This is a genomic window from Lonsdalea quercina subsp. quercina (assembly GCF_000688695.1).
GTDB lineage: Bacteria > Pseudomonadota > Gammaproteobacteria > Enterobacterales > Enterobacteriaceae > Lonsdalea > Lonsdalea quercina_D.
Genome location: NZ_JIBQ01000015.1, coordinates 115343 through 230685, shown reverse-complemented (window position 1 = coordinate 230685; position 115343 = coordinate 115343). Strand labels below are relative to the sequence as shown.

Here is a 115343-nt window from a genome sequence, read left to right as displayed (position 1 = left end):
AACTCCTCCTGCATAGATTCCCAGGTATCGTCATCTATCTTCCGGTCCAGATATTCAAGCGCTTTTTTATTGAGGGGCTTGGATTGGTAAACCAATGAGACGCGGTCAAGCGATTTACCGCAGTTGGAACAGTGACTTTGTTTGTGTTTAAAATCTTTTAAATAACGACTAAGAAGCAGTTTCTTCCTGGCTGACTGAGACATGAATCCATTCCATGACAGTAAAAAGGGATAGCGACTTGCCTACGCTTCCAAATTAACTTTCATTCATTAATTTAACGCGCAGGCGCTTAATCGCTTGGCTATGTAATTGACTCACCCGTGACTCCCCAACCTCCAGAACCGCACCGATCTCTTTTAAATTGAGCTCTTCCTGATAGTAGAGGGTCAAGACGAGTTTTTCGCGTTCTGGAAGGTTATCGATGGCGTCCATCACACGCTGACGGAGGTTGACATCCATAAGTTGTTGCAATGGATTAGCATCTTCGTTGCCTTCCAGCAATGCTTCGGCGCTGTCGCCATGTTCCTCACGCCATTCGTCGTAAGAAAAGAGCTGGCTGTTGTTGGTATCGAGCAGGATCTGACGATAGTCCTCAAGGGAGATATCAAGAATTTGCGCGACTTCTTGTTCCGTAGGCGCTCTTCCCAGCTGTTGCTCGGCCTGTTGCATGGCATGAGCAACTTCCCGGGCGTTACGACGCACGCTGCGAGGAGCCCAGTCGCGGCTTCGTAACTCATCCAGCATCGCGCCTCGTATGCGCTGAACGGCGTATGTGGTGAACGCCGTCCCTTGCAAGGAGTCGTAGCGCTCCACTGCGCTGAGCAGCCCGATGCCGCCGGCCTGAAGAAGGTCGTCAAGTTCCACGCTTGCGGGCAAACGCACCTGCAAACGGAGAGCCTCATGGCGCACTAACGGTATATAGCGCTTCCATAAGGAATTTTTGTCCATGGTTCCTTCAGCGGTATACAGCTCACTCACAGTGACAAACACCTAGATAATAAAGTTATCGGTACTATTATGCGTTCGTATAGTGTAGACAATCGAATGAATAGGCGTGAAAAAAGCATGCTATTTAAGATATACAAGAAAGGTAAGGAAGTTTTGCGCCACAATCTGACTGAGGCCACCTTATTGAAAATAAAAAAGATAAAGAATCATACTCCGCAATGACTGGGACAACATGAATGTCCGAAATCCAGATTTTTGGCGGCGTATTTTAACCTCTGTAATTAAATATGTCTTTACGCTTTTAAAAATGATTTTCTTAATTAAAAATCGTTTACCTCGAAAACCATCACGCCAAAAACCCCTCCCCCATTTTATTCCGAGCGCGGAAACGAATTCGGCTGTTCTCGATAAACTGACGGAGGGATCGGTAACCAGCCACTACCGTCTGGTCTGACGCGTTTTAGTTTGAAACAGCACGGGCTTGGCGTGCCGCCGCTTAATATCTTTCAATATTTTTAACGTTTCCGTTGGACCTAAGTCCGGGACATCCTTCACGCGCACACCATGTTTATCACGAAAATAGTTAAGGGCCGCTTTTTGATTCTTCGTGTAATTTTCCTGAGAGAAAATCGTCGAATGCTCAAAGTCCTTGTGGTCAAAGCCGATAAATTCTTTTGAGTTATCAATGTCAGCGAAATACCAAAATGGTGGATGCATGCCCGCGTTAATTATCGCTAACGTATGATCCACATGCTCCAAGGCGTTGTAATAGGTTTCGTCCATATATCCCACACGGTCAATGCACGCCTTCGAGTAGTAAACGAATGCGCCGTCACACGTCTGGTAAAGCTGGATACGTCCGCCAGCATAATCCGCGTTCATTTTTGGTTTGACGACGTCATCGAGACAGGCGGGTGTCGCCTGACTGAACATGAAATGTTGAATGCCACTGATCTTTGACGCCTGGATATATCGCTCGAATACCGATTTATTTTTGATAAAGACATCATCTTCAATTAAGAAAAAATGGTCGACATTGCGTTCATGTAAATAGCGCAAGGCAATGTTTTTACTTTTCCCTACCCCCAGATTTTCGGGGTTATTGATCAGCGTATGCGTGATCTCATGAAACTCGGAGAAAAGACGACCATCGTTAACAATCACGATTTCATCCAGAATATCCAGAGGCAAGGAACGATAGAGCTTGATTAACTCATCTGGACGATTATGCGTTATTATTCCTACCCCAATTGTTTTTCCGTTAATCATATTTCTCTGCTCAATAAGCCCAAAAGAAACAGCCGGGGTCAGCGACCATCGCCTTCCCCGGAGAATGTCACATCAATCCGGCAACCAGGCCTTCTGCCACAGCAGTAAATTGTCTCCGCTTAACATCCAGTCGCGGTAAACCGCCTCGCGCAATTCGTCGCCCATTCGCGCAGTCGCATCGAGGTCGGCCAGATGCATCCGAATCGCATCCATCCAGTCTTTATAGCGGTTCCGGACGCGCGTGACCGGCAGATCGCACCGATAAGGTTCGATATCCGTACAAATCACCGGATAGCCACAAGCGCCGTATTCCAACAAACGCAAATTACTCTTACAGCGGTTGAAGATATTTTCTTCCAACGGCGCCAGCGCCAAATCCAGGTTCAGAGAGGCCAGTTTTTGCGGGTAAATATCGATATCTACCCCTTTGTGGAATTCATGGATATAAGGGCGCAATTTCTCAGGACACATCCCGAAGAACACCCACTCCACGTCGTCCGCCAAATCTCGCACGATATCGGTAATGAGCTCGAGATCGCCGGTATGGCTGCTACCGCCCCCCCACCCAATGCGGGGTTTCTTACCCTGACGCCGCAGAGCGCTGAGATTAGACCACCATTCCACCGGCAGACGGTTTTCGACCACGTGAATACGGTCATGAAGGCCAGCGAACGCCTCCGCCATCGGCTGCGTCGACACCACAAAGCGATCCATGAATCCCAGGCTCTTACGCATCGCTTTCAGCGCATCTTTGGGGAGACCGGCTCGGTGCACGCTTTTCAGCGGAATATTGGGAAGATAGTCATCCAGCTCATAGACCTTGAAGGTATTGCTAAGCTTGCTGATTCTTTCAATCCAGTCATGAAAATACGCCGACACCTGTTTTTGCAGTACCAGGACCTCGGGTTCATAGCGCGCTAACGTCGGGGTGTTCAGATAGACGTTGGAGAGTTTGCCATCAATCATATTGGCGTCTTTCAGCGCATTAAACGGCTTGATAATACGGTAGTGCCCGCAGCCGGTTTGGTCAGACATATGCGCCATCACCACCGGCAATGGTCGCCAGGTCAACGGGCGCCAAATCAGGCCGGCGTCCGGCTCGACTTCGAACCCGCGACCATTCAAAGACAGATTGATATTGTAGGCGGGGTCGCGGGCGATGACCGGCAACCACTTCTCGTACATGGCCATCTGTTCGCCCTGGAAGCGTTTTCTTTTCGCCTCCTGCGCAGCGGTATCCACCTTTTTCTGACTCACGCTGCCTTCATGCATCACCGTGGCAAATGGCGTCCATACGGTGAGATACCCCGCTTCACGCACTTTCAGGCACAGATCCACATCGTTGTAGGAAACCTTGAAAGCCTCTTCATCCAACCCATTGACCTGCTGGTAGACGGACTTTCTAATCATCAGACAGGCCGCGGTGACGACGCTGTAGTTCTGATCCACTTTCAGGCGCTGCATATAGCCGGGATCGTCCATCGGGTCGCCGTTAAACGGATGTTCCGCCGGTCCGCGTAGTCCAAGAATGACGCCGCCATGCTGAATACGCCCATCCGGATAAACCAGCTTAGCCCCGACGATCCCCACTTCAGGACGCAGCGCGTGGTTTAGCATGTTATCCAGCCAATCCGGCTGCACGACGGCCGTATCGTTGTTGAGCAGCAGCAGATAGTCGCCGCGCGCCTGCTCGGCGGCCATGTTGTTAATCGCCGAGTAGTTAAAGGGATGAGGATAACGAATGACACGGATACGGTTGGGATCGACCTTCGCCACCCCGTCCAGCCAGGCTTTCGCTTCAGGCGTTTCGCTATTGTTATCCACAATCAGCAGTTCATAATTCGGGTAGCGTGTTTTCTCAAGCAGGCTGGTGACGCAGGCCACCAGCACCGGGAGCTGATCTTTGGTCGGGATGATGATCGAAACCAGCGGAGACTCCTGATGACCGTAAATCATCCGGTAGTGTCCCGGCAACGTGGCCACCGCTTTACCGGCATTGTACCCTCGACGCTGAAGATGGCGCTCGAGGACAGCAATTTCCCCCTCATGGGTAGAAATCGACAACTCGTCTGAAATTGTCAGGAATTCCGCCAGATGCCCGATAGAGCCCATCCCCTGCTGTTCAATCAACCGCAGGATGTACTCCAGCTCCATGCAGCTGGCATGCTTGGTATCAAAGCCGCCCAGCGATAAGAACAGCTCGCGGTTGAACAACCAGTGCCGCGTCATGACGGCGGGAAGGCTCAGCAGATAATCAAGGTTGAAATCCGGACGGCAAGAGAGTCCCAGCTGCCCGTCTTTACCGTATAGCAGCTCGTCGCCGTAAATCGCGCTGCAGCCCTGAGCGGTAACCAGCCCTAAACTGGTCATCAGCAGGCCGCCTGCGGTAAAGATCTCACCCGCCTGAACCAACATCAGCCAGTCGAAAGTCTGTTCGCGCACGACGTCATTGATAGTCCTGACGAGAATTTCCTGACGGATTTCCCGCACGGTACAGGTGGGGAAGCGCGCCGCGATTTCCGAGGAAGAAGTCAGGATGATGCGCTTAAGCAGGACGCCGTCCGACTCGATGGTCTCAAGACTCTCGACGGTCGCCTTCAATTTCTCTGCGTCGCCCTCGGTATCCATGATGAGAATGCCGAATTCGCGGCCTTCCAGATGCTGACCGAGATACTCCTTAATCAGCACCGACTCACTGGCCGTCGGATAACGACTGGCGATCCAGTCCGGCGTAGTGTTCTCTTCTGGTTTACCCTCTAAGGCGGCTTTCATACCTTCTTTGAGATCAAAGGGGTAAAAATGCTCTTTTTGATCCAGGTCAGCGACCTCAAGCAGCTCGGGGTTTTTGACGTCCGGCGAGAAAAAAATCGAATTCTGGACCTCACGAAAATACACCGCCTGCTCCTGGAACTCCGGACCGCTGATCGAACCATCCGCCCTTTCCGCGGGAATGCGCCTGTCGGTCAGCGGTTCGGACAGCATAGCGAAGTCGCCGTCACGTAGCAGTGAGAGGTAGAAAGCGAGCGGTGCCGTATAGTTCAGCTTGACGCCGTTGAGGGTAAACATCGTCTTGGGAGACAGCATTTCCTGCCGCAGCAAAACACAGCTCAGTTCACCAATGAAATTGGTCGCATACCGAGTCAGATAATGAATGACACTCTGTCCACGAATCTGCACGTTGCCGGAAAATGGGTATGCAGTTTCAGCAATGTCATTGAGTATCTGCCCCTCTCCATCTATACGTCGACGGCGTGACGAACTGAACACCACGCGATCGTCTTCTTCCAATACCGCGGTCAGTAGTCGGACATGATCTTCCCTCAGTACATCGCTATCACTCAGGAAGTTAATGTATTTTCCTTCCGCGAGTATGAGGCTTTCTGCGCAGAGATCGTATTCAGAGACGTCGACGGACTTGCTACGGAAATAACGAATGGTATGGCGAGACGCATCTATCGCCTTATAGACGGCGCTTTCGATAAGCGTGTCGGCGCTGGCATCGTGCACGATGATTTCTACATTGTCGTAATCTTGAAGGGTCGCACTCAGCAGTGCGAGCTCAAAGTATCGTGGTTCCTTCGCTGGAATAATGATACTGACGAGTGGGGACTTGTTCATGACTAACCCTTATATGCATTCGATGTAACCGGAGCTGACTCTAAATTGGCGCGATGTACCCATGATGGCCGGGACATCCCCAGAGTAATAATACGGCGCTGAATGCCAGCTCAAAGACGTGAATTCATCTTCTTTATACCGGCTAATCCCGGTATTGCTCGCGCCGCAGACGATATCCTCCATAAAAAAAGCCCCGCCAGAGGCGGGGCTTTTTAGACAGAAGAGGAAACAGATTACTGCAGCAGAGACAGAACGGTCTGCGGAACCTGGTTCGCCTGCGCCAATACTGAAGTACCAGCCTGTTGCAGGATCTGAGCCTTGCTCATGTTGGAAACTTCTGTAGCGTAGTCAGCATCCTGGATACGAGACTGTGCTTCGCTCAGGTTGGTAGACGTGCTGGTCAGGTTGTTGATGGTGGAGTCAAAACGGTTCTGAATCGCACCCAGGTTACTACGCATGTCATCTACGGTGGACAGCGCTTTATCCAGCGTGGTCAACGGGTTTTCCGTCGCAACACCAGTCAGGTTGTCGTTAGACGCAGTAACTGTAACGGTCATCGCGCCATCGTCAGTGATGGAGATGTCGTTAGAAGTCAGTTTGTAGTAAGCAGTGTCGCCAGAAGCGCCAACGCCGTCAACGTCAGAAGTCAGAGTACCGCTAACGAAGTAGTTGCCGTTAGAGTCGGAAACCAGACCGGTTGCGTCCAGAGCGGAAGTGCCAGAGAAAGAGACAGAAGCGTCTGCGCTCAGCGTGATGCTGTTGTAAGTAGAACCGCTTGCAACTGCAGTCGTTGCGCTGGAAGCAGGACCGTCAACGTTGAAGCCAGTCAGGTTCAGAGAAGCAGTGTTAACTTTCTGCAGGTTGATGCTGATGGTCTGGCCATCCTGAGAACCAACCTGGATAGAGATGGAAGTTTTGCTACCATCCAGTACTTTAACGCCGTTGAAGTCGGTCTGCTGAGAGATACGGTCAACTTCAGACAGACGCTGAGTGATTTCGTCCTGGATTGACTGCAGGTCGGAAGCAGAGTTAGTACCGTTCTGAGACTGTACGGTCAGAGTACGGATAGCCTGCAAGTTGTCGTTGATTTCGTCCAGTGCGCCTTCAGTCGTCTGCGCCAGGGAGATACCATCGCTTGCGTTGCTGGAAGCCTGGGTCAAACCGTTGATGCTGGAAGTGAAACGGTTGGAGATAGCCTGACCAGCGGCGTTATCTGCAGCGCTGTTGATTTTCAGACCAGAGGACAGACGTTCGATCGCGGTGCTCAGAGAAGACTGAGATTTGTTCAGGTTGTTCTGTGCAACCAGCGAGATGCTGTTGGTGTTAATTACTTGTGCCATAAGAGATTTCCTTTTAGATATCCGTCAGGACTTAAATCGTTAGGGTTCAGGCTTTTCCGCCCACGGCGTCAACCACCGTCTACAGAAATATCGGCGTTGCCCTAATGATCTTTAGTAATTAAACCCAATATTTTTAAAACCTATGCTTTTCAGCAAGTTAAAATAAAAAAAACCAGCAGACAACGTCTATTTTAACAAGCTAAAGCGACTGAATCGCGGTAAGAAGGTTATTTATTACTCAGTATTGCGTAATAAAATCGACAGGTTTTCGTTTGCAAACGGCTAAAAAAACGCATTGGTCTGTCATTAAAGATTAAAGTTTGTCACCAGCGTCGCAATCATATCGAAGAACTCGCCAAATAAATGCTCAGCGAATTGGGGTATCAGCGTCATCAGCGTACCAATGGTCATTATCCCCACCGTCAGCGTAACAGGGAAACCGATGACAAATACGGATAGCTGCGGCGTCATTCGGTTTAACAGACCTAGCGCGAGGTTGAGGACCAGCAACAGCGTCACCAACGGCAGCGCCAGCATCAAACCATTAATAAAGATAAGGCTGCCTGCTCGTGCAATAGAATAGAAGACATTAGTGTCGATAGGTGCTGTATCGATCGGAATAACATGAAAACTATCGGCCAGCATGGAAATCAGCCACAAGTGTCCATCAAACGCCAGAAACAGCAGCATAGCCAGCAGATTGAGAAAGCGCGCCAGCACCGGCATGTTCGGGCCGCCGGACGGGTCGAAGAACGTCGCGAAAGACAGCCCCATCTGTAACCCAATGATTTCCCCAGCCATACGAAAGGTCGCGAATGCCAGCTGCATCGTGAAACCGATGCACGTGCCGATCAATATTTGTTTGACCAACAGCCAAAGCCCTTCGGCAGAAAATATGGGAACCGGTGTAATGGTCAGATGCGGGCCAATCAAGAACGTCGCCAGCAGTCCAAGACCAATTTTGGCCTTGGTGGTGATTTCTTTTTCGTTGAGTACGGGAGCTGTGGAGATCAGCGCCATCAGGCGTATAAAAGGCCAGAAGAACTGATTAAGCCAGTAATAGATATCGGCGCTGGTCAGGTTAATCATGATTAGCCAATCATGTTAGGCAAATTGCTAAACAAGGTACGCATGTAGTCTAGAAACAACCCGAGCATCCAGGGACCGGCGATGATGATAGTCAGGAAAACGGCCAGAATTTTGGGAATAAAAGAGAGCGTCATTTCGTTAATCTGCGTCGCCGCCTGCAAAATGCTCACAATCAACCCGGTAACGAGAGCCGCCAATAAGAGAGGCGCCGCCAAAGCCAGCGCGATCTTCATTGCTTCGTTACCCAACGCCATGACCGACTCAGGAGTCATAAAATATCCTAATGCTGAATGTTAACTGTAAAAACTCTGCACTAATGAGCTTAGCAGCAGCTGCCAGCCATCAACCAGGACAAACAGCATCAGCTTAAACGGAAGAGAAACCGTCGCCGGCGGCACCATCATCATCCCCAACGCCATCAACACACTGGCGACCACCAGGTCAATGATCAGGAAAGGGATAAAGACGGTAAAACCGATTTGAAACGCCGTTTTAAGTTCGCTGGTCACAAACGCAGGAACCAACACCCGCATGGGGATGGCTTCCGGACCTTCCAGCGGGGGAATATCCGCCAGTCGGGTAAATAGCGCCAAATCTGTTTCACGCGTCTGGCGCAGCATAAACTGACGCACCGGCGCAGAACCACGATCGATCGCCACTTCCATGGAGATCTTATCCTGACTGAACGGCAGATACGCGTCCTGATACACCTTGGTGATCACCGGAGACATAATGAAGAAGGTCAAAAACAGGCTCAGTCCAACGATAATCTGGTTGGGCGGCGCCGTGGCGGTCCCCATGGCGTTTCTTAACAAACTCAGCACGATGATGATACGGGTAAAACTGGTCATCATCAGCAATACGGCAGGGATAAACGTCAATGACGTCAGCAGAACCAGCGTCTGCACCGGGAGGGACCAGCTCTGCGCGCCGTTGGCCATCGGCTGACTGATGATGCCCGGCAGTTGCGCCCAGGCGTTCGGCGCGATAAATACAATCACGCCAGCAAAGAAACCGCGCCGCAACAGCTGCGCCCATCGAGATGAAAACCTGTTCATTCTGACTTTTCCGAGCGATTCATGACCTTACTGAGGAGTTTACGAAAGTCGGCAGGATTGGCTTGAGCGGAAGCTTTAGCCTCATCAATCGCTTTTGCTGGCAGGGTATGAAGCGGAGTTACCTGCTGAGCGGTGACGCCAAGAACCAACCAGGTGTCGTCGACTTCAACGATCACCACCTTTTCGCGCTGCCCGACCGGACAACTCGACACGACTTTCATCATCTGATTATTGCGGGCCTGAGGCGTTACGCCGAGTTTTTTGGCGAGCCAGGCTAACAGAAGGATAAACAGGAGAATGCCTCCCAACACAGAGCTAACCTGAGTGAGCGCCGAGCCGGGAGTTTGCGACGGTGCCTGGCTATGCGCCGGCACCGTAACGGATGCGGAGGTCTGCTCCTGAGTTTGCGCCATAGGTTAGCGGCTCAGGCGACGCATACGCTCAGACGGAGTAATGATATCAGTGATACGTACGCCGTATTTATCGGCCACCACCACCACTTCGCCCTGCGCGATCAGATATCCATTGATCAAGATATCCAACGGCTCGCCGGCCAGACCGTCCAGCGCAACCACCGAGCCTTGGGATAGGCGCAATAGTTCTTTGATGGTCATTTTGGTACGACCCAGCTCAACCGTCAGCTTGACCGGAATATCCAAAATCAGATCGATGTCCTGAGACAGTCCAGTCGCTGCATCGGCTTCCAGAGACTTGAATACGCCTTCGCTACCGCTTTCTTCTTTTTCCGCGGCTTGCTGCTCATTAAATGCATCAGCCCACAGATCGTCCACGGATTCTTTTTCTTCGGACGGGTTCTTGGTGTCACTCATGGGGCTGTCCCTCGTTGTTCAGAGAAGTCAAAATTGGATTCACTAACTGTTCGACTCGAAGAGCATATTGTCCTTTGTAGGTACCGTATTGACCGGTCAATACCGGAACACCGTCGACATGGGCAATGATGCTGTCAGGTTTTTCTATAGGCAATACGTCGCCCGGCTGTAGCTTCAGCACTTTGGACAACCGCAGCGACACATCGGTAAAGTTGGCGACCAGTTCCAGCTCGGAATGCTGAACCTGCTTAGCCAAGGTGTCCCTCCAGCTCTGATCTTCCTGTCGGGAATTCTCCATCGGAGGATTCACCAGCAGTTCGCGCAGCGGTTCGATCATGGCAAAAGGAATACAAATATTAAATTCGCCGGTCAGATTGCCGATTTCCACATGGAAAGGCGTGGTGACCACAATATCGTTAGGCGACGTCGTGATGTTGGTAAACTTGACCTGCATCTCGGAGCGTACATATTCCACGTCCAATTTGTAGATCGCGTTCCACGCATCCCCGTAGGCTTCCAACGCCAGGCGCAGCATTCTTTTCACCACGCGCTGTTCGGTATGGGTGAACTCTCGCCCTTCCACCTTGGTAGGAAAACGGCCATCGCCGCCAAACAAGTTGTCTACCGCGATAAAAACCAGGCTCGGAGAAAACACGAACAGCGCGGTGCCGCGCAGCGGCTTCAGATGAACCAGATTGAGGTTGGTCGGCACCGGCAGGTTACGCGCAAAATCATGATACGGCTGAATTTTGATAGGTCCGGCAGTAATATCCGGGCTACGACGCAACAGGTTAAACAGCCCCATGCGGAACTGACGTGCAAAACGCTCATTAATGATTTCTAACGACTGCAGGCGCTCACGAACAACACGACGTTGCGTATTGGGATCATAAGGCCGGATATCGCTCTCGGGGCCAGAAGCCGACTTAGCTTTGCTATCGCCGTCGTCACTGTCACCGTTGAGCAATGCGTCAATTTCTGCCTGGGAAAGAATACTGTCACTCATAATATTTATCGCAGTATGAAAGCGGTGAACAGAACATCCGTGACCACCTGGTTGGGTTGCCCTTGAACCAGCGGCGGGCTAAGAACCTGTTTAATTTCATCAATCAGCTTCTGCTTACCTTGTTCGTTTGCCAACGCGGCCGAATCCTGTCGGGAAAGCAGCAGCAGCAAGCGGCTGCGCNCTTCCGGCAAATAGCGGGTCAAGCGGCTCTTGGTTTCTTCATCTGGCAAACGCAGGGTGAACCCAACGTACAACACACGATCGGGATTGTTATCCGGATTAACCAAGTTAACAGTAAATGTATCCAATGGCATGAATACAGGTTCCGGGGGAGGCACTTCTTTCGCCACCGTTGGCTCAGCGTTTTTATGATAAAAGAACCACCAACCCGTGCCAGCAGCACATGTCGCTACCAATGCGATAACGATCAGCAGTATTAACAAGACAGAACGCTTGCGTCCCGACTGTGATTTTTCTTCAGCCATAGACTAAGATAATTCCTATACTCATTGCCATTGATGCAGCTCTGTGCTGCATATACCCCGTAATTATCCCGTCTATTCCGCCGTTCAATAGGATGAATAGACGAGGAAAATCACACTAGCTTACTGATTTGCCTCACGCAAAGGTATCAACGCCGCTCGAAGAGGACGCGATTCTCTGCAGTGAAGCTGGCACATCCACGATGTCCATGTGGCTGTCCAGGCTGCTCGAATACTGAGACGAAGACGAACCGCCGCCGGCGCTCTGCTGTTGGCCCTGCTGCCATTCGGAGCCCCCGAAGGTCTCGCTGCCCACACTACTCTGGTTTAGCGTAATACCGCTTTCAGACAACGCCGTTCTCAGCTGCGGCATTGCAGCTTCCAACGCAGCTCGAACCTGACCATGCGCGGACGCAAGGTGGATTTGAGCCTGGTTATCATCCATCTTCATGCTGACCTGAATTGCGCCAAGCTCCTGAGGGTGCAGACGCAGCTCAACGTTTTGCTGATTGTTACGTGTAAACATCACAACCTGCTGGCTGAGCGCCTGTTGCCACTCATCGCTGCCCAAACGGGATGTCAGCACCGCAGTTTGTGGCGTCGCGGCGGCGGTGGTGTTGGCCTGAGTGCTGTTCAGCGCGCCCAAGGCACTATTCACCGTCGCGGCGCTAGAATTGCTGTTGTTGGCAGATGACGGCTCTTGGGTCACCTTGAACGCGTTGCTCACGGCAGCCGTGATATCAGAAGACTGCACCTTGTTCGACGTCGCAGTCGTATCTACCACAATATTTTTCAGGTCGGTCGAATCGTCTTTCCCGTTCCCTTTGGACGCCGTTTTACCGGAAGCGCGACCCAGAATATCGGTCAGCGCCGCATCGTCATCCTGCCCTGTCGTCGCATCATCAGCGACGGCATTCAGCATCGAGGTTAAGGACGTGCTCTGCTGATCGTCGGTCAGCGTCTGCAAGGCATTTTGTCCGTCCACACTTAGAGCGGCTACGCCTTCACTCTGGCTGGTTATCGGCTGAGCGGTGACTTTCTGTAACTGCGGAGCCAATCCTGCCCCCAGCATGGCCATAATCGTCGACGAGGCATCCTGATCGGTCGTCACGGCGGAGATGTCAGTATCCGCCGTTACCTGCTCGCCCAGCGTCAACGCTGCGTCATCGCTCGTGTCGGCAGCATCCGTTTTCGCGGTCGTCGAGGCATCCGCGTTCGCTGACGTAGACTTGCCGTGTGTTGCGTGCGATTGCTTCAACAGCGCGCTCAGCGAAGACTGAACGGAGGACTCCGTTGTGGCCAACTCGTCGCCCACTTCCGCTTCCGCCGACTGCGCATCCTCACTTCCATCGGCCTGTTTGGCCGACGTGTTTTCGGTGTTAGACGTCGACTGAGTCGTGGGATGTTTCACCGGCTGCGGCTGTGTTTCATTGTTCTGAGTATTTTGAGAAGCAGCGTTCGACGCGTTCTGCTGTGTCCGATTTTGCTCTTCATTCAGGTGTGACGAAAACAGCGCCGTAAAGCTATTAGCCTGTGACGCATTACTGTCTTGGCTGCTGCTGGACGAGTTCGCATCAGTTCGAGCCGTCTCAGACGCTGAAAGAGCAGTAACAGTAGTTAGATTCATGGATTCAGTTTCCTCAATGACGAGCGCTGTGCAAATTCATCCATCAGTTTCTGGTCTCGACGGTTTTCACGAACCAAAAGTTCCTGAGCCGCCCGTTCTTTTAATGTTTCAAACGCATTCAGCCGTTGGCGCTTGGCCTGCCAGGTTTTCATGGCCTGCTCAAGGCGCTGTGCCCATACGGCCAGCTGTTTGCGATGTTGTTCGATGGCCAACTCAAGAGTTTTGATAAACTGCTGATAGTTGTACCAATTCGCTGCATTGATACCGCTGCCCATACTTTGTTGCAGCTGTACCCGGTAGTCATCTTCATAGCCGAGCAGCATATCTAGCTGCTGCTGTGCCTGTACGTGCGACTGACGGATCTGCCCCAGCAGAGTAGCGGCATCGTCCACTTCCTGCTGAGCCAATTCGCGAAGTTTGTCGAGAGGAGTTTCAGTTTTCATAGTACCTCAATCACGTACAGTTACCGGCGGCCTGCTGGCACTGCCCTGCCGGGCACAGCTCTTCGCCTTGGTAATCGAATACACTACATGACACTACATGACACTACATGCCGAACAGCGCATTCAGTTGCTGCAATGCCTGCTGTTCGTCGCAACGTTCGAACATCCCCTGCTGTAAAAACGCTTCCATCTGCGGATAGATCTGAATGGCCTGATCCAGCAAGGGGTCGGTTCCCGATGCATAGGCACCCACGCTGATCAAATCTTTGTTCCGCTGATAGACGGATAACAACTGCTTAAACTGCCTTACTTTGGCGTAATGTGATTCGTCGATCAAAGCAGTCATCGCACGGCTAATCGACGCTTCGATATCAATTGCCGGGTAATGACCGGATTCAGCGAGCTGTCGGGACAGCACAATATGCCCATCCAGAATGGCCCTGGCGGAGTCGGCGATCGGGTCTTGCTGATCGTCGCCTTCCGTCAATACGGTGTAAAACGCGGTGATAGAACCGCCGCCATGCATTCCGTTACCCGCACGTTCGACCAGCGCAGGCAGTTTGGCGAACACAGAAGGTGGATAGCCCTTGGTCGCCGGTGGTTCGCCGATGGCTAGTGCGATTTCTCGCTGCGCCATCGCATAACGCGTTAAGGAATCCATGATCAGCAGAACATGGTGTCCCTTATCGCGAAAATCTTCCGCGATGCGGGTAGCGTAAGCGGCCCCTTGCATACGCAACAGCGGGGAAACATCAGCCGGTGCGGCAATCACAACCGCTCTGGCACGGCCTTCGGCACCCAGAATATTCTCGATGAAGTCTTTGACCTCACGGCCACGTTCCCCGATCAGTCCCACAACGATGACATCAGCTTCAGTATAGCGGGCCATCATACCCAGCAGCACACTTTTACCCACGCCGGAACCGGCGAACAGGCCCATACGCTGCCCTCGTCCGACGGTCAGCAAGGCGTTGATCGCCCGGACGCCGACGTCAAGCACATGATCGATAGGCGTTCTCTGCAAGGGGTTAACCGGCGGCGTAATCAATGGCGCCTTGAATCCGGTTTCCGGCGGCGGCAGTCCATCCAGCGGTTTACCCGCGCCATCCAGGATCCTGCCGAGCAGTTCGGGGCCCAGCGGAAGCTTTTTGCCTTCGTGCTTTTCTCCGCCGCGAGCATAGACGCGCGCGCCGGGGATGATGCCCTCAACTTCCTCAAGCGGCATCAGAAACAGTCTTTGCCCGTTAAAACCAACGACTTCACTTTCGACTTCTTCGATCTTGTCGCCGTTAACACGTTCTACATAGCAGGTCGCGCCCAGCGGCAAATGCAGACCCGAGGCTTCAAGCACCAGCCCCGTCGCGCGAGTCAAACGCCCGTAGCGACGAACGGTGGGCGTCGTGGCGATCTTCTTCTCGAACGCATCCAGCGTCGTCAGCCAGCGAGAGAGTCGGTTCGTCATCACACCTCTCCCGGCGCAGCCATATGACACAGCTCGTGCCAACGCGTCGCGATGCTGGCATCCAGGTCGCCGTCTTCAGCGCTGACTTTACAACCGCCCGGATGGAGCTGGTTGTCCGCCAGTAGACGCCAGCCGTGCTGCGCCAATGTCGGACCTAACTGTTTCTCTACCCTTTCCATATCGGACGGATGTACGCGTAAATTAGGCTTACCGCTAAATAAAGGTTCTTGCTGAATCATCTGCTGTATCTGATTGAGCAAGGCCGTGCCGTCGCATACCGGCGCCTGACCCAACACCTGCTTCGCTGCGGTCAGCGCCATCTGCATCAGGCGTGCAGTGATCACGCTGTCCAGCGAATCGAGCGTCTGCTGAAATTCGGTCACCATCTGCTGCATCTGCTCAGTCAGCTTTTCTTGCTGCTGTTTCTCTTCCTGCGCGCCCTGCTGACGACCTTCGGCCAAACCGACTTGGTAACCTTCATCGTAGCCTTTCTGCTGACCGTCTCTGTAGCCAGCATCTTTGGCTTTTAGCTGGATCTCTTCGCGCAGCAGTTCCAGTGACTCCAACGCCTCAACGGGAGAAGTGTCTTCTTCCTCCGAACGGGATGGCGTCTCCTCTTCCTGCTGAGCCGACGGCGGTGGTGCCGCCAGATCGGTCAGTGTCCAGGGGCGCCAAGGTAAGTCATTGGTATTAGACATACGCATCCTCGCCGCCACCGATGATCATCTCGCCGCTGTCCGCCAGACGACGAACGATAAGCAGGATGGCTTTCTGCTCGTTTTCGACCTGAGACATACGTACCGGTCCACGCGTCGCCAGGTCGTCGCGCAGGATTTCTGCGGCACGCTGGGACATGTTGCGCAGGAACTTCTCGCGCAGCGGCTCTTCCGCCCCCTTCAGGGCTATCAGCAGGGACTCGGACTCCACTTCCTGCAACAGACGCTGAATACTGCGATCGTCCACTTCGACCAGGTTTTCGAACAGGAACATTTCGTCGATGATTTTCTGCGCCAGCTCGCCGTCGAACTCGCGTACGGCGTCGATAACCGCTTCTTCCTGCTGCGTTTTCATCAAGTTGATAATTTCAGCCGCAGTACGAATACCCCCCATCTTGCTGCGTTTCAGGTTCTGGCCGTCCAACAGACCGTTCAGAACTTCCGTCAACTCAGCCAACGCCGCCGGCTGTACGCCGCCGAAGGTCGCGATACGCAGCATGACGTCATTACGCAGGCGTTCGTCGAACAGCGCCAGGATATCAGCGGACTGCGCGCGTTTAAGATGGATAAGGATGGTCGCGATGATCTGCGGATGCTCATCTTTGATCAGGTCAGCTGCAGTCTGCGGCTCCATGAAGTTGAGCGTTTCCATCCCGGAAGAGGTTTCTTTGCTTTCCAGAATATCTTCCAGCAAGGTCGACGCCCGCTCTTCGCCCAGCGCTTTAACCAGAACGGAACGCAGGTAATCGCCTGCGTTGACGCTCAGCGCCGCGTACTGCTCTGCGGAAACTTCGAATTCTTTCAGCACTTCCATCAGCTGCTGATTGGACACCTGTTTCATGTTCGCCATGGCGGCACTCAGGTGCTGAACTTCACGCGTGGAAAGATGCGTGAAGACTTCAGCAGCGCGGTCTTCGCCGATGGTCATCAGCAAAATAGCGCTCTTTTCAGTTCCAGTCATACTCATAGTTCAGTACTCATCCATTGGCGAATAACCAGAGCGCAGACGCGAGGATCGTTCTCGGCCATATCGCGAATACGCTGGCTTTGCAGCTCGGTATTGACGCGCTGCTGCGATTTACGCTGCAAGTCTTGCTCTTCTTTGCTGAGCTTGACGATAACGTCGTCATCGCCATCCTGACCGCCAGACACACTTTCCGCCATCGCCTGCTGCTCTTTCTTCTTGAGCTGCAACTGCGGACGTACCATTTTGCGCCACAAGATCCAGGCCACAATCAGGACAAGCAGCCATTTGCCTGCGCTTATCAGCAGATCGAAGAAGGCTTGCTTCTGCCAGAAGGGCAATTCGCTCGCAGCATCGTTCGATTCCGTAAACGGCGCGTTAACCACGTTGATGGTATCGCCGCGGTCGGTTGAGAAGCCCATGGCTTCGCGCGTCAGCGACTCAATCTGTTTGATCTGCTCTTCGTTCAACGCAGCAGACTTGCCTTCAGCGTTAGGCGCGTAGTTAACGACGACCGCAACGGAAAGACGCTGTACGGCACCGGCGCTTTGCTTGGTGTGACGAATGGTGCGGTCAACCTCGTAGTTGATCGTCTGGTCGCGGCGGTTGTTGGAAGACTGTATTCCGCCGTTCGCTCCGCCCTGATTCGCCCCGTTCGCGTTGTTAGCACCGTTCGCATTCGCCTGCTGCTGGCCGTTCGCGTTGTTCTGCGCGCCATTAGCATTATTGCCAGCGTTTGGCGCGACAATCGGCGCCGTCGGCGTCGCAGGAGGCTGATTCGATAAAGCGCCAGGCACGCCGCCGACGTTCTTTCCGCCTAACTGTTCGCTCTGGCTAGACTGCTGAGAACGAACCGCGGCCTGATTCGGAGCCTGGTTCGGCTGGTACTGCTCATCGGTCTGCTCACGATTGGAGAAGTCGATCTGGGCTGTGACCTGCGCGTGAACGTTACCGGTGCCGACAATCGGCGCCAGGATAGCTTCGATGCGACGCTGGAAGCGGTTTTCAACTTCGTTGGCATATTTCAGCTGTGCCGCATTCAGGTCACGGCCTGTACCGTCCGTTTGCGTCAGCAGTCGGCCATTCTGGTCGACGACGGTGACATTGTCCGGCGGCAGGCCAGCGACGCTGCTGGACACCATGTAAACAATGGCGTTGATCTGCCCTTCGTCCAGCGCCCTGCCCGGCTGCAAGTTCAACGTCACCGAGGCTGAAGGGGATTTTTGTTCACGCACGAACAAGGAAGGTTTCGGGATCGCCAAATGAACCCGCGCTTTCTGCACAGGGCCAAGCGTCTCCATCGTTCGGGATAGCTCGCCTTCCAGAGCACGCTGATAGTTAACCTGCTCGCTAAACTGACTGATGCCGAACTTCTCTTGATCGAGCAGCTCAAAACCTACAGAGCCGCCCTTGGGCAGCCCTAACTGTGCCAGTCTTAACCGGGTCTCATAAACATTTTCCGCCGGTATCAGCAAAGCCCCACCGTTATCGCTGAATCGATAAGGGATGTTCATCTGCGTTAGCTGGGTGACGATCTCCCCGCCGTCACGATCGTTTAGATTGCTGTAAAGCACTCTATAATCGGGACTTTTTGCCCATAAGACTAACGCTGTAACCACAGCCACAGCAAAGGCTGCGGCGACTAATAAGGGTACTTTCGGATTAGCACGCAGCCGGTTAAGCACAGCAGTAAATCCGTTGATACTCATTGCGGGCGAACTGCTTTTAGCGGAGCTCATGCACTATTCCTGCCAATTAACATTTTGATAGTTATTAATAAAAACAAAATATACTCCCTGAATAAGCAACGGTTGTTCTAAACATCAACACCCGCCTTTGAGATTTGGGCGATATATTATTTATCCCATGAGGCCAATTCTATAGGTGAATTAGCCAAGGTTTTTATGCCTATTTAGAAGCTTAGGGTTGCTGGTATTCTGCTAAAGTTATCGCCTGTAAATAATTGGTCACAGAGAAAACCCGAGGGTTTAAATGTCTATACAGGGAATTGAATCTGTCGTTCAGCAGTTACAAAGCGTAGCACTGCAGTCAACTGGCAGCGCATCTAACGCCATTGCGGAACAGCAAAGCGGCTTTGCGGACGAGATGAAATCCGCGCTGGGAAAAATCAGCGAGCAGCAAACCACAGCACGTGCGCAGGCGCAGAAATTCGAGCTGGGTGAGGAAGGCGTCGCGTTGAATGACGTGATGGTCGACCTGCAAAAAGCATCCATTTCGATGCAAATGGGTATTCAGGTGAGAAATAAACTGGTGTCTGCTTACCAGGAAATCATGAATATGTCGGTATAAGTAAAGACGACTATTTTTATTTACCTCGCCTATTAACCATCGAATTATAAGCCTCCTTCGGGCTATTCGCTTTCGCATAGCCTGGTCCTACCCTTCCCCGAATGGCCTCTCAGCCTTTTTTTATGCCCCCGATTGCTATTGCGCACCCTCGATTTTATTTCCGTTGACTGATCCGCACGCAAAAAACACGCCTAAGATGCGCTTTTAAACTTATCCAATCGTAATTTCCAGGGGAGGCTTGGATGGCGGAAGGCATAAACTCAGGGAGATAATCGGATTTAACATCTGCAGGCAGGAGAGCCAGCGTGTTCGGGGACAAAGTGTCATCGTGAAATTGCTGAGGGAGCCCGTCGGCACGTTGACCGACGAGACGTACAGGAATTGAGCTCGATTGGCTTATTCTTTGCCGCCGCCTGGCAACATCGAATCATGATCGGCGAATTTGTGGTACGCCTCATTCACCGACTGCTGCCTGACGGATTGACCTATAAGCCCCTTCAACTCTTTCATACGCGATTCCAGCAATTGAGTTATCGCGGCTTCGTTGCTCAATATTGTGTCGAGGCAATGCTTTATTTGGCGTTGTTCCGCGTTAGACACTTTATTGTTGTGTTTAATCAGGTCAGGAAGAAGCCCCACCGCTTCAAGATAACGCTGTTCAACTTCGATCAATTCCGCCCATTCTGCTTTTTTTGCAAGTGCCAGCATACGATCGCTTAGTTCAAGGATTTGCTGATAACAGACAAGAACTGATTTGCTGACTTCCATTATGGTTTCCTGACCTACACTGTGAGTTATGTTTAACGCAAAACGGCAAAAAACTGAAACTGTGCCGTACACAAAGCTATTCCGATGATATTTCCGGCACAGACAGAACCAATCACTAATCAATCAGCAGCGTTATTCTTTTCAGGACTTATTTCTTTCCAGGAGTCAGCAATGCCTCGCAAAAGTTCCGTGATATTTTCTAATAGCGCACGATCGTTGTGCAGATTGGCCTGAAGCAACTGTCTAATCATATAGTCATACAGCTGCGCCAGATTCGTGCTGATCTCACCACCTTTCTCCATATCAAGAGAAGCCAGTAATCCACTGTCAATGATTCTGATGGCCTTGGTAATCGCGTTACCCTTTTCCACCGTGTCCCCTTGTTCCATGAAGATATCTGCACGAACAAGGGCACTGATGGCGCCATCAAACAACATGGTGATCAGTTTATGCGGGCTGGCGCTCATCACGCCGCTTTCCAAACCGACCTGCGCATAAGCCTGTGAACCATACATCATGGCCATAAAAAACTTTCCTTACACTACGCGTTAACTGCTGGAGCTGCTGCTAAGCTGTTCGAACGCCGACGTCAGGTAGTCACCTGTGCTGTTCAATTGCTGTACCAATACGTCCAGTTTGGTGAACTGAGTCCTGTAGCGGCTCATGGTGTTTTCAATGCTGCTCTGAACATCAGTATACTGAGACTTAAGCTTGTCGATGATAGACGTAATACCTGACTCAGCGTTATCGATCAAACCTTTACTTTTCGTATAGGTCGATACGGTAGATACCAGCTGCGTTGCAAGCCCCGTCGTTTTACCATCGCCCATGAAAAACTCACCAACTTCAGTACCGTTATCCGTCAGCGCATTGACCAGCGTGGTGTTGTCGACGCTTAACGTTCCTCGCACAACCGTTCCGGTCGTGGAGTCCGTGGTGGTACCCAGCGAGACACCCATCTCAGAAAGCACCTTGAAAGTATCGCTGCTTTGCGCTGAGCTGATAATCGTTTTCAGCTGGTTTTTGATACTGCTAAGCGTAGAGTCCCCAACCAGAGCACCGTTGCTCGTGGACTGAGATTCGCCTGCACTCACGCTGCTGTAGGCGCTCAACGAGGCGAACGAAGTCAACAACGTGTTATAAGCGCTCACCCAATCGGTGATCGCACTGGCAGCATCCGTAACACTCTTGCTAACGACCAGGTTTTCCGACGAGCTGGAAACTGAACTCAACGTCAGCGTCACGCCTTCCGTCGGAACATCGGTCACTGTATTGCTGCTTCGCTCGATGGCGATGCCGTTAACCGTCAGCTCAGCGTTTTGCGCCGCAACCTGCTGGGTCATCCCGTTAGACGACGAAGTGCTGTCATATCCCAGGATACTGTTCAACGTACTATCGTTTGAGCTCACGCTCATCGTCGACGATTCACCGGTAGTATCTGAGGTCAACGTCAGCTGATAGCTGCTATCGCCAGACTGTACGATACTGGCAGTCACTCCTGCTTTCGCAGAGTTGATGGCGCTAGCGATACCTGAAAGCGTAGTTTGATCGTTAGTCAGCGCGATATTGACCGCACTACCGCTACCAACCTGCAGGGTAAGATTACGCGTCGTCAGGCTACTATCGCCCAGCTGTGTGGTTTTACTATCCTGCGCGGCAGTCGCCAACGTCTGAGCCGTTGCCAGCTGTGTGACTTTGACCGCGTACGTTCCCGAGGTTGCGCTGGAAGTGGCCGTACTCGTGAACGCCGTATTCGTCGACGTTTTCTTGGTCGCATAAAGCGAACTGTCGCTCAGCTTCTCCGTCGCGGTAGAGAAGGTTTCCAGCGAGCTTTGCAGCGTTCCATAAGCGGTGAGCTTGGACTCATAGCTGGTTTGTTTAGTGGTGATCGCGGTAAGTTTCTGGTTCTCGACTTCTTCCAAAGAGTCCAAAATGCCAGACAAGTCCAAGCCAGATCCGACGCCCAATGATGTAACCAATCCCGTGCTGGAACTCGTTGTGCTTGATGACGTACTGCTGGTCGTGCTTGATGTCGTAGCCATATCCTCTTACCCCTTAATAAATGTGTTCATCCATCTGCATAGATTATCGGCAGTACTTTTTAAAAGTTTATGCGACTGTCAACATTTAGAAGTTAAAAAGTACAAGGTCGCTGACGCCAGCATGGGTTGGCGGCACACGTTACCCAAGAACGGAATCGGTGCCTACCCTGTCTGACATGATTAGGACCGAACAAAGCCCTAATCGTAAAATAAAAAAACGGCCGTATCGCCTGCTATTAACAGGACGATACCGCCTAAACAAATACGCCCGGTTTAAGCGTATTCCAAAATTCGAAGCTAATTAACTATTCATCTCAAACAGCGACATGCCTTTCATGGAAGAGAATGTGCTCTGCGCTGCCTGCAGCGCCACCTGTTGCATGGTGACGTTAGAAATCATTTCATACATATCGTCGACGTCAGACCCTTGCAAACTGGTCATCCGGTCTGAATAAATCAGATCGCGGCTGTCGCCGATACTGTCTAATGTGGTCAATTCATTAAGCTTACTACCCACGGAGGCTTGCACCGTTAACACATTATCCAGCGAGTTAGACATTCCGCGGTTAGCTTTATCGAACATCGCCTGGTAGGACTCGCTGCTCGTAGTGTCGTCACCGGTGTCATCCAGCGGAATATCGAGCGCCGTCAACGCATAGTCGATGCTGTTGAACATGTTAGTTTCACTGGCAGTGCCGTCCGGCTCGGTTTTGTAACCCGCCGCCAGGCTCATAAAGACGGTTGTCCCCGTATCGCCCGTGGTCATGGTTCGGCTGGAGTCCACTTTCTGACTCACGGAGGTATCGCTGCCGACATAGCTAACGTTACCTTCGCTGTCTTCAACAAAAGGGGCGGTATCGGTCTTGTAACCCGCGAAGATGTAATTACCGTTGCTGTCAGTGGTGTTGGCCAGCGTCAGCAACTGATCTTTGTACCCTTGCAGTTCAGTCTTCATCGACTGGCGATCCGAGTCGCTGTAAGTGGTGCTCGCCGCTTTAACCAGCAGGGTCTGGACGTTTTGAATCACGTCAGTGACCTGGTCCAGTACGGTGGTTTCCAAAGACAGGTTGGTGGTCGCCGTGTCACGCGCCGTAGCAAACTGCTCGTTGGTTGACTGTGATTGCGCCAGCACCACGGCTTGTGACGAAGCAATCGGATCGTCCGATGGTTTGTTGACCAGCTTCCCATTAGACAAATCCAACGCCGCGCTCTGATATTTCGAGTAGGCGTTCGTAATGCTCTGCATGTTCTGCTGATAAATCATCGATGAGCTAAGACGCATAACACAGTCCTTAAATTGAATTTATACATTATTTTCAATAAATTAGTGAAGCACTCGTTAGCCTGAAATTGCAGCCAGCAAGGAGTCAAAAATCGATCCGGCGGTCGACAGAATTTTGGCGTTCGCCGTGTAGTATTCCTGATAGCGCTGCAGGTCGACATATTCTTCATCCAGGTTGACCCCGGAGATCGACTGCTGCTTCTCAGTCAACTGATCCACGATGCTGGATTGCGTCGTGGCGGTAGTTTCAGCGCTTTGCGTTTTAACCCCGATTTCGCTGACCAGTGATGCATAGGCTTCGCTAAAAGTGGAATTACCATTGACCTGATTGCTGCTTTGCAACGCCAGCAATGCCGCGGCGTTTCGGTTATCGCTTTCGCCGCTGCTATCGTCATTGAGCGCGGCGGCGATCTTCGCCGTGTCAGTAATCGCCACCGACATATTCGAGATCACTTCGCTAGTGGTGTTCAGCGTAAACTTGTCACCGGAGGTCGCTGTACCGCTGACGGCCACCTGGACGCCATCAAAGCTCAGCGTGGGATTTCCGCTGTCATCCGTACCGCTGGTATAGTCAACACTTGCACCGTCTGAGTTACGCGTAACCGCCCAGGCGCCATTGGTATACTTCAACGTATAATCACTGGCTTTTACTGCTGTCGTATCCGAATAAGTCGCCGTTAAGGCAGCGCTGCCGGTGTTGTTGGTATTGCTGACGACACTGGGCTGCGTAAAGCTGAAAAAGTCCGTTCCAACATCCCCATTCAGGTCAACGCCTTCCTTGTGCTGGGTGTTGAAGCTGTTAGCCAGCGTCAAAGCCATGAGTCCCAGCTGGTTGCGTGCGCTGTCCAGCGTTTCGGTACGGAACGTGAGCAGCCCGCTAACGCTGCCGCTTTCCAGCGAGTCAGCGCTCAGCTGAATCGGGTCGCTAATACCATTGTCATACGCCACCTCAACTCTGGACGGATCGTCAGGAGACGTGACGGTCACCAGGTCGTAAGACTTATCGCCCTGTACCAACGTCATGCCGTTAGACAAGCTGACGCTCACCATGCTGTCCTGCGTTGTCGTCGTGACGCCAACAAACTGGCTCATCTCAGTGATCAACTGGTCACGCTGGTCCAGCAGGGCGTTGGCGGAACTAGAACCGCTGCCGAGCTGAACGATTTTTTCGTTCAGATCCGCGATCTGCTTGGAATAGGTATTGATCTGCGACACGCTGGTTTTCAATTCAGAGTTGATCGACGAATCCATATCTTGCAGATATTTATCCGTGCTCTTGAACTGAGTCACCATGCTTTGCGCGCTACTGATAACCGTCTGACGCGCAGAAGAGTCACTCGCATTGGTACTGAGCGACTGCAATGAAGAGAAGAACGAAGACATCAGCGTAGACAGGCTGTTGTCACTGTCGGACAGCAAGTTGTCAATCTGTGAAACCTGATCAGAGTAAGCAGAGGTGCTAGCGTAGTTGCTGGATGCAGCGCGCAACTGACTAGTGACCAAAGAGTCATAGGCCCGATCGACGGAAACAATACTCACGCCATTGCCGACCGTGCCATAAGGTTTTTGCGTACCGGCGTTCTGAGCCAGGGAAACGCTCTGTTTGCTGTAACCATCAGTGTATACGTTGCTGATGTTATTGGACGAAGTGCTAAGAGCCACATTCGCAGCTTTCAGGCCTGACGACGCAATGTTTATCAATGAACTGGCCATGAAATTTCCTTTATATTACAAATTCTAACCGGCAATGGTGTCTGATAAAGTTATCGGCTGGGGCCACATAAACTTGAGCAAGAAATCAAAAAATAAAAGCGGTTTAAAATAAGTTACTTATATCGTGTGTATACGCCTTCACCGCTTTCTCGGTGGTGTTCTTTATCTGCCCGATAATTTGCACCAGCTTGTCTCCGTAACGCGGATCGGTCGCGTAACCGGCCCTCTGCAGTTCATAGGCCGCCGCTTCTGCGCTATTCGCATTTACGACACCCTTATAACGCGCGTTGTCGGTCAGCAGGGAAATGTAGTCGTTGATCGAATCCAAATAGGTATCGTAGACGCGGAACTTCTCTTTGACCTTGTAAGCCCGACCGTTTTCGAACTCGGTCGTAACGATTTCCGTGACTTTCCCGTCCCAGTTGCTGCCCGCTTTTACGCCGAACAGGTTATGGCTGGGTTTGCCATCGCTGGTTGTGATTTCGCGTTTACCCCAGCCCGACTCCAGCGCAGCCTGCGCCATAATCAGATGATGTGGGATACCGGTTTTCAGACTGGCGATCATGGAAGGCATCGACAGGCGGTTAGTGAAGTCTTCAGACGACGGCGGCAATTCCGGCTGCGACTTCGTTGCGCTCTCACCCTGATGATCTGGATTGTTACGCTTCAAAAACTCGCCCATCAGCGCAGGGGTGAAAGCGGACGACGTTAAAAAGTCGTCCTTGCTGACCGGCATCGGCGTCGTTCCCACCGCGTTGCCAGGCAGTTCATTCACATTGCGGCTAAGCTGCTTCACCATCATGTCGGCCAGCCCCAGACCTTTCGCAGACAGGTCTTGGGCAACCTGCTGGTCATACATGCTGGTATAAAGCCGCGTCTGATCGCTGCTGAGCAAGCCGTCTTTCGGCAGCGCCGAACGCATGCTCTTCAACATCATGTTGACGAACAAACCTTCGACCTGCTTCGCCACTTTTTTCAGCGCTGACGGATCGTTTTTGACCGCATCGTTGCGTAGCTTGTTCAGCGACCTGACGTCATAGGCCGCGGAAGCCTGATCGATCGAACTGGTGTTATCGAGCTTCATCATTAGATGATTTCCACTTCCGCCTTGACGCAGCCCGCGCTGTGCATCGCCTGGATGATGGACATCAGATCCATCGGCGTCGCGCCCAGCGAGTTAAGCGCACGAACCACGCTGTTCAAATTGGTGCCCGCATTGACGCGCTGAAGCGCCCCGCCTTCCTGACGCATATCGATCTGCGTCTGCTGGGTGACGACAGTTTGCCCACCGGCCAACGGCGTGTTCGGCTGATTCACATTCTGCTGATTGTTGACCGTAACGGACAGATTGCCCTGCGCGATGGCGCAAGAGTCCAACGTCACGTTGCGGTTCATCACCACCGAGCCGGTACGAGAATTGATGATGATCTTCGCGTCCATTTCGCCAGTGTTGATATTAATGTCCTGAATCTGGGCCAGAAAACGCACCTGAGACGTGCTGCCGGACGGTAAAGTGACTTCCACGGTACGACCATCAAGCGGTCTGGCGACGCCGGAGCTATTGAACTGATTAATCGAGTCGCTGATGCGCTGCGCCAGGCTGAAGTTTTCCTGCTTCAGCTGCAGCGTAAGATTGTTGGAAGCGCCGAACGTGGTAGGCAGCTCGCGCTCAATGGTCGCGCCGCCGTTGATTCTGCCGCCGGACAGTTGGTTCACCTTAACCTGACTCCCGCCGGAAGAGGCGCCCGCGCCGCCGACCAACATGTTGCCCTGCGCCAGGGCGTAGACCTGATTGTCGACCCCTTTCAACGGCGTCATCAACAGCGTACCGCCGCGGAGGCTTTTCGCTGAACCCAGCGACGACACGACGACGTCAATTTTCTGCCCTGCGCGGGCAAATGCCGGATAGTTCGCGGTCACCATGACCGCTGCCACGTTCTTCAACTGCATGTTGGTGCCGCTAGGCACGGTAATGCCGAGTTGTGACAACATGTTGGTCAAACTCTGCGTCGTAAACGGCGTCTGAGTGGTTTGGTCGCCCGTACCGTCGAGACCGACAACCAGGCCGTATCCAATCAGCGGGTTATCACGTACGCCTTGAATATCAACCAAATCACGTAAACGCTCGGCGTGTGCTGATGACAAGAGCGTCAGTGATAATGTGATAAATGAAAAAATAAGGTGACGAACCCGCATGATTAACCTCTTAAAATGGTGAAACGTTCAGGAAGAAGCGCTGTAGCCACCCCATTTCCTGGGCTTCATTAATATAGCCTTTGCCGACGTACTCAATCCGGGCATCAGCAACCTGTGTGGATACCACGGAGTTGGATCCTGTGATCGTTCTTGGATTCACAATGCCGGAGAAGCGGATATATTCTGCGCCTTGGTTGATGGCGATTTGTTTCTCGCCCACAACCTTCAGGTTGCCGTTACTTAACACGTCTTTCACCGTCACCGTTATCGTACCGGTAAAGGTGTTTTTCGCGGTCGCTCCACCGGAGCCGTCGAAGTCGTTCTTACCTTCTACGTCGAAGTCGGCGCGCTGGTTACCGAACAGGCCTTGCAACAGACGAGGCGCCGTAGTGACACCCAGCGATCCAGAGCCATCACGGGATGAGTTCGCACTCGAACTTTTGCTGGCGCTGACATTTTCCTGCAGGGTAATCGTCAGGATATCGCCGACGTTACGGGGACGACGGTCCTCGAACAAAGGCTGGTAGCCGTAGTTCATCGGCTGAACCATCTGAAAGATCGATCCGTTGGTGGCAACCAGGTTAGGCGGCGCAGGCTGCGCCGTCGTTTCGCCTTCGACCAGCTCTTTGTGCGGGAAATAGGCGCATCCGGCTAATGAAGCGCATACCGACAGCATAAGCGCCGGTGCGACGACATTTTTCCACCCGGCACGGCATAGGCGAACACCGCGCATGCGCGGTGCGTTCACTTCTTTTTTCATTAACACCATAAATGTGCTTTCTTAAATTTGCGTAAGCCGCTGCAGCATGGCATCGGAGGTCGACACCGCCTTACTGTTTATTTCATAGGCACGCTGTACTTGGATCATATCGACCAGCTCTTCCGCCACGTTGACGTTAGAGGTTTCGACATAACCCTGATAAAGCACACCGGCGCCGTTCTGACCCGGAGTCGACTCTGTCGGCGCGCCGGAACTCTGCGTTTCCTGATACAGGTTCTCACCCAGGCTCTGCAAACCGGTCGGGTTGATGAATGTGCTGAGCGTCAGCTGGCCGATCTGCGTGGCAGCCGCCTGACCCTGTTCAGTCACGCTCACCACACCGTCACGTGCTACCGTCATGGATACCGCGGTGTCTGGCACCGTGATCGCCGGCTGAACCTGGTAGCCGCTGGATGTCACCAGCTGACCATTCGCATCCAGCTGGAAAGAGCCATCGCGGGTATACGCGGTGGTGCCGTCCGGCAGCAGTACCTGGAAGAAGCCCTGACCATTGATGGCGATGTCTTTGGTGTTTTCCGTCTGTTCCAGGTTACCCTGGCTGTGCAAACGTTCTGTCGAAACCGGACGAACCCCTGTACCCAGCTGCAAACCAGATGGCAAGTTGGTTTGTTCCGAAGACTGAGCACCCGGCTGACGAACCGTTTGATACAGCAGATCTTCGAAAACCGCGCGCTGACGCTTAAAGCCGTTGGTGCTGACGTTAGCGAGGTTGTTCGAGATGACATCCATGTTGGTTTGCTGAGCATCAAGCCCGGTTTTTGCAATCCACAGTGAACGAATCATAGTGTTACCCTTAAAATTGATTAACTAACAGACAGCAGCTTGTTGGCGCTCTCGGCGTTTTGATCGACGTTTGTGATCACTTTCATCTGCATTTCAAAGCGCCGGGCGCTGTTGATCATGTCAACGAGCGTTTCGGTCGAGTTCACATTGCTGCCTTCCAGGACACCTGGCATCACTTTCACTGTGTCATCCGCCGGCAAGGCATTGCCGACTTGCTGCTGAGCCTGCGGAGAGATGTGAAACAGGCCGTCATCACCACGAACCAACTGGTTCGGTTCTGACTTGACCAATTTCAGCGCGCCCGCCGCACCAACCGTGTTTGGCGCATCACCGTCGCCTAAAGCGGAAATCGTCCCGTCTGCGGCGATGGTGACCGTGGACTGCACCGGCACCGTCAGCGGACCATCGTCGCCGACGACCGGATAGCCCTGAATGGTGAGCTGACCGGTTTCATCAACCTGAATAGCACCGTTGCGGGTGTAGGCTTCTTCGCCGTTAGGCAGCTGTACGGCCAACCAACCGTCGTCCTGCACAGCCACGTCCAGAGGACGAGACGTATAGTTCAGCGGCCCCTGTGACATATCTGCACCCGGAGTCGACGCCACGACCAGCGTACGGGTTGGGAGCGTAGGCCCCTCGACCGGCACCGCGCGCATGGCGTTCAACTGCGCCCGGAAACCGGGCGTGGACACATTGGCCAGGTTGTTGGCGATGACCGACTGCTGTTCCATCGTCTGGCTAGCGGCGCCCATCGCTGTATATATGGCGTGATCCATATCGTTACCTTGTGTGGCTTAATTAACGCAGGTTGACCAGGGTGTTCAGGATGGAATCCTGTGTCTTGATGGTCTGGGCGTTGGACTGATAGTTACGCTGAGCAACGATCATGTTGACCAATTCAGAGCCGACATCGACGTTGGATGATTCAAGCGCGCCGCTGGTCAGAGACCCCAACAGGCCCGTGCCTGCTGTGCCCAAAGAGGCTTCGCCGGAAGAGGACGTTGCGCTCCAGACGTTATCCCCTTCTGATTTCAGGCCCTGGTTGTTAGAGAATGTCGCCAGAACAATCTGTCCCAACAGCTGAGTCTGTCCATTGGAGTAGGTGCCGCTGATGGTGCCGTCATCGTTGATGGCGTATTCGACCAAGTTACCGGTGGTGTAGCCGTTCTGCGTTTTGCTCAGCTCGGAGCTGGACGCGTTCTGCTGCGTTGAGCCGGCAAAGTCGATGGNGAATGTGTTAGCGGCGGAGCCGTTCAGCGAGTTGGTCGTAACGTTGAAGGACGTCGTTCCGGTCAACTGACCGCTGGTGCTGAAGTTCAGCGTTCCCAGATCCTGAGCGGTCGCGGTGCTATCGCTGCTATCCAACGCGTGCACTTCCCAGGTATTGTCAGCCGTTTTAGAGAAGTAGAGGTTCATGACGTGGGTGTTACCCAGGCTGTCATAAGTGGTCATCGACTTGGTCCAGGAGTAAGTGCTGGAATCGGTCGCGTCAAAGGTAGTACCGGCAGCCAACGCATCGGTAGTGGAGTTCAGGTTGGCGACGTAGGTAGAAGTTGACGTTTGCTGAGCGGCGATGGAACCCGCAGAGATATTGATCGTAGTCGGTTCAGCGCCCGCAGCGATGGTCGGCGGCGTACCGGTAGCGGCATAACCCGTCACGTAGTAACCAGTTTTGGTGGTCAGGTTACGATCCGCATCCAGCTGGAATTCGCCGTTACGGGTGTAGTAAACCGAACCCGCGTCATCCGCCACGCGGTAGAAGCCATTACCGGAAATAGCAACGTCGGTGCCGACGTCGGTGTTTTCGATCGTCCCGTCGTTAAAGTTCTGCGTCACCGCGGCGACCTTGACACCCAGACCGACGGCCGAATCGGCGAAGATATCCGCGAAGGAGACCGTTGCGCCTTTAAAGCCTGTCGTTTCCGAGTTGGCGATGTTGTTACCGATGACATCCAGATTGCTGGAAGCTGCGTTTAATCCGCTGACCGCTTGTGAAAAACCCATTTGGTGATGCTCCTAAAAATAGTTGTTTTGCTGTGTGTTGTTTTGGCGGCTGGTCTNCTTGTCTTGTCAGCCGCACGATTCACAATCAAATAATCTGTTTCACGTCGCTGAGCGACGCTGTGCCTGACAGGCCGAGGTTAAGCACGGCTTCAGAAGAGTCCGTGTTAACGCCGTAAACCAACGCATATTTCAGCGGGGTCGCTGTCACGCTGGCGCCGTCGGAGCCTGTCGCACTCACCGTGTAGGTGTAAGTGCCGGCATCGACGGTGCCGCCGCTGTCGTTGGTTCCATCCCAGGTGTAGGTCTGTACGCCAGCACTTTGAGCACCGAGATCTACGGTTTTCACCGTATTACCGCTCGAGTCTTTAATCGTTACATTGACGTCCGTAGCTGCATTGGCCAGTTCGACACCAAATGCAGTGGTCGAGCTGTCAGAGCCGACGACAATGCTGTTGCCCTGGATCAGAACGCCGTTGCCGATCAGAGAACTCGCCTGTAAGGTTTCGGACGTGTCCAACTGGCTAGAAATCGAGCCGAGCGTGGTGTTCATGCTTTCTATGCCGCTCAGCGTACTGATCTGGGCAAGCTGTGTAGTGAGCTGGCTGTTATCCATAGGATTGGTGGGGTCCTGGTTTTGCAACTGCGCAACCAGTAAGGTCATAAATTCGTTCTGCAGGTCGGCACTGCTGCTCGCACTGGACGAACTACTTGTTGTGCTAACGCTACTGCTATCTGTTGATTCTGTAAGTGAAACTGAGACGCTCATGGCTATTCCCCCACGTTATTATTGGCCTATTGTCAGCGTTTTCTGCATCAATGACTTAGCCGTATTAAGCACTTCCACATTTGCCTGATAGCTACGGGATGCAGAGATGGAGTTCACCATTTCAGCAGTGACATCCACATTAGGCATACGTACGTAGCCACGTTCATCAGCCAGGGGGTTACCCGGTTGATAGACCAGTTTATCTGGAGAGGTGTCCTCAACGACGTCGTCCACTTGGACGCCGCCGATGGCCTGTCCATCTGGAGCAGCCACTTTAAAAACGACCTGCTTGGCACGGTATGGCTCGCCATCGGGTCCGGTCACGCTGTCCGCATTCGCCAGGTTACTGGCGCTTACGTTCATGCGCTGGGACTGCGCGGTAAGCGCAGAACCTGAAATTTCGAAGATATTAATTAGCGACATACGCGTTATTTATCCTGTAACACTGACATCATGCTTTTGATTTGGCCGTTTAACAGCGTAAGATCCGTTTGATACCGCAGACTGTTGTCTGCGAAATTTGTCCGTTCTCTGTCCATATCTACGGTGTTCCCGTCCAGGGCCGGCTGATCGGGTACGCGATAGAGCAGATCTAAATCAGGCATTGACGTAGTAGATGCTGGGATATGACGGGTCGACGTGGTGGCCAACGACATCGTTGTGCCGGACGCGCGACCTTGCTTCAGGGCTTTATTCAGCTCGCTGGAAAAGTCTATATCCCGGGCTTGATAACCTGGAGTGTCCGCATTAGCGATATTCGCAGAGAGGATCTCCTGGCGTTGAGCCCGTAAATTCAACGCTTCCTGCTGGAAGCGGAATGAAGCATCTAATTTGTCGAGCATGCTTTCCCTCAGGAAAAGTAATTAAAGAAGAGTGACGATAGACAGGATAAACTTCGCGCGGCAACTTTATCGCCGGAATAGACGGGAAATGAGTGGCTATTTTCTCGTTTGGCACAGACCGCATCTCTGTAAACTGCACAGGCGATGTTGTGTACGTCAGCGGTCGGCTCGACTTCATTTAAGAAAACGGACAGGGGATTTTTTGATGGGATTTTGGCGCAAATTAATCTTATGTAAGATTTTTTTCCTTATCTCACTGACCCCGGCAGTGGCCGCTGACCGCGACCAGGTTACGGCTCAAATTAAGACGTTTATTCAGGGACAGCTCGACGTTCCCTCCGCTGAAGTTAATGTCATCGTTAAAACACCGGTCGAAAGACTTGAATTATGCTCTGAGCCTCAGCTGTCGTTGCCTTCGAGAAAGAAAATATGGGGCACCCTCAGCATTCGAGCCATGTGCGGGACCACTCGCCATTTTCTGCAGGCGAGTGTTCAGGTGACTGCGCCATATCTTGTCGCCACGCGTCCAATTCCGCCCAAACAGAAAATTCAGGCTGAAGACGTCACGCTGCAACGCGGCCGACTTGACGCATTGAGCGTATCGCCGTTGGCGGATTCCACGCTCGCCGTCGGCGCTATCAGCATTCGCATGATTGGCGCCGGACAGCCTATTGCTGCCAGCATGCTGCGAAATCCCTGGGCCATCAAAATGGGCGAAACCGTGAAAGTGACGGTTTCGGGGGACGGATTTAGCATTGTCAGCGAGGGGAAATCCATGGATAACGCCGCGCTCAACGACGCCGTAAGAATTCGCATGGAGTCTGGACAAATAATTACTGGAATAGCGGCTGAAAAAGGGCTGGTAAAAATTGTACAATAAGCGTTAAAGCTTCGGGTGAATCGACCGATATAAGTATTCAGTCACTATACCGATATCATATTTGTAAGTAGGGAGGCCTCATGAGCATTGATAGTACTCGTCCGGTATCTGGAGTAAAATCAATACAAAATACGGAAGCGGATTTACTTCACTCCACAAAAAGTAAATCTACTTCATCCAGCAGTGCAGCGAGCACCACCAGTCAGACGCAGGTCAGCCTGAGCGAGACTCAGTCCACCCTGATGCAGCCGAGCAGCCAGGACATCGATATGGAAAAAGTCGATACCCTCAAGCAGGCCATCAAGGAGGGTAAACTGGAAGTCGACGTGGGTAAAATCGCCGATGCACTGCTGAGCGAAGTACAGACAACATTCTGATTAGATTATTAAAAGGCAACGTTGGCCCATGCAAATGAATGAAGTTTTGGAACAGATGCTGAATAGCCTGGTGTCACTCAAAGAAATCTTGTCTCAAGAGCAGGATGAACTGAGTTCACGCCAGGTCAATCCGTCGTTTTTGCACCGGGTAACTGAGAATAAAAATGAGCAGTTATCTATTCTCAAGCATTTTGATAACCAGCGTTTGGCGCTGGATGAACAGTTGTCGGTTCGCCCTCCCTACCCCGACTCTCCGCAATTAAATGCACAGTGGTCTCGGATACATGAGCTTACCCGCGAGCTGAGTCAGAACAACCACCGCAACGGCCTGTTGCTCAATGCGCAGTTGGAAAATAACCAGCAGTTGCTGGGTTTTCTGGAACAAAAACAGCGTCAGGGAATTTATGGCCCGAACGGGCAGGCCAAGAACACGGGTACACACCTGGGACGCAAGTTCAGCGTCTAAAACACCATCCAAAGCAACGACGTTACTTTTTGGCGTAGTTGACAATCAACTGGTATTTCGTGACTCGCATAGGCTGCCGTAAAGCGCCTTTCCCGGGAACATGGAATACCAGATAGAAAGGCGTCTCCGCCGACAATCCCGCAAACATTTCCGTACTTCCATTCTGCCCATTCAGACGCACACACTGCCCCGGAATACAGAGAGAGGCGTGAAGCCCCGTCGAATTGCGTGACAACAGCTCATAGCGCCAGAGGACCGAGGTCAAAACGGCCCCTTTGGGGAAGGAGCCGTTGGCATGAAGTAAAGCGGAACGTTTAGCGATGCCTTTCTGGCTGATCAGTAAATTAGCGCCTTCCCATACGGGCTGCTTATTGGCGGAAGCCGCATTAGGGAGGCCGGCCGCCAATAACAGCATCAGGGCAAAACGTTTCACTGCCCTGACCCGCCAATGACTGACGTCATGCGAATTTGACGAGTGTCGGTGATTTCCTGATTGGAAAGGACAACCAGCTGCGGCAGGCTGCGGCGCAGGAATCTCGACAGCAGCGGACGAAGCGCGTGCGTGACCAGCAGAACCGGCGGAGCGCCCAGCGCTTCCTGATGTTGTACCGCGTCCTGAGCCTGTGAAAGCAGTCTGTCGGCCAGTCCTGGCTCCAAACCGCCGCCGTTCTGCATCGCCTGAAGCAGTACGCGCTCCAGCGACGACTCCAGACCAATCACCTGGATGTCATCATTACCAGGGAACCATTGCTGGGTAATCGCGCGGCCTAGTGCCACACGAACGACCACGGTAAGTTCGTTCGGGTCTTTCTGGATCGCGGCATGCTCTGACAGCGTTTCCAGAATCGTACACATGTCACGGATGGACACACGTTCGGCCAGCAGATTTTGCAGCACCTTATGCAGCACCGTCAGGGTCACGACATTCGGGATAAAGTCATCGGCCAGCTTCGGCATCTCTTTCGTGACGCGATCCATCAGCTGCTGCGCCTCCTGACGACCAAACAGGTCGCTGGCGTAGACATTGATCAAGTGGTTCAGGTGCGTCGCCACCACGGTACTAGACTCAACCACCGTAAAGCCCTGCGCCTGCGCCTGATCTTTCAGCGCACTCTCAATCCACACGGCAGGCAGACCAAATGCGGGATCTTTGGTAATTTCGCCAGCCAGTTTACCTATGGCGCTGCCGGGGTTAATCGCCATCCAACGACCCGGATGGGCTTCGCCACTGCCGATTTCCACCCCTTTCATCAGGATGCGATAACCTGCGGGCTGCAGTTCGAGGTTGTCTCGAATATGGACAACCGGAGGNAAGAAGCCGATTTCCTGCGCGAATTTTTTACGAATACTTCTGATACGTCCCAACAATTCGCCGTTTTGTTGGAAGTCCACCATCGGGATCAAACGGTAACCCACTTCGAGTCCGAGCTGATCTTCCAACTGTACGTCATCCCAACTCGCTTCAACAATTTGCTGCTGCTGACTTTCCGCCAGAGCAGGTTCTGCCGCCGCTGCCGTCGCTTCTCGTTCGGCTTTTCCACGCGTCCACCAGGCGACGCCCAGCAATATCGCGGTAAACAGCAGGAAGACAAAGTTAGGCATGCCCGGAACCAGGCCGATCAAACCCAGCACGCCGGCGCTTAGCACCATCACCTTCGGATTATTGAACAGCTGGGTGACCATCTGCTCACCGACATCCTGCTCGGTGCTGACGCGGGTTACGATGACACCCGCCGCGGTGGAAATCACCAACGCCGGGATCTGTGCGACCAGACCATCACCGATAGTCAACAGCGTATAGCTCTGAGCCGCGTGCCCCAGATCCATGTTGTGCTGAATAACCCCAACCAACAGACCACCGATAATGTTGATGGCCATGATCATCAGCCCGGCGATCGCGTCGCCACGCACAAACTTACTGGCACCATCCATCGAGCCGTAGAAGTCGGCTTCCTGAGTCACTTCCGAACGACGCTTTTTCGCTTCGGCTTCACCGATGAGGCCGGCATTCAGATCGGCGTCGATCGCCATCTGTTTACCCGGCATCCCGTCCAGCACGAAACGCGCGCCGACTTCGGCGATACGCCCGGCACCTTTGGTGATGACCATGAAGTTGATCAAGACCAGAATGATAAACACCACGATACCGATGGCGAAGTTACCGCCCACCAGGAAGNGGCCGAACGCTTCAACCACCTTCCCTGCAGCACCGGCTCCCGTGTGCCCTTCCATCAGAATGATTCGTGTGGAGGCCACGTTGAGCGACAGTCGCAACAGCGTGGAAAACAGCAGAATCGTCGGGAAGGCGGCAAACTCCAGCGTCCGCTGGGTAAACATGGCGACGAGAAGCACCATGACGGAAAGCGCGATATTGAAGGTGAACAGCAGATCCAGAATAAACGGTGGCAGCGGGAGCACCATCATCGACAGGATCATCAAAATCAAGATCGGTCCTGCCAAGACCTGCCACTGCGTGTCTTTCAAGTTGCCTGGCAAGCGTAGCAATGAAGCCAGATTAGCCATCAGTCGTGTTCTCTTTTGCGAAGTCCAGTGAATCTGGCACAGATAAATGAGTTGGTTTCTGCGGCGTCAGGCCGCCTTCACGTTTCCAACGTTTAATTTGATAAACCCACACCAGCACTTCGGCCACGGCCGCATACAGTGTGGCTGGGATGCTTTTTCCAATGTCAGCGNGCTTATAGAGCGCCCTCGCCAATGGCGGCGCTTCCAGCGTCGGCACGCGATGCTCGGCGCCGATTTCACGAATCTTCAGTGCGATATCTCCGGCGCCTTTTGCCAACACTTTGGGCGCGCTCATCTTTTTGTCGTTGTACTGCAGCGCGACCGCATAATGCGTCGGGTTAGTCACAATCACATCGGCCTTAGGAACATCAGCCATCATGCGTCGCTGAGCGATCGCCCGTTGCATCTGACGAATACGTCCTTTGATATGCGGGTCACCTTCGTTCTGTTTGGACTCGTCCCGAATATCCTGCTTACTCATACGCAGTTTTTTCAAGTGACTCCAGATCTGCCAAAAGACGTCAAAGGCCACCATCGGTATCATGCTGAGCAGTACCAGAAAACCGCAGTAAATCGCCAGTTCCAGCGCGTCGCCAAGCGCCGTGACCAGCGGTTCGGAAATCAAACGCAGAATCTCAGGCCACTTGTGCCAGAGAAACAGCCCCGTCACAAAACCGACGACAACCGCTTTGATGATCGCCTTAAACAACTCGGCCAGCATCTGTGATGAGAACAGTCGTTTAAGCCCCGCAATCGGGTCGAGCTTTTGAAGATTGAACTCGAAGGACTTGGTACTAAACACCAGACCGCCCAGCACAATCGGCGCGCCAATGGCGACAAGAACCATCCCCAGCATGATCGGGACCAGAGCCATCGCGGCCAATTTCAGCAACGCGAAAACATGGCGACCCATCTGCTTGTTGTCATTAATAATGTCGTGATTGAAATACAATCCCTGACTCAGCATCGTGCCAAGTCGCTGGTACATCATTTCACCGGTCATCCACAATATTCCCAGCCCAATAATGAGCATGAGAATAGATGTCAATTCTCGGGATCGAGCAACTTGACCTTCCTCGCGGGCTTTTTCCGTTCGGTGGGCTGTGGGGGCCTCTGTTTTTTCCAGATCGCTATCGTCTGCCACGTTAGCTATTCCTGTTTGTTACTGACCAAAACGAAAAATACACGCGATTAGCATGACAAATAAGAAAAAACTTGATGGGTGGAAAAAAGAAGAAAAGAGGTGGCTATTTGATGCATCAGTCAAAATAGAGGGGATTTACGGTCGGGAGAGNCCCGACCGTAAAAATCCACATACCTTTGCCTGATATTCCCCAATCTACACTCTGTGGGGGATCGGGCGAATCAGAAACCGAGGCTGTCGAGCAAATCGTCGACCTGGTCCTGATTCGAGACAATACCAGCGGCGGTTTTGTCAACTTGAGGACCGTTGAGCAGTCCATCGTCAGCACGCTTCGGTTCGGCCTTTTTCTCTGGCATGTTTTCCAGCAAGACCATCAGCAGCTGTTTCTCAATCTCCTGGACAACATCCATCATACGTTTGATGACCTGCCCCGTCAGATCCTGGAAGTCCTGCGCCATCATGATTTCCAGTAACTGAGCGTTGGTGAAAGAGGTATGTTCGGGAACTTCCTGTAGATAACTGCGGGTATCCGTTACCAGCTCACGTGCATCGGCTAACTCAATCGGGTTTTCAAACCACTCATCCCAGCGCGTGGTCAGGGATTTAGCGTCTTCTTCCAGCTTATTCTGACGCGGCTGAGAAGCCTCAACACAGCTCAGAGCACGCTCTGCCGCCTGTGCGGTCATCTGAACAACATAATCAAGACGATCCCGAGCGTCAGGAATCGCTTCCGCCGCTTCGGCAATAGCATGATCCAAGCCTAGCTCTTTCAGGCTATCACGCAGCATACGAGTCAGCTGACCAATGCGAGAAATAATCTCGGTCGCTGACGCGTTATCGTTAACAGGGGGCACCGGATGTGGATTCATGACATCTCCTTACATACCCAGCTTTTCGAAAATTTTACCCAGCTTTTCTTCAAGCGTAGCCGCAGTAAAGGGTTTAACCACGTAGCCGCTGGCGCCAGCCTGCGCTGCTGCAATGATGTTCTCTTTCTTCGCTTCTGCGGTCACCATCAGTACCGGAAGTTTAGAAAGCGTGCCGTCGGCCCGAATGGTCTGCAACAGTTCCAAACCATCCATATTCGGCATATTCCAGTCGGAAATAACGAAGTCAAAACCACCGGTGCGCAGCTTGTTTAAAGCATCGGCACCATCTTCTGCTTCTTCCACATTGTTAAAGCCCAGCTCTTTTAGCAGATTTCTTACGATGCGACGCATCGTCGAGAAATCATCAACCACTAAAAATCTGAGTTCTTTATCAGCCATACCTACTCCTACAGTTATTATTGCTCACTCGGAGCTGCTATATACGTAATGCCTGTCCGGCAGAAATTTGAGCCAGCATTCGCTGACTTACCTGGTGCAAATCCACCACTTCGTCGACACCACCGAGCGCAATAGCCTCTCGAGGCATACCGAAAACTACACAGCTGGCCTCATTTTGCGCCATCGTGTACGCGCCGGCCTGATGCATCTCCAGCATTCCCATCGCGCCATCATTGCCCATTCCCGTCAGAATGACGCCGACGGCGTTGCGGCCCGCGTATTTCGCCACGGAGCGAAATAACACATCAACGGAAGGACGATGCCGGTTCACCGGTGCCTCGTCATGTAGCTTGACCTGATAGTTTGCTCCACTGCGCGAAAGCTCCATGTGACGAGCCCCCGGCGCAATATAGGCATGCCCCGGCAGAACACGCTCTCCGTCTTCCGCTTCCTTCACCGTAATCTGACAAAGCTTGTTCAGACGTTCGGCAAAAGATTTGGTGAAGCCCGGGGGCATGTGCTGCGTGATGATGACCGCAGGGCAGGTCGGAGGCAGCGGTTGCAGCACATGGCGAATCGCCTCTGTGCCGCCGGTTGACGCGCCAATCGCGATCAGCTTTTCGCTACTCAGCAGCGGAGAGCTGAGCACTTTGACCGGCGCCGCAGCGCTCTGGCTATGCTGGGGAAGACGCGCTTTGGCGGCGGTACGGATTTTGTCCGCAATGAGCTCGCTGTACGACAGCATCCCTTCACGAATCCCCAACTGGGGTTTGGTCACAAAATCAATCGCACCCAGCTCAAGCGCCCGCAGCGTGATTTCCGATCCCTTTCCAGTCAGCGATGACACCATGACGACCGGCATCGGCCTCAGTCGCATCAGCTTCTCAAGAAAATCCAGTCCGTCCATGCGCGGCATTTCAACATCCAACGTCAGAACCTGTGGATTGAATTTTTTGATCAGGTCGCGCGCCACCAACGGATCCGGCGCAGTCGCCACCACTTCCATATCGGGATGGCTGTTGATGATCTCAGTCATGATTTGGCGCATGAGCGCGGAGTCGTCAACGCACAATACTTTTATCTTGCTCATTATCTTTCCTTAGCCAGCCCATAAACAGTCTGCCCGCGCAGATAGAATTCCCGACTGATCTGACTGAAATTCTCTGAATGACCAGCAAATAGTAATCCGCCGGGTTTAAGCAGCGGGACAAAGCGACGCAGGATGCGTTCCTGTGTTTCTTTGTCGAAATAAATCATGATGTTGCGGCAAAAAATGGCATCAAACGGCGCGGGGACAGCCCACTCCGGCGCCAAGAGATTCAACTGCTGGAAATGAACCATTGAAGCCAGCTCAGGGCGCACGCGAACCAAGCCGCTATGCGGGCCGGTGCCGCGTAAGAAGAAACGCTGCATCTGTTGTGGCGAGAGCGAGCGTAATTCGTCCTGCCGATATATGCCGGCAGAGGCCTTTTCCAACACCTGGGTATCGATATCGCTGGCAATCACCTGGCAGTGATTGTGTGATTTTTCACCAAAAACCTCTGCCAGCGTCATTGCTAACGAATAGGGCTCTTCACCCGTAGAAGCGGCGGTGCTCCAGACGGAGTAATTCCCCTGCCGCTTGCGAGCGTGCTCGGCCAAAATCGGAAAATGATGCGCCTCACGGAAAAAAGCCGTCAGGTTGGTGGTCAATGCGTTGGTGAACGCCTGCCATTCAGCACTGTTGGGATCAGACTCCAACAAGGCCAGGTATTGACCGAAATCGTTGATGCCCAGCAACCGCAGACGCCGAACCAAGCGGTTATAAACCATTTCGCGCTTGTGGTCGGCCAGCACGATGCCGGCGCGTTGATAAATAAGCTGGCTGATACGTTTGAAGTGCGTATCAGAGAGCGGTAACCGTTCAACCATCTGCGACAGGATTGACGCAGATCCGGAATGATTTGGCGATGTCGTATTTTTCATTGTCTAACTGCCCGAAAATGGATAGGTTATCTTCTTGTTTTTCAATATGGGCTCATCCCTAACAGCAATTACAGGCATACCATTTATCAGATATCCATCTTCTGCAGATGTATGGCACAGCCACTGCGCCTTACTGGTAAACATTCAACCCTGTGCCTCTCAACCTCAGAGATGCTGCTGATGTTTTTTCTACCAACGCCGAATTAGCTCAGGTGACATGTCCATCTTAGTCACTGCGTTTACCCACTTCGATACCTCTGTACTTGCTGCCAGAGGCTACAGTAGCCATGTCTACATATTGTCAACTACGGCCATCAATCAAAAAATTGCTTTTATAATGCGCTACCGGCTTACCGGCAGCGCTGCCTTTCAGGCTATAAGTTTGCTGTGTGAACTGCGTCTTTGCCCAACTCTCAAAGAGCTGTCAGCCAATGTTCCGGCTCGACAAGTCCCCTACACTAACTCCATCGGCTGATGCCGGCCTTTCTTTAACTCAATCCGCATTTTCAGCGGGTAATAGCCGAAAATATAACCTTTCGACTCGCAAAAACGATTTTGCCGGCCTCAAATGGAGGCCGGACAAACGGTCTTTAGTACAGATTTAAGCGCAGCAGTCGTTCATGGTGAACATCCCGTGACGCGAAGGGAAAGGATTAAAACTTTTCCCAATTATCACTGGAGTTACCTACCGCCCCGGCATTTTTTTTGCCAGAAGATTTTCCCACCGTTGGGCTCAGCAGCGCCGTTTTAGCCGCCGCAGGAGCGATAGCAGGACGGAAGGAACTTCTTTCTTCCGGCAAACGGAACAACGACACCGAATGGTTCAATCCACGAACCTGTTCTTCCAGTGCGACCGCTGCAGAGGCTGATTCTTCCACCAACGCGGCGTTCTGCTGAGTCACCCGATCCATTTCCGTTACCGCCTGACCGACCTGATCGATCCCTTTGCTCTGCTCATCAGATGCGGAGGCGATTTCGCCCATGATATCGGTCACTCGGGTTACCGCGCCGACAATCTCACCCATGGTTTCACCCGCCGTTTCGACCAGTTTTGAACCTTCGTCTACACGTCCGACAGAGTCGTCAATCAGGGTTTTGATCTCTTTTGCCGCTTGGGCGCTGCGCTGCGCCAGGTTACGGACTTCACCGGCTACTACGGCGAAACCACGACCCTGTTCGCCAGCACGCGCCGCTTCAACCGCGGCATTCAGCGCGAGGATGTTGGTCTGGAAAGCGATACCGTCTATCACACTGGTGATGTCAGAAATTTTCTGTGAGCTGCCTGCGATATCGTGCATCGTTTTCACCACGTTATCGACAACCTGACCGCCCTTCTGCGCCGTTTCGGAAGCGCTCAGTGCCAGCTGGCTCGCCTGCCGCGCATTCTCGGCGTTCTGTTTAACCGTTGCAGTCAGCTGTTCCATACTCGCCGCCGTTTCTTCGAGGGAAGCGGCTTGNTGCTCGGTGCGGGAAGACAGATCGTTGTTACCAGCGCTGATTTCCGTTGAGCCGGTGTAAATGGCTTCCGCCCCCTGACGTACGGCACTCACCGTGGTAATGAATTCACTCTGCATATGACGAAGGCTGTCAGCCAGGATGCCCATTTCATTGGTGCCCTGGAACTCCAGACGATGAGTCAGATCGCCTTTCGCCATATAACGGATATTTTCGACAATCTTGTTCAGCGGTTGGATAAGCGCACGGCTAACACCCAGCCAAACTACGCCGGACATCACCAGAACGAAGACCACGATCGATCCGAGAACCCACAGTGCAGACTTATAAGCCGACTCATTCTCTTCTATGGCGTCTTTATAAATGGCGTCATAAGAATCACGGTAAGTCATGTAGGTTTTTTCAAACGTGTTCTGATAACTCTGCGTTGGCTGATCGAGGAACGCCTGCAGCTTGCCAGTTGTAATAAACACAACCAGTTCGCTTAACGCGCCATTTAATGTATTAAAATCGGTTTTGACCGCCGCCTGAATAGCTTTGCTTTGTTTTGGCGAATACGGGATGTTTTCGTACCTGCCGAAACGTTCGTTAGCCATCTGCAGCTGTTTTTTTGCTAATTCAATAAGCTCATTCGCGACAGAATTGTCCGTAGATTGGGTGCTCTGATTCAGCGCCAAACGCGATCCGGCCCGGTTCAGGGTATTACGCGCCTGCAGCAGGTAGGTCCAGGTGGCGTCCAGCTCCGATTTTTGCTCATTGAGAGTGCGTGTATCGCGAAAAATATCACGGTCCGTTTTTAACGCATTGAAAAACAAGCCACCAGAGACGAATTGAAGAGCACTGAATAATGCCAAGATAAGAACTAAACTCGTTACCACTTTGATACGATTAAGCATGTGAGTCTTTTCCATAGTTCCATGACCCTATCCCTGTAAAAGGACATTACCTGGACAGGTTTCCGTATAAAGAAAAATTCATTACATATGACTCGGGCCATACTTTGATGNCCCGCCGTTATGTGTTATGTCAATCAACCTTTCAGAACGCTATCAACCAGCGCCATTTCTTCGCTGCTTAACAGCTTTTCGATATCCACCAGAATCAGCATCCGTTCGCCCAGAGAGCCTAAGCCGGTGAGATATTCCGTTGAAAGCGTCACCGCAAACTCAGGAGCCGGACGGATTTGATCCGCCGTCAAGGACAACACATCAGACACGCCGTCGACGACGATCCCCACAACGCGCTGCCCAAGATTCAGGACGATAACAACCGTGTTGTCATCGTAGTCAACTTCTTGCTGTGCAAATTTAATGCGTAAGTCAACGATCGGAACAATAACGCCGCGCAGGTTGGTTACACCTTTAATAAAGGAAGGCGTATTGGCAATGCGAGTCACCTGATCGTAACCCCGGATTTCCTGCACCTTCAGAATATCGACGCCGTATTCTTCGTCGCCAAGCGTAAAGATCAGGAATTCCTGCCCTACGGTTTCACCTGCCAGTTTTGTGACGTTTGCAAGTCCAGTCATGTTACTCACCTTATTATCAATAGCCGTTATTATTTGTTAAGCGGTCTCTACCACACGCTTTTCACGATAAAGCGCCTGCAATGCCGACACATCAACAATCAGCGCAACACTACCATCGCCCAGAATCGTTGCGCCTGAAACGCCCGGCACCTTGCGGTAGTTGCTTTCCAGGTTTTTCACTACAACCTGATGCTGACCAATCAGTTGATCAACCAGCAACGCGTAACGACGTCCCGCACTTTGCAGAATGACGACAATGCCCTGAGTCGCATCCGTCTTCGCATTTTCTACATCAAATACCTGATAAAGCTCGATCAACGGCAGATATTCGCCGCGAACTTGCAACACTCTCTCGCCGCCAGCCAGCGGGTAGAGATCTTCAGATTGAGGCTGAAGAGATTCCATGACCGCATTCAGCGGCAGAATGAAGACTTCGCCGTTGACCTTGACGGACATGCCATCCAGAATCGCCAGAGTCAATGGCAGCAGGATACGGATAGTGGTCCCCTTCCCTTTCTGGAAGTAGATTTCCACGTGTCCGCCCATCTCCTGGATATTTCGTTTAACTACGTCCATACCCACGCCGCGGCCAGAAACGTCAGTGACTTTTTCCGCCGTGGAGAAACCAGGTGCGAAGATCAGCATCCCGACTTCTTCATCCGTCATGCTGTCGCTAACGGAGAGTCCCTGTGAGAGGGCTTTGGCGAGAATACGTTCACGGTTTAGCCCGGCGCCATCATCAATAACTTCAATGCAAATGTTACCGCCCTGATGTTCAGCGGACAGGGTCAGGTTACCCACGGCTGTTTTACCGGCGGCGACACGATCCTCTGGATGCTCAATACCGTGGTCTAGGCTGTTACGCACCAGGTGAGTCAGCGGGTCAATGATGCGTTCGATTAGGCTCTTATCGAGTTCCGTAGAGCTACCTTGCAACGTTAATTCGACTTCTTTGCCCAGCTTGGCGGCCAAATCGCGCACCAGACGCGGGAAGCGGCTGAAGACATATTCCATCGGCATCATACGAATGGACATGACTGATTCTTGCAGATCACGCGCGTTACGCTCGAGCTGCCCCATGCTGTTCAGCAGGTCGCCGTGAACCACAGGGTCCAGCGCGCTGGAGCGCTGAGCCAGCATCGATTGCGTGATCACCAGTTCACCGACCAGGTTGATGAGCTGATCGACTTTTTCGACCGCCACTCGAATGCTGGTATCGCCGGTTTTGGGTCGTGCCTTGGCCGCTTCCGCCGGTTTGGCCACTGGCGCGGCAGGTTTAGCCGGCGCGACCTCAGCCGGAGCTGGCGTAGGTTCCGCAGCTTCAGGAGCTTCTGGCTTAGCAGCCTCTTGCGGCGCTGCCGCAGTGGGAGCCGCCTGCGCGCCAGCGGTTTTGAAGTTGATCTGTTCTGGTTCCAGTACGAAACACAGCACCGCGGTGATGTCGTCCTGGCTTTCAGTCGTCACCAGCGTGGCTTCCACGCTGTTTGCCGTCTGATGCAGATCTTTTACCGTCCCCAAATTGGCCAGTTCTTCCAACAGTTGCGGAATTTCCGGCTCTTTCAGGTTGGTCAACGCAATATGAAGTTCATTATGTCCCGCTGGCGTCGAGGACGCTGCCGACGTATTGGAAGCACTTTCGTTGGTCGCAGCGGCAGGAGCAGCTCCGCCCTCAGCTTCTTTAGACTCAAGCGCAAGCTGACGAAGGGCCTTGCAGATGTACTCGAAGCTCTCGGCGTTCGGTTCCTGCGCGGTTTTATAAGCGTCCAACTGATCCTGCATAATGTCTTTTGTTTCCAGAAACAGGTTGATAATGTCAGTGCTCAGTCGCATTTCGCCGCGTCTGGCACCATCTAACAGGTTCTCCAGCAAATGCGTGGTTTCCTGTAATACCTTGAAACCAAACGTCCCGGCGCCCCCTTTGATCGAGTGAGCCGCTCGGAAGATCGCATTCATCTGTTCGGTATCTGGGCTTGACGGGTCGAGCAGCAATAAATGCTGTTCCATATCCGCCAACAATTCGTCTGCTTCATCAAAGAACGTTTGATAGAAAGCACTCATGTCCATGCTCACGTGGGTCACCTCTGCTGTGAATCGTGGCTTGTTGAAGAAGGCGTCGCCTGGCTATCAGGAGAAGCGGGCAAAGCGGTAGTCGGCTGTGGCCGACTAGCAGCAGATGCGCTATTCGTCTCGATGACGGAAGCGGACCCCGGCGTTCCAGCCGCGCCTTGTGCCGGTGCCGGTGCCGGTGCCGGTGCCGGTGTGCCATTTTCGGCCCCAGGCGCAGCGCCGCTACTACTGTTATTGTCGGCAGGTGTCTGGGTAGGTTTAGCGTTATCAGGTTTGATATTTTGTAAATTCTCAGCTTTATCAATATCAACCGCATTGCTTTCCGCGTTTTCACGCTCAATGCTCTCTTGAGTCTGCTTGTTCAATACGACCAAGCTGATGCGTCGATTTATCGCATCATCTCCACCCTGTGCCTGCTTCAGCCCCATAGTGGCGGCCATACCGACCACGCGCAGCACCTTGCCCTCGGACAAACCGCCGGCAATGAGTTCACGTCGAGATGCATTAGCGCGGTCCGCAGACAATTCCCAGTTGCTATAACGCCGTTCGCCGGTCACATAAGGCGCATCGTCTGTGTGACCAGATAAGCTGATTTTATTGGGGATATCATTCAGAATCGGTGCGATAGCGCGCAAGATATCGCTCATATAGGGCTCTACCTGAGCGCTGCCACGCTTGAACATCGGCCTTTTCTGGCTATCAATGATCTGAATTCTCAGGCCTTCTTCGACCATCTCAATCAGCAAATGCGGACGCAATGCACGAAGTCGCGGGTCGGCCTCAATCAGTTGATCGAGCTTGTCCCGCAGTTTGTTCAATTTGGCTTCTTCACGCTGACGTTGGTCGTTGGAAACATCCATCTGCTTCCTGACTTCGCCGTCTTGCTGGGTCGGATCTTGTCCGCCGCCAGGAATAGGGCTGGACGCGTCGCTGATGCGTGTCCCATTGGTCATTGCGACCTTTAGCGGGGTGCGAAAATACTCCGCAATCTGCACCAATTGGGAAGGTGATGAAATAGCGATAAGCCACATCACCAGAAACAGCGCCATCATGGCGGTCATGAAGTCGGCATAAGCAATCTTCCAAGCCCCGCCGTGGTGGCCTCCATGACCTGATTTACGCTTTTTACGAATAATGGGGTGCTGATGTTTCATGCGTCATTTTCCGCTGACTGCGCCGCCGGCGCCTTCACATTGCGAATGTGCTCCTCCATTTCCGTGAATGAGGGACGAATCGTGGAGTACAACGTCTTACGACCGAATTCGACGGCAATCTGCGGCGCATAGCCGTTGAGGCTGGACAGCAGTGTCACTTTGATGCACTGAAGCACTTTTATTTTTTCGGCGTTTTTCTGACGAAGCAGTGATGCGAGGGGGGATACGAACCCGTAGGCCATAAGAATACCCAGGAAGGTCCCCACCATCGCATGCGCGATCATCATCCCGAGCTCTGCGGCAGGCCGATCTACATAAGCCAGTGAATGCACTACGCCCATTACTGCGGCGACGATACCAAAGGCGGGAAGACCATCGCCAATCTGAGTCAAACTGGATGCAGGGACTTCGCATTCATGTTCGACAGTCTCGATTTCCTCATCCATCAACGTTTCAATTTCGAAGGCATTCATGTTGCCGCTAACCATGAGACGCAGATAATCCGTTACAAATTCAACAACATAGTTGTCTGACAATATGCGGGGATAGCTGGAGAAGATTTCGCTCTCTTTGGGATTGTCGATGTCGAACTCGAGAGAAAGCATTCCTTGTTGGCGTGATTTGGCCATGAGTCGGAAGAGCACAGCCATGAGGTCCATATACACAGCTTTGGTATATTTCGAACCTTTGAAAAGCAGTGGTAAAGCCTTGATTGTGCCTTTGATTGCCTTACCGTTGTTTCCCACGATAAACGCACCGATGGCAGCGCCACCGATAATCAGCAACTCGGAAGGCTGATAAAGTGCACCTAGCTCTCCACCGACGATAAGATAACCGCCCAGGATGGAGCCTATAATGACGATATAACCCAATATAACCAGCACAAGCATTCCTTATAGTAACAAGGGGTAGTGGAGTGAGGTTAAAACGCAGTCTTATCGCGTACGACTTTAGAAGGAAAGAGCCCTGCCATTATGCCTAAATGCTCAATGACAGGTTCACTAGCGCTACCAAGCTCAGACTGCGTGCTTAACCTGCTCGTCCAGCAGTTGAGGTAGGATATCGGCAACGTTCGGAGAAAGTTTACGTCTTTTTACTGCCCGGGAAGGCGGTTGGCATAAACTACAGACGAAAACGTTTTTAGGCTGGTGCGCATGGGTAATAAACATCCCATTACAGCAGTTGCAGGCCGATAACTGCAACATGCCGCTGTCGACAAAACGCACCAGAGTCCATGCCCGCGTTAGCGCCAGCAAGGGAGTTTCGTTATGTGGGGAGCATTGTTCGATATAAAGGCGATACGCTTTGATGACGGCTTCCACCCCGCTGCATTTACTGATTTTAAGTAAATACAGGTAAGCGTTGTAGAACATGGAAGAGTGGATATTTTGTTCCCACGTCATGAACCAATCAGTGGAAAACGGCAGCATGCCTTTGGGCGGAGGACTGCCTCTCAATTCTTTGTATAACTTGATGAGACGTCCGCGGCTCAGCTGCGTTTCACTTTCCAGCATTTGCAAACGTGCACCAAGCGTGATCAGTTCCATAGCTAACTGAATATCTTTAGCTTCCTGAACAATACTTTTCTCAACCATTATTATGCCCTTTTCTTAGGCACGTTCTCTTCTTTTGAAGACAACTGTTGAAGTAAATGACTCGACAGAAGAATACCAGTATGGATCTGCTGCAAATCATCCACACGGGATTCTTGAGTCAGTTGCTTAATAGTCGTGTGATCGCTGAAACGGAAATGACAAATCAACTGATTTGTTTCAGCCAGTTTTACCATTTGAGGCAGTGTTAGCTGCATCAACGCATCAGCCATTTCATCATCAATGCCCAGACGAAACATCGCAGAAGCTTTTTCGTCATTAATCAAACGTTGTGCCAGTAACAAATAAGACAGGTTTATGTCATAAATGTGCTTGAGTAGTTCAGAGGTACCCATAATTCATCCCAACAGGCTATGTTTCAAACATAAATCAGGTGATATTAGCTATCGCCCAGTTCAATAATCACTCTCCATAGGTGGCATGAAAACTATCGGTGCCAGATGTGCCTACTGCTTTATGCAATTTTGTTTCGACGTGTTTTACCATGCCGATTTCAACATCTTTTAGGCTCCTATTATCCATCACCTCACCAGCTCCCTTCCGTCAATTATCGTCCTTAAACGAGGCATAGGATTAATCCTAAACGGTTGTCACTCTACCGCCTATGCCCCAACACATACAACGCAGCCGCATGTGAATTTTGACAATTATGTGATCTACGTCACGAAAATGAAAGTTTTTGCTTTCATCTGTGCGGTTTTTTTTTCCGCACACTGAAAGTTTTTTATACGAAAAACAGACAGAAATCCAAAAAATCCGCATTTTGTAAATATCTTACAGGTTGCCACGATAATCACAACCACCTGTTTTTAAAAGAAAAACAAATTAATCTTATAACGCAGATCATCTTGAGAACAAAAAAACATCAAAATTCCATTAAAAAAAACGAACTAATAACTACAGTTATTATTGTTCCGATAATTATTTATTAGGACAAGGTATAAGCCAAATACATGTATCTCTGACCTGAACCCACAAAAATAAGAAACAAAATTTCCAAAAATCCACACGGGTTTTGTGGTAATAACTCACTGCGAAGCATGATGAAACTAAAAGACAATTCACGTGCGCTGCCGCTCGCTGGCCTGCTTTCAAGCCTGATAACGACTCGAAATAACGACAAAGTTTAATACCTAACAAGTGACTGCTTTTCTTGAAATATAAATCTTTTTATAGAGCCACTACCGATATAGAACTTAGAAAGCGAACTTTAGGTAATCTGACGAGATGAATGTTGTTAACCACAAAATATTTATAACCTTATCGATAAAGTTAACCTTTTTTCATCACATGGCGACGCAATTCGTTAGCGGGCTTATAAAAATACCCAAAATTATTCTTCTATTTTTATTCCTGATTTTTTATCCTTTTGCTTACTGCAAAGATATTGAACTATTGCTGATTCCACATTTATTTTGTGTCGTCTAAGCCAGATAAAAATTCGAATCGATTATTAGCGTCTTCATTATATTGATATCATTAGCTTGACAGGATTTGTCATACACGAAACACAGGTGCCATTTAGCCGTTGACGGACATCCGGTTTGCGATGGTACTTCGTCTGCCACGCCAATCGCGCAGGATAAAATCTTCTTATACTTAATATAGGTAGACTATTTGGCGATCATCGCTACTTTTTAGTGGCTTTTTTTATCAAAAGGATCAAATTTGACTTCGATTCTGGTAATTCCTTCATACATTGGTATCTGTCCTCGACCTATTTAATTAGAATAGCAGACATGCCGAAACCGTTATGTTTTATGCTCCCCTTTTTACCTATCATTGGGATAGCCAGTCACGGTTTAGGCGTGTGCTATATCGACCGCAACTGATTCCATCTCTACTCGGTGATTTGTAGTGCACGCGCTGTGGGATATGCTTTTGCATCTCGTTTCACTTAACGCCCTCTATCGTCACGCGCCATCACTTAGTGATTAAAAAATTCACCTCCCGATAGTCACGAGTATTCTGATTAATTATTCAAGACAGGCGCGGCAAACAGCTATAAAGAAATCGGCCCTAGCCTGCCTGTGCTTTAACGTCGAATACATACCGGAGGCAAAGCCGGAATCACAAGGCCGAACTACACTTTTAAGGTTTTCGAAATAACAATTAGACGGCGCTCTCAGCTTATTAAGTCATCGGGGACGAACATCGTGATCGCTAATACGCATACATGTGATGAAAATGGATGAGGCAGTTGGGTTCAAACATAATGATGCACATCGCCTCACCCCAGCAGTTTCCAATTTATAGTCAAGTCGCATACCTATGCCAGGCCAGGAGGTTAGCCTCTAAGCACCTCCTCCGGGACACAACATCGCATTCAGATATAAATGTGCTGGTACACTGATGATTGCGTCAGTCGACTCACGCTGAATGCAGAGACTCATTCAATAGATCGGGTATCAAAACTTGTGTCTAGAGCTGGCACTGGATAAATCAGCGACAAGGGCAAGACAAAACTCTCGACATAGCTGTCTTACAATAACAGCGGTAACATCTATAAATGCCATCACCCCTCGGCATATCCCCTAAGCGAACGCGTCAGTCTGACACCACACGCTACAGCAAAATCCGGCTTGAACGATTGATCGCTCATACCGATCGAAATCGAAAAATTGATCTGTAGAAACGTTTATAAAATAAACAGCCCTGATGTCATCATGAGTCTGCATACTAAAAACACATGCTGACACCCGGGAAAATTAAACCGCCGATTTGGCGGTTTTTTCGTGGCATATCGTTCATTTACATAACTATAAGTTGCGCATAGACTATCCGCGCTTCACAGGGATAGATCTGTTTACAGGGAATGAAACATGCTGATCACCAAGCGTCTGGATGAACTCACCCCAGATGAATTTACGCGTATCCTGTCGCCCGAAAAAGGCAGTGCGCTGGACGCCCAAACCGTCGTATTAGGCTCGCAAGAGCACGCCTGTTGTTCATTAACGGCGGGCACCTTAGACATCAACGCCCACCGCGATTTCGCCAATACCGTCCGGAATGCCTATGACCGCGCCAGAGTGAATGCGCCGGCGCAGAAAGCAGGCTGGGGATTTGCGCCCCGACCTGCCACGCCGCGAACCGAACCCGAGCCGACGCTCAAGGTCTCCGAAGTCACCGACACCACCAGTGCGACGCGGATTGATCTCCCTATTCTGGTTTATGAGACTAAGCATAAGCCGGGACTGAATGCCGATGGAACGCCGGCGGCGGATATGCTCTACGGCGATATGACCAAAGAAGAAATCACCGCCATTCCCACCTATATGCATACGCACATGTTTGCCGTGGATGATTGGATGGTTGACTTTGAATCCCCGGATATTTTCTTTGATAAATTCAGGGAAATGGTGACCTCACTTTTTTCTTCAGGCGATTTGAAATTTGTTATTCTCGCAATGATTTCACAATTTCAAAAGAAGGAAGGCGGGGAATTCAGGCACCCAGATTTGACACGCGCGGTGCGCGCGCATCCGGGCACACAAGAGTTTGTAACAAGATTGCTTGAAGGCGTTGATACCACTATAAAAAATAACAGTGGCGAAATAAGTAAACATCCTTTAGGAGATTGGATGCCACAGTATCAAAAACCAGGAGAGAGTGTTCTTCGCCCCCCGGCATTCCATTCTGTTAGCGATATCTATAAGGGACTGACCATCACAATTAATGATGTCTGGGCAGCCAAAGCAGAGCTGGTTCAATATGACCGTGTCGGGCGTTTTTATACTGGTAAGGTCCGCGTCACGTTCTACGACCATTTTGGGTTGGACTTACCCGATGTCGGACCCGACCCGACCAACGGTTCCATAAAAAAATATGGCTTGCTTGCGGGATTTCGAGGCTGGTTTATCCTGCAACATCTAAAGCAGTTCGGGTATAAACCGTTTGTCACCGTCATGGAAATGGACTACCCCATCAAGGGATCGCTATGAATTTTACTTTTGCTTTTTTGGTTGTGAATTACCTACTTCTCATCGTGGGACGACTTCATCAATTCGACGAAGATTCCTTTTTGTACATGCATTATTCAACGATGCTCCCACTGATATGGGTGGTGAGTCCTGTCTCGACTCTTGTATTTATATGCAGCCGGCACCGTCTTAAATGGCGCTACGCGGGCGGCAATATTCTACTGCATGTGTTTACCGCATTATGGATTAACTACATTGGTCCAATATCGGCATCGATATCCTTTGCCCCCCCCACCATTGTGCCCGTCGGTGACGATGAAAATTATGTAGTAATTAACGCGCCTAAAGGCCAAAAAGCAATAATTGATTTGGTTATGGCGTATTTCAAACAGCATCCTTTCGATAAAAACCAGGAAGAATTTAGTGCTGTTTTTAAGAAGAAAAGTATTGATACTCCCACGAATGGTAAAAGACCTCTGGCACATTGGTGGAATGAGCCAATGACGGGGCCGGCGCCAAAATATATTTATACTGGGGATTATGAAATCACTGCGATGACATACTTCAATAAAAAAAATGATAGATATCTTAAAGGGATAACACGTTTTTGGTTTAACAACAGCTACAGAAAAAGCTGCACAGAGAACGAAAATAATATCGTGGATCTCAAATCCAATGGCACCCAAGACCCCACCTGTAATTAAGCACAATACATTATGAGAACCACGCTTATTTTTCTGGTGCTTAATTATTTATTGCTCATCATCGGCCGTTTATATCAGTTCGACGACAGCACGTTCCTGTGGACGCACTACTCCACCATGCTACCGCTAATCTGGCTTATCGCCCCAATATGTATCATCGTATTTCTATGCCGCCGTTTCCGGCAGAAATGGATTTACATTGGCAGCACGCTGGCGCTTCACGTCTTTATGACGGTATGGATCAATTATATTGGTGACATTTCCGCAAAGTTTACCTTCGGAACAACTACCATTTATCCAGGTCAGAATGGGCGGTTTGTCGTCGTCAATCCACCGAAAGGGCAGCAGGCTCTGATTGACCTGATAATGAAGTACTTTGAACAGCATCCCTTTGACAAAAAAGAGGATGAATATTACGCCAGTTTTTATCACCGTAGCGTGGATTCCCCCGTAAGCGGTGAAATTCCTTTAACGCATTGGTGGGATCAGTCTCCCACAGGCCCCGACGAAAACTACCTAGACATTACCAATTATCGGAGCGCTTCATTTGCTTCTTTTCATGGCCCAAACACCGGAGAACCAAGCGGAACCATGAGAATCTGGTTAACCGGCGATTATGATTATTCGTGTGAAAAAAATCAGACCGCAATTGTGACCATAAAACCCGATGGCACTCAAAAGCCCACCTGTGATTAGCCCTTTGACGCGATGAAGTTGACCTTTACTTTTCTGGTGATTAATTACTTATTACTCATCATCGGCCGTTTATATCAGTTCGACGACAGCACGTTCCTGTGGACGCACTACTCCACCATGCTGCCGCTAATCTGGCTTATCGCCCCAATATGTATCATCGTATTTCTATGCCGCCGTTTCCGGCAGAAATGGATTTACATTGGCAGCACGCTGGCGCTTCACGTCTTTATGACAATATGGATCAATTATATTGGTGACATATCCGCGAAGTTCGCCTTCGGCAAACCTGCTATCTATCCAGGTCAAGGGGAGCATTTTGTGGTCGTCAATCCACCGCAAGGGCAACAGACTCTGATTGACCTAATAATGAATTACTTCAAACAACACCCGTTTGATAAGAATAGTGATGAATACTCTGCTGTTTTTTATGAGGAAAGTGTTGATTCTCCGCTAAGTGGTAAGAGGCCATTAGCTCACTGGTGGGATCAGTCCATGTTGAGCGAATATCAAAAATACCAAAATACCGAAGACCATCAATTAGCTTTTATGAAATATTTTAATAGAAGTAAATATAAAGGTTTCAATGGTCTTACACGGTTCTGGCTTTATAACGGTTATGCATTTAACTGTAATGGTGACCCGTCAGAAATGAATCTTTTCGATATCAAAGCCGATGGTTCTCGTCACCTCACCTGCGATTAACCCCCCCACTAGGCAAAAAACAGCGCGACGCTGAGCACCTCGTTCAGTGCCGCTTTGATATTCGGCAGCGGATCGGTATGCGGGGGAATAGCCTGCTCCGCCTACCGATGTATCGCCTGCAGCCGTCATCGTTGAATACCGTAAAGCTATAAACCGAACAGTCGATCAAGACGGCCGAATCATCCAGCACTTACAAGCTACTCAAACCATTGTCGCGTCTGGGGGCATACACCTGCAGCAACGCTCCGCCGTTCGCCTTTAAGTTCATACCCAAAACACGTTTGGTATAGGGATTTTTTTTGATAAGGGCAGAAACAGATGCGTGAAGCGGATTTGTTCATTTTTATGATTTAACGGCGAAATATCACAATCTTAAAAATTTCTGTCGCCATTTTGTCGCCACTTTTGATTTCGGGGGGAATTTGAAGACACAAAAAAACCGCCATATGGCGGCCGATGACTTTTGCTAGGAGATTGATTATTATGGGTTTTATTCAATGGTGCCCAGGGCGGGACTTGAACCCGCACAGCGCGAACGCCGAGGGATTTTAAATCCCTTGTGTCTACCGATTCCACCACCTGGGCCAAAAGCTGGAGGCGCGTCCCGGAGTCGAACCGAGGTAGGCGGATTTGCAATCCGCTGCATGGCCACTCTGCCAACGCGCCTTAATTACTTACCTACACTGATAACGATAATGTAGTTTTGAATGGGGACCAGATTGTCATTTCTCTTCTAACCAATTGATTAGAATCGACTTTCTTATTCCCTAACCAGGAATGGACGCTATTATGGACTGGTTAGGAATGGATGGCAAGCCCTTTGTACCCCACAAAATATCAAGTGCCTAAAAGTTGATCTGCTCGCATTATTTAGCCCGTCACCGCAGCAAGGGAGCACCATATCATCGACACGAAACGCCTGTGCGCCTGACGACCGCTCGCCGCCTTCGCAACGCCCTCCCCCCTATCTCTTGGTGTCATACAATGATAGGCGCAAGCAGACCAGCTCGTTCCCCAAAGCGGGACTTTAAGAATAGACGATATGTCGCATCCCAAATCGGCTCGCCCCAATTTATCGGGTTTGCCACATCGGCTTCGCCTCCCGAAGGCCAATGCTTCGACAGCCATAGTCCGTGATCAGGTTGACGGGTGATCGCTTTACACAAGTCGGAGTATTGTCCGCTGTCGTTTATCCCCTCCTCTATATATAGAGAATCATAGGTCACCAAGCAGGAGGGCCTGATCTTGCAAAGCCAAAAACGAAAAGAGCCTCAATGGAGGGAAACATAAAAAGAATACGATGAGAAATAAACGGATGCGTATTGATGCTTAAATGAGAAGCCAATTATTTTGGCTGATTATTTCTTATTCAATATGTTCAGAATTGGTTGAATAACACGCCGGACTGGACTGTATAGTCATCCCCGTTTAGCGGCGGGATAGAAAATATAAATGACGTGATATTCATTGTCTATCAAAGGCTGTCGCTGCCGTCACATAGTGAGCTTTAATTAGCAAGTGAAATAAAATATGATTTTATTCGAAACGTTCTCTATTTTTGACCAAGAACAGGATGTTTATACAAAGACTTGTTAAAATGTACGTGAATGGAGAATTGGGGTTTAAGGAAGACAGTTTTATAGACTGTCAACAGTACAAATAAACATACAATCCTAATAAATTGTTTGCTGCGCATTGTGATATTAAATGTAGCAGCTACTCCTTCATTCCACTGATACGGATTAATAATAATTAGAGGGATGCATATTAAATACTGAGTTAGCTAATAATATACTCTTCGAGAGATCTACCGCGTTGTTTATCAATCGAAAAAGTGGGTCACTGTGAGATGATGCCGCCGTGAGTCTTAGCACTGACAGGTATTTCACCTGTTAAGCGGATGTAAGCTGGCCTGACTGCGGAAAGGCGTTATTTACGCCAGCGGTAAATTATTTTCTCGTGACAACATTCGCGACAATAACAGTAATATTGACCGAACTTTATCCAGCGATAACGATGGATAATAACTTGTGCGCGATTGTCATCCGTAGAAAATACAGATTTCAAAATAATGGCGAAACGTTATTTACATCGATTTATCGATTGTGTTCTCCCGGACTATCGAGATCACAACCGATAAATTGATGACAACATAAATCAAATATCACCGCCGACATACTCTGTTTTTTCGATGTCAAACCAGACATTCAGAAATGAGGTATTTGGGTGGCCGTCATTTTAATGACAGATAACAGAATTGTTAATTCATAAATACTTAGAGGTCATAATGAAAACTCAATTGAAGAATAAATCGGCAGAGGCTTGCCCTTTATCTCAACAAGAAGAGAATCAGCGCACGCTTTCCCGGCGAAAATTCCTGCTCTATGGGAGCTGCGTCGCCGGAACGGTCGCGCTGGCTGGCACCGCTCATAAGACGATGGCAAAAGAAGCCGCATCCACCGCCGCGACTACGGCGAAATGTCCTCCCGGGGTGATTGCCTCCTCGTGTGTCGCCGCTGACCCGACATTGGCTCCCGGCGCGAACCCCGCGGCGCCCAAAACCGTCACCATCACTCCCCGAGCTGCCGAAAATGTCGTGACCGAGTACCCTTTCAACGGCGGACTGCTGTTCGGGGTTATGGTCAGTAATCTGCACGAATTCGATACCACCGGCCTTTTCGCTCATCAGGACAACACCGACGTCATTCTCACCAATCTGGGCACTCAGCCGGTCTTTGTCGCCGCGACGTCGCACGTCAACAGCGACCTGCACAATGACACGCCGCTGCGTCACGCCGTCCCCTCGCTGCAAAGCATCATCATCCGCGCGGGCGCGGTGATTACGACCGCTGACGCCTCGGCGAACGGCGTGATCTCGCTGATTCAAGTTCGCAATACGCGCAATGTCGAATCGGACGTCTTTTCGCGCGATACCCAGTGGGCGAAATACGCTTTCTCGGCCGGAACCCCTGCGCTTCCGCTGTGGATCTCCAATCAGCTTCATCTCAACCACAAGATTCAGGTGAATCCGTGGCAGTTGACCGGTTTGCCAGCGCCTGCCGGCAGCAAAGTCTTACCCTACGAGCTGTACGTCAATCTGTGGTGGTTGCCGGCTGGCTCTGATGCGGGGATCCACGCCGCTCATGGCAGCAACCTGTTCGAGGTCCATACGCAGTTGATTGGCTGCGGCCGCATGCAAAAGTTCACCGATATAAACAAAGCCCGCGCCGCGATTGCCGGCAAACGACCCGTACTGCCGGAAGGCGGTGTGGTATCGCCGTTTGATACGGGTAAAGCCTTCCCTGAACTGTATGAAGAATTCAGACTGGCGCCCGGCAACACGCATTTGCCGATGCCGATCGTGACAGAATATGACGCCTGGAAAGGCGTGTCGGACATTGCCAAGAATGCCAGCATGGACGATCCCTGCTTCTTCTACCCGCCTCATCAATATTACGCCGATACCGATAGCGTTTGGATTGCCTTTGAATTTCACCGTTCAGCAGACAAGCACTAATCGAATATCAAGGACAGCGTAATGATGAAAAACAGAGAACTTCCCGCGTCGTGGCGTGCTTATAACACCTATGACTATGTCCCTGTGGACGATTGGTCCGTCGGCGACGATATTGAACTTTATTCGGTTTACTGGGACGGTAAGCCCCACTCTCCCAACGGTTTTGACACGGACTGGACGATATATATCAATGCCAAAGCCAAACCGAAATCCGGCTCGGCAACCGCCGAGCGGGACGTGTATCTCGTACTGCAGGTCACATCCTGTGAGAAAGACGCCTTCCGGGTTCGGTTTGCGCCCGCCGCCGCCAGCATCAACGACTATCCGGACAAGGTATATGGGCCCATCGTCGTAGAACGTCTTGAGCAAATACGTCGATATGAACAGGCCGCCGGCTTCCATCCCCTCCTGCGCTGGAATCGGGATGGCGTCAGCATCCAGTTACGGTCTATTCAGATTCAGTTTTTACGAGACAAAGACGATTTACTGTCGATCCAAATCAAGCGGCTGTCAGACGGCGCGGTCACGGATATCTCGTCCGGCCCGCTATGCCACGCCAAACCCGGCGTCGGCACCGTCGCGAATATGAAACGTAAAGCCGAGTCGGCGACACACTATTTCGGTCTTGGCGAAATCGTGAACTACAACCTGACCGGGAAAAGCAATGCGACCGTTGGGCACGCTATCGAACAGTGCTATAGCTACAGCGGCTATTCCCTGTTGGATCATACCGGCTCGCAGGTGACCTGCTACAANTATGACAACCTGTGGTACAACCAGCCGGAAGTCTTCCCAATCAAAGCGGAGTACAAGGATTCGTTCAAGGCCAATGCCAACATTCCGCTATACCTGAACGCCCCCTTCTATATTGAACGCGCCGTCGTGGAGGGTCAGCAACAGTTTCTCGGCGTGTTCCTCGATAACACCGGACAGAGCTATTTCTCCCTGAAGCACCCCTCTCGCGACGCAAATGGCGTTGAGGCCGGGGTCCAACACGGTGAATTCGACTGCCACTATATGTTCTCGGAGCAAGGTTCAGGCGTCATGGATGCCTTCACATTCCTGATGGGCAAAGGCAATCTGGATGCGCCGAGCAAGAAAGAGATCACGTTGAACGATCGCGCGGTAATGCCGCCCAAATATATCTTCGGTTATTTCCAGGCCAAATACGGCAGCCCGGGCCTGCTGCGCCCCGATGATGTCAACGATCCGATCAAGGTTTACGTTGAAGATATCGTCAAGGGACACCAAAAAGCAGGTATTCCGATCGAAGGTTTGGGGATCGACATCGACATACAGGAAGACAAAAAAGTCTTTACCATCAAAGACAGCTTTTGGACGAAGGGTAAGGTTGACGAAGGGATCTCGGTATTCGATTGGGCGGCCAAGTTCAATCTACAGTGCCAAACCAACATCACGCCGTTTATCCGCGCGGACAAGGTCGCCTATAATCCTGCGGACAAATCGAAGAAGCAGTATGCCACCGCTCAGGGGCTGATCGAAAAAGGCTATTGCGTCGCCAATGAAGGCGAATCCAATATCCCTAAATTCCGTGGTCCGAAGCATGAGAGCGACTATCCAGGCCTGACGTTCACCCGCATTGGGGAAACTAACTACCCCGATCAAAACCTGCTGGTACTGGATTACGGCATCAACGCCCAAACCGCCGAGCGCGACATGATTGGCGCGGTGGTCACCGACTACGGCAATCCGGATGCGGCGCGCTTTTGGGGCGAGCAGTACACCTATCTGCTGAAAAATGGGCTGGGCTTCATCTGGCAGGACATGCCCGCACCGGACTCCATGCCTCACGTCGAAGACGGTAAAAATTTCGCGGATACGGAAGCGCCGCGTAACCAATTCGGTTGGTCGCTCACCGGCGAGCCGCCCAGCGACGACAGACGGAGAACCAACACCTTCAACTGGCGCAGCTACCACGGTCAACTCCATTTGACCGATCCCCGCTTCGGCGACGGTCGTAAAACGCCTTATGTCGAACTCCGCAATTTCCATGCGTATATGCTGGCGAAATCCAGCTACGAGCATGGGCTCAGCGCGCATGAAGATTTGCTTAAGGGTTACAAACGCAGCTATATCATCTGCCGCAGCGGCTATCCCGGTTTGCAACACTACGCCGGCCACTGGGTGGGCGATAACGCCTCGACCTGGCATCATCTGCAGGCGACGCTGCCCATGGTTCTTAATCTGGGGATGTCCGGCCTGCCGATTTCCGGTTCGGATGTTGGGGGGTTTGCGCCGGGCGAAGCGCCGGAAGATCCCGCCAGCGTATTCTACGGCGACCAACACTGTCGCAACCATAACCCCATGGTGTATGACCGGCTGGTGCTGGGACCCGACGACATCGACATCGGCGACATCTGCGAACACGAGCTGATGACCCGCTGGACCCAGGCTGCGTGCCTGTTGCCCTGGATGCGCAACCACTACGATGCGATGAAACCCTATCAGGAAATTTATCGCTTTACCGAAAAGGCGCCGGTCAGCGGTACTCGCACATTCGCCGATATCATGGCGGCCTTTGTCTGCTTCCGCGTGCGCTGGCATCACCTGCTGTATGACGCCATGTTTCAAAATACTCAGACCGGTATTCCGATCTTACAGGCGATGTGTTTGTGGCAGGGCGATGACGGGATCTTCGATAAACGCAACAAAGACGTACTGGCGACGCAGTGCTTTATCGACAGCTCAGTGCTTTATGCGCCAATCATGACGCGCAGCACTGCCGGTAGCGAAGCCGCCTACATGGCTGAAAAAGAAGTCTACTTCCCTAACGCGGTCAAAGGACAGACGCTGAACTGGTATCGTTACCATGTCATCGAAGACACGGTGGATATCGCGAATCCCATCAAGGGGGGACAGCGCCTTTCCGTCAGTGCCGATATCACCAGCATGCCGCTGTTTATTCGCGAAGGGGCAATTATCCCTGAGCGACATACGCAGTCCGATCTGCAGGCGCCGTTCAAGAACATTCAGGTAATGGATAAGTTCGAGCAGCCGCTGGTATTGGCGCTGTATCCGCTCGGGGAGTCCAGCGAAGGCCACCATCAGCTCTACTGGGACGATGGCGGTGTGACCCGTTCGGCAGAACGGCAAGGAGAGTTCTCGGTGATCGACGTTCGCCAACGCCGTGCAAAAGGTTCGCTGGAAGTGAGCCTGACGCCGCGTAAGTATGACTATCCATTGCACGAATTCGTCTACCTTCGTGTTCGCACGGACAAGCCTGCGCCGCAGCGCTTAACGGTGGGCTCCGCCCCCCTCAACGCGCGCGTCGACTCGACGGATGCCCTCTTCAAGCACAATGGAGAAGCGTCCTATGTCGACCCGCGCGGCAGTGTCTGGATTAAAGTCAGAACGCGTTCGTTATCCGCAACCAACGCGTTGGTGCTGAATATCGCATCGTAACGCATTAGGTCTTATAACGGGCAGGCCTCTCGCCTGTCCGTTATTTCTCGCCCCTCCACACCCTCCGCCTCAACCTCTTCTTAATCGCCTGCTTTAATCGGCAAGGCCATTCCACGTATCACGACATTATGTCGCTCTCACCAACGATCAGAAAAAAGAGCCAAGAGAGGAATGGAACGAAGAGGGACTAACGACGACAGATGAAAATACGGGCCTTCCATGTAGCATGAAAAGCCCGGGTAACGAGTGTTACTCGCCGAAGTTAATCGGCGTTGTGGTTCGGTTAGGCCAGGCACATACCCGCGTCGAAACCTTCACGCGCAGCCACCAGCGCATTGCTGGTTTTCACGGCGCCGCCGATGACGATCGCATCGTCCACGACCCCTTGCAGCTCTTCAGCCAGCTCTTTTACCGGCGCGTATCCCAGTGCGATAACGACCGTATCCGCTTCCAGCTCCATCCGTCCTTGCGCATTTTCAAGGATCACCTGATTTTCGCCGATCTCACACAGCTTGGTGTTGGGATATTGCTTCACGTCGTACTCGTCCAGCACGGACATCAGATGCAACTTGCTGACGCCATCCAGCTCCTGCAGCAGGCGATCGCGCATTTCAACAACGGTCACCTCTTTCTGCTGCATGGCCAGGTGTGCGGCGGTTTCGCCACCCACTTCACCCCCGCCCGCGATAACGACACGCTGGCCAGTGACCACGTTACCCAGCAGGACATCCTCAGCCAGCACCACGTGCGGCTGGTTAATGCCTTTGATCGGCGGAACCGCAGGTTTACCGCCGGTCGCGACGATGACGGAGTCCGGACGCGCATCCGCGACGATCGCTTTGGTCAGCGGCGTATTCAGTTTGATCTCCACGCCCAGTTTTTCCAGTTCCCGGCCTAGCCAGGCGGTGTAGGTCGCCAGTTCGCCTTTACCCGGAGGGAAAGCCGCAGAGCGGAACTGACCGCCCAGATAGCCGGTTTTTTCAAATAGCGTTACTTTGTGGCCGCGCATCGCCGCCACACGCGCCGCTTCCAGCCCTGCCGGACCAGCGCCTGCGATGAAGACGCGTTTAGGGCTGTCGACTTTGCTGTAATCCAGACTGTTTTCACGCGCCAGCGACGGGTTGACCAGACAAGTGAACGGCACGCCCAGCGGCAGACTGGCGAGACAGCCCTGCATGCAGCCGATGCAATAACGAATCGACGCCACATCGCCCGCTTTCGCTTTGTTAGGCAGATGCGGATCGGCCAGCGAGCCACGTCCCATCGCGATGAAGTCCGCTTTGCCCAGCGCCAGAACGTTGTCCGCCATACGCGGATCGTTGATGCGATTCACGGTGATGATGGGCATATTCACCGTTTTCTTCAGTTCTTCGGAGAAGGAGACGGCCCAAGCATGGCCCACATACATCGGCGGCACGGTACAGGCCTTGTTGTGATCGCCATAGACACCCATGGTCATATGCAGAGCATCCACGCCCCACTCTTCGAAGATCTGCGCCAGCACGCGCGTTTCAGAGATATCGCGTCCGCCGAGGAAACCTTCGTCAGCGGAAAGTCGGATGGTGACCGGATAGTCCATCCCGACTTCTTTACGCACCGCCTGATAGATCTCTTTCAAGAACAGAATACGGCCATCAAGGTTACCGCCATATTTGTCGGTACGTTTATTGGCGTAAGGCGATAAAAATTCGGCAATCAAATAACCGTGGCCAGCATGGATTTCAACACCGTCGAACCCAGCCTCTTTCACCCGGCGTGCGCAGTCGGCGAATTCCGACACCAACTGCTGGATTTCGTCGATACCCAGTTCCCGGGGCATTTCTTTTAACGCAGGACACGGGATCGCGGAGGGCGCCACCGGCTGCACACCGCCGTTCACATGCTCTGACGTCTGGCGACCTGCGTGGTAAATCTGGCAGAAGATTTTGCTATCGTATTTATGGATAGTGTCGGTGAGTTTACGATGGCTGGCGATTTGGTCATCACGCCATAACCCACCAATGTATTTACAGCCCATCGCATTTTCGTTGATAGCGTAGTTCTCGGTGATAATCAGCCCCCAGCCGCCCTTTGCTTTTTCTTCGTGATAGGCGATATAACGGTCTGACGCAGTACCATCGCTATTACACAGGTTGGTGACCATCGCGGGGACAACCAGCCGGTTAGGAATAACGCACTGGTTAATCTTTTCGGGTTGAAATAATTTTTTGAACATATTTTATATTTTTCCTGCTAATGAATATAAAAGATATTATTCTAATAGCATCAGAAATGCCTTTTAAAAAATATCGTCCTCAAATTTCATTATAATAATTCACACCATTCCCAAACAATGACTATTTATTAATACCCATCCCAACATTGAAGCATGTCAAAATAACGCTAGAAATAGGACCTGAATTTAAAATAAATAAAAACAAAAAAGATAATAAGATGTTTTGTAAATGGAGAGAATGTCGTTATCGAATTGTGTTGAATGAATAGGAGGCAATTAGTCAGTCATCAATACCATTTGAGCGGTAATGAATCCCGATCCCAATCTCACACGATGCATTTGAGTGTAATAGCCCGCAATGTCTGTAAATGAGGCTTCTGCACCACGGTGTCAGGCTTAGCATGCACTGACGGCGCGGCATGCTGCTCCATATGCCCAGGCACTGGCCGCGCTGCCCGAGCTCACACGCTCTGACACTCTGATTTCGATTGCCGCTGAATCAATAAGGCCGCCATGATGGCGGCCTTATTCCCGAGGATATGACTTTTCCTGATAATGATGATTATTTTTGCTCGGCGGGAAGTGATCGCCTTTATTGACGTAGCGATCGTAATCTGAACCAGCATATGAATTATCCGTATCATGATACTGTCCATAATTCGCTGTTTTGGGACATGTTTGTCCTGACCAATGCTTAGCCATTTTTTACTCCTCATTTGAATTTACTCTGAACAGTTGTAATGTAATTATTAATTATGATGTTTTTGTGAAGGTCTATATCTTATTTTCTAATAAGCACGTAAATAAATATAACCAAGGATTCATGAACTATATTCCCTTAACATTATTTATTAACGTAATGAGAACAGATTTCCGTTATCTTATTCACTGTGAATATTGACAATATCGTGGCGTTTCGTTTACCGCCATAGCGAGTGCTGCCTTTTCTGTTTTTATTCAACGAACCAGGGTTAAACCACCGCCATTCAGCACGTTAGCGGCTGCCGCTACCGTATCGAATTGATATCTCCCTCGCGCCTCTTCGCCGTTGCGCTGTGGTCTGGATGCTATTTTTTGTTGGATTATCAGTTGTGTTAGGTCTGGTGATTGGCGCCGCTAATTAGGTGAAGAAATTCACTCGACCACGGCAATCTGCGCGAATTTTGTCAGGAGCTAACGAGGAAAACATCAAAAGAAAATGCGCAGCGGAAATAGAATGATTTCATCAACGCTGCGCCCGACTTTCCTCCGCGACCAAAAGCATGCTATGACATGTTTTTATTTCCTGCGCGACTGCAGACTCAACGAAAAAACCAGGGGGAAAAGATGTATAAAGTAGAACAGGTTGGCTCTTTGCTTCGACCGGAATGGTTAAAAGAGGCGCGTGCGCGTTTTCAGGCGGGAGATCTTTCAGCGGTGGAGTTTAAACGGATTGAAGATCGTGCCGTACGCGAGGCCGTTGCCGTTCAGGAAGCCGCCGGCGTAGAGGTCGTGACCGACGGCGAGCAGCGTCGGTCGATGTTTTTCTCCTGGTTTTTTGATGCGCTGTCCGGTTTTGATCTTACGGCATCGTCTAATTTTCCCGGCCTGCAATGGCGTGGTTTGAAAGGCACAGCGCAGGCGGAAAATGTCAAAACGCCCGTCGTCCCCGTCGTTACACGCAGGCTGGCGCGTAAGAAAGCGGTATCGGTTGAGGAGTTCACTTTTTTACGTTCCATTACCGATCGCCCCAAGAAGATCACGCTCCCCTCTCCGCTTCTCGCCTGGTCTTTCTGGTCTGCGTCGCATTCGGCGGAGGCCTATCCCGATATCTTCGACCTTTTTCATGACGTCGCCAGACTGCTGCGGGAAGAAATCGAGGAGTTACGTGATCTCGGCTGTGAATATGTGCAGATCGATGCGCCGGAACTGGCGATCCTCATCGACCCTCAGTTAAAAGAGGCGGTTAAAGCCCAGACGGGCATCGACACGGAGCGCTTACTCAACGAAGGGATTTCCTGCATTGACGAAGTGGTCAACGGCCTGGAAGGGATAACCACCTGCCTGCATATCTGCCGCGGAAATAATGCCGGTCAATTCTATGCCGAGGGCGGCTATGAGAGCATCGCCGAGGCCTTGTTCAAGGGCGCGCGGAGTTTCGACCTTTATTCTCTGGAATACGATGACCCTCGTTCGGGCAGCTTTGACCCCCTGGCGCGGGTTCCCAAGGGCAAAGGGGTCATTCTTGGCTTAGTTTCAACCAAACACCCGGATTTGGAAGCTAAGGACCTGCTCAAAGCGCGTATTAGCGAAGCGACCCGCTTTATCCCGCTCGAACGCATCGGGCTTTCACCTCAATGCGGCTTCGCTTCAACCTGGGAAGGCAATCCGATGACCATGGCAGNCCAGACCCAAAAACTACAGCTGGTCCGCGAGGTGGCGGAAGAAGTGCTGCAAGCGCCTTCCAGTCAGTCTTCCTCGGACTAACAAAAACTAATGAATAGATGGGGGGCCTCTACGGGCGGACTATTACCCCCACCTACTACCTTCAAAGCCCTAGGATGTGAAAATGTCTGTGGGCCGTTTGGTTTTGTGTCTGGGATCGTCGAGTTAAAGGGATTTATATTGGATGGTTATGTTTCGGCGAGGTTGATGGAGGTTTTCAATGGTGTTTTACAGAAACAAAAAAAGAGCCTTTCGGCTCTTTTTTCATCATCCTGCAGAAGTCAGTATCCATCTGCAGAACAAAATTTGGAGCGGGAAACGAGACTCGAACTCGCGACCCCGACCTTGGCAAGGTCGTGCTCTACCAACTGAGCTATTCCCGCGTAACCGACTGACATCGTCAATTTGAAGTGACTGGCAAGCCATGCTTGCTGTCGATGCGGTGCATTCTACTGACCTGAGGCGACGAGTCAATGAAATTATCGGCCAGGATGACTCGCCCGCTGATTTTTACGCCAGCTAGATTAATGTTCGAACAGATCGTGCCGTGACGCGTTCAAATATTGGAACATCGACCAGAACGTTAACACCGCAGCCACGTACAACGCCGCAATGCCAATGCCTTCGGCCAGGGGTTCGGGACGCCACAGCAGCGCGAACAGCGCCAACATCTGGGCCGTGGTTTTCACTTTGCCGATCCAGGAGACGGCCACACTGCTCCGTTTCCCGATTTCCGCCATCCACTCGCGCAGGGCGGAAATGATGATTTCACGCGCAATCATCGTCGCCGCAGGCAGTGTGATCCACCAGGAGTGGTAATGCTCGGCGACTAAAACCAAGGCGACGGCAACCATCACTTTATCCGCCACCGGGTCAAGAAAAGCCCCAAAGCGTGTCGTCTGTTTCCAACGACGGGCCAGGAATCCATCAAACCAGTCAGTGACGGCCGCGCCAACAAAAATGACGGCGCATGCCAGAGGTGCCCAGGCGAAAGGAAGATAAAACGCCAGCACAAAGAAAGGAATTAATGCAACGCGAAACAGGGTAAGCCACGTAGGTATATTAAATTGCATAGTTCTTTTGATAACTGTCTGGCCGGAGTGGGTATTGTGAGTATGTTGCTACATTGTCCCTAGTGTTTCAATGCATAGTAAATTTTTTCTGCCAAAGAGGAAGAAATGCCCGGCACATTAGCAATTTCTTCGATGCTGGCATTCTGAAGCGGTTGCAGCCCGCCCATGTACTTAAGCAACGTTTGACGACGCTTCGGCCCTACGCCCTCGATCAATTCCAGACTACTGGTATTTTTAACCTTGGCTCTCTTCTTCCGGTGGCCGGAGATCGCGTGATCGTGGGAATCATCACGGATATGCTGAATGACATGCAGCGCAGGCGAGTCCGGCGGTAAAGCGATGCCTTCTCCCGTAGCCTCGAAAAACAACGTTTCCAAACCGGCTTTGCGGTCGCTTCCTTTCGCAACGCCGAGAAGCAACGGCTTCGTCTTATCCCAGGGCACCTGCAGTTGATCGAAAACGGCTTTCGCCTGACCCAACTGCCCTTTCCCACCGTCGATGACGATGACGTCCGGAATTTTACTGTCATCCAGCGCCTTGCCATAACGCCGTTTCAAAACCTGCGTCATCGCTGCGTAATCATCGCCTGGAGTGATCCCGGTAATATTATAGCGTCGATACTCAGAACGGAGCGGTCCATTGGCGTCGAAGACCACGCAGGAAGCGACCGTTTGCTCCCCCATCGTGTGGCTGATATCGAAACACTCCATTCTTTTGATCACAGGCAGTTGCAGAACGCCGGCTAAGGCGGTCAAACGCTGATGGATGGTCGATTGTTGGGAGAGCTTGCTGACCAGAGCCGTATTGGCATTCGTTCGCGCCAGCTTGAGATATCGAGCGCGGTCGCCGCGCGGACGACTTTGTATTTGCACTTTGCGTCCGGCAATTCCGGTCAACGAATCCGTCAGGAGCTGTTGCTCGGGCAACGAGAAATCCAACAGGATTTCTGTAGGCAGCGTCCGGGAAATGCTTCCCTGAAGGTAAAATTGCCCCACAAAGGTTTGGACGACCTCAGCCAGCTCGGTGCCTCCCGGAATTTTGGGGAAGTAGCTGCGGCTGCCAAGTACTTTACCCTGACGAACGAACAAAACATGTACGCAAGCTAGTCCCGCATCGAAGGCAACGCCGATGACGTCAAGGTCTTCACCATCGCCCGCACCGGAAACAAACTGTTTTTCCGTTACCCGACGCACAGACTGAATCTGGTCGCGTATCCGCGCCGCCTCTTCAAAATTCAGCGTCTGGCTTGCGGCTTCCATCTGAGCTATCAAGCGCGTCAACACCTGCTGGTCTTTGCCCAACAAAAACAGCCGGACGTATTCTACCTGCTGGCGGTACTCTTCATCGCTGACCAGTCCAGAGACGCAGGGCCCAAGACAACGACCAATTTGATACTGCAAACACGGGCGGGAGCGGTTGCGATAGACGCTATCTTCACACTGACGAATAGGAAACAGTTTTTGCAAAAGCATCAAGGTTTCGCGTACTGCATTCCCATTGGGAAAAGGCCCGAAATACTCGCCTTTTGCATGTTTGGCGCCGCGGTGGATGGATATCCGAGGATGTTTATCGGAGCTCAGGAAGATGAGCGGATAGGATTTATCATCGCGCAGCAACACGTTGTAGCGGGGTTGATAGCGCTTGATGTAGGTATGTTCGAGCAGTAAGGCTTCCGTCTCGGTGTGCGTGATAGTCACATCGATCTGGTGAATGCATTTGACGAGCGCTTCCGTCTTGCGACTACCCACGTTGCGGCGGAAGTAACTGGAAAGACGCTTTTTCAGGTCCTTCGCCTTACCCACATAGATAACCGTGTTGTCAGCATCATACATACGGTAAACGCCAGGTTGGCTGGTTACCGTTTTCAAAAACGCCGGGGCATCAAAGCTTTCACTCACTACTGGTCAACGTCTCCGCATTAAAAAGACCATGCCGGATGGCAAGGTGGGTCAACTCCACGTCCCCGCTGATATTCAGCTTGCTGAACATTCGATAACGATAACTGTTCACCGTTTTAGGACTGAGGTTCAGTTTATCTGAAATCTCGACCACTTTCTGCCCCTTAGTGATCATCAGCATAATCTGTAATTCGCGGTCGGAAAGGCATTCCAAGGGCGTTTTTGTTTGCGGAGCCAGCTGACTCAGCGCCATCTGCTGAGCGATATCGGAGGCGATGTAACGTTTCCCGGCATGAACAGAACGGATGGCGCAGATCACTTCCTGAGGTGTCGCGCCCTTGCTGAGGTAACCTGCCGCGCCGGCCTGCATAACCTTGGTGGGAAGAGGACTCTCTGTATAAATAGTCAGCATGATGACTTTTATTTCAGGAGAAAATCGCACGATTTTGCGTGTTGCTTCCAGACCGCCGATACCCGGCATGTTCATGTCCATCAGGACAACATCCACGCTATTGTTACGACACCACTTGGCCGCATCCTCACCACATGCGGCCTCGCCTACCACCTTGAGGCCTTTGATGTCGTCAAGAATGCGCCGTATCCCTGCTCGCACCAATTCATGGTCATCAACAAGAAAAACGCTAATCAAAGAACAATTCTCCAAAAAGAGAGTAACACTTAAAATTGCTAATTCCCGTGGTGATACTCTATGGCTTAATTACGATGAATACACTTTTCCATCAAAAATGTATTTTTATTGACTGTGTGTAATAGATTTCATATTGGTTATATGTTCTCGCGACGTCAACAGCAATCGGTTTGACCACGATACATCATGATTATTACAAAAACCGGATTTTTAAGGGAAAGGGGCTACCGCCACCTTAAAATAAAAAACAATGCCAAATCAACATATTAAGAATAATCTTTCTACATATATATGTTATGACTCAGCTAATGGGACGATTATAGCCGCACTTGTGCCTCAGGGCGACTATTTTCTACAGCATAAAATGCGTCCTAAAAATACCAAAATAGTGCCATACATATACATCTTTTCGGTATTTAAGCTGAAAAGTACATTTATAAAAATATAACCACCAGCGAAATAATATCTCTAATTCCATATATAAAAACAGGCTATTCATTAACTGAAACCGTACTGCGATTACCTATGTTATAATGCGCCCCAATTTTTTGGTATGTCCGTCATTTCAGGGTCTTGACGGCATAACAGTTCGATCTTACTAGACTTATCTTTATAAGGAGCAAATATGAATAAGGCCGATTTTTCGACAGAAACCTCTGTCGAAGCTCTCGCTCATGAGGTGACCTGTCTTAAAGCCGTACTTACACTGTTGCTGAAATCCATCGGTCAGGCCGATGCCGGTAAAGTGATGGTGAGAATGGAAAAATATATTGATCAGTTGGAAGATCAAAATCAGTCAGAGGTTCTTAGTCATACGATGACACAAATAAAAACGGTATACCGCAGATAACTCTCTCCTGCCGGTCAGTATCTGCCGATCGGCAAGACTTCCTTCACTTTGGCTCGATTAGTACGTCAAGAATCATGGTACACCCGTACCCAATGGCATCCTGATGAAAGCTTACAGACCCAAATACAGTACAGAGTCGATCGGTTTTCTTATTATACGCTTAACATTCCAAACACATATTAGAAATAAAATACATTTTGTATAACAATGAAATTTTATTGTCACAAGGAATTTGGTTTTTCAGATAAAAAGGGGGGAAGAAATATAATAAAACAAGAAGTGTAAAAGGAGTGTTGGTGGGTCGTCGGGGGCTCGAACCCCGGACCAATTGATTAAGAGTCAACTGCTCTACCGACTGAGCTAACGACCCAACGGGGACGGATTATTACCTCCCCATCGCCTTCTGTCAAACAGTTATTATTATTTTTTTGAACCTGAAGACGAGAAAAAAATGAATTGATGATGGATGACAGAGTCGCTGGTATCTTCATCGCCAACTGCTTCAGTTTTATATTGTATGACCCTGTCTAAATCTCGATTGCTATTATTTTCGCCTGTCTGAGCATTATTTCATCATGCTTAAATCACGTCATTTTCTCTCTATATAAGCATCACCGTCACAGTGTGATATTATTGCCCGCTTTCAACATGAAAAGCCAAGAGCCACGCAAGAGCTCAATAAAACACCACATCACGGACAAGAACAGGAAACATACTTGAATGTCTGAACAATCAAAAACGGTTACCCAGACCGCCGAAGCGAAACCGCATGGCGACCTGCGGAGAAACCTCAACAACCGACATATACAGCTCATTGCTATTGGGGGCGCGATCGGTACCGGTCTTTTCATGGGGTCGGGGAAAACAATCAGCCTAGCCGGGCCCTCTATCATTTTCGTCTACATGATCATCGGCTTCATGCTGTTTTTCGTCATGAGAGCGATGGGTGAACTCTTACTCTCAAACTTAAACTATAAATCCTTCAGCGATTTTGCCGCGGATTTGTTGGGCCCCTGGGCCGGCTTCTTCACCGGTTGGACGTATTGGTTCTGCTGGGTCGTCACAGGGATCGCCGACGTCGTGGCCATTAGTTCCTACGCCCAATTTTGGTTCCCCGGCCTATCACAGTGGATATCCTCCTTACTGTGTGTGCTGCTCTTATTGACGTTGAACCTGGCAACGGTAAAACTTTTCGGCGAAATGGAATTTTGGTTCGCCATGATTAAAATCATCGCCATCGCCGCCCTGATTATCATCGGCGCCGGGCTGGTCTTTATGCACTATCCGTCCCCCTCAGGAAATACTGCCTCCTTCACTAACTTGTGGAGCCACGGCGGCATGTTCCCGCAGGGTCTTACCGGCTTTTTTGCCGGTTTTCAGATCGCGGTGTTTGCTTTTGTCGGCATTGAACTGGTGGGGACCACCGCCGCCGAGACCAAAAACCCGACGGTCGTTCTGCCGCGAGCTATCAACGCGATTCCCGTCCGCATCATCATGTTCTATGTTTTCTCTCTCGTGATGATCATGTCGGTCACCTCTTGGGATCACATCGCGCCTGACCGCAGCCCGTTCGTAGAGATGTTCATTTTGGTCGGTCTGCCTGCAGCGGCAAGCGTCATCAACTTTGTCGTATTGACTTCCGCCGCATCCTCCGCCAACAGCGGCGTATTTTCCACCAGCCGTATGCTGTTCGGACTTGCCAAACAAGGTGACGCTCCGCGACGTTTCAGCGTGTTATCGAAGCGTGCCGTCCCCTCTGCCGGACTCCTATTTTCCTGCACGTGTATGCTGTCCGGCGTCGTGCTGATTTACCTTATCCCGAACGTAATGACGGTATTCACTCTGGTCACTACCGTCTCGGCGATCCTGTTTATGTTTATCTGGAGCATCATCCTCTGCTCGTATCTTGCCTACCGTAAACAGCGACCGCAGCTGCATAAAACGTCGCAGTATAAAATGCCGCTGGGCAAATTGATGTGCTGGGTCTGCCTTGCATTCTTCGCGTTTGTTTTGGTATTGCTGACTCTTCAACCGGATACGCGTCAGGCGCTTATTGTGACCCCAGTATGGTTCCTGGTGCTAACCGTCGCTTACGTCTTGATGCGCAGGAAAAAACGGCACGCCTGATTAACAACGGCCATGAAAACCCCAACGTTTCATGGTCGATTGGATATCTAAAAGGATTGTCATATCAGGTGGGCAATACGAAAAACGGCCGGCAATGGATGATTGCTGACCGTTTTCATTTTTCAGACGTTAACAGTTTGTCGTACTCCGTTAACGGCCGTCTTAGCTTGTTCGCACTGGTGTAAAATGGCTTGCGCATGGGAATATAAAACTTTACCTGCATCAGTCGGGGTAACGCCACGGCGACTGCGCACCAGCAATTGCTGTTCAAGCTCGCTCTCCAACGTGGCGACTTGTTGACTCAGCGCGGGTTGCGCAATGTGCAGCAACTCTGCTGCTTGCGTGAGGCTACCGATATCTACAATTTTCACAAAGTATTTGAGCCGTCTCAGATTCATGCGTACCTCCAGAATGGTTACCTCACAAGAGGTAGCAAGAACTACGCCAAATCAAAAACTTTTAGTAAAAAAAAGTGTTCTGGGACTTAACTGACTTATAAATAAGTAAAAGCAATGGTCCAGGCGAGTGGCGCTTCACTGGCCTGACCGGCATATTTCAGCCCAGCCAACCGAATCGCACCATGATGGTGCGACCGCTGCCACGGTGAAGTGCATTTCCTCTACTGCCGCCATAGTATTCCTGACCAGATATGTCCACTAAATCCGAAAATTCAATGAGTTGATTATAAGTTCATCAAACGAACATGGAGATACGTATCTTGCTTTGACAAGGCCCGCCGCTGCCGCTATTATCCTCCGCACTTACCGATTCCTCTGTAGTTCAGTCGGTAGAACGGCGGACTGTTAATCCGTATGTCACTGGTTCGAGTCCAGNCAGAGGAGCCATATTAGAAAAGCCCGCTTAAGGAAACTTAAGCGGGCTTTTTGCTTTTATGCGTTCTTAACAACTACTGGTATTTACCAGATTAGCGTGAGGACTTCCCGGCACGTTTCCCATTTATCCTTAGTATCGACATGCTTAGTTGGTCAGATTTGGGGCTAAGTTGGTTCGACGACGGAGTGACCCCCACAGGTCTCTTAACGACTTAAAAATTCGCAAATTAAAACCATCCGCTAAACCCTTCAAAGTTTCCAATCCTCACGGTCTGTATCTGTTGGTTAATCCCGGGGGTTCAATCTCTGGTATCTCAAATATCGTATCGACATCAAAAAATCCCATCTTGATTTAGCCGTTTATCCCAATGATCCGCTTTTAGATTCTCGTCAACAGTGTTGATGGTATCTACCAGCCCATAGCCACACGACGACCACTATTTTCACGTTTTACCTCAGGCCCTACACGCTCGTTCGTCCGGCGTAGCTTGGCCCGGTTGAAGCCGTCACGAATAACACGGTCACACTGTGACCTATGCTGCCGACCTACACTCAGGATGCTACGACGTTTGTGCCAGGCATATCAGACACTGAGGGAGGCCTGAAACCCATGAGCCGTCGTCCTGATGCTGAATTCAGCCTGATGATTTCATAAAGACATGCTGCATTTCAGTCGCTTCGCGACGTATGTCCCGGCCTTTCAAGAATGCCCAGTTTCTCTGTCGCTCAGCCAGTTTGAGGGCTTTATGAAGAAATTCAGGCGTGTGCTGCTTACAGCGTTTCTTGGTGGTCGACAGTGAAATGCAGCAGCTTATTATGTCAATGGCTCAAAATGAGATGAACGAGATGATTATCTCTTTGAAGGGCTTCAAAGAACTAAAATTAATAACTGATTCAGATATATGGCTACACGATCTATAACTTAAGTGACATCTTAAGAGCCAGGAATAGTCTATACTAGTGGGATAAAGCAGCGGATCAAGTGGCAAAGTCTCTTTCTGAATACCAATGAGTTGATAGGATGTTGAAAATAGGCCGCATAAGTGCGCTTTTTCTTACTCCCTCTAATTTTTCTTCAGTACCTTTGATTAATGCTATTGGGTGACGGCTGGTAATAAATGACAGGCCTGACTGCAGGCCTGTCAGTTGCTACGAGTCAATACTCATATAGCTTAACCCTAACTGAACAGCTTACCTTTCAGCAGATTAAGCCCCGCAGAGACCAGATCGCCATGGGCCGGCGTTTCGCCCTGCGGTGACAGACCATCTACGATTTTTGGCAAGTATTCGGCAATCAGCACCGAGGCGGTATGCAAATCAACGCCCAGTTTCGCGCCGAGATCCTGCAACGCAGGTGAACCAAACACCGAAGTGATCTGCTCGCTATTCACCGACAGATTGCTCTGTTGACTGAGCCACGACTCAAAAATTTCCCCTAAGCCGCCGTTGCGAAACTTTTCCATAATGCCTTGGATACCACCCTGCTGTTCAACCCAGGTCATGATCGCCTGTAGTTGTTCAGTCTTACCGGCCTGCCCGCCGAGCATGCCGCCAATTTGATCTAATAATCCCATGACAAACTCCCTACTATCATTGCTACAACTCTTTGATTTACGGCTTACTTCGTCGGAATAATCAGGACCTGACCCGGATAGATCTTGTCAGGATGCGTCAGCATGGGTTTATTGGCTTCAAAAATACGCTGATAGTCATTGGCGGAACCGTACATCTCTTTAGAGATTGCGCTCAGGGTATCGCCGGATTTCACCGTGTAATAACGGCTCTCCGCCCCGCTTTGCGTGACAGTAACGCTATCGTTGACTTGACTAACCCCGGTAACGTTACCTACCGCCACCAGAATTTTTTCTTTATCTTCCTGTGAGCCGACGTCGCCCGCCACCGTTGCGGTACCATCGTCCGCAATTTCAATCTTGACCTTTTCGGCGCCAGGCAGGTTAAGGCTATCAATATGTTTTTTCAGCTTCTCGGCCTGATCTTCCTTGCTACCGCCGGATACGGCATCCCAGATTTTCTCGCCCGCGTCTTTCACAAAACTTAATAATCCCACGTTCCATACCTCCGTTACTGTTTCACAATGAAAATTTTCATAAGACCCAATAACCATATACCAATATGCTCAAAAGCGCCGGGTATGCGTTTCGATACCGCAGTCATCGCCGCAACATCAAAAAGATAAATATCAACGTCATCTGTTTCGTGCCGCAACCATAACAGCATTACGTTGGCGCTCGGAAAGGACACGACGCTGCCTCACAAGATTTGGGGCTGCTGTGAGCAGGATCACTTATCCTAGCGGTTAGGGGAAAAATAATGACGTCACTCGCAGAATTGTTTATTAAGCAAGAGGAGCATTTCAGGAGTGAGGTAAGCCCTGCGCCGTCGGGCTTCGCACGGCCCGGCATTGCCTTAGACAACCGGGACATCATCCAAACCGTCCCCTCGCTCCTTCTGTCTTACCCGCAAATTCACTCGGTGCCTTTCTAGACCCGAACGAAGAAACCGTCTGGTTGATCTCTGTTGAAAAGAGATACCATAATGAGTCCACAGGGGAGCTTAGGGCTTCCCTTTTGTTTGTACTCAATCCCCTCTCGACGCATTCGGTCTGCTAATAAAAAGTGCCGCTCTCGTTATCACGACGACGGTCTGGAGATGTTCGTAACAATGAAACCTTCGTCAACTGCACAGACTTCCCTCCCCTCTCAGGAAGAGGGTCTGCCCGGCTCGCGGCGCGTGTGGGCTGTCCTGTCCGTCTCACTGGCTGTCGTGCTAAGCGTACTTGACGGCACGCTGGCGAATGTTGCACTCCCCNCCATCGCGCATTCCCTAAATGCCAGCGCGCAAACCTCGGTATGGGTGGTCAACGGCTATCAACTGGCCATCATCGCCACGCTGCTGCCTATGGCCGCGCTGGGCGAGTTCATCAGCTACCGTAAAGTTTTCAGCGCGGGCGTGGTGGTTTTTACGCTGTCATCATTGGGCTGCGCACTGGCCGACTCCATGTCTGGCCTCATCGCCGCACGCGTCATTCAGGGCGTGGGGGCCGCCGCCATCATGTGCTGTACGTCCGCGCTTTTGCGCCATACCTATCCGGCGAAAACATTCGGACGAGGGCTCGCGCGCAATGCCTTTGTCGTGACCGCCTCTTCTGCCGCAGGGCCTTCCATCTGCGCCGCGGTGCTCTCCGTCGCCCCCTGGGAGTGGTTATTCGTGATTAACTTTCCCATCGGGATTTTGGCGCTAATCTGCGCCCGTGCGCTGCCCGTAACGCCGCGTCAGCCGCGCAAATTCGACCTACAGGCCATCGTGCTCAATGCGTTGGGCATGAGCCTCGGCGTGATCGGTCTCAACCAGCTCAACGAATCCCCCGCGCTGGCCTTGACGCTGATTCTGTCTGCGGCGCTATGCCTGTGGCAGCTGGTGAAGCGCTGCCTCGGCGACGAGTCGCCCTTACTGCCGCTCGATCTCTTCAAGCTCCCGCGCTTTCGCTGGGCGATCGCCGCCTCGTTTTGCATGTTTGCGGCGCAAATGTGCGCTTTCGTCGCCCTGCCCTTTTATATGCAGCACACCCTCGGACGAACTATCGTGCAGACGGGGCTGTTGATGACGGTGTGGCCTGTCGGATCGTCGTTGGCGAATCTCGGCCTGTCTTCGTTCGTAGACCGGGTTCAGGCCGGGAGCCTGTGCGCCATTGGCGCCGGTCTACAGATTATCGGACTGGTGCTGATCGTGGCGTTGCCACATGGCACCACCGATCTCTGGCTGCTCTGCGGACTATTTTTAGCCGGTGTCGGATTCGGTTTTTTCCAGTCGCCGAACAGTCGCGACATGCTCTCCGCACCACCGCGCAGCCGCAGCGGCGCCGCGGGAGGGATGCAGGCCGCGGCCAGAGTAAATGGCCAAACGTGGGGCGCCGCGCTGGCGGGATTGTGTTTTTCTCTGTCCGCCAGCGAAGGCGCTTACGTGGCGCTGTCGGCATCAATTGGCTTCAGCCTGATTGCGCTGATGCTGAATTTAAGACGTCGTCGGTTGTTTCAGACCGGCCCGGTGGCGGATTAAGGAACGCGTAAGGAACCCCCGCGAACGGCCGACGAAAGTCGAGCGATTGCCGCGAAGTCACGTGAATAGCCGGATTGTCAGGAAAAAACGTCGGAGAGAGGGATTTCTCCGCCCGCATCGCGGACGTGATGTGGGCGGAGTTGCGCGAGTCTAGCCCGGCGTTTACTTCACCAGCACGCTTTGAACCGCGGCCGCCAGCTCGTTGATCTCGAACTTCGCCACATAAGCGTCGGCGCCGACTTTGCGCACATGATCTTCGTTGGCGCTGCCAGACAGCGAGGAGTGGATAATCACCGGAATATGCTTCAGGTAGGGGTCGCCCTTGATGTGGCGAGTCAACGTAAAGCCATCCATCTCCGGCATTTCCAGGTCGGTCAGTACGAAGGCAATTTTATCGGAGATAGGCACGTTTTCCGCCTGGGCCTGTTTCGCCATCAGCTGGATCTTGTTCCACGCCTCCTGACCGGTGATGTGCATTTGACCGGGGATCTGCATCAGTTCCAGCCCCTGTTCCAGCAGCGAACGCGCGACCTTGGAGTCTTCGGCGACAATGGCGACCGATCCCGGCTTGATGGGGAACGCTTTGTTTTCCATATCGTCGATCTGAATATCGCGATCGACCGGGATCATGTCGTGCAGGATCTGCTCAACGTCCAGCACCAGCGCCAAATTGTTGCTCTCTTTGTCGCTGTCCAGCCGTGCGATACTGGTGATATAGCTGCTGCCGACGCCCGCCTCGGCGGTCAACACCTGGCTCCAATCAAGACGAACGATATCGTCGACGGATTCAACGGCAAAGGCCTGCGTGCTGCGCGCATATTCCGTCACCAGCAAAATATTCAGCCCGGTTTCCGGCTTGCATCCGGCCACCGCGGGCAGATCGATCACGGGAATGACCTGTCCGCGAATATTGACCATGCCCATCATCGGCGGCTTCATACCCACGGCTTTAGTCAATGACGGCATGGGAACAATTTCACGCAGCTTGAAGACGTTAATGCCGAACAATTCGGATTTGCCCCCTTGCAGCTCGGAGCCTCCCAATCTGAACAACAAGAGTTCAAACTTGTTGGCGGATGTGAGGTTGGTCCTCTCATCGATATCTTTCTGAAAATTATCCATGCAGTCCTCAATAATACGAATACTTAATTAATTGTCCGGCCAGACGTCGTAACGTAAGAATAAGCGCTTAATCAACGACGTCCGGCCAAAGCCGCGTGCACTCAGTCATTTTATTCAAGTTACTCTTGCCTGTTATCGGCTAAAGAAATGAAAACTATATGCTAACAATAGCCGTCTTTTCTTATCCATCTGACAATAATTATTATTGAGGGAAAAGTGCACGATAACGGGATTTCGTGAGCGTTGAATGACGTCATTATCAATCACACCCATAGAGATAACCTTAAGACACCTGACGGGGGATTGCTTAAAAAAACACCGTTTGTTTTTTTAATTCGCCATAAATCAATCAGCTAGCGCAGCACCTTCCCACCGTGCCGGGGCGGCGGCCACATTGACGCCCCGTTCACGTAAGCCGCCGTCAGGGATTGCCGATTGAAATCAGGGGCATCCGCCAGAAAAAAATCAAAAGACTGTTAGAATTGTTGAAGGAAGATGGTACTGCCCCTCCGGCTATACAGGGACAAAATAATATTACACGGAATAATTTGTTAATAAGGATCCAGTTACCTCTTTTTACCTTTTTCAGTCTGGAGGTTTCTTATGTATTCATTCGTTGCACGGCAACCCATTTTAGACCAGCGTTTACAACCCGTAGCTTATGAGCTTTTGTTTCGCCAAGGTATTACCAATAAATTTCCTGACGTCAGCCCGGAATATGCCACCGCCCAGCTAATATCAGAACAATTTCTCACCACCCCATTGAATAAACTGACCGGTGACCACCCCTGCTATATTAATTTTCCGTATCAGCTTCTTATCGACGGCCAGGCGGAGATCTTACCGGCGGATAAAGTCGTGATAGAAATTCTCGAAAACTCCACGCCGGATGAAGAGCTGTTCGCGGCCGTGAAACGGCTGAAGAGAAAAGGATTCACGCTGGCGCTGGATGACTTCAGCATGGATCCCAGCTGGGACCGCTTCCTGCCCTACGTGGATATCATCAAGTTCGACTTACAGCAGTCGACCTTCGAAGAGATTGGGCGCTACATCAGCACGCTGCGGCACAAGCACCTTAGCTATCTGGCGGAAAAGGTCGAGACCAACGAGCAGTTCCTGCGCGTCAAAGCCATGGGATTTACGCTGTTCCAAGGCTATTTCTTCAGCCATCCGCAGATGTTCAAAGCCAGACGGCTTTCAAACGATCACAAGAACGCCATTCAACTGCTCAAAGAAGCAAACGAACGAGAGCTGAACTACGACCGCATTGAACGGCTGATCAACAGCGACTTATCTCTGGCTTACAAGCTAATGCGGTATTTCAACAATTTCCGCTACAAGGCCAACCTTTCCGTCATCACGACATCCATGTCGTTTCGCAGCATCGCCATATTCCTGGGACAACGTGAATTGCGGCGATTTATTTCTCTGATCAGCATCACGATGGGGAGCAAGGACAAATCCTGCGAGCTGTATCGTATGAGTCTGATCCGCGGAAAATTCTGTGAATTGCTGTCGATCCGCCTGCACGGCCGCGAAGATCCCTTCGAGGCCTTTTTATGCGGCCTCTTTTCCATGCTGGACGCCATTTTGGACTCGCCGATGAGCCTTTTGCTGGAGCAAATCCCGGTGTCGTCGCATATCAAATGCGCGCTGATGGAAAACACCGGGGAGTTGGCGAGTTATCTCAGCGTCATTTCGTATTATGAAAAGCAAAATTGGGAGCAGCTGAACACCTACATGGAAATGATGGAGATTAATGAAGACCAGATGCTGAAACTCATCACCGAAGCGACCCTCTGGGCTGACGAACTGTTGGATTTATAATTACTCTCCGCGTTGCCTGTCCTGCCGATAGCCCCTCCTTCACCCTATTCTGCTCCCCCCTTTCCTCGGGCTTTCAGCGAGCGCGATACCGCACGCCCGGTTTAAGGGCGAGGGTTCATTGCGCAGACGCTGCGGCGGGCGGTGAAGCGTCATCAGCATCGCGACACGTCGTCACCGCATACGCTGAATCACCTGCAGCAGTTCGGCAATGGCATCTTCGCCGCCATCCGTCAGCACCGCCTTGCGGACGCAGCCGTTGGCATGATCGGCCAGCATCTGGTTAGCGACGGCACTCAACGCTGAGCGTACCGCGGTGATCTGATTGAGGATATCGACGCAATACCGATCCTGCTCCACCATCTGCGTGATGCCGTTAACCTGCCCATTGATCCGCTTTAAGCGGTTCAACAAGGCTTTTTTGCGCGGTTGCACCACCTGCTTCGCGTCAGCCTCGCCCGCGCTGGCGTCGAGGCACGCGTCGCACTTAGCCCGCGACATCGAAGCCCATCTCTTCAATGGCGTCGCGGAACGCGCCGGGGTTGGCAGCTGCTGTTTCAGCATACTCCACGTCGACCAGCCCCTTTTCCAACGACACATTAACCTGAGTCACGCCGTCCAAAGCCTGCAACGCGTCAGTCACCTTGCTGGCGCATCCGCCGCAAACCATTCCCACAACCGCTAATGATGCATGAGACATCGTCACACTCCTCTGTTCTGAACGTTGGTTAAACCCTTATCGTGCTTGCCCCGCGGCTTCCAGCGGCGCAACCACAGTGAATTACTCAAGACGGAGACGGAACTCAACGCCATCGCGCTGCCGGCGATAACCGGACTCAGCAGGCCGAAGGCGGCCAGCGGGATCCCCAGCACGTTATAGAAGAAGGCGAAGAACAAATTCTGCCTGACCTTATTGAGCGTCGCGCGCGACAGGCTGATGGCGTCGGGCAACCCGCCAAGACGGTTTTGCATCAGCACCACATCCGCCGTATCCAGCGCGATATTTGACCCGGCGCCAACAGCGAATCCCACGTCGGCGATCGCCAGCGCGGGCGCATCGTTGATACCGTCGCCGACCATCCCCACGCAGTGCCCTTCCGCCTGCAGGCGAGCAATCTGCTCCGCTTTCTGTTCCGGCAAGACTTCGGCGATACACTGACGGATCCCGGCCCGCTCGGCCACTCGCGCCGCGGCACGGGCGTTATCGCCCGTCAACATGACGACGCGGATCCCCTGCCGGTGTAGCGCCTCCACGGTTTCCGCCGCGTCTTCGCGTAGCCGATCGTCGAAACAGACATAACCAAGCAGCTGCCCGTCGCGAGCCAGCCCCACCACCGTCCGCCCCTCTTGCTCCTGCTGCGCGGGCGTCGCGGCATCAAACGCTACGCCGCGCGACGTAAGAAACGTGGGAGAACCGAGTATTACCGCGCTGTCGCCCGCTTGCGCGCTAATGCCGCGCCCTACGATAGCGCTAAAGCCGTGAACCTCTGCCGCAGTCGTCCCAACCTGCTGCGCATATTTCACTAGCGCCTGACCCAGCGGATGTTCGGAATGCTGCTCCAGCCCCATCGCCAGACTGAGCAATTCGTTCTCCGAGACGCCGTCAGCAGGCAGAACGTTGACCACGGAAGGTTGCCCTTCGGTCAGCGTCCCGGTCTTATCCATCACCAGCACCTGTAACCGCCGGGCGTTTTCCAGCGCGCTCGCATTGCGAAACAGGATCCCGGCGCGCGCGCCCTGACCGGTCCCGACCATAATCGCGGTCGGTGTCGCCAGCCCCAGCGCGCAGGGACAGGCTATCACCAGCACGGCGACGGCGTTGATCAGACTGGCGTCCCACTGCCCTGTAACCAGCCAGTTGGCGGCAAACGCCAGCACGGCGATGGCGATGGCGATGACGACGGGAACGAAGATTGCGGAAACCCGGTCGGTGAGCCGCTGCACGCTGGCCTTAGAGCCCTGCGCCTCTTCCACCAGCCGTACGATACGTGACAACGCGGTATCGCTGCCGACGCCGGTCGCCCGCACGCGTAGCGCGCCGCTATGATTCTGCGTGGCCGCATAAACCTGCGCCTCCGCCTGCTTCACCACGGGCTGACTTTCCCCCGTCAGCATCGCCTCATTCACCTCGGACAGCCCGTCAATCACCACGCCGTCAACGGGTACGCTCTCCCCCGGTCTGACCAGAAACACCTCGCCGCAACGCAGCGAAGCGACGTCACGGTCCTGCCACTCGCCGTCTACGTCGACGTGGGCTATCCGCGGCTGCAGACGCAAAAGGCCCTCGATGGCGTCGCCGGTTTTGGCCTTGGCCCGACCTTCCAGCAGCTTGCCCAGCAGGACCAGCGTGATAATGGCGGCGCTGGCCTCGAAGTAGAGGTCGCCGTGCTCCGACATCAACAACGTCACTAGGCTCGATAGGTAAGCGACGCTGGTGCCCAGCGTCACCAGGACATCCATGTTGGCCGTTCCGCTGCGCAGTGCGCTCCAGGCCCGGCGATAAAAGTGACGGCCGCACCAGAACTGCACCGGCGTCGCCAACAGCCATTGGAACCATCCCGGCAGCCAGTGCGCCTGTCCGAAAAACATGGCGGCCATTTCAAACAGCAGCGGAAACGACAGTACGGCCGCCACCACGCACGCATTACGATCTTTATTCCATGCCTGCGCGCGCCGCCGACGTTCGGCCTCCCGATCGCCGACCGTTACCTGACGGGCCGTAAACCCGGCGCGTTCAATGCGCGCAATGAGGAATTCCGGCGTGGCGCTGCCGGGGGTGACGCTAACCTGCGCCCGTCCGGCGGCGAAATTGACCGTCGCCGTCACCCCATCCACCTTATTCAGTACCTTCTCAATGCGCGCCGCACAGGCTACGCAGCTCATGCCGTCTACGGCCAGCGATACCCGCTGGTCCGCCACGTCGAACCCGGCTTTGCGGATAGCGGCGATCACATCGCTGGACGAACTGCGTGCGTCATCAAGGCTGATCACCGCTTTCTCGCTGGCGAAGTTCACGCTGGCGGAGACGCCATCCAGGCGATTAAGGACGCGTTCAATGCGGCTGGCGCATGCGGCGCAGGACATGCCGGTGACGGCAAGATGCAGAGGCTGGGATTGGCTCATGTTGGGGCTGTCCTGATCTGTTTGCAGACAAGGGTGTCATTGCGCCGACGGCCGGCAAAGCGCGAGAATTACTGCGCGAACGACTGTGAAAACTACCGCGAAACCGCAGGGCCGCTGTTGACGCACAATGGTTGAAACCTGCCTATCAAGATACGCCCTGAAGACGCTTAATCATACCCCCTTAGGGTATTTTCTTCGGCAGGGCTCTCCTTCTCGCACGCTTGACCCAGTGTAAGACATTACCGGCAACCTATTTCCCCGATCGAAAACACTTATTTATTCCCTCACCTCAGAGATAAATTCCACACTGAAAAACGGCCACGCTACAATCAGCTTAAATATAAGTTTTCGTGATGGACGCCATTCAACGGGAATAGACCGCTGTTAATTCAAGGCGATTGCGCCGTGCATCGACCTTAGAATCACCACCGATGCGCGGCTGACGATGAGGGATTTAAAATGACCGTTAATCGGCATATTGACTGGCGCAAGAATAAGGCGAAATGCGGACATATAACCGGGATAAAAATAAAACAATTCTTTCCTCATCGCATGATAACGACAGACCTATTTCGGCGACCAAAAAGGGAAAACGACATGCAATTTCCCGCCTTGCCAATTCGTGGTGGGTGACCGTAAAAGTAATAACAGCGAAAGTGAAAGCCTTGCTCATTTTACCGCCGTCTAACCCTCGCACTCACAATAACAAAAAACCCTTTATTTACAGATAAATGAATCACGATGGACTTTATTTTTAATCAGCCTGCTGATGTCAATTCCTCCTCTGCCGTTTTTGGATTTCAAGACAGCGTTATTTATCGACGTCAAGCGGCGCTTTCTGATTCATTATTTTTTTGATATCAATGGGCGCCTCGGGAATAACCACAGATGGCGCATCACTGACCCAACCCGCTATTTTTCACCCGTTCAATGAACCGCCAAAATCGCCACTAAGACAAAAAAAGAGGTGACGCCAACAACGCCTTACCCCTGTACAAATCCCCGCGGGAAATAGCCCTTTCAACCAAACCCATTTCACGATATTGCCTGCTGATTTTCCTCACCAAGATTTCTCTTCTGACGTCGTCGATTAGAAAAACGGGCCTGTTTGCAGTATCCTGAGCCGCGTTTTGCCATTATTGGATAGAGAAAACAGAAAATATAAAACATCAGTAAGATGACGGGACACGTACTTATTTCACTCCTCGACGAGTGGTCAATACGCTTATGAAACCAACACCATGGAGAGAAATAAATGAAAAAAGAGCATTCGGACTTACAGAAATGGCTCGGGCAGGCTCAGTTCAGCCGCCGGTCGTTTCTCAATACTGCCGCACTCCTTGGAGCGAGTAGTGTACTTTCTTCATTTCCTTTGAGTAGTTCTGCCGCACAAGCCGTGCCCAAGCGGGGCGGCACGCTCAAACTGGGCATGTCCGGCGGTAATACCAGCGATACGCTCGATCCCACGCTGTTCAGCGACTGGGTGCCGCTCAATCAGGCCTACATGCTGATGAACGGCCTGGTCGAAATCGACGAGAACAATCAGGCCACGCCTGAGCTGCTGGAGAGCTGGCAGGTCGAACCGGGCGCCAAAGAGTGGCGCTTCAAGGTGCGTCAGGGCGTCACTTTCCATAACGGCAAAACGCTGGACGCGGATGACATCATCTACTCCATCAACCTGCACCGCGGCGAAAACTCGCGCAGCGCCATCCGCTCCCAGTTGGCCAGCATCACCAAACTCTCCCGCACCGCCCCTGACGAAATTGCCATTACGCTCGACAGCGGCAATGCGGATCTGCCTTACCTGTTGGCCGACTATCACCTGCTGGTCGTGCCGAATGGCTTCACCGACTGGTCGCACCCCATCGGCACCGGCGGATTTACATTCGACTACTACCAGCCGGGCGTGCGCTCCCGCTTCAAACGCAACCCCAATTACTGGAAGCCAGACCGTGCGTTCGTCGACGCCGTGGAAGTGCTGGTCATCAACGATCCGACGGCCCGCACCAATGCGCTGATCTCCGGTCAGGTTCATGCCATCAACCGCGTCGATTTCAAAACCGTCGACTTCCTCAAGCGCAGCCCGATGCTGAATATCGTGCGATCTTCCGGCGGCCAGCACTTCACGTTCCTGATGGACTGCCGCGCCGCGCCGTTCAACAACAACGACGTGCGCCTCGCGATCAAGTACGGCATTGACCGTGAAAAAATTCTGGCTACCGTGCTGCGCGGCTACGGCAGCCTCGGCAACGACCACCCGATTCCGAAAACCGACCGCTTCTTCAACCACGAGCTACCGCAGCGCGCATGGGATCCCGATAAGGCCAAATTCCATCTGAAGAAAGCCGGACTCACCACGCTGCCGCTGGAACTCTCCTCTTCCGACGCCGCTTTCGCCGGGGCGCTGGACGCGGCGGCGCTGTTCCAGGGGCAGGCCAGTCAGTCGGGTATCCAGGTCACCATCAAACGCCAGCCGGCCGACAGCTACTGGGAAAACGTGTGGATGAAAGCCCCCTTCAGCATGGGCTACTGGGGCGGCCGTCCGACTGCCGATCAGATGTTCTCCACCGCCTGGCAGTCCACCGCCAAGTGGAATGACTCGCACTGGAAAAACGACCGCTTCGATGCGCTTCTCTTGCAGGCCCGTTCTATGTTGGACGAGAAATCGCGCGCCGACATCTATGGCGAACTACAGAGCATCGCACGCGATGACGGCGGCGCGATGATTCCGCTGTTCGGCGACTATCTCGATGCGACCAGCAAAAAACTGGGCGGCGTGACTCCCCATCCGTTATTCAACTTTATGGGGGGACGTCTGGCTGAGCGCGTCTGGCTGGAGTCGTAATGAAAAAGCATATCCTTCATCGACTGCTGCTGGGGCTATTGACGCTCTGGCTGGTTTCCATGCTGATCTTTCTCGGCACCGAGCTGCTGCCCGGCGATATCGCCAGCGCGCTGCTCGGGCAGAACGGCACTCCGGAAACCATCGCCGCGCTGCGCACCCAACTGGGGCTGGACCAGCCCGCCATCGGCCGTTATCTGCACTGGCTGACCGGCATACTGCATGGCGATCTCGGCACCTCGTTGGCTAACGGACGTCCTATCAGCGAAGAATTGCTGCCAAGACTGGAGAACACCCTGTTCCTGGCCGCCTATGCTGCGCTCATCGCCATCCCGCTGGCGGTGGCGCTCGGTATCGCCTGCGCTATCTGGCGCGGTTCACTGTTCGATCGCCTCGCCAACTCGTTGACGCTGTTGAGCATCTCCGTGCCGGAGTTTTTCGTCGGCTACCTGCTGGTGATCTTCTTCGCCATCCACTTCGCCTGGTTCCCCAGTCTGGCGATGGTCAGCCCGGACGACTCGCTGACGCAGCGGCTCTATAACGCGACGCTGCCGATGCTCACGCTGGTGCTGGTGGTGCTCGCGCATATGCTGCGCATGACGCGCGCCTCCGTCGGCGCGGTCATGTCCGCCAGCTATATCGAAACCGCCCTGCTGAAGGGCGTGCCGCGCTGGCGTATCGTGATGGGCCATGCCCTGCCCAACGCGCTGGCGCCCATCATCAACGTGGTGGCCTTTAACCTCGCGTATCTGGTCGTCGGCGTGATCCTGGTCGAAGTCGTCTTCGTCTATCCGGGGATCGGACAGCTGATGGTCGATGCGGTTAGTAAACGCGATCTGCCAGTGGTGCAGGCGTGCGGACTGCTGTTCGGCGGCACTTATATTCTGCTGAATACCGTCGCCGACCTGCTGGCTATCTGGTGTAACCCCCGTCTGCGACATACGAGGTAAGCAAGGCATGAACATCACTAAAATGCGCGGAGTGCCGCTCTCCGCGTGGATCGGGCTATTGATTATCGCCGCCAATCTGATCGGCGCGCTGTTCGCGCCCTGGCTGGCTCCGCATAGCGAAACGGCGCAGGTCGGCGATATCTGGATGTCGCCTTCGGCAGACGCCCTGCTCGGCACCGACAGTCTGGGACGCGATATGCTGTCCCGCATTCTGTTCGGCGCCCGCACCACCATCGCCATTGCGCTGGTGATCACCTTCAGCTCCTTCGTCATCGGGATCATGACCGGATTCACTGCGGCGATTTATGGCCGCTGGGTCGACGTCGTGTTGACGCGTATCGTCGATACGCTGATGTCGATTCCGGTACTGATTTTGGCGCTGATCGTCCTCTCTGTGCTGGGAACGTCGATTCCGGTGCTGGTCGGCACCATCGCGCTGCTGGACGCCACCCGCGTCTTCCGGCTCGCGCGTCTGGTCGCGCAGGACATCGTGTGTCAGGAGTATGTGGAACTGGCCCGACTCCGGGGCGAAGGCCTGCGCTGGATTTTGACGCGGGAAATCCTGCCCAACGCCATCCCGCCGCTGCTGGCCGAATTCGGCATGCGCTTCTGTTTCACGTTCCTGTTCATCGCCGGTCTCAGCTTCCTGGGTCTGGGCATTCAGCCGCCGTACGCCGACTGGGGAAGCATGGTGCGCGACAACGCGCAGGCCATCAACTTCGGGCTGCTGGCGCCGCTCTATCCGGCGGCGGCCATCGCGCTGCTGACTATCGGCGTCAATCTGGTCGTGGACTGGCTGCTGCTGCGCAATAACCTGTCACTGGGGGATGAGGCATGAATCAACCTGTACTCGACATCCGCAACCTGCGCATAGAAACCGAGGACACCGGACGCGCGCTGGTGCAGGACATATCGCTCACCCTGCAACGGGGCGAGGTGCTTGGGCTTATCGGCGAGTCCGGCGCGGGCAAGTCCACCATCGGGCTGGCCGCGATGGGCTATACCCGTCCGGGCTGCCGGATCGGCGCGGGCGAAGTCCGCATCGACGACCAAGACATCGTACCGCTCTCCAACGCGCAGAAGCAGGCGATCCGCGGCCGACGCGTCGCCTACGTGGCGCAGAGCGCCGCCGCCGCGTTCAACCCGGCGCTGACCATCGGCAAACAGGTCTGCGAAGGCCCGTTGCGCCACGGTCTGATGAGCCGCAGCGAGGCGAACGCGTGGGCCACCACGCTGTTTACCGCACTGGATCTGCCCGACCCGGAAAACATCGGCAAACGCTATCCCCATCAGCTTTCCGGCGGACAGCTGCAACGCGCGATGGCGGCGATGGCGATGTCCTGCAAACCCGACCTGCTGATCATGGACGAACCCACCACCGCGCTGGATGTCACCACGCAGATCGAAGTGCTGGTGATGCTGCGTAAGCTGGTGCGGGAGTTCAACACCGCCGCGCTGTACATCACGCACGATCTGGCCGTCGTGTCTCAGATTGCCGACCGCATTCTGGTGCTGCGTCAGGGACGCGCCGTTGAATGCGGCGCCACGGACGTCATTTTGCAGACCCCGCAGGAAACCTATACGCAGCAGCTGGTTTCCGAGCGGACGCACGCACTGACGCCGGGTGAACAAACGCAGTCCGACGCTTCCGCCCTGCTGACGCTGGAACATCTGAGCACCGGCTACAGCGGCAAACGGGTGGTTCACGATGTGTCGCTAACGCTGCCTAAAGGGCAAACGCTGGCGGTCATCGGCGAATCCGGCAGCGGTAAAAGCACGCTGGCGCGGGCGCTGTGCGGCCTCTTAAACGATACCGAAGGCGATGCGATTTTTGACGGCGTGAAACTGGCGCACCGCTATCAGCAGCGCGACAAAGAGACGCTGCGCCGCATTCAGATGATCTACCAGTTGCCGGACGTCGCGCTGAATCCGCGACAGACGATTCTGGAAGCGATCGGCCGCCCTGTCGCCTTCTATTTCGGCTACAACCGCCAGCAGGTGCGCGCTCGCGTCGAGGAACTGCTCCAGCTGACCGAACTGCCGATTTCGCTGGCGGACCGCTACCCCGGCGAGCTTTCCGGCGGGCAGAAACAGCGCGTCTGCATCGCCCGGGCGCTGGCCGCCAATCCGGACCTGATCATCTGCGACGAAGCGACGTCCGCGCTTGACCCGCTGGTCGCCGAAGGCGTGCTGAATCTGCTCAAACGGCTGCAAGAGCAGCTGGGGCTCTCCTATCTGTTCATCACGCACGATCTCGGCACGGTCAAACGCGTCGCTCAGCAGGTCGCAGTCATGTATCAGGGCAACATCGTCGCGCAAGGGCCGACAAGCCAGGTCTTCAGCGCCCCGATGCACCCCTACACCGAGAAACTGCTGACCTCCGTACCTGAAATGCGCAGCTCCTGGCTCGACGAAGTGTTGGAGACTCGCAGCAATGAAATTTCGACAGGAATATGATGAAAGAAACCGTAACCCACTTTCCGCACAACGTCGTTGTTACCGAACATTTCTGGATCCCGCTGGCCGACGGCACCCGTCTGGCCGCGCGGATGTGGCTGCCTGAGCAGGCGCATCAGCAGCCGGTTCCGGCTATCCTGGAATACATCCCCTACCGCAAGCGCGACGGCACCCGTACGCGCGATGAGCCGATGCATGGCTGGTTTGCGGGCCACGGCTACGCAGTCCTGCGTGTGGACATGCGCGGCAGCGGCGAATCCGACGGGCTGATGGCCGATGAGTATCTGCCGCAGGAGCAGGAAGATGCGCTGGAAGTCATCGACTGGATCAGCCGTCAGCCGTGGTGCAGCGGCGCGGTCGGCATGATGGGCAAATCCTGGGGCGGCTTTAACTGCCTGCAACTGGCGGCGCGTCGTCCGCCGGCGCTGAAAGCCATTATCACCGTCTGCTCGACCGACGATCGCTACAACGACGACATCCACTACAAAGGCGGCTGTCTGCTGAACGATAACCTGTGGTGGGGCGGCATCATGATGGCGTACCAGAGCCGTCCGCAGGATCCGGCGTTGGTCGGCGAGGGCTGGTATCAGGACTGGATGCACCGGCTCGACAACATGCCGTTCTTCCCCGCCCAATGGATGGATCATCCGCTACGCGACGCCTACTGGCGCCACGGCTCCGTGGGCGAAAACTGGTCGGACATTCAGTGCCCGGTCATGGCGATTGGCGGCTGGGCGGACTCTTACACCAACGCCGTCTTCCGCCTGATGGACAACCTTGAGGTCCCGCGCAAAGCCATCATCGGCCCGTGGGCGCACATTTATCCGCAGGACGGCACGCCGGAACCGGCCATCGGCTTCCTGCAAGAGGCCGTGCGCTGGTGGGACCATTGGCTGAAAGGCGAGGACAATGACGTGCTGGACGGCCCGCGCGTACAGGCCTGGATGAACGACAGCCAGCGCCCCAGCTCGCAGCGGCCCAAAGCACCGGGCGAATGGATCGGCATTGACGGCGATACGGCGTCCGCCACAACGCCGCGCACCTTCTGGTTGCAGCGCGGTCAGTTGAACGACCACCCGGATGAGCGCGCCGGCTGGCAGAACATCTGCTCGCCCCAGAGTCACGGCGTGATGGGCGGAGAATGGATGGGCGCAGGCGTGTTGGGCGAAAGCCCGAGCGACCAGCGCATCGACGATGGTCTGGCGACGTTTTATGAAAGCGAACCGCTGCCGGAGATGCTGACGATCTACGGCCTGCCGCAGTTCAGCGTCGCGCTGAAAAGCGATAAGCCCGCCGCCATGCTGTATGTGCGCCTGTCAGACGTTGCGGAAGACGGAGCGGTGACCCGCGTCTCGCACGGCTGGGTGAATCTAAGCCATTTGCAGGGGCAGGATCGCCACACGCCGCTGACGCCGGGCGATACCGTGCAGGTCAACGTCCAGCTGGATGGCATCGCCTGGCGCTTCCCCGCCGGGCATCGTCTGCGGGTCTCACTGGCGACGACCTACTGGCCGATGGTGTGGCCGATGGCCGAAGCGGCGACGCTGAGCGTCGATCTGGCGAGTGCGCAGCTGCGCCTGCCGGTCTGTGACTCCGTGCAGCCCATCGCCGGCCCCAACCCGCAACCCAAGACCGCGCCGGACACCCCGCTGACCGTGCTGTCGCCGGGACGGGTCGATCGCCATGCGTCTTACGACATCGTCACCGATACCTGGACCTACGTCACCGAAGGCGTCGGCGGCGTGTTCGGCGAGGGGGTTTACCGCTTCGACGATATCGATACCACCGTCGACCACAGCCTGCGTCGTGAGCTGACCATCAATAGCCAGGACCCGCTGTCGGCCCGCTATCTGTTGACGCAGTCGATGAAGATGGGGCGTGAAGGCTGGTGGACCGAGGCGGAGATCACGCTGGAACTGCGCGGCGATCTCACCCACTTCATCGTGACGGCGGATATGCGCATCCAGCATAACGGTCAGGAGGCGTTCAACCGCCAGTGGGATCGCCGTATCCCGCGTTGATCAACGCCCGCAGCGGCGCGGAGTCACACGCCGTTTAACGCCGCGCACGTTAGCTCATGCTCAAACCGCCCGACTGTCGGGCGGTTTTTTATTGCGGTTATTTCAACGCGCCGGACAGAAACTGCCGCAAGCGGGGACTTTGGGGATGGTTAAACAGCTCATCTGGCGGGCCTTGCTCTTCAATCACGCCCTGATGCAGGAACACCACCTGCGTGGAGACATGACGAGCGAACTCCATTTCGTGCGTCACCACAATCATGGTTTTGCCCTCCTCCGCCAGCTGCTGCATGATTTTCAGGACTTCCCCGACCAGCTCCGGATCCAGCGCCGAGGTCGGTTCGTCGAACAACAGCACCTCCGGCTCCATCGCCAGCGCGCGCGCAATGGAAACGCGCTGCTGCTGTCCGCCGGACAGGCTGGAAGGGTATTTTCCGCGCGCCCGTTCGTCGATGCCGACTTTATCCAGATAACGAATGGCGCGTTCGCGCGCGTCGGCGCGGCTGATGCCCAGCACCTGAATCGGCGCCTCCATGACGTTTTCCAGCACCGTCATATGGCTCCACAGGTTGAAGTGCTGAAACACCATCGTCAGCCGCGTCCGCAACAACTGTAGCTGTTTCTTATCGAACACTTTCAGCTGGCCATCTTTGTCCCGCACCAGTCGGATCTCCTTCTCGTTGACCCACAGCGTGCCCTCCGTGGGCTTTTCAAGAAAGTTGATGCAGCGCAGCAGCGTACTTTTACCGGAACCGGAGGAGCCGATGATGGAAATCACGTCGCCGGCGCTGGCGGACAGCGAGACGCCTTTCAGCACCTCATGTTCGCCGTAATACTTGTGCAGTTCGGTCACGACTAATTTTTTCTTCTGAGACATATACATTCTCCTGCTATCCAGCGCGGATGATTAAGGTTTGAGATGGATCAGCCAGCGTTTTTCCGCTTTGCGGAACAGGCGAATCAGGCCGTAGGAAACGGCCAGGTAGAGCACGGCGGCAAGGCCGAAAGCATAGAAAGGCTGATAGGTGGCGGCGTTGATATCACGCGCCACTTTCAGCAGATCCGGCACCGTGGCGGTAAACGCCAGCGCGGTGGAGTGCAGCATCATAATCACTTCGTTGCCGTAGGCCGGCAGCGCAATACGCAGCGCGGACGGCAGGATGATGCTGCGATACATCTTGGCGCGCGAGAAACCATACGCCTTCGCCGCTTCCACCTCGCCATGCGGCACCGCGCGGATACCGCCCGCGAAAATTTCCGAACTGTAGGCGCAGGTATTCAGCACCAGCGCCAAAATCGTGCAGTTCATCCCGCTGCGGAAAAAGGCGTTGAGCACCTCAGTGCCGCGCACCGCTTCGAGGCTGTAGACGCCGGTGTAAATCACCAACAGCTGAACGTAGAGCGGCGTACCGCGAAAAATATAGCTGTAGAGCCAGGCGGGAAAACTCAGCCAGCGCGACGAAGAAACCCGGGCCATCGCCAGCGGCAACGCCAGCAGGCCGCCCAGCAGCACGGACACGATTAGCAGCCACAGCGTGATCGCCAGACCGGTGATCCGATAGCCGTCACTCCACAGCAGCGGCTGCCAATACTGTTGCAGGATCTCGATCATAGTTCGGCCCTCTTTACACCCAGAGAGTAACGCCGCTCCAGCCACAGCAAGACGCCGTTGGAAACGGTGGTCAGCAGCAGATAGATCGCCCCGGCCATCAGGGTGTAGAAGAACGGCTGCCAAGTGCCTTTACCAGCCAACTGAGTCGCTTTGACCACATCGTGCAGTCCCAGAATGGACACCAGCGCCGTCGCTTTAAGAATAATCATCCAGTTGTTGCCAATGCTGGGCAGGGCGAAACGCATCATGGCGGGGAACATCACGCGGCGGAAAACCTGCATCCCGCTGAAGCCATAGGCCTGCGCCGCCTCAATCTGTCCGCGCGGAACAGCCATAAAAGCGCCGCGAAACGTCTCGGTGAAGTAAGCGCCGTAGATGACGGCCAGCGTGATCACGCCCGCCGAGAGCGGGTCGATATCGATTTGGGACATGCCCAGAGACTCCGTCACGTGGTTGAGCGTGATTTGCAGCCCATAGAAAATCAGCAGCATCAGCACCAAATCCGGCACGCCGCGAATCAGCGTGGTGTAGGCGTTGAGCGCCGCGGCGAGCGGACGGATGCGCGAGAGCTTGCCGCTCGCGCCGAGGAGGCCGATGATCACGGCCAGCAGCACCGAACTTAGCGCCAGCGCGATCGTCACCAGCGTGCCTTCGAAGATCAATTTATTGTATCCCTGCAACATTCGTCGTCCTCTCTCTGTTATTGGATGTGTGGCTGTTGCCGCGCACAAGGCGCTTAACACGCCACTCTGTCGATGCTCTCCCCGGCATTGACTCAAGCGGCGCGCAGCACAGCGTAAGGACGTTCCGCGATCAGAACGGCGCGCTCAGGCTGTCCCACTCGCGTTCGGTCAGGACAAGTCCCGCCCGCAAACCCAACGCCACGTTCGGATTGGGAAACAAAATCCACGCGTGACGAGGTTGGACCCGATAGCTTTCTCCCGCCTGCTCACACAGCAGCGTGCCGTGATCGATGCGGGTGAAGTTCGGCGTGTCGTCCGCCAGAAACAGCTGAAAGTCGTCGCTGCGCTTGATCAGCGAGCTATCCACGCCGAACACCCGCAGCGGCTCGCCGGTGCGCGGCGGAATATCCACTGCGCTCACCAGTGCCCGCAGCACGCAATCGATCGCGGAAAACTGCCCGAGATCGTTTTGGCCGAACGGCCGCGCCTTCCCCAGCTCCAGCGTGCAGCTCTCCGCCTGAAAATGTTCGCTGCTGAAGTGGCTGAAGGTGCCGCCCGGCTCGCTGTGCACCACCAGCGCGTCCAACTCCGCCCCCGCCAGCGCCGCCAGCAGCGCCGGGCTGTATGGCCGCGGCTGGTAAGGCAACACACCGAAACGCGGCAGCAGCGACTCACGGATAGCCGTATGCAGATCGTAGTGATGCCGTTCTATGCCGCGTTCCGGCGCATCCGCCTCGAAGAAAGCGGCCAGCAGCGGCTCCAGACGGCGCGCGCGGGTCGTGTCTTCCCCCGGCGCGAACTGGGCATGACGACCACCGAACATGCGGTTCATATCGCTGTGGAGATAGCGTTTCCCCACCCGTATCGCCGCCGGATTGCCCAAGACCGCCAGCAGCCGCACGCCCAAATTCAAGCGCCCCGCCAGCAGGTCGCCGACCAGCGCATCGAGCAGTTCAATCGGCGCCGTTTCGTTGCCGTGGACGCCCGCCGAGAGCACCACCGCCCGGCGGTAGCCTGCGCGAGGAGTCAGCTCCAGCACGCCTTCATCCCGCCAGCACCAGTGCAGTGCGGCGGTCTCGCCTGCGGTTGTCGACGGCCGCTCGCCGCGCAGCGTCAGCGCTAAAAAGTCGTTCATGCGCCGCNCTCCTTACCGTTGAAATTCGTAGACGGCGCCAAGTCCGAGGATCGACGTTAATGCGTCCAGCGCTTCGCGCCCTTCCCGCAGCAGCTGCGGGTCGGCCAGATCGCCCGCGCTCAGCCGGTCGCGATAGTAGCGGTCAACCCACTGATTCAGCGTGTCAAACAGGGCATCGTTCATCATCACCTGCGGATTGACCGCCTGACGCTCCTCGTCGGTCAGCGCCACGCGCAGCCGCAGGCACGCCGGACCGCCCCCATTACGCATACTTTCGCGCAGATCGAACACCTGGATATCGTCGATCGGGCCGCCGGACGCCGCCATTTCGCTCAAATAGCTCCACACGCCGCGATGGCTGCGCGACTCTTCCGGCACCACTATCGTCATGCGGCCGTTTTCGCGGGTCAGGATCTGGCTGTTGAACAGGTAGGTTGCCACCGCATCCTTCACCGACACCCTGTTTTCCGGCACTTCGATCGCCATCAACTCCTGCTCGATGTGCGCCATCTTGCGGCGGATCTCGTCCAGCGCCTGCGCCTGATGCAGAAACGCAAGCTGATGATGGAACAACACCTGCTGATTGCTGACGGCGATCACGTCATTGTGGAACACGCCTTGGTCGATGACCGCCGGGTTCTGCTGTACGAACGCCGTAGACTGTGGGTCAAGCTGATGCAGACGCGCGATAGCCTCGCTGGCTTCGCGGGTCTGGCGCGCCGGATAGCGCTGCGGTCCCGGCTCGGTCCCGTAATAGTGCTGCCCATAGACAAACACCTGCACGCCGCGGCTGGCATAGTCGCCGCCCAATCGGTTGTGGTTGGCGGCGCCCTCGTCGCCCAGCAGCGCCACCTGAGGCAGCGCTTCGTGATGCACGAAATGCGCCTCGTCACGGAAAATGGCCCGCAGAATGGCGGACGTCGTCGGCGCTTCGATCGCCCGATGGAACTTGTTGTTCAGGTTGGCGGCGGTGAAATGGACACGGCCATCCGCGCTGTCCGCCGAAGGCGATACCGTGGCGGCGTTCGCCGTCCACATGGAGGACGCGGAGCTGAGCGAGGAGAGCAGACGGGGCGAGTCGCGCATGGCCTGCGCCAGCACGTTTTCGTCGCTGCCGCTGAAGCCGAGACGACGCAACGTCGGAATGTGCGGGCGCTCCTGCGGCGGCAATACCGCCTGCGGATAGCCGAGATCCGCCAACGTTTTCATCTTCAGCAGCCCCTGCTTCGCCGCCAGCTTCGGATTAGAGAGGCTATTCTGATGCTGAGTCGAGGCCTCGTTGCCGAATGACAGCCCCGCATAGTGGTGCGTCAGCCCCACCAGCCCATCGAAATTGATTTCATATCCACGCATGTTGACTCCGGAAAACAGAAAGTGGNGGTGTGGCCCCGCTCGCGACGCGCCGTGAGCGGGGCGGCCGATCAGGCATCAGACTCGTCAAACGAGACGCCCGGCGATAGCGCCGTGGGCAAAGACAGCGTTTCGCTTTCCAGCGAGGCCATCGGCCACGCGCAATAGTCTGCGGCGTAAAACGCGCTGGCGCGGTGGTTGCCCGATGCGCCCACGCCGCCGAACGGCGCGGCGCTGGAGGCGCCGGTCAGCGGCTTGTTCCAGTTGACGATACCCGCGCGCGCTTCCAGCAACAGGCGGTCGAACAACGCGCGTCGCGTCGACACCAGCCCCGTCGCCAGACCGTACCGCGTCGCATTGGCGAGACGCAGGGCCTCGTCGAAATCGTCGTAGCGAATGACGCAGACCAGCGGGCCGAACAACTCTTCATCCGGCAGGTTGGTCGCCTCGGTAATATCCAGAATGCCCGGCGTTAGCAGCGCGTTGTTCGTTTCCGGGCGCGTCATCGGCAGCAGCGCTTTCCCTCCTGCGGCTAGCAAAGTTTGTTGCGCTGTCATCAGGGCATCGGCCGCCGCCGCAGAAATGACACCGCCCATAAACGGCTGCGGCTCCGCATCCCAGCGACCGATGCGCAATGTCCGCGCGACCTGGATGAAACGTCGCAGGAACGCGTCGCCCTCGGCTCCGCGTTTGACCAGCAGACGACGCGCGCAGGTACAGCGCTGTCCAGCGGAGACAAAGGCGGACTGGATGGCGAGATTGACCGCCGCATCACGATCCGCAAAATCCTCCACAATCAGCGCGTTGTTGCCGCCCATTTCCAACGCAATGATTTTCTCGGGCTGCCCCGCCAACTGACGATGCAGGAGATAACCGGTGTGGGCGCTGCCCGTGAACAGCAGTCCGTCCGTTTGTCCGTGTCCGGCCAGCGCTTCGCCGGTGGCGCGACCGCCCTGCACCAGATTCAAAACGCCCGCTGGCAGACCGGCCTCGTGCCACAGTTTCACCGTCTCTTCCGCCGTATGCGGGGTCAGCTCGCTGGGCTTGAACACCACGCAGTTGCCCGCCAACAGCGCCGGGACGATATGTCCGTTCGGCAAGTGGCCGGGGAAGTTATAAGGACCGAAGACCGCCAGCACGCCGTGCGGACGATGGCGTAACGACGCAGCGCCGTCCGCCATCGGGGTCACGCTTTCGCCTGTGCGCTGTTCGTAGGCGCGCAGCGAGATAGCGACCTTACCAATCATCGCCTGAACTTCAGTCAGCGTTTCCCAGCGCGGCTTGCTGGTCTCGCGGCTAATAACCGCCGCCAGCTGCGGTTTGTGCGCCTCCAGTAACTGAGCAAAACGCTGGATGATCTCGGTCCGCTGAGCCAGCGACAAGCGGGCCCACGCCGGAAAGGCCGTCCGTGCCGCCGCGCAGGCGTCGTCGACATCCCCCGCATCGGCGGCCGCGCCCTGCCATAGCGGCTGACCATCCAGCGGATCGGTTTTCTCGAATGACGCCCCGCGCCCTTCTCGCCAGGCGCCGTTGATATACAGAGCAGGATGTGACATCAGTGTTTCTCCTCAACGTTGAGCGGTATGACGCGGGCCAGTTCGCCATGTTTAAGACATAGGGCATCGGCCGTCGCGGCATCCAGCCTCAGCGTGTCCTGAGACAGATCGGCCAGAACCCGCATGGCGCGGTAGTGACGGTAGTTATCGTTAGCCACCAGACACACCGTCGCGTTGCTGTCCGCCGCACGATCGTCGATCTCCACGGCTTTTAACTGGCTGTCTTTCACCGCCCGCAGATCGTCGATGTTCGCTTCCAGCGTCGACCCGCCGTCAAAAATATCGACATAACCGCGATAGCTCAGCCCTTCAGCCTCCAAGAGTCGGCGCGCCGGCGCGGTATGCGGATGCACGCGGCCGATGGCGTCGCGGGCGGCTTGGTCCAGAAAGTCCACGTACAGCGGATGTTTCGGCATCAGCTCGGCGATGAACTCTTTTTGACCGATGCCGCTGAGGTAGTCGGCCTGAGCAAAATCGATAGAGAAGAAGTGGCTGCCGACGCCTTCCCAGAACGGCGAGCGGCCGTTCTCATCGGAGTAGCCGCGCATTTCGGCGATCACCCGCTCGGAGAAGTGTTCGCGGAAGGCGGCCATAAACAGAAAGCGCATTTTGGATAGCAGTTTGCCGTTCTGGCTGTGGCGGTAGTCCGGGTCAAGAAAGAGCGTGCACAGCTCGCTGCAGCCGGTATGGTCGTGGCTCAGAGACAGCGTCGGCATCGCCTTGTAGACGTTCAACGCTTTGGACGCGTGCACCAGCGTGCCGAGGCGAAAGTTGTACCAGGGCTCGGTCAGCCCGACCGCGACTTCCAGCGCGCTGACGCCGACCACCCGGCCGCAGGAAACGTCTTCCAGCACAAACAGGTATCCCTGCTCGCTTTTCGGCAGCTCGCCCTGCCAGGTTTTCTGCGCCCGGGAAATGCGGGCGGATAAAATCGCTTCGTTATGCGGCAGCGTGGTCAGACCGACACCGGACTTCTGCGCCAGCGCCATCAGGTCAGGCAGGTCGCGATGCGCGACGGGGCGAATCATCATCATTGTCATATCAACCTCTCTTTCTCTGTCCTTGCGCCGTATTCATCCCCGAAAACGTGCGATGGCGCGCTCAAAGCGCTGTAACCCTTCCTCAATATCAGGTTCCGGAATGACCAGCGACGGGGCGAAACGCACCACGTCCGGACCGGCGATCAACGCAATCAAGCCCTCTTCCGCCGCCAGTTGGGTCAGCGCCTTGGCTTTGCCCGCGTAGTCGGCGTTGAGCTGGCATCCCAGCAGCAGGCCGCGTCCGCGGATGTCTGCGAAGATGCCGTGCCGCTCGTCGATCTGCCGTAGGCGTTCAACGAAAAGCGTGTGCCGACGCTGAACGCCTTCCAGCACATCCGGCGTATTGATGGTGCGGAAAACGGCGCTGGCCACCGCCGTCGCCAGCGGGTTACCGCCGTAGGTCGTTCCGTGCGTACCGACGGACAGCGTGGCGGCCAGCGCATCGGTGGTCAGCATCGCGGCAATCGGGAAACCGCCGCCCAGCGCCTTAGCCGTGGTCAGCACGTCCGGCACAACGTCATACTGCATGTAGGCGTACAGCGAACCGGTACGGCCAACGCCGGTCTGCACCTCGTCGAAAATCAGCAGCGCGCCGTGGCGATCGCACAGTTCGCGCAGACCGCGCAGGAAGGCCGGATCCGCCGGGATAATGCCGCCTTCGCCTTGAATCGGCTCGATGATGACGGCGCAGGTCTGTGCATCAATACCCGCTTCCGCCGCCGCCAGATCGTTGAAAGGCAAATGTTCGATCGCGCCCGGCAACGGCGCGAAATCTTTCGAATATTTGGGCTGCCCGCCCGCGCTGACGGTAAACAGCGTGCGGCCGTGGAAGGCGTTGTTGAACGCGATAATGCGGTTTTTATCCGGCGTGCCCCGATCGTGCGCATATTTGCGCGCCAGCTTTAATGCCGCCTCGTTCGCTTCCGCGCCGGAATTGCAAAAGAACACTTTGTCCGCGAACGTGGCATCGATAAGCTGACCGGCCAGTTGTAGGACCGGCTCATGGGTATAGCCATTGCCGATATGCCACAGCTTCGATGCTTGCTGCGTCAGCGCTTCTACCGCAACCGGGTGACAGTGCCCCAACGCGTTGACGGCAATGCCGCCGGCAAAATCGACATACTCTTTGCCCTGGTTGTCCCACAGGCGCGAGCCTTCCCCTCGATCCAGAATGAACCCGGCGGGGGAATACACCGGCACCATACGTTCATCAAAATCCTGACGCGTTATTTTTGCTGAATGTTTCATCGTGGCCCCATCTCGGTCGGCGGTTCACCGACGTGAGCTCTCATCCATCGTTTCGATCTCAAAGAGCGTTTAAGAGAAAATAATGACAAAGAGACGCGCTTTCTCATTACCCAAGTTCGATTGAAAAAATATTTTATTTTCAAATGAATACATAGAAATCAATCCCGCAGCGCGATGATTGTCGCCAGAGATCAGCGAGAAAAAAGATATCGATGACAGGAGTGAGAGCAGGCATCGTGCCAGAAATGAATAAATGATGCATAAGAGCATTTTTTTTCTTAAAAACAACCAATTACAAATGCATAATTATGCACTCATCTTGAATTCAAACTTAAAGTCAAAAAGAATTCTTCGTAAAATCCCCGATTGGCGGAAAACTTATTCAAAAAAAGAGAAAAGAAATTATTTTAATTTGACGCCTCATCCCCTCCTCTCGCTTGCACTAATAGCGAGCATGAAAATCGATCTCGACCGTCGTCACGCACCACGCCAGAACATGAGTTGCACCAAATTGAGGCACGGCACTTTCGTTGGGAGGTCCGACTCACAACACGGACCAATGAAAGCAAGGGTTGAGAGGGGTACAAGGCATGAGGACGCCCCCGCAACGCATTGGCATCGCCGGATCACGCCAGCGTCAGGCCGGAAATAGGTGGGGTCGGCAGGATAAATATCAGGAGGACGGACTGTTTGGTCAGACATGGCCGCGCGTCCTGTCGCGATACGCGCAGCCTGTGTTGGGAAGCATTAATGGCGGGGTATAAAGCGCTCCAGCTGTCGGCGCAGCCGCTGATTTTCCTGATTGAGGCGCTCCATTTTATCCAGCAGCGACAGCGTCATGGCAATACCCGGCCAGTCAATATCCAGCTCGTAGCGCAAACGTCGCGCTCGCCGCAGTTGGCTCAGTGCATAGGCATCAAAGCGCCACTGCATGCTGCTCTCTTCCTGAGGTGCGATGACCCCCAGCGCAACCACTTCGCTGAGTTCATCTCTGGAGAGCCCGACGATCTGGCACACCTCGATCACGGTGAAGGTGACGTCGATATCATCCATAGCATTACTCCCATACTGTCCGAGGATTAAAGGCCGCTTTTTCCGCTAACGAAGTCCAGATCGCAGCCGTGGATTCATCCGGTTTTGGCGGCATCACAACTTTCAGCACGGCATAGAGGTCGCCCGCGCCTTTTTTGCTGACCAGCCCTTTTCCTTTGATGCGCAGGCGCTGGCCGGTCTGACTGCCTGCCGGGACGGNGAGGGTAATGCGCCCCGATAGCGTCGGCATTTCGATGTTCGCGCCCAACGCCGCTTCCCAGGGCGCCAGCGGGACGACGATTTGCAGATTCTGACCGTCAATATCGAACAGCGGATGCGGCGCCAACCGAATGATCAGATAGAGATCGCCATTCGCCCCGCCGTTAATCCCCGCCACACCCTGATGTTTGAGGCGGATCCGCTCGCCGTCACCCACGCCCGCCGGGATTTTGACGTTCAGTTTTTTCGTGACCTCGTCCACCACGCGACCAAACGCATCGTGAACCGGTAGCTGATAGGAGATGGTGCGGCTTTGCTCTTTCAGGGTTTCTTCCAGGAATAGCGGCAGCTCCATTTCAACATCCTGCCCACGCTGCCCTTGAGACGCCCGACCGGCGGATCGCGGCTGTGCCTGATGACCGAAAACAGATTCGAAGAAGTCGGAGAAGTCGCCGCTGTTGTGCCATTCCTGGCCGCCTGCGGAGCGAGATTGAGATTGAGAAAAGGGCGAATCGTTGAAGTGGGGATCGTGACGGTGCAGTCTGATTTGGTCGTATTCCGCGCGGCGTTCACTGTCTTTAAGGACTTCGTAGGCTTCCGCCACGCTCTTGAACTTTTCCGCCGCATCCGGCTCGGTGCTGACGTCGGGATGATATTTCCGCGCCAGCTTCCGATACGCTGCCTTTATGGCCTTGATATCGTCTGAGGGCTCAACCCCCAGCAAGGCATAATAATCTTTGAATTCCATCGGCCCACATCCTCATTTTGCCATGCATAAATAGAGGATAGTCCTATCGGCGGCTGAATAAACGGTTTTCACTGCATTCGTTAAATCAGCCGCCTGAGAGGAGATTAGGCGGAGGTGCGATCTTTCTTCGAGGGCATCATGCGCAGCATGGTGTTATCGCGCATGAAGTAGTAGTGGAACAACGCGGCCGCCGCATGTAGCCCAATCAGCCAGTAGCCGAGCGGAGCCAGCGTTTCATGCGTCTGAATCAACGACACCGCCAGATCGGGATTCGGCGTGGCCGCGACCGGCATACCGATGCCGAACAGCGCCCAGTCCTGTCCACGAAGGTAGCGTGAGCTGACGGCCAGCACCGGCAACGCCACGAACAGCGCGTAAATCAGAATGTGCGTCAGGTTCGCCAGAAAGTGCTGCCACTTGGGCGCTGGCGGGACAATCGGCGGAGAAGCGTATTTGATGCGAAAGTAAATGCGCGCCACCATCAGCACCAGCACGGTGACGCCACAGCTGAAGTGCGTCGCCATCACCAGCTGACGCGTTAGCGACCCTCTCGGCGCCAGCCCCCGCAGCTCGACGGTCGCATAGGTAACAATAAGAAGAAGAAAGACGGCCCAGTGCAATGCAATTTGCACATTCGAAAAACGCCCTTGGTTCTGCATGACGACATCCTTTTGACGGTGATTTACCCACACCTTAACCGATGTTTTTCTCAATCGATCGAAACTTTTACATTTATTTTAACTCGTGGAGCGCTTCGCGCCAGTCGGTCCGGTGAAACGAGAAAACCGGCGAGTTTCTTTGGGGGATGTTGCCGTTGCGGGCGGATGGGAGGACGCTAGGTCAGCCTTGATCTTCTTATTCGGCAAAATTGGCGACGGCTGAAAGCAAGGTTGGAGAATATTCGTCAACGACTGGAAGTATTAATTAAAGGCGTGTTTGGGGATTGTGTTCTTTTGATTTGGCGATGGGCTATTGGAAGTCCGCTTTGAGCGAGGAGCGGCCAATCTTACGATATCTGCTACCGAGAAAGATTTCGGTTATCTTCGATGGAAACTCTGATAATGTGGTAAATACCATTTTCAGCGATCACTTTTCTAGCGTGTATAAAATGATATATGGTAAAAAATTGATTTCAATGAAATAAGATTATTGGTTTTTTTGGGTGATCATTACTGGTTTTGTTTATTTAAGGAATTTAAATGACATACGCACTGATTGATAATTCAACTCTAACTGCAGTCCAAAGAATCGAGGGGCTTGTCAAAACCAAATCGAAGGACTCGGTAGATACAGATATAATCGCTTTCGAGAACTATATACAGTCAATTTTGTTCTATGATCGTATGATCGCGGTGGATGATTATATTCCAGAGTATCGTGAAGGTAGGATTTCAAATTTCAAAGAGATATCATTTCTTGATAAAGCACAATATGGTCTGGATGCAATTGAAAGTGAAGCAAAAAGAATCGCTGATGTATTACAACCTAAAATTAGAGGCGGAACATTTGTTAATGACGATTTTAAAAAACTAATTGAACTTCTTCAGACACATATCATATGTACATGGGACATTAGTTCAAGTGTTTATCATCTAACACTGAAGAATCTCTCTGATGGAGGTAAGGAGTTTGAAAAATATGGTAATATAGCTGCCGCCATTTTTTCAGAACTAGGGGATGCTACTGAGTCTGGTAATAGAACAAGTGGCGATGTTGAACTCCTCGATCGATTTGGTAACCCTATTCGCAAGGGCTACAAAGTTCCCGGAGCAAGATGGGGTGATGGTACATCTGCTGGTGAAGCAGCAGATGTAATCAAGGCATTCGTTGCCTCACTTGTATGGCTGGCTAATCGATCAGTATTTTATTCCCTCACAGCTAAGCACCTTCAAGCAGATACTTTTTTATACCCATTACGTCAGGCGTATCAACAAACATATTTAAGCCAAAACTGTCAGTATGGTTTTGACTATGCTAAACATATCGTGGAACATTTTTCCACTTCGCTAAGTCATGATTTAATTGATATTCAATCTGGTGGTAAAGCAGTAGCAACTGCAACTTCGCTTCCTTTATTTTCGGCATGGCTCGCAAAAGAAACTGGTGATCCAAGTTGTATTGTTGAGGCGGCTTATAACATAAGGAACAATAACGAATTTATTAGGGCTCGTGAGAAAATGCGGGATATAAGGCGCTTGTTTGATGAAAATGAATTGCCTCAAGCTAATAAGTCAGTAGGTTCATTACTTACTGAAATTTCAAAAGAATCAAATGATATGCGAATTAAGTATGGACTTAAGACTAGACAAGGTGTACCTGTAACTAAGCTTGTACATGTTTACAACACTGTTGCAGCTCTTAATTCTCTTCCAAAACTACCAGCCTTTAACTTCAGAGTTAAAGTTCCTGAGTTTTTATATAATCTTAAAAAACCCAGAGGTTTTCGCGCTCTCTATCGAAATTTGACTAATGATCTTTCGACTGTGTGGTCGTTAGGAGAGGCTAGAGATATTCTTGGAAGTAAAGTTGTGATAGATGATGATGCAAGAACTTACAGTCCGAAGCATGAACAACCGCGTTTCAAAAATTCTCATTCCCCATATAAGAGCCCGATGTAGCTTAAGAAAAGGACGCACCCGCCTTGTGCGTCCGCTGTTGGCACATAGCAGCCAAAATAAAGGGCACATGGTGAACTTCAAAAGGAGCCGACGTTATTCTCTCGCTCATGCCAGTTCAGATTACTCGGACGTACGAAGCGCTTTAATGTCATTAGACATTATTGCCGTGAGGTGCCTAGTGATCTTTTCTACAGACCAGTCCCACCACGCTAATTGCTCCAGCTCAGCGACTATTTCATCTGAAAATCGTTTCTTAATCACTTTTGCAGGATTACCACCAACTATGGTATATGCGGGCACGTCTGTAGTGACAACAGCCATAGAGGAAATAATAGCGCCATCGCCAATCTTCACACCCGGCATGATAAGCGCTTTGTACCCTATCCAGACATCGTTCCCGATAATCGTATCGCCTTTGTACGGTAAATCTCCAGGCTGTGGCGTGGCCTTTTCCCAACCATTCCCAAAAATATAAAATGGGAAGGAAGAGAAACCCGATAATTTATGATTTGCACCATTCATGATGAATTGAACGCCTTTTGCGATTGCGCAAAACTTACCGATAATCAGCTTGTCGCCGATGAAAGGAAAATGGTAGAGAACATTGCGTTCAAAATCCTCGGAGTCTTCTGGATCATCGTAATAGGTGAAATCACCAATAATAATATTTGGATTGGTCACCGTATTTTTGATGAAACAAACCTGCGGAAATCCCTGCATGGGATGCTTATTTGTTGGATCTGGTCCTTGCACTCGCCCTCCGACTCAAATTGTTTAACTGGCTTCGGATTAAGGTCAGCTAATCAGACCACTCTATGCGATTTTTCAGCATCCCCAGTGACATCTGATCTTCTCCCTAAAAATAGTTCCCAAAGGCTACCATGATCAAAAATAGACTTTCTGTTTAAGTCAGATAAACGTTCTGTCGTTTGGAGTTGCACCTCAGCTCAGCCCATTTCATCAAGAATATCTCGCTTTGCGATACGCCACATGCTGAGCAACTTTTGCCGAGAATAAGGATAACCCGCATCAAGAAGTTTAAGAGAACGTAATTGTTCCACATTGAAATGACGAAAATCGTCACGCATTTCACACCAGGCTGCGAGGATAACTTCGCCTGAAAAGTAACCCAATGCAAAAGGCCATAGAATTCTTTCAGTATCATTACCCAAACGGTCTTTATAGCACGCTTGGACTTTTAATCTTCTCCTGATAGCACTTCGCAGCGGAATCATATTCTGATGGCCTTTTTTAATGGATTCGGCCTTTCCAACCAGCAACGTCGAGTTTTCGAATATAGCGTGCAGTTGCGGCGGTATGCTTTGTATGACTTTCCCGGCAACCTCCGAAGCAGCGTTTGCAATATCCGCATCACCATAAACAGAGACCCAGCGCAGGCCTAACGCCAGCGCATCCAGTTGCTCAGGCGTGAACATCATGGGTGGTAAAAGGTAACCCGAAGAGAGGATATATCCTGTGCCCGCTTCCCCTTGAATATCGGCTCCCTGCGAACGTAGCGATGCAATATCACGATAAAGTGTGCGAAGGCTGACTGAAAGTTCTTCAGCTAGTCTGCTGCCACTGACTGGATAGCGATGTCGATGCAGAATTTGCAAGAGACTCAATAGGCGCTCGGCGCGCTTGGGTCCGGATACTGACATAAATTGTCATTGCTCCCTGCCATAGTGATGTCTCTGTGAGATTAAGGAGACGTACTCGCAATGATACCTAATTTGTTTATTCTTTATGTTTCTAACCCGCCGATAAGCAGCAAGTTTTATCAAAAATTATTTGATAAAGAGCCAGACGTGGTGCTTCCCACCTGGGCTGCTTTCTCTTTCGACAATGGCCTTAACCTGGGATTGTGGTCAACAAACGCGCATGATTTTGCATCATGTGGAGAGGGTAACCGAACGGAAATCAGTTTTATGGTTGAAAACATCCAGGTGGTCGATGAGCTATACCAGCGATGGATAACCTTCGGCGTTCAAATTGAACAGGAACCCAAACAGGCGGTATTCGGTAAAACATTTGTGGCACTTGACCCCGACGGGCATCGCCTCAGAGTCTGTATTCCAGATTGATGAGATGAAGAGGCTCAGATCTCCCCCTTTGCGCCGAACAGCGCGCTTTACCCCACTTACAACGTAAAGCGCGTGATTTAGGGGATTCGGCGTCAGCAATTGTTGCTGACGCTTAGGGCAATCAGTCATGCCGTCGATGTTCACTGAACTCAACACAATGGCTGACTGGGTCTGTCTTTTCCTCAGTACAGGATCACACCCGCACCAGCGGCTTGCCGGAAAATGAGCGGTGGCGCAATTCGTCCAGCAGCAGCGGCAACTCGGAAAAATCACGGACCACCCGAGACTCTGCCTGCAGCCGCTCTTCCGCTAGATCGATCAGCAGCAGTTCGCCCGCCGCCGTCAACCGCGCCCACGCAGCTTCATCCCCGAACTGATGCAGCGCGCCCAGCGCCACTTCATGCAGGGAGATGGCACGTCCAAACGGGGCGCAAGGCCAGTTCGCAACGCGGTCCTGAATGCAGACCAGATGACCATTCGCTTGCAGCATCGGAGATAAGCGCTCGGCGTGATCGGCGCTCACGCTGTCGATGACGGCAAAGAAGCCAGCGTTCTCGCTCATCCACTCGGGATCGTCGGCCAGATCGCTCGCGACGCAATCCTTCGCACCCAGCGTCCGCAGCCGTTCCCAGTGGCGGGAATGGCTCATGGCGGTTACGTTGAATCCATAGGCGGCGGCCAGCTGCACCAGATAGTGCCCAACGGCCCCGCCCGCGCCGCTAATCAACACCCGCTGCCCCGCCTGCGGCGGCAGTTTATCCAACGCCAGCCACGCGGTGAGCGCCGGGCAAGGAACGCTGGCGGCAATGGCGAAATCCAACGATTGAGGCAGGNGCAGCAGTGCGCGCATATCGACGGGCGCGTACTCGGCAAAGCTGCCGGGAGACTGCAAATTTTGGTGATAGGCGACACGCTGTCCCAGCCAGCGGTCGGACACATCCTCGCCGACCGCCACCACGACGCCCGCGCCGTCGACGCCCGACACTTTCCCCGGCTGCCAACCGAGTCTCTCCACGCCCAGCACCTTCCAATCCACGGGATTCAGGCCAATCACGACGTTGCGTACCAGCACCTGATCGGCCGCCGGCGGCGGTAAGGGAATGTGTTCGAGAATCAGATCGCGAGGATCTGTGCCGTCATGCCAGGTCCATGCCCGGTAAGTTTCAGGAAGCACTTCGCGCTGTTTATCCGTCATCTTTCTTTTCCATGATAAAGGTCTTGTCGTAGCCGAGGGACAGATGCCCTCTCCAACTCAATAACGATGAGATATCCGTTTCATTTTTCCAGCTCCGCTGACGGCGTCGCCCCCGACGTTTTCTGCGACGAAGGCCACACTCAGGCGCATCAACGCGGTGCAGATTACTGCGCAATATCCGTTGTTCAAAGGGGGACGGCATTGACTCGCCCCCCACGTCCAGCCCATCCGTGATGCTCCAATGCACATCCATCACTGATGGACTCAGGATAACGTTAGTTGGCTATGAGACAGCGAAATTTCACAGATGTTGCGTCAGCTCTCTCGCCTATCCTGCGCGGCACCGAAAAACAAGGCAGGTAAGGAGGCATTCCCCGTGCATCCACGCAACAACAGCACAAGGCTGTTCCTGCCTGTTCACGATAGGGGTCTGGCCGCTGGAGAGCGCGCTCGTCGTTAGCGGCCGCGTGGTCTGGCCGGTTGGTTGTCGATAGCGCTTGGGTTAAGGATGTGAACTGAAGGAAGCGTGATAATCACTTTGGGCAGGCGTCGGCGCTTGAGAACATGGTTTATCCTTTTGATATATATCGTTATATAGGTTTTTATATTACGGCTGTGCCCTCCTGCTTTTCATGACTCAGATCACTCTTTTACCGGTCAACCCTCGCCGCCATGCCAATACCGATCTGAGTTTTTATTTTTTATTCAATTAATTCAGTTAGATATCATCGCCCATTCTATTCTGGTTCACCCGCCGCGCGCCCTGGACGTTAGCGAAAAACGCCAAAACCGACCCCGGCCTTAAGCAAAACGTGGCAAAGCCCGCGTAGTGGCTTGACAGTGGAGTGATGTCAGCCCATAAATGAACCGTACTGTACGGTATATTTATAAGAGCAATCACACTACGGCATTCATTTAATGAAGGAGAGATTATGAAAGGGGTCATGCTATTGAGCTGTATCGCATCGGTATTGATGCTGACGGGCTGTGTCTCGTTATTTTAAGCGAACGTGTTGCTGCGATCGTCCAAATCTACGTTGACTAAACGCACTGGAGATTCAATGAAAGGTCTTTTCTGGTTGAGCGGCACGGCTGCCGTGCTGATGCTGACAGGCTGTATTGCGCTCGGCACCCACATTTAATGCTACCCAGATTGAGGGAGGTCATGCGCCGCGGCGAGTGCCGTGGTGATTGATGCGACCCCGCGCTTCTCCACGAGAAGGCGGGGTCGTTTGTATTACAGCGACGCCAGCGTGTCGGCGATCACTTTTTGGTAGGACGCTGTCGGGCGTCCCAGCAGGCGGCTCAGCGTTTTACTGTCATCAAACAGCGCGCCTTTGGCGGCACCCGCGTCGGAGTCGGCCAGCACATCGGCCAGACCTTCCGGTAAGCCTGCGCCCTTAAGCGCATTCGCAAACTCGGCGACCGGCAGATTGACATAACCCACCGTTTTTCCAGACTGACTTGAAATTTCCGCCGCAAACTCCGCCAGCGTATAGCTGTCGTCGCCTGCCAGTTCATAGACTTTCCCCGCCTGATCGTCGCTCAGCAACACGACCGCCGCCGCCTGTGCGTAATCCGCACGCGTCGCCGATGCGATGCGTCCTTCTCCTGCCGAGCCGATATAGGCGTCATGCGCCAAAGCCGGGGCAATGCTGGCGGCGTAGTTTTCGGTATACCAGCCGTTGCGCAGCAAGACGAAAGGCACGCCGGATGCCTTCAGTGCAGCTTCCGTCTGGCGGTGTTCTTCGCCCAGCATCAGCGGCGAGGTATCCGCACGCAGCAGGCTGGTGTAGGCGATCAGCCCAACTTCCGCGACTTTAGCGGCGTCAATCACCGCACGATGCTGAGCAGTGCGCTGGCCCACTTCACTGGAGGAGATCAGCAGCAGTTTGTCCACGCCCTGAAATGCCGTGGCGAGCGTGGCGGGCTGATTGTAATCCGCCTGACGCACAAGCACGCCGCGATCGGCCAGGTCCTGCGCTTTCGATGGGTTGCGAACCGCGGCGACAATCTGATCCGCCGGGACTTTTTTCAGCAATGCTTCAATGACTAGACGACCTAACTGACCTGTTGCACCTGTTACTGCAATCATAATGACCTCCGTTTAAGGTGTCGGCACGCGGGACTCCCGCCATGCCTACACAGCATAGAATAAACATGCACTTCGTAGACAAGGAGGACTATAATGGATGCACTCTCTTTTAGTAAGTACTTACCTTTTGGTAAGCTTAAAATTTTTAGCAGGAAATGTGATGCGCCCCCAAAGAAGCCCTGAATTCGGCCCCGATCATGAAGACATTCGCTACGGAAAATTGCTGGACGCCAACTGCCCTTCGCGGGATGTACTGCAACATATTGCCAGCCGCTGGGGCATTCTGGTGCTGATCGCCTTGGACGAGGACACGCTGCGTTTCAGCGAGCTGCGCAGGAAAATTAGCGGGATTAGCGAAAAGATGCTGGCTCAGACGCTGCAGATGTTTGAGCAGGATGGATTCGTGCACCGTAACATGCTGCCCGTCGTTCCGCCGCATACGGAGTACTCGCTCACGCCGCTCGGCCGCGAGGTCTACGAGCGCGTTATTCAATTGGCGGATTGGATTGAGCTGAACTTGCCGAAAATCATGCAGGCCGGGCAGTAGCGCTTTGCCGCTACGGCTTCTCGTCAGACGGGAACCCCGCCAACAAGGCGAAGGGAAGGAGAAACAGCGATGGCGCTACCTCAGATCCGCCGGTAGCGCCGTTCAGAGATTATTGCGCCGCGCCTTGCTGCAGATAATCCGTCAGGAAGTACTGCGCATTGCCGGACTGTGACAGCGTATCGTCATAGCCGACCATTATCTCCTGCGCTTCGCCCGGCAGGTACAGTTCCCCATAACCGCTGCGAACAATCAGTACGACGAATTTTTTTCCATCAACCTGCGTCGAGTAACGCGTATCTTTGCTGGTTTTCTCAACGTCCATCTTCTGGATACGCATTTTCCAGTCGTGATCGATGCCATCGATCTGCACCAACGCCTGATTGGCGGCACGTTCGCCATAGCGCAGCGTCCAGACCTTAACGCCTTGCTCGCCGCTGTAAGCCACTACGCGGTCGCCGACCGGCGGACGCGGAGCCTCCGTGGCGGCACACACCGCCGTCGTCATAAAAAATCCCAGAATCAACGCCATCCAGTGTATTTTACGCATGTTTTTTTCCTCTATTTAGCGGCGTACGCCTGCCTTGGTGCGCGGGATTGTTCCATTTATCAGTAGGAGGTTCAATGACGCAACGCGAGGAAACGAATAATCAGTCTGCGATATTTCACTCCCTCATAAAATACCCACGACATCCGTTGCCCTTTAATTTCTTGCGTCTTAAATCAAGCGAACTGATCGGTATCAAGGTTGAAAGGCAGGATGCCGTTTTTATTTAAGAGGGGAAAAAGGAATAAAAAGACCTTTTTAATCACCCAGGAATTCACAGATGAGACAATCAACCTGCTGTAATAGTTAATAGTGCTACATAGTCCTATTCAACAATACATAGGAGACTTATGTTAAAGAGGAAAATCAATTAACGATCTGGCCTTGATGTCTTTATTGATGATGCCGATAAAACCCTCGAAAAACCCAAAAGAAAAAACATAAAATAATGGCGAAAAATGCCGTCAATTGTCGTTAAAAGCCGCAATATGCCACCATAAAACAATCCAGCTGCAACCCCCCTAAAAAGGCGATATCATCATGACTCTATTGCGAATAAAATAATCGTACTGGGCTTTTTTCATCGCCAGCGATCGCCGCCATTTGATTAAAAAGCCATGAACAGACTTATTTATCGCACTCATAGGGGGACAATAAAATAACGCCGCCGATCCGCTATCCACTTAGCAGGATCATATAACCTGTTGGTGAATACACCGACGGTGACGATATCCCTGACTCCTCGTCCGCCATCGAAATAAAAAATCTTTTTAAATCAGCACGGCATCAACTCGACGTCGATTAAAGAAAAAGGAATATCTACACAAGCCGTGTGAGGTGTGATTATACTGTATAAAAAACCAGTTAAAGAGGCTTTCATGCGTTCATACCGTTTGCTCCTTCCGCGGTTGGATCCCCCTAAAATCGTTCTTCCCTTATTCAGCGACCATTGCGCAGCAGGCTTTCCTTCTCCGGCACAGGACTACGTCGAAAAGTCGCTGGATTTGAACGAACTCCTGATCAAACACCCCAGCGCAACCTATTTTGTGCGCGCCAGCGGCGAATCGATGGTTGATGTCGGCATCCATGACGGCGATCTGCTGGTCGTCGACCGCTCGATCACCGCCTCTCATGGCGATGTGATCATCGCGGCGATCGACGGTGAATTCACGGTGAAGACGCTGGCGCTGAAACCCCGGCTGGCGCTGCTGCCCATGAACCCGGCCTATGCCCCGCTCTATCCCGACCCCAACGCGCTGGAGATCTTCGGCGTGGTGGCGCACATCATTCATAGTCTGCAGAGGTAATTATGTTTGCGCTGGCCGACGTCAATTCGTTTTACGCCTCCTGCGAAACCGTGTTTCGCCCTGACCTGAAGGGCAAGCCGGTGGTGGTGCTGTCCAATAACGACGGCTGCGTGATCGCGCGTAACGCGGAAGCCAAGCGGCTGGGGATTCCGATGGCGATGCCCTATTTTAAGATGCGGCAGTGGCTGCAGGAACAGCAGGTGTCCGTCTTCACCTCAAACTATGCGCTCTACGCCGATCTCAGCGCCAGAGTCATGACCACGCTGGAAACGCTGGCACCGCGCGTCGAGGTCTACAGCATCGATGAAGCGTGGATGGACATCACGGGCATTGATGTCGCCTTGTCGTTTGAACAGTTTGGACGGCAGGTCAGAGAAGCGGTTTATGCCGCCACGGGCCTGACCGTCGGCGTGGGAATGGCGAAAACCAAAACGCTGGCCAAGCTGTGCAACCACGCCGCCAAGCGCTATCCGGCGACCGGTGGCATCGTGGCGCTCACGCACCCGATCAGGCTGCAAAAGCTCATGTCGCTCACCCCCGTGGAGGATGTCTGGGGCGTCGGCAGAAGAACGACGCGCAGGCTGCACACGCTGGGTATCACCACCGCGCTCGATCTGGCGCGCGCGCCGACGTCGTTTATCCGCAAGCACTTCAGCGTGGTGATGGAGCGCACCGTCCGCGAACTGCGCGGCGACCCCTGCATCGAATTTGAGGAGGAGGCGCCGACGAAGGAGCAGATCGTCTGCAGCCGCTCTTTCGGCGTTCGAATCACCCGGTTGGAGGATATGCATCAGGCCGTTTGCCGCTATGCGGAACGCGCTGCGGAAAAGCTGCGCGCAGAGAAGCAGCTCTGCCGGCAGGTCGCTATCTTCATCCGTTCGTCGCCCCACGCGCACAATGAAATTTACTACGCCAACAGCGCCAGCGAACAGCTGCTGTCGGGCACGCAAGATACGCGGGATATCATGGCCGCCGCCGTGCGCGGTCTGGAGAGAATCTGGAAGGAAGGGCCGCGCTATATGAAAGCCGGCGTCATGCTCAACGATTTTTCGCCGCTGCACCGCACCCAGCTGCATCTCTTCGATGACAATCCGCCCCGCCCCAACAGCACGGCGCTGATGAACGTGATCGATAAAATTAATCACGCCGGAACGGGCAAAGTCTGGTTCGCCGGTCAGGGTATCTCCCCGACATGGCAGATGAAAAGAGAGATGCTGTCGCCCGCCTATACAACACGCTGGAACGAACTGCCCGTCGCCAAAATCGCCTGACGGAAGAGCGAGGCCGTCGGACAATGACCAACGCTTCACCGTTGCTGAGCGCCCGCGATGCGGGCTGAAAACGGGGTCGAGGTAATGCCGTATTCCCTCAGCGTCACACAGCCTCGTCAATACGCCTCGACGCCCGCGCGCACGTTGAGTAACCGGCTGATGTCATTTTCTTAACCAATATTCAACCACGGACGTTTAGTGACCACCATGACGGAAAGTTCTGGTAAATCTGGAACTCTATTCCACCTGATGAAGGAACCACGATGAAAATCACAGCCACTCCTGCCGTGCCGACGCCTGAGCATCAGACGGCCTGTACATCACCGAATTCATCCCCCTATCGCATCGAAATGGACGGCGTCACCGCAGGAAAAGTGGATCAGATTATTCAGTCGGTGGTTCACCCCTCCGCACGTGAGCGCCACGGTGAAATTATCGGCCATATATCGTCGGCTTTTCTGGACACGCCTTATCAAGCCGAAACGTTAATTGGCGGCGTGGATACGCCCGAAGCGCTTGTCGCCAATTTTAACGGCGTGGACTGCTTCACGCTGTTGGATTACGTCGAAGCGCTTAGCCGTAGCCACGACCAAACCTCTTTCCTGAACCAACTGGTCCAGACTCGCTACGTCAACCACGACGTGGAATACCTGAGCCGCCGGCACTTCTTCTCCGACTGGTCTGCCACCTCTTCGCCCAACGCCCGCGACGTCACGACGGAAATCAGTCAGGAGTCTGTCCTGACGGAAAAGCAGCTTAACCGCAAACCCAACGGCGAAGAGTACGTGCCAGGTCTCGGCATCACGCCACGCCAGATCCATTACATTCCGGGGAAC

100 protein-coding genes, 5 tRNA genes and 2 pseudogenes (2 of these 107 running past the window's edge) are annotated in these 115343 nt (G+C 53.1%); 29 read left to right on the top strand and 78 right to left on the bottom strand.

Annotated features, from left to right (window positions below):
• From fliZ to fliF, 18 genes are all read right to left on the bottom strand, one after another.
• Positions 1–203, bottom strand: the start of a protein-coding gene (fliZ, locus tag SB13_RS14865; RefSeq protein ID WP_026741112.1) for a flagella biosynthesis regulatory protein FliZ. 334 nt of this gene lie to the left of the window's left edge; 203 of the gene's 537 nt are visible here — the first part of the coding sequence; the start codon lies at positions 201–203; its stop codon lies beyond the left edge, outside the window.
• A 52-nt stretch (positions 204–255) separates the two neighbouring features.
• On the bottom strand, positions 256–978 hold the full coding sequence (locus SB13_RS14860) for an RNA polymerase sigma factor FliA (protein ID WP_026741111.1): 723 nt from the start codon (positions 976–978) through the stop codon (positions 256–258).
• 408 nt (positions 979–1386) lie between these two features.
• Entirely contained in the window at positions 1387–2217 is an 831-nt protein-coding gene (locus tag SB13_RS14855; protein WP_051616344.1) for a glycosyltransferase family 2 protein, read from the bottom strand.
• A gap of 72 nt (positions 2218–2289) precedes the next feature.
• Complete coding sequence (locus tag SB13_RS14850) at positions 2290–5835, bottom strand: glycosyltransferase (RefSeq protein ID WP_026741110.1); 3546 nt, start codon at positions 5833–5835, stop codon at positions 2290–2292.
• Between the two features lie 233 nt (positions 5836–6068).
• Positions 6069–7175 (bottom strand): FliC/FljB family flagellin, encoded by a 1107-nt coding sequence (locus SB13_RS14845; RefSeq protein ID WP_026741109.1) that lies wholly within the window; start codon positions 7173–7175, stop codon positions 6069–6071.
• Positions 7176–7481: 306 nt separating this feature from the next.
• The gene (fliR, locus tag SB13_RS14840) at positions 7482–8264 is read right to left on the bottom strand and encodes a flagellar biosynthetic protein FliR (protein WP_026741108.1); all 783 of its coding nucleotides are present in this window, start codon (positions 8262–8264) and stop codon (positions 7482–7484) included.
• Positions 8265–8266: 2 nt separating this feature from the next.
• The gene (gene fliQ / locus SB13_RS14835) at positions 8267–8536 is read right to left on the bottom strand and encodes a flagellar biosynthesis protein FliQ (protein ID WP_026741107.1); all 270 of its coding nucleotides are present in this window, start codon (positions 8534–8536) and stop codon (positions 8267–8269) included.
• A 21-nt stretch (positions 8537–8557) separates the two neighbouring features.
• Positions 8558–9322 carry a flagellar type III secretion system pore protein FliP gene (gene fliP / locus SB13_RS14830; protein ID WP_026741106.1) on the bottom strand — a complete coding sequence of 255 codons (765 nt, stop codon included), beginning with the start codon at positions 9320–9322 and terminating at the stop codon, positions 8558–8560.
• Positions 9319–9735: a flagellar biosynthetic protein FliO gene (fliO, locus tag SB13_RS14825; RefSeq protein WP_026741105.1), complete on the bottom strand. Its 417-nt coding sequence runs from the start codon at positions 9733–9735 to the stop codon at positions 9319–9321. The genes fliP and fliO overlap by 4 nt, the downstream gene beginning before the upstream one ends.
• A 3-nt stretch (positions 9736–9738) precedes the next feature.
• Positions 9739–10152 (bottom strand): flagellar motor switch protein FliN, encoded by a 414-nt coding sequence (gene fliN, locus SB13_RS14820; protein WP_026741104.1) that lies wholly within the window; start codon positions 10150–10152, stop codon positions 9739–9741.
• The gene (fliM, locus tag SB13_RS14815; RefSeq protein ID WP_026741103.1) at positions 10145–11158 is read right to left on the bottom strand and encodes a flagellar motor switch protein FliM; all 1014 of its coding nucleotides are present in this window, start codon (positions 11156–11158) and stop codon (positions 10145–10147) included. The genes fliN and fliM overlap by 8 nt, the downstream gene beginning before the upstream one ends.
• A gap of 5 nt (positions 11159–11163) precedes the next feature.
• Positions 11164–11643 (bottom strand): flagellar basal body-associated protein FliL, encoded by a 480-nt coding sequence (gene fliL / locus SB13_RS14810; RefSeq protein ID WP_026741102.1) that lies wholly within the window; start codon positions 11641–11643, stop codon positions 11164–11166.
• 133 nt (positions 11644–11776) lie between these two features.
• Positions 11777–13267 carry a flagellar hook-length control protein FliK gene (locus SB13_RS18055; protein ID WP_051616342.1) on the bottom strand — a complete coding sequence of 497 codons (1491 nt, stop codon included), beginning with the start codon at positions 13265–13267 and terminating at the stop codon, positions 11777–11779.
• Positions 13264–13710, bottom strand: a complete 447-nt coding sequence (gene fliJ / locus SB13_RS14800; RefSeq protein ID WP_026741101.1) for a flagellar export protein FliJ — start codon at positions 13708–13710, stop codon at positions 13264–13266. The genes SB13_RS18055 and fliJ overlap by 4 nt, the downstream gene beginning before the upstream one ends.
• 103 nt (positions 13711–13813) lie before the next feature.
• Positions 13814–15172, bottom strand: coding sequence for a flagellar protein export ATPase FliI (gene fliI, locus SB13_RS14795; RefSeq protein ID WP_026741100.1), 1359 nt, complete (start codon positions 15170–15172; stop codon positions 13814–13816).
• The gene (gene fliH, locus SB13_RS14790; RefSeq protein ID WP_026741099.1) at positions 15172–15870 is read right to left on the bottom strand and encodes a flagellar assembly protein FliH; all 699 of its coding nucleotides are present in this window, start codon (positions 15868–15870) and stop codon (positions 15172–15174) included. Before fliH ends, fliI begins: the two co-directional genes overlap by 1 nt.
• On the bottom strand, positions 15863–16855 hold the full coding sequence (gene fliG / locus SB13_RS14785; RefSeq protein ID WP_026741098.1) for a flagellar motor switch protein FliG: 993 nt from the start codon (positions 16853–16855) through the stop codon (positions 15863–15865). The genes fliH and fliG overlap by 8 nt, the downstream gene beginning before the upstream one ends.
• Positions 16852–18591, bottom strand: a complete 1740-nt coding sequence (gene fliF, locus SB13_RS14780; RefSeq protein ID WP_072000263.1) for a flagellar basal-body MS-ring/collar protein FliF — start codon at positions 18589–18591, stop codon at positions 16852–16854. Before fliF ends, fliG begins: the two co-directional genes overlap by 4 nt.
• A 253-nt stretch (positions 18592–18844) precedes the next feature.
• On the opposite strand from fliF, the gene fliE reads away from it, so the two are divergent.
• Positions 18845–19162 (top strand): flagellar hook-basal body complex protein FliE, encoded by a 318-nt coding sequence (gene fliE, locus SB13_RS14775; protein WP_026741096.1) that lies wholly within the window; start codon positions 18845–18847, stop codon positions 19160–19162.
• Between the two features lie 396 nt (positions 19163–19558).
• On the opposite strand, the gene fliT is transcribed toward fliE, so the two are convergent.
• The 3 genes from fliT to fliD all read right to left on the bottom strand — a co-directional run bounded on the left by fliT (position 19559) and on the right by fliD (position 21873).
• The gene (fliT, locus tag SB13_RS14770) at positions 19559–19930 is read right to left on the bottom strand and encodes a flagellar protein FliT (RefSeq protein WP_026741095.1); all 372 of its coding nucleotides are present in this window, start codon (positions 19928–19930) and stop codon (positions 19559–19561) included.
• A 119-nt stretch (positions 19931–20049) separates the two neighbouring features.
• Positions 20050–20454, bottom strand: a complete 405-nt coding sequence (fliS, locus tag SB13_RS14765) for a flagellar export chaperone FliS (RefSeq protein WP_026741094.1) — start codon at positions 20452–20454, stop codon at positions 20050–20052.
• A gap of 24 nt (positions 20455–20478) precedes the next feature.
• Positions 20479–21873 carry a flagellar filament capping protein FliD gene (gene fliD / locus SB13_RS14760; RefSeq protein WP_235202418.1) on the bottom strand — a complete coding sequence of 465 codons (1395 nt, stop codon included), beginning with the start codon at positions 21871–21873 and terminating at the stop codon, positions 20479–20481.
• On the opposite strand from fliD, the gene SB13_RS17945 reads away from it, so the two are divergent.
• Positions 21863–22147 carry a hypothetical protein gene (locus SB13_RS17945; RefSeq protein WP_162531431.1) on the top strand — a complete coding sequence of 95 codons (285 nt, stop codon included), beginning with the start codon at positions 21863–21865 and terminating at the stop codon, positions 22145–22147. The two genes, fliD and SB13_RS17945, sit on opposite strands and share 11 nt — an antisense overlap.
• A 126-nt stretch (positions 22148–22273) precedes the next feature.
• Here SB13_RS17945 and flgL read toward each other — a convergent pair whose 3' ends face one another.
• The 11 genes from flgL to flgB all read right to left on the bottom strand — a co-directional run bounded on the left by flgL (position 22274) and on the right by flgB (position 32339).
• On the bottom strand, positions 22274–23254 hold the full coding sequence (gene flgL / locus SB13_RS14755) for a flagellar hook-associated protein FlgL (protein ID WP_026741092.1): 981 nt from the start codon (positions 23252–23254) through the stop codon (positions 22274–22276).
• Between the two features lie 57 nt (positions 23255–23311).
• The gene (gene flgK / locus SB13_RS14750; protein WP_026741091.1) at positions 23312–24967 is read right to left on the bottom strand and encodes a flagellar hook-associated protein FlgK; all 1656 of its coding nucleotides are present in this window, start codon (positions 24965–24967) and stop codon (positions 23312–23314) included.
• A 103-nt stretch (positions 24968–25070) separates the two neighbouring features.
• Complete coding sequence (gene flgJ, locus SB13_RS14745) at positions 25071–26054, bottom strand: flagellar assembly peptidoglycan hydrolase FlgJ (RefSeq protein WP_051616338.1); 984 nt, start codon at positions 26052–26054, stop codon at positions 25071–25073.
• On the bottom strand, positions 26054–27163 hold the full coding sequence (locus tag SB13_RS14740; RefSeq protein WP_036150041.1) for a flagellar basal body P-ring protein FlgI: 1110 nt from the start codon (positions 27161–27163) through the stop codon (positions 26054–26056). Before SB13_RS14740 ends, flgJ begins: the two co-directional genes overlap by 1 nt.
• A 10-nt stretch (positions 27164–27173) precedes the next feature.
• Positions 27174–27839: a flagellar basal body L-ring protein FlgH gene (locus SB13_RS14735; RefSeq protein WP_026741088.1), complete on the bottom strand. Its 666-nt coding sequence runs from the start codon at positions 27837–27839 to the stop codon at positions 27174–27176.
• Between the two features lie 105 nt (positions 27840–27944).
• A complete protein-coding gene (gene flgG / locus SB13_RS14730; protein ID WP_026741087.1) occupies positions 27945–28727 on the bottom strand; it encodes a flagellar basal-body rod protein FlgG in 783 nt (260 codons plus the stop codon).
• Between the two features lie 20 nt (positions 28728–28747).
• Positions 28748–29503: a flagellar basal body rod protein FlgF gene (locus SB13_RS14725; RefSeq protein WP_026741086.1), complete on the bottom strand. Its 756-nt coding sequence runs from the start codon at positions 29501–29503 to the stop codon at positions 28748–28750.
• Between the two features lie 22 nt (positions 29504–29525).
• Entirely contained in the window at positions 29526–30731 is a 1206-nt protein-coding gene (gene flgE / locus SB13_RS14720) for a flagellar hook protein FlgE (RefSeq protein ID WP_026741085.1), read from the bottom strand.
• Between the two features lie 85 nt (positions 30732–30816).
• Positions 30817–31497, bottom strand: coding sequence for a flagellar hook assembly protein FlgD (gene flgD, locus SB13_RS14715; RefSeq protein WP_026741084.1), 681 nt, complete (start codon positions 31495–31497; stop codon positions 30817–30819).
• Positions 31498–31515: 18 nt separating this feature from the next.
• A complete protein-coding gene (gene flgC / locus SB13_RS14710; RefSeq protein ID WP_026741083.1) occupies positions 31516–31920 on the bottom strand; it encodes a flagellar basal body rod protein FlgC in 405 nt (134 codons plus the stop codon).
• 5 nt (positions 31921–31925) lie between these two features.
• Positions 31926–32339, bottom strand: a complete 414-nt coding sequence (gene flgB, locus SB13_RS14705) for a flagellar basal body rod protein FlgB (protein WP_026741082.1) — start codon at positions 32337–32339, stop codon at positions 31926–31928.
• 205 nt (positions 32340–32544) lie between these two features.
• On the opposite strand from flgB, the gene flgA reads away from it, so the two are divergent.
• The 3 genes from flgA (at position 32545) to SB13_RS14690 (ending at position 34062) form a co-directional block, all read left to right on the top strand.
• On the top strand, positions 32545–33219 hold the full coding sequence (flgA, locus tag SB13_RS14700; RefSeq protein ID WP_051616336.1) for a flagellar basal body P-ring formation chaperone FlgA: 675 nt from the start codon (positions 32545–32547) through the stop codon (positions 33217–33219).
• Between the two features lie 80 nt (positions 33220–33299).
• Complete coding sequence (flgM, locus tag SB13_RS14695; protein WP_026741080.1) at positions 33300–33596, top strand: flagellar biosynthesis anti-sigma factor FlgM; 297 nt, start codon at positions 33300–33302, stop codon at positions 33594–33596.
• 28 nt (positions 33597–33624) lie between these two features.
• Complete coding sequence (locus tag SB13_RS14690; protein WP_026741079.1) at positions 33625–34062, top strand: flagella synthesis protein FlgN; 438 nt, start codon at positions 33625–33627, stop codon at positions 34060–34062.
• 22 nt (positions 34063–34084) lie between these two features.
• Here the strand turns inward: SB13_RS14690 and SB13_RS14685 are convergent, their stop codons facing one another.
• The 14 genes from SB13_RS14685 to flhD all read right to left on the bottom strand — a co-directional run bounded on the left by SB13_RS14685 (position 34085) and on the right by flhD (position 49114).
• Positions 34085–34495 carry a flagellar protein FlhE gene (locus tag SB13_RS14685; protein ID WP_026741078.1) on the bottom strand — a complete coding sequence of 137 codons (411 nt, stop codon included), beginning with the start codon at positions 34493–34495 and terminating at the stop codon, positions 34085–34087.
• Complete coding sequence (flhA, locus tag SB13_RS14680; protein WP_026741077.1) at positions 34492–36585, bottom strand: flagellar biosynthesis protein FlhA; 2094 nt, start codon at positions 36583–36585, stop codon at positions 34492–34494. The genes SB13_RS14685 and flhA overlap by 4 nt, the downstream gene beginning before the upstream one ends.
• Positions 36578–37729, bottom strand: a complete 1152-nt coding sequence (gene flhB / locus SB13_RS14675; protein ID WP_026741076.1) for a flagellar biosynthesis protein FlhB — start codon at positions 37727–37729, stop codon at positions 36578–36580. The genes flhA and flhB overlap by 8 nt, the downstream gene beginning before the upstream one ends.
• Before the next feature lie 221 nt (positions 37730–37950).
• Positions 37951–38598: a protein phosphatase CheZ gene (gene cheZ, locus SB13_RS14670; protein ID WP_026741075.1), complete on the bottom strand. Its 648-nt coding sequence runs from the start codon at positions 38596–38598 to the stop codon at positions 37951–37953.
• A 9-nt stretch (positions 38599–38607) separates the two neighbouring features.
• Complete coding sequence (cheY, locus tag SB13_RS14665) at positions 38608–38997, bottom strand: chemotaxis response regulator CheY (RefSeq protein ID WP_026741074.1); 390 nt, start codon at positions 38995–38997, stop codon at positions 38608–38610.
• Between the two features lie 37 nt (positions 38998–39034).
• On the bottom strand, positions 39035–40087 hold the full coding sequence (locus SB13_RS14660) for a protein-glutamate methylesterase/protein-glutamine glutaminase (protein WP_026741073.1): 1053 nt from the start codon (positions 40085–40087) through the stop codon (positions 39035–39037).
• Positions 40087–40962 (bottom strand): protein-glutamate O-methyltransferase CheR, encoded by an 876-nt coding sequence (gene cheR / locus SB13_RS14655; protein WP_026741072.1) that lies wholly within the window; start codon positions 40960–40962, stop codon positions 40087–40089. The genes SB13_RS14660 and cheR overlap by 1 nt, the downstream gene beginning before the upstream one ends.
• 653 nt (positions 40963–41615) lie before the next feature.
• Positions 41616–43313 (bottom strand): methyl-accepting chemotaxis protein, encoded by a 1698-nt coding sequence (locus SB13_RS14650; RefSeq protein ID WP_026741071.1) that lies wholly within the window; start codon positions 43311–43313, stop codon positions 41616–41618.
• A gap of 134 nt (positions 43314–43447) precedes the next feature.
• Positions 43448–43945, bottom strand: coding sequence for a chemotaxis protein CheW (cheW, locus tag SB13_RS14645; RefSeq protein WP_026741070.1), 498 nt, complete (start codon positions 43943–43945; stop codon positions 43448–43450).
• Positions 43946–43981: 36 nt separating this feature from the next.
• On the bottom strand, positions 43982–46003 hold the full coding sequence (cheA, locus tag SB13_RS14640) for a chemotaxis protein CheA (protein ID WP_026741069.1): 2022 nt from the start codon (positions 46001–46003) through the stop codon (positions 43982–43984).
• 17 nt (positions 46004–46020) lie between these two features.
• Positions 46021–47166 carry a flagellar motor protein MotB gene (gene motB / locus SB13_RS14635; protein WP_026741068.1) on the bottom strand — a complete coding sequence of 382 codons (1146 nt, stop codon included), beginning with the start codon at positions 47164–47166 and terminating at the stop codon, positions 46021–46023.
• Positions 47163–48050, bottom strand: a complete 888-nt coding sequence (gene motA / locus SB13_RS14630; RefSeq protein ID WP_026741067.1) for a flagellar motor stator protein MotA — start codon at positions 48048–48050, stop codon at positions 47163–47165. Before motA ends, motB begins: the two co-directional genes overlap by 4 nt.
• A 132-nt stretch (positions 48051–48182) precedes the next feature.
• Positions 48183–48761: a flagellar transcriptional regulator FlhC gene (flhC, locus tag SB13_RS14625; RefSeq protein ID WP_026741066.1), complete on the bottom strand. Its 579-nt coding sequence runs from the start codon at positions 48759–48761 to the stop codon at positions 48183–48185.
• Between the two features lie 2 nt (positions 48762–48763).
• Complete coding sequence (flhD, locus tag SB13_RS14620; RefSeq protein ID WP_026741065.1) at positions 48764–49114, bottom strand: flagellar transcriptional regulator FlhD; 351 nt, start codon at positions 49112–49114, stop codon at positions 48764–48766.
• Positions 49115–51601: 2487 nt separating this feature from the next.
• On the opposite strand from flhD, the gene SB13_RS14615 reads away from it, so the two are divergent.
• From SB13_RS14615 to SB13_RS14600, 4 genes are read left to right on the top strand one after another with little or no spacing between them, the layout of a single operon-like run.
• A complete protein-coding gene (locus SB13_RS14615) occupies positions 51602–52720 on the top strand; it encodes a DUF3289 family protein (protein WP_026741064.1) in 1119 nt (372 codons plus the stop codon).
• Entirely contained in the window at positions 52717–53403 is a 687-nt protein-coding gene (locus SB13_RS14610; protein ID WP_026741063.1) for a hypothetical protein, read from the top strand. Before SB13_RS14615 ends, SB13_RS14610 begins: the two co-directional genes overlap by 4 nt.
• A gap of 12 nt (positions 53404–53415) precedes the next feature.
• Positions 53416–54099: a hypothetical protein gene (locus tag SB13_RS14605; RefSeq protein WP_026741062.1), complete on the top strand. Its 684-nt coding sequence runs from the start codon at positions 53416–53418 to the stop codon at positions 54097–54099.
• Between the two features lie 18 nt (positions 54100–54117).
• Positions 54118–54801, top strand: coding sequence for a hypothetical protein (locus tag SB13_RS14600; RefSeq protein WP_235202417.1), 684 nt, complete (start codon positions 54118–54120; stop codon positions 54799–54801).
• 498 nt (positions 54802–55299) lie between these two features.
• On the opposite strand, the gene SB13_RS14595 is transcribed toward SB13_RS14600, so the two are convergent.
• Both SB13_RS14595 and SB13_RS14590 read right to left on the bottom strand, forming a co-directional pair.
• Positions 55300–55386: transfer RNA gene (locus tag SB13_RS14595), tRNA-Leu, on the bottom strand.
• 7 nt (positions 55387–55393) lie between these two features.
• Positions 55394–55467: transfer RNA gene (locus SB13_RS14590), tRNA-Cys, on the bottom strand.
• A gap of 1621 nt (positions 55468–57088) precedes the next feature.
• Here SB13_RS14590 and SB13_RS14585 point away from each other — a divergent pair.
• Positions 57089–58318 carry a hypothetical protein gene (locus SB13_RS14585; RefSeq protein ID WP_026741060.1) on the top strand — a complete coding sequence of 410 codons (1230 nt, stop codon included), beginning with the start codon at positions 57089–57091 and terminating at the stop codon, positions 58316–58318.
• A 21-nt stretch (positions 58319–58339) separates the two neighbouring features.
• Positions 58340–61741 (top strand): TIM-barrel domain-containing protein, encoded by a 3402-nt coding sequence (locus SB13_RS14580; protein ID WP_026741059.1) that lies wholly within the window; start codon positions 58340–58342, stop codon positions 61739–61741.
• A 283-nt stretch (positions 61742–62024) separates the two neighbouring features.
• Here SB13_RS14580 and SB13_RS14575 read toward each other — a convergent pair whose 3' ends face one another.
• Complete coding sequence (locus SB13_RS14575) at positions 62025–63956, bottom strand: oxidoreductase (RefSeq protein ID WP_026741058.1); 1932 nt, start codon at positions 63954–63956, stop codon at positions 62025–62027.
• Positions 63957–64481: 525 nt separating this feature from the next.
• The gene (locus SB13_RS17940) at positions 64482–64658 is read right to left on the bottom strand and encodes a hypothetical protein (RefSeq protein ID WP_200872284.1); all 177 of its coding nucleotides are present in this window, start codon (positions 64656–64658) and stop codon (positions 64482–64484) included.
• Positions 64659–65228: 570 nt separating this feature from the next.
• Here SB13_RS17940 and SB13_RS14565 point away from each other — a divergent pair.
• Positions 65229–66422, top strand: coding sequence for a cobalamin-independent methionine synthase II family protein (locus SB13_RS14565; RefSeq protein WP_051619119.1), 1194 nt, complete (start codon positions 65229–65231; stop codon positions 66420–66422).
• A 265-nt stretch (positions 66423–66687) separates the two neighbouring features.
• Here the strand turns inward: SB13_RS14565 and SB13_RS14560 are convergent.
• The 4 genes from SB13_RS14560 to uvrY form a co-directional block, all read right to left on the bottom strand.
• Positions 66688–66763: transfer RNA gene (locus SB13_RS14560), tRNA-Gly, on the bottom strand.
• A gap of 141 nt (positions 66764–66904) precedes the next feature.
• Positions 66905–67453: a CDP-diacylglycerol--glycerol-3-phosphate 3-phosphatidyltransferase gene (gene pgsA, locus SB13_RS14555; RefSeq protein WP_026741056.1), complete on the bottom strand. Its 549-nt coding sequence runs from the start codon at positions 67451–67453 to the stop codon at positions 66905–66907.
• 59 nt (positions 67454–67512) lie between these two features.
• A complete protein-coding gene (gene uvrC, locus SB13_RS14550) occupies positions 67513–69351 on the bottom strand; it encodes an excinuclease ABC subunit UvrC (RefSeq protein ID WP_026741055.1) in 1839 nt (612 codons plus the stop codon).
• Positions 69344–70000, bottom strand: a complete 657-nt coding sequence (gene uvrY / locus SB13_RS14545; RefSeq protein WP_026741054.1) for a UvrY/SirA/GacA family response regulator transcription factor — start codon at positions 69998–70000, stop codon at positions 69344–69346. The genes uvrC and uvrY overlap by 8 nt, the downstream gene beginning before the upstream one ends.
• 625 nt (positions 70001–70625) lie before the next feature.
• Between uvrY and SB13_RS14540 the strand changes: the two genes are divergently transcribed.
• Positions 70626–70850 (top strand): DUF2594 family protein, encoded by a 225-nt coding sequence (locus SB13_RS14540; RefSeq protein WP_026741053.1) that lies wholly within the window; start codon positions 70626–70628, stop codon positions 70848–70850.
• A gap of 294 nt (positions 70851–71144) precedes the next feature.
• Here the strand turns inward: SB13_RS14540 and SB13_RS14535 are convergent.
• Positions 71145–71220 (bottom strand) — tRNA-Lys (locus tag SB13_RS14535).
• A 350-nt stretch (positions 71221–71570) separates the two neighbouring features.
• Here SB13_RS14535 and cycA point away from each other — a divergent pair.
• Positions 71571–72977: a D-serine/D-alanine/glycine transporter gene (gene cycA / locus SB13_RS14530; protein ID WP_026741052.1), complete on the top strand. Its 1407-nt coding sequence runs from the start codon at positions 71571–71573 to the stop codon at positions 72975–72977.
• A 131-nt stretch (positions 72978–73108) separates the two neighbouring features.
• On the opposite strand, the pseudogene SB13_RS14525 reads toward cycA, so the two are convergent.
• Positions 73109–73375, bottom strand: a pseudogene (locus tag SB13_RS14525) (LysR family transcriptional regulator); the annotation flags it as partial.
• 371 nt (positions 73376–73746) lie between these two features.
• Here SB13_RS14525 and SB13_RS14520 point away from each other — a divergent pair.
• Positions 73747–73822: transfer RNA gene (locus SB13_RS14520), tRNA-Asn, on the top strand.
• A gap of 158 nt (positions 73823–73980) precedes the next feature.
• Positions 73981–74207, top strand: a pseudogene (locus SB13_RS18050) (Arm DNA-binding domain-containing protein); the annotation flags it as partial.
• A gap of 781 nt (positions 74208–74988) precedes the next feature.
• On the opposite strand, the gene SB13_RS14515 reads toward SB13_RS18050, so the two are convergent.
• Both SB13_RS14515 and lysM read right to left on the bottom strand, forming a co-directional pair.
• Positions 74989–75384, bottom strand: a complete 396-nt coding sequence (locus SB13_RS14515; RefSeq protein WP_026741050.1) for a YidB family protein — start codon at positions 75382–75384, stop codon at positions 74989–74991.
• Between the two features lie 44 nt (positions 75385–75428).
• Complete coding sequence (gene lysM, locus SB13_RS14510) at positions 75429–75878, bottom strand: peptidoglycan-binding protein LysM (protein WP_026741049.1); 450 nt, start codon at positions 75876–75878, stop codon at positions 75429–75431.
• Positions 75879–76366: 488 nt separating this feature from the next.
• On the opposite strand from lysM, the gene SB13_RS14505 reads away from it, so the two are divergent.
• The gene (locus SB13_RS14505) at positions 76367–77887 is read left to right on the top strand and encodes an MFS transporter (RefSeq protein ID WP_081821864.1); all 1521 of its coding nucleotides are present in this window, start codon (positions 76367–76369) and stop codon (positions 77885–77887) included.
• Between the two features lie 162 nt (positions 77888–78049).
• On the opposite strand, the gene SB13_RS14500 is transcribed toward SB13_RS14505, so the two are convergent.
• Complete coding sequence (locus tag SB13_RS14500) at positions 78050–79009, bottom strand: chemotaxis protein (RefSeq protein WP_026741047.1); 960 nt, start codon at positions 79007–79009, stop codon at positions 78050–78052.
• 603 nt (positions 79010–79612) lie between these two features.
• Here SB13_RS14500 and SB13_RS14495 point away from each other — a divergent pair.
• Complete coding sequence (locus SB13_RS14495; protein WP_026741046.1) at positions 79613–80836, top strand: EAL and HDOD domain-containing protein; 1224 nt, start codon at positions 79613–79615, stop codon at positions 80834–80836.
• Between the two features lie 171 nt (positions 80837–81007).
• Here SB13_RS14495 and SB13_RS14490 read toward each other — a convergent pair whose 3' ends face one another.
• The 3 genes from SB13_RS14490 to SB13_RS14480 are packed head-to-tail and all read right to left on the bottom strand — an operon-like array spanning position 81008 to position 83956.
• On the bottom strand, positions 81008–81334 hold the full coding sequence (locus tag SB13_RS14490; protein ID WP_026741045.1) for a metal-sensitive transcriptional regulator: 327 nt from the start codon (positions 81332–81334) through the stop codon (positions 81008–81010).
• Complete coding sequence (locus SB13_RS14485) at positions 81321–81533, bottom strand: heavy-metal-associated domain-containing protein (protein WP_026741044.1); 213 nt, start codon at positions 81531–81533, stop codon at positions 81321–81323. Before SB13_RS14485 ends, SB13_RS14490 begins: the two co-directional genes overlap by 14 nt.
• Positions 81534–81535: 2 nt before the next feature.
• Positions 81536–83956 (bottom strand): heavy metal translocating P-type ATPase, encoded by a 2421-nt coding sequence (locus tag SB13_RS14480; RefSeq protein ID WP_051616330.1) that lies wholly within the window; start codon positions 83954–83956, stop codon positions 81536–81538.
• 1255 nt (positions 83957–85211) lie between these two features.
• Here SB13_RS14480 and SB13_RS14475 point away from each other — a divergent pair.
• The 5 genes from SB13_RS14475 to SB13_RS14455 are packed head-to-tail and all read left to right on the top strand — an operon-like array spanning position 85212 to position 92226.
• Positions 85212–86801: an ABC transporter substrate-binding protein gene (locus tag SB13_RS14475; protein WP_026741043.1), complete on the top strand. Its 1590-nt coding sequence runs from the start codon at positions 85212–85214 to the stop codon at positions 86799–86801.
• The gene (locus SB13_RS14470) at positions 86801–87748 is read left to right on the top strand and encodes an ABC transporter permease (RefSeq protein WP_026741042.1); all 948 of its coding nucleotides are present in this window, start codon (positions 86801–86803) and stop codon (positions 87746–87748) included. The genes SB13_RS14475 and SB13_RS14470 overlap by 1 nt, the downstream gene beginning before the upstream one ends.
• A 7-nt stretch (positions 87749–87755) precedes the next feature.
• Positions 87756–88586, top strand: a complete 831-nt coding sequence (locus SB13_RS14465; protein WP_026741041.1) for an ABC transporter permease — start codon at positions 87756–87758, stop codon at positions 88584–88586.
• On the top strand, positions 88583–90205 hold the full coding sequence (locus SB13_RS14460) for an ABC transporter ATP-binding protein (protein ID WP_026741040.1): 1623 nt from the start codon (positions 88583–88585) through the stop codon (positions 90203–90205). Before SB13_RS14465 ends, SB13_RS14460 begins: the two co-directional genes overlap by 4 nt.
• The gene (locus SB13_RS14455) at positions 90205–92226 is read left to right on the top strand and encodes a CocE/NonD family hydrolase (protein WP_026741039.1); all 2022 of its coding nucleotides are present in this window, start codon (positions 90205–90207) and stop codon (positions 92224–92226) included. Before SB13_RS14460 ends, SB13_RS14455 begins: the two co-directional genes overlap by 1 nt.
• 97 nt (positions 92227–92323) lie before the next feature.
• Here the strand turns inward: SB13_RS14455 and hisP are convergent, their stop codons facing one another.
• The 11 genes from hisP to cybB all read right to left on the bottom strand — a co-directional run bounded on the left by hisP (position 92324) and on the right by cybB (position 103505).
• Positions 92324–93100, bottom strand: coding sequence for a histidine ABC transporter ATP-binding protein HisP (gene hisP, locus SB13_RS14450; RefSeq protein ID WP_036150037.1), 777 nt, complete (start codon positions 93098–93100; stop codon positions 92324–92326).
• 30 nt (positions 93101–93130) lie between these two features.
• Positions 93131–93835, bottom strand: a complete 705-nt coding sequence (locus tag SB13_RS14445) for an ABC transporter permease (RefSeq protein WP_026741037.1) — start codon at positions 93833–93835, stop codon at positions 93131–93133.
• Positions 93832–94518, bottom strand: a complete 687-nt coding sequence (gene hisQ / locus SB13_RS14440; RefSeq protein WP_026741036.1) for a histidine ABC transporter permease HisQ — start codon at positions 94516–94518, stop codon at positions 93832–93834. The genes SB13_RS14445 and hisQ overlap by 4 nt, the downstream gene beginning before the upstream one ends.
• A 130-nt stretch (positions 94519–94648) precedes the next feature.
• The gene (astE, locus tag SB13_RS14435) at positions 94649–95653 is read right to left on the bottom strand and encodes a succinylglutamate desuccinylase (protein WP_026741035.1); all 1005 of its coding nucleotides are present in this window, start codon (positions 95651–95653) and stop codon (positions 94649–94651) included.
• Positions 95654–95665: 12 nt separating this feature from the next.
• Positions 95666–97006 (bottom strand): N-succinylarginine dihydrolase, encoded by a 1341-nt coding sequence (astB, locus tag SB13_RS14430; protein ID WP_026741034.1) that lies wholly within the window; start codon positions 97004–97006, stop codon positions 95666–95668.
• A 68-nt stretch (positions 97007–97074) separates the two neighbouring features.
• Positions 97075–98559: a succinylglutamate-semialdehyde dehydrogenase gene (gene astD, locus SB13_RS14425; RefSeq protein ID WP_026741033.1), complete on the bottom strand. Its 1485-nt coding sequence runs from the start codon at positions 98557–98559 to the stop codon at positions 97075–97077.
• Positions 98559–99593: an arginine N-succinyltransferase gene (gene astA, locus SB13_RS14420; RefSeq protein WP_026741032.1), complete on the bottom strand. Its 1035-nt coding sequence runs from the start codon at positions 99591–99593 to the stop codon at positions 98559–98561. Before astA ends, astD begins: the two co-directional genes overlap by 1 nt.
• Before the next feature lie 39 nt (positions 99594–99632).
• Entirely contained in the window at positions 99633–100847 is a 1215-nt protein-coding gene (locus SB13_RS14415) for a bifunctional succinylornithine transaminase/acetylornithine transaminase (protein ID WP_026741031.1), read from the bottom strand.
• Between the two features lie 747 nt (positions 100848–101594).
• Complete coding sequence (locus SB13_RS14405; RefSeq protein ID WP_026741029.1) at positions 101595–101900, bottom strand: chaperone modulator CbpM; 306 nt, start codon at positions 101898–101900, stop codon at positions 101595–101597.
• Positions 101901–101904: 4 nt separating this feature from the next.
• Positions 101905–102846, bottom strand: coding sequence for a curved DNA-binding protein (gene cbpA / locus SB13_RS14400; RefSeq protein WP_026741028.1), 942 nt, complete (start codon positions 102844–102846; stop codon positions 101905–101907).
• A gap of 104 nt (positions 102847–102950) precedes the next feature.
• A complete protein-coding gene (gene cybB / locus SB13_RS14395) occupies positions 102951–103505 on the bottom strand; it encodes a cytochrome b561 (protein WP_026741027.1) in 555 nt (184 codons plus the stop codon).
• Between the two features lie 540 nt (positions 103506–104045).
• Here cybB and SB13_RS17435 point away from each other — a divergent pair.
• Positions 104046–105464 carry a hypothetical protein gene (locus SB13_RS17435; RefSeq protein WP_072000262.1) on the top strand — a complete coding sequence of 473 codons (1419 nt, stop codon included), beginning with the start codon at positions 104046–104048 and terminating at the stop codon, positions 105462–105464.
• A gap of 120 nt (positions 105465–105584) precedes the next feature.
• Here SB13_RS17435 and SB13_RS14390 read toward each other — a convergent pair whose 3' ends face one another.
• Together SB13_RS14390 and SB13_RS14385 are read right to left on the bottom strand one after the other, a co-directional pair.
• Positions 105585–106217, bottom strand: a complete 633-nt coding sequence (locus SB13_RS14390) for a Vat family streptogramin A O-acetyltransferase (protein WP_026741025.1) — start codon at positions 106215–106217, stop codon at positions 105585–105587.
• Positions 106218–106411: 194 nt separating this feature from the next.
• Positions 106412–107125 carry a helix-turn-helix transcriptional regulator gene (locus SB13_RS14385; RefSeq protein ID WP_026741024.1) on the bottom strand — a complete coding sequence of 238 codons (714 nt, stop codon included), beginning with the start codon at positions 107123–107125 and terminating at the stop codon, positions 106412–106414.
• A 60-nt stretch (positions 107126–107185) separates the two neighbouring features.
• Between SB13_RS14385 and SB13_RS14380 the strand changes: the two genes are divergently transcribed.
• Positions 107186–107548, top strand: coding sequence for a VOC family protein (locus tag SB13_RS14380; RefSeq protein WP_026741023.1), 363 nt, complete (start codon positions 107186–107188; stop codon positions 107546–107548).
• Between the two features lie 193 nt (positions 107549–107741).
• Here SB13_RS14380 and SB13_RS14375 read toward each other — a convergent pair whose 3' ends face one another.
• Together SB13_RS14375 and SB13_RS14370 are read right to left on the bottom strand one after the other, a co-directional pair.
• Positions 107742–108743 (bottom strand): alcohol dehydrogenase catalytic domain-containing protein, encoded by a 1002-nt coding sequence (locus tag SB13_RS14375; protein ID WP_036151814.1) that lies wholly within the window; start codon positions 108741–108743, stop codon positions 107742–107744.
• A 1237-nt stretch (positions 108744–109980) separates the two neighbouring features.
• On the bottom strand, positions 109981–110838 hold the full coding sequence (locus SB13_RS14370; protein ID WP_026741021.1) for an SDR family oxidoreductase: 858 nt from the start codon (positions 110836–110838) through the stop codon (positions 109981–109983).
• 160 nt (positions 110839–110998) lie between these two features.
• Here SB13_RS14370 and SB13_RS14365 point away from each other — a divergent pair, with 160 nt between their 5' ends.
• The gene (locus tag SB13_RS14365; protein WP_051616328.1) at positions 110999–111385 is read left to right on the top strand and encodes a winged helix-turn-helix transcriptional regulator; all 387 of its coding nucleotides are present in this window, start codon (positions 110999–111001) and stop codon (positions 111383–111385) included.
• Positions 111386–111494: 109 nt separating this feature from the next.
• Here the strand turns inward: SB13_RS14365 and SB13_RS14360 are convergent, their stop codons facing one another.
• Positions 111495–111932 carry a hypothetical protein gene (locus SB13_RS14360; RefSeq protein ID WP_026741019.1) on the bottom strand — a complete coding sequence of 146 codons (438 nt, stop codon included), beginning with the start codon at positions 111930–111932 and terminating at the stop codon, positions 111495–111497.
• An 875-nt stretch (positions 111933–112807) separates the two neighbouring features.
• Here SB13_RS14360 and umuD point away from each other — a divergent pair.
• The 3 genes from umuD to SB13_RS14345 all read left to right on the top strand — a co-directional run.
• A complete protein-coding gene (umuD, locus tag SB13_RS14355; protein WP_051619115.1) occupies positions 112808–113236 on the top strand; it encodes a translesion error-prone DNA polymerase V autoproteolytic subunit in 429 nt (142 codons plus the stop codon).
• 2 nt (positions 113237–113238) lie between these two features.
• Positions 113239–114507, top strand: a complete 1269-nt coding sequence (umuC, locus tag SB13_RS14350) for a translesion error-prone DNA polymerase V subunit UmuC (RefSeq protein WP_026741017.1) — start codon at positions 113239–113241, stop codon at positions 114505–114507.
• A gap of 263 nt (positions 114508–114770) precedes the next feature.
• Positions 114771–115343, top strand: the 5' portion of a protein-coding gene (locus SB13_RS14345) for a DUF1460 domain-containing protein (RefSeq protein WP_026741016.1). Its footprint extends 228 nt past the window's final position; 573 of the gene's 801 nt are visible here — the first part of the coding sequence; its start codon is at positions 114771–114773; its stop codon lies beyond the right edge, outside the window.

Bases quoted from the DNA above. Each gene is read 5' to 3' on its own strand.
- SB13_RS14855 (WP_051616344.1), bottom strand. From the start codon at position 2,217: ATGATTAACGGAAAAACAATTGGGGTAGGAATAATAACGCATAATCGT.
- SB13_RS14850 (WP_026741110.1), bottom strand. From the start codon at position 5,835: ATGAACAAGTCCCCACTCGTCAGTATCATTATTCCAGCGAAGGAACCA.
- SB13_RS14845 (WP_026741109.1), bottom strand. From the start codon at position 7,175: ATGGCACAAGTAATTAACACCAACAGCATCTCGCTGGTTGCACAGAAC.
- fliR (WP_026741108.1), bottom strand. From the start codon at position 8,264: ATGATTAACCTGACCAGCGCCGATATCTATTACTGGCTTAATCAGTTC.
- fliQ (WP_026741107.1), bottom strand. From the start codon at position 8,536: ATGACTCCTGAGTCGGTCATGGCGTTGGGTAACGAAGCAATGAAGATC.
- fliP (WP_026741106.1), bottom strand. From the start codon at position 9,322: ATGAACAGGTTTTCATCTCGATGGGCGCAGCTGTTGCGGCGCGGTTTC.
- fliO (WP_026741105.1), bottom strand. From the start codon at position 9,735: ATGGCGCAAACTCAGGAGCAGACCTCCGCATCCGTTACGGTGCCGGCG.
- fliN (WP_026741104.1), bottom strand. From the start codon at position 10,152: ATGAGTGACACCAAGAACCCGTCCGAAGAAAAAGAATCCGTGGACGAT.
- fliM (WP_026741103.1), bottom strand. From the start codon at position 11,158: ATGAGTGACAGTATTCTTTCCCAGGCAGAAATTGACGCATTGCTCAAC.
- SB13_RS18055 (WP_051616342.1), bottom strand. From the start codon at position 13,267: ATGAATCTAACTACTGTTACTGCTCTTTCAGCGTCTGAGACGGCTCGA.
- fliJ (WP_026741101.1), bottom strand. From the start codon at position 13,710: ATGAAAACTGAAACTCCTCTCGACAAACTTCGCGAATTGGCTCAGCAG.
- fliI (WP_026741100.1), bottom strand. From the start codon at position 15,172: ATGACGAACCGACTCTCTCGCTGGCTGACGACGCTGGATGCGTTCGAG.
- fliH (WP_026741099.1), bottom strand. From the start codon at position 15,870: ATGTCTAATACCAATGACTTACCTTGGCGCCCCTGGACACTGACCGAT.
- fliG (WP_026741098.1), bottom strand. From the start codon at position 16,855: ATGAGTATGACTGGAACTGAAAAGAGCGCTATTTTGCTGATGACCATC.
- fliF (WP_072000263.1), bottom strand. From the start codon at position 18,591: ATGAGCTCCGCTAAAAGCAGTTCGCCCGCAATGAGTATCAACGGATTT.
- fliE (WP_026741096.1), top strand. From the start codon at position 18,845: ATGTCTATACAGGGAATTGAATCTGTCGTTCAGCAGTTACAAAGCGTA.
- fliT (WP_026741095.1), bottom strand. From the start codon at position 19,930: ATGGAAGTCAGCAAATCAGTTCTTGTCTGTTATCAGCAAATCCTTGAA.
- fliS (WP_026741094.1), bottom strand. From the start codon at position 20,454: ATGGCCATGATGTATGGTTCACAGGCTTATGCGCAGGTCGGTTTGGAA.
- SB13_RS17945 (WP_162531431.1), top strand. From the start codon at position 21,863: ATGCCAGACAAGTCCAAGCCAGATCCGACGCCCAATGATGTAACCAAT.
- flgL (WP_026741092.1), bottom strand. From the start codon at position 23,254: ATGCGTCTTAGCTCATCGATGATTTATCAGCAGAACATGCAGAGCATT.
- flgK (WP_026741091.1), bottom strand. From the start codon at position 24,967: ATGGCCAGTTCATTGATAAACATTGCGTCGTCAGGCCTGAAAGCTGCG.
- flgJ (WP_051616338.1), bottom strand. From the start codon at position 26,054: ATGATGAAGCTCGATAACACCAGTTCGATCGATCAGGCTTCCGCGGCC.
- SB13_RS14740 (WP_036150041.1), bottom strand. From the start codon at position 27,163: ATGCGGGTTCGTCACCTTATTTTTTCATTTATCACATTATCACTGACG.
- SB13_RS14735 (WP_026741088.1), bottom strand. From the start codon at position 27,839: ATGCTGTCGGTATGCGCTTCATTAGCCGGATGCGCCTATTTCCCGCAC.
- flgG (WP_026741087.1), bottom strand. From the start codon at position 28,727: ATGATTCGTTCACTGTGGATTGCAAAAACCGGGCTTGATGCTCAGCAA.
- SB13_RS14725 (WP_026741086.1), bottom strand. From the start codon at position 29,503: ATGGATCACGCCATATATACAGCGATGGGCGCCGCTAGCCAGACGATG.
- flgD (WP_026741084.1), bottom strand. From the start codon at position 31,497: ATGAGCGTCTCAGTTTCACTTACAGAATCAACAGATAGCAGTAGCGTT.
- flgC (WP_026741083.1), bottom strand. From the start codon at position 31,920: ATGTCGCTAATTAATATCTTCGAAATTTCAGGTTCTGCGCTTACCGCG.
- flgB (WP_026741082.1), bottom strand. From the start codon at position 32,339: ATGCTCGACAAATTAGATGCTTCATTCCGCTTCCAGCAGGAAGCGTTG.
- flgA (WP_051616336.1), top strand. From the start codon at position 32,545: ATGGGATTTTGGCGCAAATTAATCTTATGTAAGATTTTTTTCCTTATC.
- flgM (WP_026741080.1), top strand. From the start codon at position 33,300: ATGAGCATTGATAGTACTCGTCCGGTATCTGGAGTAAAATCAATACAA.
- SB13_RS14690 (WP_026741079.1), top strand. From the start codon at position 33,625: ATGCAAATGAATGAAGTTTTGGAACAGATGCTGAATAGCCTGGTGTCA.
- cheZ (WP_026741075.1), bottom strand. From the start codon at position 38,598: ATGAATCCACATCCGGTGCCCCCTGTTAACGATAACGCGTCAGCGACC.
- cheY (WP_026741074.1), bottom strand. From the start codon at position 38,997: ATGGCTGATAAAGAACTCAGATTTTTAGTGGTTGATGATTTCTCGACG.
- SB13_RS14660 (WP_026741073.1), bottom strand. From the start codon at position 40,087: ATGAGCAAGATAAAAGTATTGTGCGTTGACGACTCCGCGCTCATGCGC.
- cheR (WP_026741072.1), bottom strand. From the start codon at position 40,962: ATGAAAAATACGACATCGCCAAATCATTCCGGATCTGCGTCAATCCTG.
- cheW (WP_026741070.1), bottom strand. From the start codon at position 43,945: ATGACTGGACTTGCAAACGTCACAAAACTGGCAGGTGAAACCGTAGGG.
- cheA (WP_026741069.1), bottom strand. From the start codon at position 46,003: ATGAGTGCTTTCTATCAAACGTTCTTTGATGAAGCAGACGAATTGTTG.
- motB (WP_026741068.1), bottom strand. From the start codon at position 47,166: ATGAAACATCAGCACCCCATTATTCGTAAAAAGCGTAAATCAGGTCAT.
- flhC (WP_026741066.1), bottom strand. From the start codon at position 48,761: ATGGTTGAGAAAAGTATTGTTCAGGAAGCTAAAGATATTCAGTTAGCT.
- flhD (WP_026741065.1), bottom strand. From the start codon at position 49,114: ATGGGTACCTCTGAACTACTCAAGCACATTTATGACATAAACCTGTCT.
- SB13_RS14615 (WP_026741064.1), top strand. From the start codon at position 51,602: ATGCTGATCACCAAGCGTCTGGATGAACTCACCCCAGATGAATTTACG.
- SB13_RS14610 (WP_026741063.1), top strand. From the start codon at position 52,717: ATGAATTTTACTTTTGCTTTTTTGGTTGTGAATTACCTACTTCTCATC.
- SB13_RS14605 (WP_026741062.1), top strand. From the start codon at position 53,416: ATGAGAACCACGCTTATTTTTCTGGTGCTTAATTATTTATTGCTCATC.
- SB13_RS14585 (WP_026741060.1), top strand. From the start codon at position 57,089: ATGAAAACTCAATTGAAGAATAAATCGGCAGAGGCTTGCCCTTTATCT.
- SB13_RS14575 (WP_026741058.1), bottom strand. From the start codon at position 63,956: ATGTTCAAAAAATTATTTCAACCCGAAAAGATTAACCAGTGCGTTATT.
- SB13_RS17940 (WP_200872284.1), bottom strand. From the start codon at position 64,658: ATGGCTAAGCATTGGTCAGGACAAACATGTCCCAAAACAGCGAATTAT.
- pgsA (WP_026741056.1), bottom strand. From the start codon at position 67,453: ATGCAATTTAATATACCTACGTGGCTTACCCTGTTTCGCGTTGCATTA.
- SB13_RS14540 (WP_026741053.1), top strand. From the start codon at position 70,626: ATGAATAAGGCCGATTTTTCGACAGAAACCTCTGTCGAAGCTCTCGCT.
- cycA (WP_026741052.1), top strand. From the start codon at position 71,571: ATGTCTGAACAATCAAAAACGGTTACCCAGACCGCCGAAGCGAAACCG.
- SB13_RS14515 (WP_026741050.1), bottom strand. From the start codon at position 75,384: ATGGGATTATTAGATCAAATTGGCGGCATGCTCGGCGGGCAGGCCGGT.
- SB13_RS14500 (WP_026741047.1), bottom strand. From the start codon at position 79,009: ATGGATAATTTTCAGAAAGATATCGATGAGAGGACCAACCTCACATCC.
- SB13_RS14495 (WP_026741046.1), top strand. From the start codon at position 79,613: ATGTATTCATTCGTTGCACGGCAACCCATTTTAGACCAGCGTTTACAA.
- SB13_RS14490 (WP_026741045.1), bottom strand. From the start codon at position 81,334: ATGTCGCGGGCTAAGTGCGACGCGTGCCTCGACGCCAGCGCGGGCGAG.
- SB13_RS14485 (WP_026741044.1), bottom strand. From the start codon at position 81,533: ATGTCTCATGCATCATTAGCGGTTGTGGGAATGGTTTGCGGCGGATGC.
- SB13_RS14480 (WP_051616330.1), bottom strand. From the start codon at position 83,956: ATGAGCCAATCCCAGCCTCTGCATCTTGCCGTCACCGGCATGTCCTGC.
- SB13_RS14475 (WP_026741043.1), top strand. From the start codon at position 85,212: ATGAAAAAAGAGCATTCGGACTTACAGAAATGGCTCGGGCAGGCTCAG.
- SB13_RS14470 (WP_026741042.1), top strand. From the start codon at position 86,801: ATGAAAAAGCATATCCTTCATCGACTGCTGCTGGGGCTATTGACGCTC.
- SB13_RS14465 (WP_026741041.1), top strand. From the start codon at position 87,756: ATGAACATCACTAAAATGCGCGGAGTGCCGCTCTCCGCGTGGATCGGG.
- SB13_RS14460 (WP_026741040.1), top strand. From the start codon at position 88,583: ATGAATCAACCTGTACTCGACATCCGCAACCTGCGCATAGAAACCGAG.
- SB13_RS14455 (WP_026741039.1), top strand. From the start codon at position 90,205: ATGAAAGAAACCGTAACCCACTTTCCGCACAACGTCGTTGTTACCGAA.
- hisP (WP_036150037.1), bottom strand. From the start codon at position 93,100: ATGTCTCAGAAGAAAAAATTAGTCGTGACCGAACTGCACAAGTATTAC.
- SB13_RS14445 (WP_026741037.1), bottom strand. From the start codon at position 93,835: ATGATCGAGATCCTGCAACAGTATTGGCAGCCGCTGCTGTGGAGTGAC.
- hisQ (WP_026741036.1), bottom strand. From the start codon at position 94,518: ATGTTGCAGGGATACAATAAATTGATCTTCGAAGGCACGCTGGTGACG.
- astE (WP_026741035.1), bottom strand. From the start codon at position 95,653: ATGAACGACTTTTTAGCGCTGACGCTGCGCGGCGAGCGGCCGTCGACA.
- astB (WP_026741034.1), bottom strand. From the start codon at position 97,006: ATGCGTGGATATGAAATCAATTTCGATGGGCTGGTGGGGCTGACGCAC.
- astD (WP_026741033.1), bottom strand. From the start codon at position 98,559: ATGTCACATCCTGCTCTGTATATCAACGGCGCCTGGCGAGAAGGGCGC.
- astA (WP_026741032.1), bottom strand. From the start codon at position 99,593: ATGATGATGATTCGCCCCGTCGCGCATCGCGACCTGCCTGACCTGATG.
- SB13_RS14415 (WP_026741031.1), bottom strand. From the start codon at position 100,847: ATGAAACATTCAGCAAAAATAACGCGTCAGGATTTTGATGAACGTATG.
- SB13_RS14405 (WP_026741029.1), bottom strand. From the start codon at position 101,900: ATGGATGATATCGACGTCACCTTCACCGTGATCGAGGTGTGCCAGATC.
- cybB (WP_026741027.1), bottom strand. From the start codon at position 103,505: ATGCAGAACCAAGGGCGTTTTTCGAATGTGCAAATTGCATTGCACTGG.
- SB13_RS17435 (WP_072000262.1), top strand. From the start codon at position 104,046: ATGACATACGCACTGATTGATAATTCAACTCTAACTGCAGTCCAAAGA.
- SB13_RS14385 (WP_026741024.1), bottom strand. From the start codon at position 107,125: ATGTCAGTATCCGGACCCAAGCGCGCCGAGCGCCTATTGAGTCTCTTG.
- SB13_RS14380 (WP_026741023.1), top strand. From the start codon at position 107,186: ATGATACCTAATTTGTTTATTCTTTATGTTTCTAACCCGCCGATAAGC.
- SB13_RS14370 (WP_026741021.1), bottom strand. From the start codon at position 110,838: ATGATTGCAGTAACAGGTGCAACAGGTCAGTTAGGTCGTCTAGTCATT.
- SB13_RS14365 (WP_051616328.1), top strand. From the start codon at position 110,999: ATGCGCCCCCAAAGAAGCCCTGAATTCGGCCCCGATCATGAAGACATT.
- SB13_RS14360 (WP_026741019.1), bottom strand. From the start codon at position 111,932: ATGCGTAAAATACACTGGATGGCGTTGATTCTGGGATTTTTTATGACG.
- umuD (WP_051619115.1), top strand. From the start codon at position 112,808: ATGCGTTCATACCGTTTGCTCCTTCCGCGGTTGGATCCCCCTAAAATC.
- umuC (WP_026741017.1), top strand. From the start codon at position 113,239: ATGTTTGCGCTGGCCGACGTCAATTCGTTTTACGCCTCCTGCGAAACC.